This is a genomic window from Christiangramia portivictoriae DSM 23547, from assembly GCF_000423045.1.
Classification (GTDB): Bacteria; Bacteroidota; Bacteroidia; order Flavobacteriales; family Flavobacteriaceae; genus Christiangramia; species Christiangramia portivictoriae.
The window spans coordinates 921,192-1,036,534 of sequence record NZ_AUHF01000001.1 but is presented as its reverse complement, the minus strand read 5'-3'; the positions used below and the strand labels follow the sequence as shown (position 1 = coordinate 1,036,534).

Here is a 115,343-nt window from a genome sequence, read left to right as displayed (position 1 = left end):
ATATGCGGTTTATAGCTATCCGTTCAGCGTTTAAAACTTTTCTCTCCTTTTTCTTCCAATTCTCTTTGTTATTATCGGGATTCCATAACCTGGCTCTAAATACAATTTTGTCATAGTGAGATGGCTCAGACTCAAGTTTAGATATTTCATTTACAGCAATACTATCCTTAATCTTTAAAAATTTAGATGCCCATGCCCAATATTTTATTGAATATTTAGCCAGGTCTTTGTTTTGCAGAAATAAATATTTCAAATAGCTATTTCTGAAGTATACAGGGTAATACAACCCATAAGGGATAAGCCTTTTCCGACTATTATAATCGGTTTTTAAAAGCATCCTCTTAACATAGAAATCAGATTCCTCGTAAATCTTATCATAGATCCGGCTATTATCAGCCATATCGAAGAAAAGCTTTAAACCATTATATTCAATTTTGAATATATCTATGGGATATTTGCCCAAATCCAGAGCATATTTTAATTCAATTTCATTTTTAGTACTGAGATATTCGAGTCCGGCTAAAAGCTGGCTAAAATGATGAAGAGTGGAATTAAAATATACTTTTACCTTAGGTAGTTTGGGCATAGAGCTAGTTTAAATCGAGATCAGTTTCCATTAAAAAATCCCATTTTGTAAGATTTTTTTTGATTTTTTTACCAATTACATTTTCAAAATCTTGGGCATTGATCCCATAACCTTTTGGTTTTTTAGCCTCAAGATCTGCAAATTTTAGTAAATGTCCTTTTTTGAGATCTTTATTTACCGCCAGTGATTTTTCAAAAATGTTCTTCAGTTCCTTATAATCTGAATTATCGCTTTTATCAATAGGATTTTCTAAGGCAATTTCAATGTTTCTAACTGCTTGCACCAGCTCTTTGATCTCATCCATTTCTAAAGAAGAAGTGGCATCCGGGCCGTTTGAATTACGATCGAGAACTGCATGGAACTCTATAATTTCCGCTCCAAGGGCTACGGCGGCTATACAAGTTCCAATATTTGCTGAATGATCAGAAAATCCAATAGGTACATCATACCTGTTCTTCAATTCGTTAATCACATTAAGTCCATATTGATCAGGTTGAGTGGGATAAGATGTTGTACATTGTAAAATAGAGAATTTCGCTTTCTGTTCTTTTAAAAAATCCACTGTACTATCCAGCTCTTCAAAAGAACTCATACCTGAAGATAAAATCAATGGCTTTCCGGTATTACAAATTTTTTTAAGTATTAAAAAGTTGCTCACTTCGCCAGAACCTAACTTATAACGTTTAACTTTCAACTGCTCTAATAAATCTACTGCGGCATTACTAAATGGGGAAGCCAGAAACTCCACTCCTACCTCATCACAATGCAATTTTAGCTCCTTCCACTTTTCAAGGGAGAATTCCATGCGCTTCCAATAGTCAAACCTGCTTTTATCTGGGCCAGGCATTTTAATTCGAAAGGGCTCAAATTCACTGCTTTCTGCTTCGGCAATATGAACCTGAAATTTTACCGCATCCACCCCAGTCTTTCCCAACTCTTCGATATACTTATGAGCAAGTTCAATTTTGCCTTCATGGGCCTGCGCTATTTCCGCTATAATAAACATACACTCAACATTTATTTTTTCTAAAATCGATGGAAAATTCAATATACCTGAGATCCTCACCAACTTTATAACTATATGGTTTATTCCTATAAAACGTGATAAGATGCAGTAAAATTAGATCGTTTACTTGTTTCAGGCTATAGTGCTTCGAAATATTTTTGCCTACAATTTGTTTAGCTGTAATTTTTAGACTCTTTGGTTGTGAATCTGAAATCCTGTATTTAACAATTTCATTATTAATTTGGGGTAAAATGCAATATAACAAATGGTCAACTACTTCTTTTCTATTACTTAATAATGAAAAATCGGCGTTTTCTAAAGTTTGAAATTCGCCTTTTTTTAAACAATTTCCCCAGTTTTCCAGATTTACTTTCTTTACCTGACTCTCTCTGGCATGATTATAATGCTGATTGTTCAACCTTACAATATCTTTCAACTGAAACTCTGGTGTTAATTTATCTGAAACTTTACTTCTATAGCTGCTATGCCACTGATGTAGCATTAAAACCTTATGATCATAAAAATCAACTTTATAACCGGCATTCCTAATCCTAACGTGCATATCACTATCTTCAGATCCCCAGAAATGGTAAAACTCATCAAAGCCATGTAACTCTTTTAAAATGGACACGGGAAACATGGTCAACCCCGTAGCTTCCGGAGTACTTTTCCTATAGTTTTTAAAATGCCTGAATTCCTTATTATCAAAAGATTCATTGGAACCCAGGAAACCAACCTGAAAGTATACTGTATGATCTTTTTTCTGAAGATGCCCAGCTTCTTCAATAAATTCCGGATGAAAAATCATATCTACATCAGCCACAAAACAAAATTCGCTTTCTAAATCCTGAACAACGTTGTTTATAGCCTTGCTCTTATTCCAGGGCTGCTTTTCTGTGTAACAATATCGGTAATTAAAGGAATAATTTTTGCACAGATCCTCAACCTGGCCAGCCAATTCGATTCGTGAACCATAATCCACAAAAAAAACCTGAAAGTTTCTATTGGTTTGTCGTTGTAAAGACTCAAAAGATCTTCGAAGCCTTTCAACATCTCTGTTGCGATATGGATAAATTATACTTAACAATTAAGACGTTTTACTTTTAACGAATTTCCTGATCTCAGATTTATATTTTTTCATCTTGTGCTTCAAATACGCCACTCTATATTTTGAGGACCAATCGTTTGATTGCTTTAAAAAAAGAACTAATTCTCTATTAAACTCATTATTATGCTGTGCTAAAATTTTACCGATGTATTTCGTTTTTTCCTGCTTATATATTTTAAGGTTAAATACATGCTTATACAATTCAAGTTTCCCGAGGATATCTAAAGTCAGAGCTGTTCTCAAACATTTATCACATCTGGTACAATTCACAAATCCGCCTGAATTTCTTGAATTAGTACAAACATCGAGATGATTGTAGGTAGACGAAAAATGAGAGATAAATTCTGTTCGTTCAATTCTGTTAAGGTTCGCTACAGATGAAAAAAAGGTAAGTGAATTAGTAGACAAAAACTGTATATTTAGCAAATCATAATCACCAGAATCTGTTTTATTTAAGCTGAATTGGTCAAAACGATGAGGTGAGGCATAATAATAAACCTTAAACAACTTTTGAAGGTTCAGAATACAGGACAAATTTCTGAAAGTGTGTGTACTTTGGAAATTCATTTGCAGCAATTCGCTAATATTAGAATCAATTGGAATAACCTCCACATTCACTGAATCTGCAAACTTCCGCACCTGTTTTAACTTACTGTAAAATAATTCTCTGGTATGCTGCCCACCGTGATCTCCAAGTGAACCTGCATTTACAAAAGTGAAATATTCAATTTTAAAGGGCGCAATTTCATCCAAGTGTGAGTAAAAGGTAGCAAAAGAATCAATACCACAGGAAAGGCCCATGCCTGCTTTTTTCCCTTCGTTCAGATCTAAATCACTTGTTTTTTGTGTAGTGATTTTTATATTTTTAAATTCAGGATTAGCTAGACAAAGGGCTGGTACCAGGTATTTTCGTACCGTATAAAATAATTTTGAGGAAATCGCCGTACTAACGGTAATGTCATGGCCTTCTTTAAGAGCCAGCGGCAGAATACCTATTAAAAAGGAATCGGCTAGTTTCTCTGAAATATATGATTCGAATTTTAGAGGAAATTCATACCAGAGACGCTCTGATCGATCAGGAAATAGTAGTTCTGCGGAAACGCGAATAACACTATTTTCTACATTAAGGATCGGCGGTTTAATGGTTATCATTTCAGTGCGCTAAATTATCCTTTATTTCCTCATATTTGGCCAGCACCTTCTCCCGAACAGATTTTCGATCCAAATTTGGTCTTGTATATTGATCATTATACTCTATGCCTAGCTTTAGCATGGATGGAGAATTTATCGCTTGCTGAATTAAATCTCCAATTTCAGCAGAATTTTCCGGATTAGTGATTAAAAGGCCATTTTTTCCATGAGTAATGATTTCTTCGGTTGCTCCTCCTGGATTCGACTGAATAGGGAAAACACTCATAACAACAGCTTCCAGCAGGGTATTTGGCATTCCGTCTGAGATGCTATTTCCAATATATAGCATTGAGCCGCCCATATATTTCAAAACTTCCTTGTTCGGAATTTTCTGAAAACATTTAAAATTATTCCATTTATCCAGTTTATGCTCTTTAACATATGCCAGAACTTTTTGATTAGCGCCAAAAATTACAATTTCATAATCTTCCAAGAGCGCTTTTAATTTCAAAATGGATTCTAAAATCTTATTACACCTACCTAAATGGCTTTCATACCCCTTGATCAAAATAATATTTCGTTCGGAAAAAGGGCGCCTGAATTTTGAATAATAATCCAGCTCATATCCTCCCCCGCCAGGGAACACCCCCATTTCGATACCTTTAAATCCTAAGTTACGAGCAACGCCCATGTCTCTGTTACAGTCTGTGAACAAGAAGTCAATTTCCGGTAAGGTTTGATGAATTTTATCCAGATCCTTTTTTCCGGTTTGCTGCCTGTAATAAAGATCATTACCCCAGGCAGAAAGTATCCATTTTATATCTGGATATTTTTTCATTACCTCTAAAATAGGAAAAGCAGCTGGTTGAAGCGCAAAGCTTTGTACCGCATCAGGTTCTATTTTAAGCAATTCCCTTTCAAAAACATCAGCTAATTCTCTTTCGCTGAAGGGCTTTAAAAATTTATAAAAAAATGGTAGCTTACTTTTAATAAGGTGCCGTCCAGGGTAATCGTATTTATACCTCCAACCCGTTATCTGATGGACAAAGTCAATTTTTTTAACCCTGGTATTCGAATCAAATACGTCAAACCAATAGACCACATGCCCGGCATTCTTCAATTGTCTGGTCCAGTTAAAGAAATGACTGGAAAACATGGAGACCATTAATATTTTCATAGGATAATTATAAGCTTTCTTCCACTCTTTCGTATTTCTTCAAGGCTTTTTGTCTTAAATATTCCCTGCCTAATCGAGGCTTGACCTGTTGTGTGTTATGCTCGATTCCTTGTTTTACCATTGATGGATTTTGAAGAGCTGCTCTTATATGATCTGCTATTTCCTGCGGATTGTAAGGATCCTTAATTAAAAATCCGTTTTTACCATGGTCAATAATTTCTGCTGTTGCTCCTCCAGGATCGCTCTGAATTGGGAAACACTCCATGACAATAGCTTCCAACAGTGTATTCGGGGTTCCGTCAGAAATGCTGTTACCCACATAGATCAAGGATCTGCCCATCAATTTCAGTACTTCGTCTCTCCCAATTTTTCCGTATACTTCCAGGTTTTCCATATTCTGAAACTCCGGGTTTTCCAGATATTCCTGTAATTTGCTAGTAGCTGCAAAAATCACGATTTCATAATTCCCAAGCTCATCTTCAAGTATACTAACAGCTTTCATAATATTGATTGCTCTGCCGAATTTATGTTCATATCCTTTTATCAAAATAACTTTTCTGGTTTCAAAATTCTGCAGGAACTGGTTGGAATATTCCAATTCATAACCCCCGCCTCCAGGGAAAGTTCCCAGGTAATTCCCCTTAAAACCGTATTTTTCAGCAAGAAGGAAATCCCGTGTACAATCTGCAAACATAAAGTCCAGTCTTTTGTACACTTTTTTAATATTTTCCAGTTTTTTAGGATCTCTCTGATAATAAAAAACATCGTTGCCCCAGGCGGAATATATCCATTTTATTTTTTGGTTTTGCTTCATTATTTCTAGAATAGGCACACATGCGGAATGCATCTCAAAACTTTGTACCACATCGGGTTGAAATTCCTGTAATTTCTTAATGAAAATTTTTAGAAAATCTCTGGAATTATATTTTTCAAGTAAACTGTCAAATTTTGGAATATTATTCTTTATCCAATATCTGCCTGGATATTCATATTTTCTTTTCCATTTTACGGTTTGTGATACGAAATCAATTCGCTGAACATATGTGTTGGCATCATTTACATCTATCCAGTGAATATCATAGCCCGCATTTTTAAGCTGAAGAATCCAGTTAAACATATGATTTGAAAAAACTGATATTAATAAGATTTTCATGTTTCCATTAAAATTTGTTCCATTGTTCTTTCCAGATAATCCTGTGAAAGATAATCTTCCAAATCTGGACGAGAAAGTTCAATGGCAGCGGGATTAGCCTTCCATTTAAAGTATAGCTCTTCTATAAGTCCCATAATTTTTTTCTCTTCATCTACCTCCGCCCAGTAAAAATAATCCTTACCAAGAAGCCTCCTACATTCACTATAATAAGGTCCGAGCAACAGTATAGGCTTGTTTGCTTTTACACAGTGCGGGAACTTACCGGGTAAAAATGGGCTTATTTCAGACTTAGCCTCGAGAATAACATTAACCGACGTTAATTCCTGGAGTCTTTGAGTTTCGGTAAAAGGAAGTGAAGCCTTACTCAAAAATAATTGAGGATTACTATCGCTGAGCTCCTTTAAATATAGTGTATAATGATTTTCCGGACCAATGAATAAAAGTTTACTTTCATCTTCAGCCTCCGGATGCTTTTTTAAAAATTTTAAAAATCCGCTCACCAGCGCTCTGGGGTCCCTTCCCCATAACAGATTACCGGCGTGTAGAATATTGAAATGATCTTTATTAAAAAAAGCAGGCAGTTTGTGTTCTTGCGGCTGCCTGGTAGATTTGTCAATCTGATGAGGAATTATTTTACCTTTTTTTAAATATCCTTCAAAATAACTTCCCATCCATTCCATTAAAAGTTTGCTCGGAAAAATAGTTATTACTGCGGCCTCCGACATCTTTTTCATGAATCTCCATTTCTTATAAAAACCGGGCTCAACCCAGGCATAAGGTCTGGGATACAAATGCATAGGGTAAGGATCGTGAATATAAGCGGCCCACTTATGATGCCATTCGGGCATTTTTAAAAGTGCATGATGTGGCCTAAAGCTGCCTCCCTTACTAAAGGTTAAAATAAGATCTGGTTCAAAATTATTGATATTTCTTAATCCCGCAACGATACTATTTCTATCATTAAACAGGGTAAAGGAGAAACCAAACATCTTTTCAAGAGGTTTATGCAGGGAAAGCTTAAGGTAGTACCTCGTATATCTTTCCATTCTACTAAGGAAAAATAAAATACTTCTTCTATTCTCCTTTATGGAATGACATTCAATACCTTCAAGCTGGATATTTTTCCTAGTATAATGGAATACTTTTAACTGATAGCCCGCTCTAGCCAGGTTTTTAATTAGGGCAACCCTTCCTTTTGTTCCGCTGCTATCTTCGATATCGATAGATTCAGCTACAATTAAAATTTTCTTTGAATTTCTGAAACTCAAATTTCAAGGATTTGGGCAGAGATGTTAACTTCAGCACTAAAATACTTATTTAATAAACACCTACAACTTTGTTAATTTCAAAATTAAAGTAGATTTGTTATAATACCGCCTTATGAAAATAGATTTAATTGCCGGGGCAAGGCCCAATTTTGTAAAGATTGCTGCTATAATAACAGCAATAAGAAATTCCACTCAATCATTTAATTTTAGACTTATTCACACCGGCCAGCACTATGATCATAATATGAGCGGTAATTTCTTCACAGATCTTAATATTCCGTTGCCCGATTTCAACCTCGAGGCGGGAAGCGGCTCACAGGCTGAGCAGACTGCCTCGATTATGATAGGTTACGAAAAATTACTGAACTCTTTTAAACCGGATATTTGTATTGTAGTGGGTGACGTTACTTCAAGCATGGCGTGCGCTATTACAGCCAAAAAACAAAATATAGAGTTAGCCCATATCGAAGCCGGCATCCGCTCCGGAGATATGTCTATGCCGGAAGAAATAAATCGAATTATAATAGATAGTATTTCCGATTATTTTTTTACAACTTCCAGGGATGCAACGGAAAACCTTATACGAGCAGGTCATCATAAAGAAACGATATTTTTTGTGGGAAACACCATGATCGATACACTTTTAATGCATAAACCTCAATTCAGACCACCGGAGATATGGCATGAACTGAAATTGGAAAAAAAACAGTATGTGATTCTTACCCTTCATAGGCCAGATAATGTTGATGAGATTTCAAAATTGTCCAGAACATTACAGACCATTGAAGAAAATTCTCGAGGTCTGCCAATTATTTTTCCCGCACATCCCAGGACGGCGAAGATTATTCAGTCGCAAAAACCGAACTCTAAAAATCTCCATTTCACTCCTCCTCTTGGTTATCTGGAATTTAATTTTCTGGTAATCAATTCAAAACTGGTTATTACAGATTCGGGAGGAATTACCGAGGAAACTACGGTACTAAATGTACCCTGCATAACTTTACGTGATAATACAGAAAGGCCGGAAACGGTAACTATAGGCACTAATGAACTCGCTGGAAGTAATCCTGAAAATCTTCCATTTTATTTAAAGAAATTGTTTGATGGTAAGTGGAAACCCGGGCAGATTCCGGAGTTTTGGGATGGTAATGCCGGAAAGCGCATAGTGGAAGTTTTAGGCCGACTTTATTTTGCCTTTATATTTTAAAATGGGACGAATTATCGGATAAAATTGCAATCCCAATTTATACTTAATATTTTCGGAAAGTCCAGTGTCGGTAGATTTTAATATTTTATCCAGAAGCTGTTTAGATTTAAGATCAAAAGCCATTCTTATAAAAAATTTTCGAAGTGTTCGGGTAATATTGTTTGCTGTTTTAAGATGATCTATTATTAGCTCTGCAGCATGAATTTTGGACGCCAATCTGATTTTATCTCTTTGCTGAAATTCACCGGTATTGGAGTTCGCATGTTTCCGTCCATAATAAAGCGCCTTCTCCAAATTTACACCGATATGCTTTTCGATAAGGATTCTAGTGTAACACTCCCATTCTTCAGCGAATAACAATTTTTCATTAAATCTTATTTCATCAAAGCAGGATCTTTTCCATAATATCTGGCAGGAATTAAATGGAACTTTTCCTATAATCATCGATGCTAAGACATTATCAGGTAGCTCACTAATTTCATATGCCGTAGAACTATTAAAATTAGCTACAAAATCTCCTCTAAAAACTTTTCGTCCATATCTGCAGAAATTGAATTTAGAATTCTGCAAATTTTTCACTGCCAATTCCAGCAACCTTGGATGTGGAATATCGTCATCATCAAAAAAAACAATATAATCACCTTTTGCCAAATCAAGTCCGTAATTACGGCAACCAGGTAATCCTTTCTGATAATTTGAGCTGCGTTTGAAGTATTTAATCCTTGGGTCTTCGGTTGCAATTTTTAACAGAAGCTGTCGTGTTCCATCTGTACTGCCGTCATCAATGACCAAACATTCAAACTCTGTAAAAGTTTGCTTCCGGATATAATGCAAACTTTCCATAATAAAATGGCTCCTGTTGAATGTTGCCATGATTATAGAAATTTTACTTTTATGTGCTGTATCCATGTCCCATTAATTTATTCCAGTGTCTTCTCATTCGCTGAACATAGGTATAGAAAAATAACCTGAATTTAAAAGATTTGTTTTCAAGAATAGTATAAGCTTTGTCGTGACCTTCGTCTTTGCCTAAGCTAAGAATTGCATCGATACGCTGCGTCTGAGATGGATCCTTTTTATAAAATCTGGCATACCAGGTATGATATAAAAGCTCTCGTTTATGATGATCAAAAACTATGGTGCTTTCATCGTTATTTAGCGCGGTTGCATTTAAATAAAGAATTTTTTTACCACTTCTCAACAGCCAGAAATAGAAGCAATAATAGCCTTCATAAAGGGAATTTTTTTTGTAATTGTCTGCCTGTAAATGTGACAGATCACCAAGATCTTCAGATGGATTAATAAACTGATTCTTTAAGATCGCTTTCTTATCAAAAATTTTTGACACTGCATCAAGATTTAAAATACTGAAGAAAGTATTGATCGCGTACGGGCTTTGATTTCTCCATTCTAATGTTCCGCCATCGCGCATCCCACAACAAATGAATTCTTGTTTTTTCATATGGTCTATCAGATCAAAAAGAAAATCGGGATTTTTAAAAATCACGTCCTCGTCTGCCATAATCAGCCAGTCAATATCCTTACCCTTTAATTTTTCAATAGCGAAAAGCAAACTTCTAATACCATAAAAACCTCTGGTACCGTCTACCACATATCTTGAAATACCAGCCGGGAAAAATTTTATGCTTTTATGATAAAGTTCGAAATTGCTAACCGTTGTTAATATCGCAATTCGATCCATGTTTTTCAACTTCATTTTAAGATAGTAATCTGCGAATTGATGTTGATTTACTTTTTAAAAAACCTAAGTAATCTGAAAGGTTTTAATATAGATTTTCCAACTTTGTAATCTTTGCTATGAATTATTTTACGTTTATATACAGTAGCTATCTTCTGTTCATTTAAAATGTGTTTTACAAAATGATCAAAATTATTTTTATAAAGGTTGGCGTGTTTCAAATAAATATACTCAAGAATTTCAAATCGGTTAAGATTGGCCTTTTTATTCCTGGATCCTGGTGTATTTCTGTAATGAAATAATACTTCAGGAATGATCTTAACCTCTCCCCCATTTTGCAATAATCGAAGATAGAATTCCCAGTCTTCATAGCCTTTCAGCATTTTTTCATCATAACCCTGAACCGTTTCCCAATCGCTTTTTCTGAAAAAGGCAGATCCCATGGCCACGTTCTGAAACAAAGCATCTTTTAATTTCCCTCCGCGAGGCTTAAAAATCCTTTCACTATTTGTTTCGAACCACCTGGAATAACTGGAAACCAGTACTGTTTCTGGATCTTTAATAAAATCCAAGGCCTTCTTAATAAAGTCCTTTTCAAAATAATCGTCGCTGTCCCAGGTCAAAATATAATCGCCTGACGCCTTTCTAATTCCATTATTTCTCGCTGCGCTTACACCCAGATTTTCCTGGGTTAGTAAGACGTCTATTTTATCCCTGTTTTCTGCTATCACTTTTTTTGTGGCAGCATTGGAACCATCGTCCACCACGATTATTTCCTTATGGTCATAATTTTGATTAGTAGCCCTTTCCAAAGCTTCTGGAAGAAATCTACTATCATTATAGCAGGGAATTATAATGGAAATTTTTTCTTTCAAATTTTGTATTTAAGAAACGTAAAAATAAAACTGATTAATTTGATGGCGCATTCAAATCTAATTCCTTAAAGGCCTCAAATTCCAATAAATTTAAACTTTCATTTCTCGTTTCTTCTAAAATGCTGAATTCAAAAAAAGGATTTATATTTTGAACAGGCTCACCTATCGGCTGGTTTTTAGACAGAATACCCACTCCCCAATCAGAATCTATACAGCAGGATTTTATTTCAGCATTACAGCGCCATTTATAAAAAGCTTTCCACGTTGTGCCGTTCCAGTAATGTTTAGCCGGCGTATACCAATATCGATGTAGCTCTCGGGCATGCCATTCCGATGGAGGATTGCAATCATGCAAAACTATAAAACCGTTGTCCTTTATATAGTTGAGAGAATTTTGTATGTCGCGGTCTACCTGCTCTGCCAGGTGTAAACCATCAATAAAGATCACATCGAATTTAAGATTTGGTGACAGGATTTTTCCAGCTGAAAGCTGCTCGAAAAAAGTATCACTGGTCACCTTAAAATCTACGGGGTTTGGTTTAAATTCAATTCCCGGATCCACGCTGTATTTATGATCTGCCTGAATATGATTAAAATTATGATCAGGATTTCTTACGCCAATTTCGAGATAGTGGGATTCCGTTTTAGATATGGATAGTAAATAATTGATGATCCCTGTTCGGAATGGCCTTTTACGGTTTTCCAGGAATGATCTCTTATTCACCTCGAGGTAATGAGCATCATAGAGAAAACCCCGTCCCTTTAGATAAAAATCTTTTTCCATGGCTATTTTTGAGGCAACCTTTTTAAAAATTTTTTGCATGTTATTTTATATATTCCAGACTTCGCCTTCCGGTAGGTATATCTATTCTTGATTTATGCGACATAACGTTATAAAACTTTTTAATATATCGTATATAATGTACGAATAAATTATACTTGTACGTATTCCCGAAGCTTCCGCTGATACCCATTATCCTAATCGGAATAGGTATTGGTTTAAAATGATTGTCCTCACCAAGTTCATATAAGTAAATGGCGTCCCAGAGGGCCAATTCAAAATTATAGTTGTGTTTTTCGTCAATAAGGTTACCGGTTTTTTTAAGAATATGCCAGAAACTTAAATTAAACATGAAACACCTGGCATCAACATTATTCACCGCAAACGGATCTGCATATATTAAATTGGCAAACGATTTATTCAAATCCTTGAAGCGTTTTGCGAGGGTATTGATGTTCAGTACTTTTAATCTACCTGTGATCTTGATTATGGAGGATGTTTGTTTTAAAAATCGCGAATTGTCGAAACCATATTCCATAATCTTAAGCTCCTGAAATCCCTTGCCTTTTTTTGAGGCGCCTTTTGGTGATTGAAATGATAGATATTCAATCCGTTCTGGATTTCGCGGGAAGCCTGTAAACTCAAAATTTGAATTTTCCACAAAAACGATCTTGTTCGATGTTTTTTCCAAGTAAAAATTAACAGCCTCCAGGTACTGCTTCTTCCTCGTAACGGGATCTTTTACAGCCAGCATGGACGTACTATTCGGATAAATAGTTCCAGTAAGTAAAATAATCAGTTCCTTATTAATAGATACCTTCTTATTCAAAAATTCAATTTAAAATTACGGTTTTTTCAGAAATGCTTAAAGCGGCTTTATACTGTAAACCCTTGTCTATTCTTTTTAGGATTTTATGATCATAGTTATAAATAAACGATTGATCATTATTTAAAATGACGGCTCTTTTTAAACTAATCAGGTTCGAGAAACTGCTTCGGGACAATCCTATAAATTTTTTAGCTCTGCAGCAGATCTCAAAATTAATCGCGGCATTGATTTCATATTCGTTTGCGGGATCATAATAATAGTCTGCTTTAAAACCCTTTGCTTTAAATAAATCTCTCATGTGTTCCTGCTCTTCTCCGGTGGTAAAAAACAGATTTCCGGAAATGACGAAATCATCCAACATATCAATGATCTCTTCCGTCGGGATATAAATCCTTTCCTTACCCTTACCATTAAATTCTCTGGTATACCGCCTCCAGTCAGATTCCGTTCTCATCTGCGCAGCAGTGTAATCAGGATTATGACTATACTCTTCAACAATGATTTCAAATTTCGGTTGTAATTGTAATGCATACAGTAATTTAATGATTATGCTGTCCTTTTTGACCGAATTAGAATCTCTTGATCTTTTCAGGTTTTTCTCGGAATGATCCCAAAGCGAAATAACGTTTTCCACTGATTTATTCTGAAACTCAGATTTTTCATAGTCCTCCCTGGAAATCATCAAATCTTTTACGCCTGTTGTCTCAAAAAACGAACGGTTAAAATGTTCAAGATCATAGATTTCAGAAAATAGAATTTTTTCTTTCCAGCCAAATTTGGGTTCTATTAGCTTGGCATGCTCTTTAAGGGCAATTTCACAGGCACTCGCAAGGCAGTGTAATTTATTACATAAACCACCCTGCAAATGAATGCCTATATATTTCCCTCGGTATAAATGAAAGAATTTATATAGAATTTTTTTGATCCCAGCCTTTATAATTTTGGAAGGTCTATTTTTCATTTATCAACATTAATGAAAGCATTCTGAAAACATAATTATTACCCATAAATGAATTTCCATTTTTCCTTTACAGATTTTTCTGAAAAATTCTCAAGGATGAACTTTCTACCGCGAGCCCCCATTTCTTTCCTATAAGTTTTATCCAAAATCAGTTTTTCAATACTGGCTGCCATACATTCCGCATTCCTTGGTTCACAAAGTATGCCCGATTTATTTTCCAACATGGTATACGGCACCCCGCCAGATCTAAAGGCAACCACCGGCAAGCCGCATGCCTGTGCTTCCGCAACCACCAGCCCCTGGCTTTCCTCCTCACCCTTCGCATTTTTAACTGAAGTCATCAAAAAGATATCAGCATCCTGCAACAGGCCCACAACTTCTGCGGGGTTTATCGCTCCTTTAAAACTAACGACTTCCTCAATTTCCAGTTTTTTGACCTGTTCCCTGAGCGCAGACATCTCATTTCCGGCTCCTGCCAGGATATACCTAACATCATAGCCTTTCGCTAAAAGTATCTTAACCGCCTCTATCCCATAACGCTGTCCTTTTAATTTATCCAGCCTGCCCACAGTAACCAGTTTGATCGTTTTAGCGGATTTCTTTTTCTCCGGAAACGGAAATTCATTTATGTCTATAGTCACGGGAATGACTTTTATTTTTTCGTGCGGGGCATTGATTTGCAGTAATTTCTCTTTTAAGAAAACTGTATTGGCGATCAAATATTTTGAGGCATTAATAAGATGGTTGTAGTAACCGTCATTGTGTATCCGGTTATTGATAGGAAAAAATAAATCATGCCCATGAAAGCTAACCACCAGTTCACCTTCTAGTAAACCGCAAATTTTAAGTAAGTCAAAGGGATGTTTATTTGTCCCAAACTGGATATGAAAAACATCCGCATTTTTAAACCGACGGTAAAAATCAAACTGGTAGATCAACGTAGTATCCCTTTTTAAAGCCAGTTTCGAAAATTTCCTGAATTGTTTCCACTTATCAATATTTCTCAAAAATAGCATCCCGCCCTTAACCCATCTTGAGAACTTCTTTTTTGGAATCTTATAATCCTCTTTAATGATGTCCTTTTCAATTTCATAACGATCAAAAATTGCAGTATTAGCGTTGCCTTGTATATCCTGAACTTCCTCCACCAGCACTTTTACACGATATCCCAATTTTTTCGCAATTACTATCTGATTCACCACAAAGGTTTCAGAAAGCTCCGGGAATTTCCAGATCTTAAAAACAATGGTTTTGCTCATAAGCCTATAACGAGATTTTAGATTTTAACCATGCCAAAATACCCTGGCCCGGACCATTTTTCCTGTCGGCAAAAAATGTATTTTCCATATTTAGGATTTCCGGAAAGCTTGATTCTAATTGCTTATAAAGCTGAAATTTGGCATTCTGCACATATATCACATTCAGGTTTCTGATTTTTAATTCTGCCTCGATCTTTTGCCAACTCTTCATCAAACTTTTTATTTTCTCTTTGGAATCCAGCGAACTTAAATTTTCCGGCACATCGTACCTATAATAGGCTACCGCTTCAGAAACGAATTTTATTTTATCAGCATTTAGGATAACTCGTGCAAAGAACTCAGCATCATCATTATTGGTAAGCTCTTCATCCCAGTAACCTGCCTCTTTTATCAACGACCTGGGGGTAAGATATACATGCAAGGGGAAAAATTCATTCTTATTTCCAAAGTTATTCAGTAAGCTTATACCCGATTGAAAATTTCGGTAAGCGCCATATTTATATTTAAAACGTGAACTTAGATCGGTTTCTTTAGTAAAACCTCCCCATTTTCCGATAATTAATACATTTCCTCCGTTATATACTTCAACCTGTCTTAATATTTTATCCTGATGTAATAGGTCATCCGAATCCAGGAACTGGATTAGATCGCCATTAGAAAGGGTAATGCCGTAATTCCTACAGGAACTGGCTCCCTTTGGACTATCTGCTGGCCTGGAATATAACCTGAACCGCTCATCATTACCAATAAAACGTTCTATGTTTTGTATAGTGTAGTCTGTAGATCCGTCATCTACAATAAGACATTCCCAGTTATTGAATGATTGGGCTTTGACAGATTTCAGGGTTCTTAAAATGAGTTTTTCCCTGTTATAAACCGGTATAATAATGGAAATTAACTTTTGCCTCATGAAAACTCTATTTTTTGCAGCATAAAATTTCCTCGTTTGAACAGACGAAAGGACACTAAAGATAGGAAACCTGCGAATTTTGCAGAAGTATTGATGGATGGATCTGGAAGGATAAATTCCTGGAAAGCTTTAAAAGCAAAACCGCTATTTTCTCTAACCATTTTTTTGAAGCCATTTAAAAGGTAAGCTTTTAAAAAATCCAGTTCTTTTTCATCCAGTTCCAAATGTTCATTACGGTAGAGTTTTATTCTTGCCTGGTAATACGACCAAAAACGCTTATCTTCCTCCGCGTTATAGGTGATTCCTATATCATGCCTCCGGAAGTAGACCAGGACATCAGGAAGGACAACGTATTCTTCTACATTTTTCAGCATCCTTAGATGGAATTCCCATTCCTGAGCTGCTTGCAATTCTTCATCGAATAACTTATTCTGTTTCTCGATAAAATCTCTTGTCCACAATGGAGCCTGGGTTAACCAGCCAATTTTCATGCGGAGGTAATCATAAAAAAACTCTTGTGAAATAATTTTTTTGAATCGAAGCGGGAGATCGTTTTCTATTTTGTCTTGAAACATAGCGGTTTGACAAACGCAGAACGCATGCGAGGAATTTTGTAAAGCGGTGACCTGTTGCTCCAGTTTTTCAGGATGCATAAGGTCATCACTATCAAACCAGTTAATATAATTTCCTTTACTGTTTTCAAAACCGTAATTACGGCAGGCATTGGCACCTTTTATTCGGTTTTTCGGTCTTATATGATAAGTGATCCTGGAATCCCTGCTACAATAAAACTCCATCAATTCTTTCGTGTAGTCATCAGAGCCATCATCCACTACGATACACTCCCAGCTTATAAATGTTTGTGCTCGAACTGAGTCTATTGTTTCACCCAGAAAACAACCTCTATTGTAAGTTGGTATGATAACAGAAACCTGGGGAGTAAGATGGTTCACAATGAATTATTTAATTTTTATGCTGGACAACATATTGAAATATAATTGATATGCACTTATTTCCTTAAATTTTCTTCTGGATAACTTTTGAAGATAAAATAAATATTTATCATAAAACGACATCATCCATGGTCGATCCTTCATTGCGAAATGCAACACAGAAATGGTCTTTTCATCAGGTGAGCCTACCTGAAGGTTATATCCTTTTTCATCAATGATCTTGTCCAGAAGAAATACGAAAGAATTGTAGGTCGCCGGTACTCTCCATGTTGCAGAATTCTTAAATTTATCCCGGTAGTAATAGTGCACCAGATCCTGGTCAGAAAAGTCTGTTTTACCGGACTGGACTTCCCACCAGTTCATGAAAATTTTTTCCCCCAGCCCAGGTTCAGGTTCAATTACCATCATCCCGGTATTAGGCATGTCCCAGCTTTCATAACCACTTACCTGTTCAGATGCTGCGGCGAAGGTAAGATGAGGTTTATCAAATAAGTTATCAATATTTTTAACCACCAGCATGTCGCTGTCCAGGAAAACCAGCTTCGTAAATTTCGTAAGACCGAACACCTGCAGTTTATCATACGTATTCACCCAGCGCCGCGAATGCATATATCTGGAATTTCTCTCAGGTATGGTGAAATTTCCAGGCAGCTCAAGCCACTCCAGTCTATTTCCAGATAAAATGGAAAGTATTCTTTCGTGGTCCTGAATGAAATCTGATGGCATTAAAACCACCAAAGGAAATCTGCTTTTTACCTTTTTTAACGATTTCGCCAGGACCAGAACACCCTTCAAATATTCCGGGCTTGATAATAAGGTGATATAAGCTAGGTCAGTTTTCATGCTATTTTTCTGCCTTTTAAACCTTTAGTAAGTTTTTGATTCTTTTTTGATTTTTGAATGCACAGGTAATCAGAACCTAAATGATAGATCAGGTAATTATAACTTTTCAGGAAAAATAGAGAAGCCTGTTTTTCATCAATGGGAAGATGTTTATGTTCATATAAGATAATTTCAGGCCTAAATGTGCTAAGATCCAATTGTGAGAGAATTATCCAGTCATATCCTTCTGCGTCAATATGCAACAGATCTATCCTTTCCACTTTATTTTTTTTCAGCAATTCAGAAAGTGTGATTCCCTGAACAATAATTTCCTCGATATAAGGTTCAAGCTTACCCTGCAGATGACCTGTTATACTGTTCTTTTTGAAAGAACCGAGTTGTTCTACCCATACAGGGAGATCTGGTATTTTATCATGAATATTCTCTGGCACGGAATAGAAGATTTGCTCACTGCCATCATTAACTGCCCTGTTTTCAAAGGTAAATCTCTCTACTTCCCCGTAATTTTGTTTTAACTGGTCAAAAAGATAAGGAACAGGTTCCACAAAAAGCGCTTTCCAGGATTTCCACTTCGCGATCAAATTAAATAAAGGATCACCGCTCTTTCCATCATTAGAACCAATCTGAACCACCATCACTTCTTGTTTGTTCAAAAGTTTCCCGATCCAGGTTCCTGGCAGATCGAAGGATTCCTCAGGAGTTGGTATGTTACCGGCAGTCAAATTTCCTAAAATCCGCTCTTTCCGTCTTCTAAGACCCTTTACCAGCAGTTTTAGATCATACCAGATGGGAAATTTGATTCTTTTAATGTTGAACTTTTTCAGCCGGTAACTATATACCGGGACTCCCAGAAAAGAATTGAGCATATTCTGATGATGCACTACCTGTAGCCACGCATCTTTATCATTCAGCTCTCTTACTGGGTGATCACCCCAGGCGTCATGAGCTTTGGAAAGAACCGTATTAATATTCTCGTTTTCCCGCACCCTTTCGAAAAGGCTTAAAAATTGGTTATATGGGTATTTATACATTCCTAAACGGCAATTTTTTCCGTAATCAAGGAATAGCCCAAAAGGAAAATAGATTAGCGTATCTTGGTTCAGACCTGATGCGGCATCCTGAAGTTTTTCCACAAATCTTTTATTGATCCCATCATCATTATCCAGCCTGGTGGTGAGCAAATTCCCTTTATTATAGGAAATTTTCTTAGCTACGATATTAGGTAATTTTTGTTGAAATTCCTCAAAGCTATTTAGCATAACGGTCTCAATAAAGGAATAGACTGCAAGTTCCCCAAGTAATTCTTTAATGGTTTGGCTGGGATTATTCTGAAAAAATATCATCCAACGGAAATTTTTATTCGTCTGTCCTAAAACAGAAGGCAGGCAAAATTTTTTAAATAATTTAACCCGGTCTTTTTCCCATGTTTCATTTAAAACTTCTTGGGCATTTTTATCTTCTCGCCAGTCTTCTTTTTTTAGATTGAATCGTGTTAAGATGAAGTGCTGCATAGATCAAAATTTCTCAATTAACGGTGGTAGATATCAAGTAATTGATCACCCAAATATTTGGAGTCGAACTTCTTTTTTACAAATTCGCGTCCTGCTAAGCCCATTTTTATTTTCTCTTTTTCATTTATGATTAGAAATTCAATTTTATTGGCAAAAGCTTCAATATCACCAATTTCTAAAACATATCCGGAAATTTTATCCTGCAGACCATATTTCATTCCGCCGGCGTCAGAAACAAGAACCGGCACCTGCATTGCCTGTGCTTCCTGAATTACCAACCCCTGATTTTCTGCCCTGCCATGCTGATCAATAATTCCCGGCAAAATAAATACATCTGTTCTGTCCAATAGATCCCGAGTTTCCATTTGACTTAGAACCCCAGCAAATTTTATGTTTGATTGCAAATCTAATTCTGAAATCATTTTTTTAAGTTTCGGTTTAGTTTCACCTTCCCCAACAATATTCATATTTATATCCTCAAAACCACGATCTTTCAATTCAGCTATAATTTTTATGGCAATATGAGCTCCTTTAAATTCCACTAGTCTACCTACATAAGTTATTTGAAAATTCGAATTCTTTCGGACATTTTTTTTTCTGAAAAAACTGGTATCCAGTCCAACAGGTAAAATAGTAATATTTCTATCTGTTATTCCCTTCAATAGATTTTTTGAAAAAATGGAATTAACGGTTAGGAGATCAGCGGTCCTAAATATTTTTTGATATTTCTTCTGGTATCGCTCCAACAGCAGTGGCTGGATATCATAGCCATGAAACGTAGCCACAAATTTTGACCTTGAATAAAAACCTGTCATGCGCAAATTGGCGAAATAAATACCGTTTTCACCAAAATGAGAATGAATAATATCAAAATATCCATGTTTTAAAATCCAGAAATACCTGTAAAAAAAATTTAGATTTAATGCTTTAAACCCCTTCATCTGGAATTTGAAATCCTTAAATATCGAATGCAATGACTCTTTTCCAAAATTCGTAACTATATATTCTACAAAAGGTAAATAGCGTCGGCGCTTAGGAATAAGGATCTTCTCAAAATAAAAGGCGTGTTTTTCTAGTTGATACGCCTGGATTTTCTCATGGCGAATGGAATTTTCATCTTTTTCAAAAGCGAAGATCTTCACCTCATGCCCTCGATCAATAAGATCACATATTTGATTGACTATAAAGGTTTCGCTTACGCTGGGAAACCGGGAAACTAAAAATGCGATTTTTAATTTCTTATCCATAAAACCCTTATTTTTCTATAACCATGCGATAAATATACCGGTTTAATTTCTTCATGTCTACGAATTTTTGACCTATATAATATAACCGCAAACATTGCAGGTAGTTCTTATTAGTATACGCATTATATAAGTGCATGCTTAATTTTTCATAGCAGAATTTACGAACCTCCTTTTCCGTAAAAAATTTTGACATCATTTCATTGTAATTCCTAAAGAGGTGGTGAATGGCTTGCAGATAGGTTTTTACATAACCTACGCTGGAATTTTTAAAGGAATCAAATACAGATGTTTCTTCATGCACATTCCATTCGGTGGTAACTTCATTGATCTGGAAAAAGGGATTTACTGCAACAATCCTTAACCAAAGATGAGTATCCTCCCAAACATTGAATTGTTCCGGAAACTGGTGCTTTTCAAGAATGGAAGTATGGACACACACCGAATTAATCAGTAAAAACTTCTGCCAGACAAAATATACCGGATGATTGTATTCGTCACTGTTATACAAAGGTCTTTTCCAATCTCCGGAATTCTTTAAAATTTTTGAACTGGTGGTAAAAAGGGCTTTTGGGTTACCGCGAGCTTTAATTTCATCGTGTAAAACACTTAAGTGATTTGAAAAATATCGGTCATCACTATCCAGGAAACAAATATAGATACCTTGTGATTGTTCTATTCCAAAATTTCTGGCCCTGCTTCGCTCACCGTGGGTAATAAAAAAGTAGCGTATTCTTTTATCATCAAACTTCTCAACGACAAACCTGGTCTCATCCGTAGAACCATCATCAACTATGATTAATTCCCATTCTTCAAACCCCTGTTCTATCACGCTATGAATAGCATTCGAAATAAAAGAAGCTCTATTGTAAGTAGGTAGAATTACAGAAAATTTTGGAGAAGCTCTCATGATCTAGAAAGAGGACATGTTTCGTAAAAAATTTCTTTTAAAGATATTTCCTCTTCCGTTAAAGTCATGAGTGAGATTATATAAAAAGAACCAAAATGCAGCTTTATTCTTTTTCATGTGGTAAAATTGTCGAACCAACTGCCCGCGTTCTTGCATATTAGTGGCAGAATTTAAAATAAGATCCCGTTCCTTAAGGAATTTTTCCAGAAAATAATCGGATATTTCCGTATCGTTCTTTTTTTTATAAAACGTTCCAAGATAGAAATAGGTAAGCAATCTTCCACGGCTTTTAAAGAGCTCTGTTTTAAGACTCCAAACCCCACCAGAATGATGCCTATAGAAAGAATTTTTTATGGTAGCTAAATATCCGCCTTTACCTTGATTTCCTAAAAGACTGATAAGAAACGTATCCCCGTTAGGCACTTTAAAAAATTCTCTCGGAAAGTGTAAAGCATTTGTACGAAAACAAATGGTAGATAATAATAGATCAGGACCTCTTTTTAGAACTTTCTGCTCCAGATTGTTCCTTAAACCATCCTTTAAGTATCCCTTTCGTAATATCTTTCCATCTTTATTGATCACCGTAACATCATGAAATGCGAAAGAGAATTGCGGATTAGCTTCTAAAAGCTCTACTTGTTTTTGAAGATTGAGAGGATCTGTCCAATTATCGTCACCTTCACATATCGCAATGTACTTACCACGCCCAGAAAAGAAGTTATAAACAAAATTAAATCGGCCTGTAGGTTTCCCATTTATATGAATATTGTTTTCCCGGTGATGTGAAAAAAGTCTTATTTTATCAGGAAATCTTTTAAAGTATTCCAAACAAATCTCCCGGGTTCCATCGGTACTTCCATCTTCACCTATAAGAATTTCATAAGAAAAATCGGTTTTCTGCATCAGTATACCCTCAAGACAATCTCTTATAAAATCTTTATGCTGATACGTTTGAACACATACACTTACCAAGGGTTTCGAAGAAGTATTATTGGCTAATTCTTTGGGCTCGACTTTCTGATACTTTTCTTTGAAAATTCGGAAGTCCATCTGATTCTACTATTCATTCATTTTAAAGAATTCGGCAGGATTACCATACCAAATTTCCTTGTCTCCAACATTGGACCTGACTTGTGAACATGCCCCTATGATACTATCTTTTCCTATAGAACATCCTGGCATGAGCGTAACATTTGCCCCAATTAACGCTCCATCTCCAATAGAACCAACATCTTTGACGTTTCCATCTTCCAGCTTTGGAGTGTCTGTAAGTACAAAACTATATTTAACCACTACATTCTTTCCAATTTGAGCATTAGCAGAGATCGTACATCTACTGCCAAAACTACTGTTTTCACCAATCACCACGTTTTCTCGAATTTCACAGTATGCTGTAAACTTACAGTTGGCACCTATTTTTGCACCCTTTCTTATGATACAGAAAGGGCCTATTTTGGTATTATCACCAATTATCGCATTTTCCTCAACAATAGCCATCGAATGAATTTCAACATTTTCACCTATCTCAGCCTGAGGGGATATTGCCCTAAAATTTTCCATCTATTGAATATTAAAATTTGGTATCCCGACTAAATTATTTTTTATGGTAGTCTCTTGTGCAGGAACACCGATTAAAAGGATATTTTCTTTTGAAGTATCCTTCACAACTACTGCGCCAGCACCTACTATCGTATTCAAATGAATATAAACTTTAGGTCTGAATGTTACAGAAGAACCTATAAAACAAAAATCAGATATTTGAGTATTTCCGCCTGTCACAACATTATTAGCAAAGTGCACACCTTTTCCAATTTGAGTACCATGACCTATTCTGGCTCCGGGAGCAATAATTGTGTTTTCTCCTATATTCGTTTTTTCATTAAGAGACCCCTTTACTATTACTGAATTTGCTCCTATAAAGCAATTGTCTTTAATAATTACTCCTCCCAACTGGGGTTGTTTAAACTTCTCATTATTTTCTCCCCAAGCCCAGGCAGCGCCAGTAGCTCCAATGGTGCAATGCGATTCCAAAATAACATTATCTCCTATTATTGAGTTATCCGCTACCACCGTATGACTTTTTATAATTGTATTATCTCCTATAACACATTTTCCTAAAACAACAAAGTCATCTATCTGGACATTCTTACCAATTATTGCCTCCTCGTGCCTAGAAACCTTATCACCAATTACACCTGTAGATTGCTCTTTAAAATAATAGTCTAAAAGTTTGTAATATATAATCTGGGGATTCTCTTTAACCAGTATTATTCCACTATTCTCCTCAGTAGTTAAAGATATATTGCTAATAAAAAGAGAATTTTCCACAGACGGTTTAATAAGATCTCCAATTAAAAAATAGAATCCGTTAGATTCAGGATAAAATAATGAGCATATCTGATATTCAGAATGCGTACTTCCTTCCAAAGAATAATCTATCCCCTGTAGACTTAAATAATTAATTATTTGATTATAAGATATCTGCACAAAAAATAAATACGGTTTATTATAACATATTGTTGATTATTAAACATATTCTTTTTACTATTTTCTCCTCTAATTCAAAAAATAACGGCAGACATAGGGTACATTCAGAAATCGATTCTGCTAAAATCATCTCCTTATTTTCAAGATAATTTAATTTGTTTAAAATTGGGTAAAAATAACGTCTCGGATAAAAGCCGGCCTTATTAAGCTCATCTCTTATTTCAAGTAACTGTTTTTCGTCTTTAAAGATCAACGGATAATAACTATAATTCCACTGCGTGCCACTTCTTATCTTTATTTTCTTTAGATCGGGATGTTCTAATAATTTATTATAAATCTGTACCGCCTTTCTGCGCCCGGCCATGATCTCATCCAGATAAGGGAACACAGAAAGTCCCATGGCTGCCTGTAGTTCGCTCATTTTGGCATTGATTCCCAGTCCATGAAAATCTTCCTGACCTTTATGCCCAAAGTTATGGTGATAAAATAATTTATGAAATAGTTCCTTATGCTTCGTAAACAAAGCACCGCCTTCCCCGGTATGAAAAATTTTAGTTGCGTGAAAACTACAGGTACTTATATCCCCATATTCAAATATGGATTTTCCCTTATAGGTTACCCCAAAGCAATGGGCCGCGTCGTAGATCACTTTTAAATCATACTTCTTAGCAATTCTTTCAATTGCTTCCACATTGCAGGGATTTCCAAAGACGTGGGTCGCCAGGATCGCGGAAGTTTTTTCGGTTATCGCCGCCTCGATCTTGGTTTCGTCAATTGTCAAATAATCTGGATGTATGTCTACAAAAACAGGTTTACATCCTTCCCAGACAATACTTGAAGTAGTTGCTACATAAGAAAATGGTGTGGTAATTATTTCACCTTTTAGTTCCAGTGCTTTTATGGCGATTTGCAGAGGTAGTGTGCCATTAGTGGTAGCCAAAATATTAGAAACTCTTAGGTACGATTTTAATTTTTCCTCAAGTTCTTTTACCAGACCCCCTCTGTTGGTGATCCACCCAGCATCCCAGGCTCTTTTTAATATTGCCTGATATTCTTCCTGCGGCGGTAAAAATGTTTTGGTAACCGGGATCATAGAACATTATAAATTATCATGGGTTAGATAAATCTGTAAAGGTTGAGTTTAATAAAAAAGGCTCCCAAACCTCATCTTTATGTATCAACTGAAAATTGATAATTGAATTTTGCCGGTATATTGGTTCCTTATTGATGGATGACCTTGCCGTAATGCTGATTGAATAAATTCCTTTAGATAATTGAATATTTTTATGCAGTACTGAGAAATTCAGAATTCCATTTGAGGGATTGATGTTTGTATTATTTAGATTTTTTAGAAGAGCTACCTGCCTTTGTTCCTTATCAGTGATAATTAAGAAAAAATCTGGTACAGGAATATCGTTTAAAAGTCTAAATTTTAAATCTATTTTAAAATCATCTTCCCAATGCACTTGAATTTGATGAGATGGGTCCATCGAATTCACTTTTACCTCCTTTAACTCTAAACTTCCATCATCGAAAACAAGATTTGAATCGTTGGTCACAAACTGAGAGTAATACAGGTCTATCGCGCCTGCAACGTCTTTTCCCTGAAATTTACTTATACCTTTATCCATTAGGATAATCTGGTTACAAATCCTCGAAACCATCGGCATACTATGCGATACAAAAACAATAGCTGTATTTGGCAAGATCCTGTCAATGGTCTTAAAGCATTTTAAAACAAAACCCAGGTCGCCTACGGCCAGCACCTCATCAATGATCAACACATCCGGCTGCATCTGGGCGGCAACGGCAAACCCTAGCCTAACCTTCATCCCGCTGCTGTAATTTTGTACGGGCATATCAATGAATTCGCTTAATTCAGCAAACTCGATGATATCTTCAATCTTTTCCCTGATTTCTTCCCGGGAAAATCCAAGTACCGCGCCGTTGTTATAGATATTTTCCCTTCCGCTAAGGATAGGATTAAAACCGGCGCCCAGTTCAATAAGTGCTCCTACCTTTCCTTTAATGGTTACCTTTCCCTCATCAGGTTTTATTAAGCCGTTTAAAATTTTCAGTAAAGTAGATTTTCCCGCTCCGTTATGTCCGATAAGACCCAGACATTCTCCACGCCGTAATTCAAAATTGATATCCTTTACCGCCCAGAATTCTTTGTCTCTTAGCGTTCTTTTCCGATCGTCACTGGAAAGATTGGCAATAAGGTCCTTTACACCATACCAGAGGCTGGTTTTAAGATCCTTGCAAAACTTTTTGGAAAGCCCTTCTGCTTTGACCAGTATTTCTTTATCCTGCATTTGGAGGTTCATACATTCAGATTCTAAAATTAAGGAAAATTAAAACCTTCTCTGTCTTTCCTTATCCTTCGAAAGGTATTTATTATGCATAGTTGATTAGTTTGATCTTTCCACGATAATGGGAATGGAAATCCTGTAGAACACCAGTCCAATAAACAACAACGGGATACAAACCAGAAAAGCGATCAGGAAATAGGTAAGGAACTGTGGCGTAGCTCCAACCAGCAAATCCCTGGTGGTCACGATCAATGGGGTAAACGGATTGTATAGCATCAAAACGCGCATCAAACCTGAACCTGGAATGGAATATACCACCGGGGTGATATACATTAAGAAACCCAGTCCCATTCCAATGATCCTGGAAACATCTGAATATAGCATGCTAATAGGCGTTATAAAAAGGCCTATTGTCGTGCCCATTATAAGCGCGGCCAATATAGCAACGGGAAGCAACAAAATACTCCAGTGAAAACCAACGCCGAAGAGAAACACGAACAGCACCAACATTAAAATTTTTAAAAATGAATTAAAAAACATTTTATAGATCCCGGAAACGACCAAGGCCTCTTTTGGAAAATTAATCTTACTGATAAGCCCCCGTGCTCCCCTTGTACTGTTACCCGGCGTGTTGATAGACTCGGTAAGGATGGACCAGATGAGCGTTCCTGAAAAAGCGTAGACCGGATACGGTATGCCGGTGTCAGAAACCTGGATGGTGCCTGAAAGATTTAGAAAGATCCAAACGGCGCCGGTCATAAGCGGAGACACAAAAGCCCATACGATCCCCAAATAAGATTGCCTATACTGAGCTTTTATATCCCTTTCAGCCAGTTGCCGGGAAAGAAATCTGGAGTTCCAGATGTCTGTTAGGCTTTCTCTAATTAAGGCAGGGATGTTGTGATTATTCGCCCTTTGATATATTTTAGTTTCCAGTTCGCTCATTTTTGATTTACCTATTTCTGAAGGGACAGGATTTCAATAATCCTTCCTGTAATTTTTTGATATCCTTCATTTCAGGAAGATTCACGTGCTTTTCCAACAATAACAAAATTTGATCATCAGCAAGTTTTGATTTTAGCATTTCCGGTTGATAGTGTTCCAAATTCACAGATTGTAGATAATCTTTATACTTAATATCATTCCCAAAGATCTTATCTGAAAATTTAACCCAAACCGATGGTATTCCGTAGGCATGAGAAACTATTATTCCATGCAGAGATGAAGAAATTGTTTGTTTACACGATAAAATTTGAACAGTAACCTCTTCCACATCCAAGGTCATTAAATCTATCACTTTAATACTATTATTGTCTTTATACCATGAACTGACCAATTCAAAATCAAGATAATGCGGAATGATTCCAATTTCATATTTTTTTTCAATGGTGGGATTAAAGAATTCAGGTAAAAGCAAGGCCGGATCTCCATAAACTTCAGGGCAATTATAACCTGAAGCCAGTAAATATTTCCTCGTTTGGGGACCGCGCACTGCACGAAAATCAGCCGCAGCAATCTCTTGTTGTTGATCGATGATCCCACTTCCCCACACAATGCTGTTTTTAGTAGCATGATGCACAATACTTCCAACGGCTAAGTAGATCTTTTTGTTCCAATTATACCAGGTTTTTTTTTTCGGCTGTTTCCATTTTACCTTTTTACCTGAAATTTTTTCAATCAGGTATTTTGAAAGCAGGTCCCCATAATTTTCCCTTTCCTTACCCATAAGCCGGGGTTCGCTCCACCAAAAAACCTGAAGTTGAGGTTTTGAAGAAAACAATCTTACCATAGAACCAAAAATACTCGTTTTTATAAACCTACCATATCAGGAGCGTGATATTTAGATAAAACATTTATTCCTAAAAACTTCCTACAAAAGAATATATTAGTCCTGACTTTTTAAATAAATCTTGTGAAAACTCTATCTATTTTAATTCCTATTTTTAATGAGGAAAATACTATAATTCATCTTCTTGATATTTTAAAAAATGTAAGCATAGGTCTTCAGAAGGAGGTAATTATTATCAATGATGCTTCAACAGACAAAACAAAAGAAAATATCCTGCAATACCAGCAAGAAAATTCTGGCTTTACTATATTATTATGGGATCAGCCGTTTAACCGTGGGAAAGGCGCTGCAATACGCCAGGCAATAACTATGGCAACAGGAGATTATATTATCATTCAGGATGCAGACCTTGAATATGATCCGCGGGAATATCACATCCTTCTGCAACCTCTTTTGGACGGAAAGGCAGATGTGGTTTACGGATCGAGATTTATGGGTGGTAATGCTCACCGAATACTTTTTTTCTGGCATACCATAGGGAATAAATTTCTCACTACTTTAAGTAATGCTTTCACCAATCTTAATCTTACTGATATGGAAACTGGGTTTAAGATGTTTAGAGCGGAAATTTTAAAGAAAATTGAAATCGAGGAAAATAGATTTGGAATGGAGCCGGAGATCACAGCCAAAATAAGCAGAATAAAGGGAATAAGAATTTATGAAGTAGGAATTTCCTATTATGGGAGGACCTATGATGAAGGAAAAAAGATCAATTGGAAAGATGGATTGAGAGCTTTATGGTGTGTATTCAAATACAACTTTATTCAAAGGTAGATCTAATGATAAAACCGTCACTAAAAAAGTGAATATGTAAATCACTAGTGTCCCTTAATAAAAGGCGTGGACCAACCAAATCATTTTTCCAATTTACCTCGTTGAGGAATATAATTTCTGCTTTTCCATCCTTCACCATTTCGAGCAAATTATTAATTTCATCTTTTTTTTCTTTTAAAGGCAGAAGTTCAAATCTTTCGCCAAGATGTATATATCCTAATTCCGTTGCATTGGTAAATACTTGAACAGGTCTACTTGCTTTCTTCCATCTCTCAAGCGTTTCAGATTGTCTCCATTTCTCTCTGGTATATCCTTTCCCGCGTAAAAGGTGATTTTGATGTGAGGGAAAAGTTAAAGTACTAAAACTCAGAAATAAAAAAAAACAACCCGCTATTAAAACAGTGAAAAATCTTTTTTCATGTAAGTACTGAAGAAATAATAGGACAAGAATGAAAATAAAAATGAAAACCGGTGAAAGAATACGACTATCCAGGGGCGTCCAGGAATCGTAGAAAGAAATAGAAATTATTAGAAAACTTATATATATAAAGCAAAGCAAAAAAATAATTAACACCTTAGCAGAAAATCGTTTATAAAAACTTTTGATAAGTTTTCTGAAAGACCTTCCCCTTTTAAAAAAGAATAACAAACAATACACCATAAAAAAGGCAAAGCTTATTCTCGCTATTGTACTTCCCAGAAACCAAAATCCAAAAACTTTTAAAAGGTCCATAAGCTTGGAAGTTGAGATTATATGAACATCAAAATGCCGTACAGTCGCATTTTCTTTCACTGTATAGATATAAAGAAACCAGGGAATAATGCTTAAGATTAAAGGAAATAATACAGACATTACATCCTTTATCTTACCGATAGGTGTCGTAATATTAAAGATAGCTACAACTAAAAGATAACCTCCAATAAAACCAATTCCTGCATACCTAGTAAGGAAAAGAAGTCCACAGAAAAAACCCATAATAATTAGATACCTTCTTTTTCTGCTCTCATGCCATTTCAGTAGAAAGTAAAAACTGAACAATAAAAACACATAGAACAATCCCTCCGATAAATACCATGGAAAGTTACCTATTAACGGCGAAAGGATTAGGAGTAAACCTGAGTAGTAAACAAGATAGTTGTTTACTTTCAGTTTCTTTAAAATAAAGAAAAATATTATAATTGTTGTAAAAAGCAAAAATGGTTGTAATATTATGCCACTCTCTATAATTCTTAATCCGGTAATTTTTGCCGTTAATGCTATAGCTGTAGAATAAAGTGGAGGCCAGTGACTTATTATATCACCATCGGCATTTACAAAACCTTTACCAGTAGAAAAATTTTCAGCCATTTCCAGGTATGCCATTGAATCTGGTGAAAATCCAACATTATGCGGCTTAACCATCCAATACAGACAAATAGCACCCAAAGTACCAAGGAAAAGAAAAAAAATATATTCCTGTGTAAAGAATTTTATAAGCTTAGAAAGCACAGAAGAAGATATTTGGTTTAGAAACAAAGAAAGGAATTTTCCGTAAAGAATTACTCACGTTGTGCTTGATTTAAGAACCTGTCGATTTTATATATTTGAACAATGGCAAATAAATCTATTCCTAAGAAAAGAATTTTCATTCTCCTTCCTGATGGTGTAGGAATTAGAAATTTTGCTTTTACTTCATTCGTAAAGCTCGGAGAAGAACTAGGCTGGGAAGTTATATTCTGGAATGCAACTCCGTTTGATCTTGCTTCAATCGGAATTAAGGACATCAAATTGAATCCAAGGCCAAAAGCTTATTCAGACCTTATCAAAAGAGCAAAAATTGAAACGGAACTGGAGCATTTTGAAAATAAATTCAATGACCCTGTATATTCCTTTTACCGGTTCCCCTCTAAATCGAAAAATTTTAAATCGCTAATTAAGAACAGTGTGATTTACGCACTTAGAAAAAAACATACCGGCGAAGAAGGATTAAAAGTTCTTAGAAAAAAACTAAAGGCTTCAGAAAGAAAAAGTGATTATTATAAAGATTGCCTGAAAGTTTTGAAGAAATATAAACCGGATGTGGTTTTTTGTACCAATCAGCGCCCTTTGACCGCTGTTTCACCTTTAACTGCTGCACAGGATTTAAATATTCCAACGGCTACTTTTATATTCTCCTGGGATAACCTGCCAAAAGCAACCATGGTAACCGCTCCAGATTTTTATTTTGTATGGAGCAATTTCATGAAAAAGGAATTACAATATTATTATCCTTTTATATCAGCTGAAAAAATCAAGGTGACCGGCACCCCGCAATTTGAAATGCATAATGATGAATCATCATACCAAAGCAGGAGTTCTTTTTTTAAACATTGTGATTTAGACCCTTTAAAAAAATATATTCTGTACAGTGGGGACGACGTGACCACCTGTCCTGATGACCCTCAATATTTAGAGGACGTTGCTGAAAATGTGGAAAAATTAAATAACAATGGTTACCATCTTAAAATAATTTTTCGCAGATGCCCAACCGATTTTTCGACTCGATATGTTGAAATACTGAAAAAATATGAAAACCTGATCACAGCTATTGAGCCGGCATGGGAGAAAATGGGACAAAACTGGAATACCGTTTTGCCTATAGCTGAAGATCTCCCACTTTTAATTAATACAATTAAGCACTGCGAAATGGTGATCAACCTGGGATCCTCCATGGTTTTTGATGCTGCCTTACTGAATAAACCGTGTCTCTTTATAAACTACGATGTTTCAGATAAGCAAAGTGAAAACTGGACTCATGAAAAGGTTTATCAGTTCATTCATTTCAGGTCTATGCCTCAAAGATCCCCGGTCTTCTGGTTAAATTCCCGATCTGATATAGGTGATAAAATTAAAATGGTTTTAAATGAAAATACTGAAACGGTTAATGCCGCGTTAAAATGGTTTGAAACCATTAATAAAGTTCCTGCAGATAAAGCTTCAGAAAGAATCTGGGCAAGTTTAACTGAAATTACAGAATAATGCATTTAGCATTCCTTACGCCAGAATTTCCTTATACCGAGACCAGTCGCTCTGCCGGATTAGGAAATAGTATTAAAAGCTTGATAACGGGTTTGCTTCGAAAAGGAATTAAAGTGTCGGTTTTCGTTTATGGACAAAATCATGATGCGGTTCATACTGAAGGTGATTTTAAATTGCACATCATTTCCCGGCCGAAATTCAGATTTATGGGCTGGTATCTTCATCGGAAATTTATACAGAATTACGTGAATAAATATATAGATACCGATAGAATTGATGCCCTAGAGGCACCAGACTGGACCGGTGTCACCGCATTTATGAAATTGAGATGTTCCTTAGTTTTACGGGTACATGGAAGCGACACTTATTTTTGTTATTTGGAGAACCGTCCTCAGAAAAAAAAGAATTTCTGGTTTGAGAAATTAGCGATTCGTAATGCAGATCATATAATAGCGGTAAGCAATTTTTCTGCTGAAGTAACTAAAAATCTATTTCAACTGAAGAAAGAAATTATAGTTATTCCCAATGGAGTGGACACTGATTTTTTTAAACCGAACAAAGAAATTTTACCTGAGAATTCCATCTTATATTTTGGTTCCATTATCAGAAAAAAAGGAATTCTGGAGCTTGCGGAAGTTTTCAACCTAATATCGAATGGAGATAGGCACATCACTTTAAATATTGCCGGCAATGATGTCGTTGATGCCATAACAGGAAGATCGACAAAAGAACTGTTTATGGAAAAACTATCTACCCAAGCCCGAAAAAATGTAAAGTGGTTAGGGAATCTGGATCAAAATCATTTGAAAAATGAGATAGCTAAAGCTAAAGTCATAGTTTTTTTAAGTTATGCCGAGGCATTTCCCATGGCCTGGCTTGAAGCCATGTCTATGGGAAAGGCAGTGGTTACCTCTAATATTGGTTGGGCGACTGAAATTATTAAAAATAATATTACCGGCTGTATGGTGAAACCTGCCAGCCATCATGAAGCCAGTGAAAAAATTGATCAACTTCTGGAAAATGATGATAAACGCAATGAAATTGGTGTTTCCGCCAGAAATTATATTTTAGAAAACTTTTCCGTGGAAACGATTGTAGCACGCAATCTGGAATTTTACGAAAAAATAAGCCATTGAGATAAATTATCATTTCAAAGTAAATCCGATTAATAAATAGATATCATTTTTTACATTAGCCTTAGATCCTTTTCATATGGAAAAACGCAAAATATGCGTCGTCATTACCGCCAGACCTTCCTACAGCAGGATAAAAACTGCCCTGGAGGCAATTAAAAAACATCCTAAGCTTCAACTTCAGCTTGTGATTGCAGGTTCAGCCCTTCTTGATAAATATGGTAACACCATAGATTTTATTGAAAAGGACGGTTTTACTGCAGATGCCAAAGTTTTTATGGTTCTGGAAGGTGAAAATCCAACCACTATGGCCAAAACTACAGGTTTAGGCCTTATGGAGTTAACCAATGTATTCTATAATTTAAAACCTGACGCTGTGGTAACCATAGCCGATCGTTTTGAGACCATCGCAACTTCCATTGCCGCAGCATATCAGAATATTCCGCTTATTCATATCCAGGGAGGAGAAGTGACGGGTAATATCGACGAAAAAGTACGGCATTGCAATACCAAACTGGCAGATTTACACCTGGTTTCCAGTGATGATGCCATGGGAAGGGTTATAAAGTTAGGGGAAGATCCCGAAACCGTAATAAACACAGGTTGTCCCTCCATAGATCTTGCCAGTAAAGTTCTCAAAAATCCACAGCTGGATTTCGATCCAATTGAAAAGTATGGAGGTGTTGGTAAAATTGGTAACTGGAAAGATGGCTATATTGTGGTAATGCAACATCCGGTAACTACGGAATACGCTGAGTCTAAAAAACATATAACAGAAACCTTAAAAGCGATTGAAAAATTAAATTATCCCTGTTTCTGGTTCTGGCCTAACTTGGATGCCGGAGCTGATGGGACTTCAAACGGCATAAGGTCATTCCGTGAAACAAATGATCTACGGAATATTAGATTTTTCAAAAATATGGAACCTATGGATTTTTTAAGACTTTTAAAAAATTCCAAAGCACTTATAGGCAATTCCAGCGTGGGAATCCGGGAATGTTCCTATCTCGGAATTCCGGTTGTAAATATAGGAACGAGACAAAACAGGAGGCTAAAAGCTGAAAATGTAAAAAACGTAAAGTACGATGCTTCTGAAATTATCCAAGCGACAAAGCAAGGCATCGAAAAAGCCCATTTTCAATCTTCAGAAATTTATGGAACTGGAAATTCCGGCAAAAAAATAGCCGAGATTATAGCCGATAGCAATCTTAAATCTTATAAAACGATCACCTATTAATTTTCAAAATCAGAATAAATGAAAATATTAGGTCTTATCCCGGCGAGAGGTGGAAGTAAGGGTATTCCCGGAAAGAATATTAAAATTCTCGGCAAAAAACCCTTAATTCAATATACTATTGAGAGTGCTAAAAAATCGGAAAACCTAGATTTCCTAATTACAAGTAGTGATGATGATCAGATCATCGAGACAGTTCAAAAATTGGGTGTTGAGGCTCCTTTCAAAAGACCTGGAAAACTTGCCGAAGATCATACGTCAAGCCTGGCAGTAATAAAGCATGCCTTAAATTATTTTGTTGAAAGGGAAATTTATTATGATGCGATCTGTTTATTACAGCCTACAACGCCCTTTCGTAAAAACGGTTTGATTGACGAAGCCATCAAAAGATTTACGGATAATGACTTTGATTCCTTGATTACCGTAAGGCAGGTACCGCAGGAGTTTAATCCACATTGGATTTTTAAAAATGTGGACGGCCACCTGAAACTGGCCACGGGTGAAAAGCAGATAATTTCCCGAAGACAGGAGCTACCGACAGCTTATCATCGGGATGGGGCAATATATCTAATCAAAACCGACGTGATTGTAGAACAGAATAGCTTATTCGGTCAAAAAATTGGTTTTATCGATACTACTCAAGATCCTTATGTAAATATTGATACTGTTTCAGACTGGCAGAAAGCGGAAGGTTTGCTGAAGCGATATAATTTTTAGTGTATGTGCGGAATTGCAGGAATAGTTGGCCCAAATCCAGATCCAAAAATCCTGGAAAGGATGCTGCAAAAAATAAGGCACAGAGGTCCGGATCACACCGAAAAATATTTTGATAAAAACTATGCTGCACTTGGCCATAACCGTCTCGCTATAATAGACCTGTCAGCAAATGCCAATGAGCCGTTTATCGATAATTCAGGCAGATATGTTTTAATCTTTAATGGAGAAATCTATAACTATCCTGAATTAAAAAGTCAGCTGAAAAATTCCTACGAATTTAGAACTCAATCTGATGTTGAAGTTTTACTGGCAGCCTATATTTTCTGGGGTAAGGAATGTCTTTCTAGATTTAACGGCATGTTCTCTTTCGCCATTTGGGATAATCAGGATAAAAAGCTTTTTGCTGCAAGAGATCGTTTTGGCGTCAAACCTTTCTATTATAAATTAGATGAGAACCATTTATATTTTGCCAGCGAGATCAAATCTCTGACTGATAAAAATCAACCTAACCTGGAAGTCTGGTCTTCATATTTCCAATTCGGCAATTATGGTATGCCCTGGGAAACATTTTATAAAGATGTTTTGCAATTACCCGGCGGATATAGTCTGCAATTTGAAAGCGGGAAGCTTAAAACTGAAAAATGGTATAGTTTAAAGGATAGAATAGTATTGCAGCAAGCATTAAATTTTGATGAAGCCAAAGATCATTATCTGGAATTATTAAAGGATTCCATAAGATTAAGGTTTAGAGCAGACGTGCCTGTAGGATTCAATCTTAGTGGTGGTGTGGATAGCTCATTATTACTTGCTCTGGTAAACCAATATCAAAGAAGCGATAATATTTCTGCCTTTACTTTTTATACAGGAGACTCCAGATATGACGAGATCCCATGGGTTGAAAAGATGATTCAGCGTACTCATAACCCACTGCACAAGATAATATTGCAAGCCGAGGAAATTGAAGAAAGATTAAGTTTTATATGTACTATTCAGGATGAACCGTTTGGTGGTATCCCTACCCTGGCTTATTCAAAAATTTTTCAGCAGGCATCAGCAAAAGGTATCAAGGTTTTACTGGACGGCCAGGGTATGGATGAACAATGGGCCGGTTATGATTATTATTTTCAAAATTCCGACTCTACTATTCAGGGAACTGCTGGAATTTCCCCATTTAAACCGAATATGCTTGATCCGGAATTTGCCGGTTTAGCTGGTAAACCGGAATTTGAAAAACCCTTCAAAGACACTTTATTAAACCTGCAATACAGAGATCTCTTCTATACAAAAATTCCCAGGGCTTTGCGTTTTAACGATAGGGTTTCCATGGCTTACAGCATCGAACTTAGGGAGCCATTCCTGGATTACAGACTTGTGGAATTTGCATTTGCTCAACCGAAAAGTTTTAAAATTTCAGATGGCAGTCAGAAATTTTTGCTGAGAGAATTAATAAAACCAATGGTTTCTGATGATATTTCTTATGCCCCAAAGCGCGCATTACAAACTCCGCAACGAGAATGGCTGGGAGATGAATTAAAAGAATTCGTGGAGGAGAAAATTCGAGATTTGAAGCTCTCTGCTTACTCAGAATGGTTTGACGCAAAAGAGATTGAAAACCAGTGGAAAATGTATCAATCAGGGCAAGAATATAGTAGTTTTCACATATGGCAATTGATTAATACGGCACAACTGCTTTACTAATACGTTATTCGAAGTTTCTCATAAATTTTCTCCACGACCTTTTCAACTGATGTGCTTTTGAAGGACTTGCACCATAGTATCCCTTTGCATATCTATTATAACCGTAGCCATAGCCGTAGCCGTAGCCGTAACCATAACCATAACCATATTTGGCGCTGTGTTGAAAATGGTTAAGAATAAAACTAATATTTTTAACCTCGCCTTTTTTAAATTTCTCGTTGATAGTCTCAAGCATACCCCTTTTTGTATAATCCTGACGAATCAAATAGAGAGTTGCATCAGCGTGTTTAACAAGGTTTAGCGCGTCTGCAACCATACCGATCGGCGGTGTATCGAGAATGATATAATCATATTCAGCCTTTAAACACTTTATCAATTCGTCCATTTTCTCAGTCATTAATAATTCTGAAGGATTAGGAGGAACCGGACCTGAAGTTATGACATCTAAATATGGTATTTCACTTCTCTGGATAATTTCTTCTTTTTTTGCTTGATCTATAAGATAATTTACTATCCCTAAATCATTATTTAATTTAAAATCATCAAAGATTTTTGGCTTTCGTAAATCTACCCCTACTAAAACCGTTTTTTTCTCGCTAAGTGCAAAAACTGTTGCCAAATTCATCGCACAGAAGGTTTTACCCTCACCGGAAACAGATGACGTTATAAGTACCGTTTTTGCACCAGTTAAGCCTTGTCGTTTATATAAGAATTGCAAACTTGATCTCAGGCCTCGAAAACTTTCCGAAATTGAGGATTTTGGTGAACTGAATACGGCGAGATTAGTATCTCCTTTATTTTTTCCAATCAAACCTATTATAGGTATCGCTGATAGTCGGGTAATTTCCTGTGCATTATGAATATTGGTATTTAAAAAAACCAAGAGGAATACAAATGTAAGGGGTACCAGACCTCCGGTCATTACTGCCATGACATAATTTAATTGGGTATCTGGTCCTATCCGGCCACCTCCTGTATCTTTAGCTTTGTCAATAACGAGAACATCGCTCACATTTGCAGCTTTAACTAAACCAGCTTCACTTCTTTTTTCAAGAAACATATTGTAAGTCCGTTCATTAATAGCATACTGTCTCTGAATTTTTAAAAGATCCTGTTCCTCTTGTGGCAAGGTCTTAATTTGAGATTCGTATCTACTTATTAGTCCGTTAATATCCCGTAATTCGGATTTCAATAAACCTGTAGAAGATTGAATATTTTCTAATAGCACAGCCTTAACAGAATTTATTTGCCTGTCTATATCGTTAAAAACAGGAGAGTTTTCTCTTAATGTATACTGATAATTACTTCTTTCCTCTGCTAATTGTATGATTCTAGATACCCCACTCGATATACTTCCTTCACTTATACCAGCAACACTTGGTGCAGGAACATTAGAGTAATCTGTTCGAGTTTGAAGGTAATCCTGAAGAGTATTATAGTAACTGATTTGTCTTCGAATCTGTTCTTTCTGAATATCTAAATCTGAAAGTCTCCCTGTTAATTGATCTCCTTCAGCAGAAATATTCAGTATGGAATTTTGATTTCTAAAATTATTCAGCGAATCCTGAACATTTTTCAATTGTGCTGCCTGTACGGCCAAGCTGCTATCAATAAAACGGATTGTTTTTGTTGCAAACAAATTCTTCCTTTCGAGCATATTTCTGCTCAAAACATCTATTGATCCATTCAGGTAATCTACAAGTCTCGTTTTATTTAATCCCGTTTGACTTAATTTCAAAATGGAAGATCCTTGACCCTGAGGTTGAACCGATACATTTCGATATCGTCCAACAGCACTATCAAAGTTCGAGAAACTAACATAGAATTTTTTATTAGGTTGTAAAGGTTGCTCCGTACGATGAACTATTCCATGGAAAAATGGTAGACTGATGCGTTCTCCTATTTTAAAATTTCTTTGGAACGGACCAGCTTCCATAACCCTAGTGTCATTTTCCTTTGAGAAGTAATTTGTTCGGGCTAGGTTGTTTGGTATCTCTGTAGAAATTTGAAAATTGGTTTCATCGATCATCACAAATGTTAGAATCACGTTATTTGCCTGAAACGATGTAGTGTCAGCATCAATTCTAAATGGAGTTCTGCCGTAGGCATCTATTCGCTGATATTCACCTTCCTCCAGATAATTGATATAGAACTGGAGATCTTCGACAACTTCTTCGTTATGAGATCTGGAATTTAGTATGGTTATTGCCGTACTTACTTTATCTGAGGTACCGCCCCAATTGAAAGTCAAACTAGTATTTGCAGTAAAAAATGGATTTTGATCATCTTTTATGGAAACAAGGTTATCCATTCTATAAACCGGTAATTTTCTTACATTATTGTAGTAAGCTACACCTAAACTAATACCAATAGATAATAAGATCAAATGCCAATAACTTAGGATTTTTAATACAAACCCCTTGAAGTCAAAGGTCGAACCTACATCGCTAATATGATCATCCTCATGCGCCATTAACGTGTTGCTATAAAATAAATTGACGTTGCTAAGGTTACCAGGCTTGCGATTGTACGAAAAACTTCTAAACCAGTTGTACCAATACCTAATGCTTTTTGAGGTAAAGGATTTACCACTATAATATCATGTGGTTGTATAAAATAGTAGGGACTATTAATGATATCAATATCTGTTACATCTAATGTATGAACTTCCTCCCCTGAAGGGTACTGTCTGATTAGCTTTACATTTTGCCTATCACCCAAAGCATCTATACCTCCTGCGTTCGCTATTGCTTCCATTATAGTAACTTGATTTTTATAAATTACCTGACTGCCCTGTCCTATTTCCCCAAGGGTCATATAACGAATTCCAGCTAGTTTTACGGTCACGAATATATTGGCCTCCTCTTTAAAATACTCTTCAAGCATTTTTTTCTCAATAAGCTGCCGAACTTCCGTTTCAGTATAACCTAAAACATTGATTTCTCCCATTGTTGGTACCCTAATATTACCATGATCATCGACGGTAAATCCATCGAAATAAACTGACTCTTCTGTGGTAGCAGTCAAATTTGACTCAGTAATTGGATTAAACATGCCTACCAATTCTTGGTCCAGAGCTTTCACCCGAATACTCAGTAAATCACCAGTCTGTATTCTATAAGGCTTCTTTAAACGTTCAATTTTTATGATACTATCCTTAAAATTTTCATTTTCCTGTAGATAAGAAATTCTTTTTGTAGATAAACAAGAAGTCAAAGTTAGTATGGTAGCGAGTAAAAGCAAAAAAGATTTAAGTCGCATAGAGAGCTTCACATTGTTTTAACAAATATAGTTTTTACGAGCTAATAATAAAATTTTACCGTTGAAATCTACCCGTCCTCGAACATTAATTTCAAATAAACCATCGTAAAACTTTTAGGCGCTCTATTTCAGTAATCTTTATACACTCTTATTTCTGCTAATTCTTCCCGCATAGTTCGTACTTTTGAACCCGTAACGGACAACAGAGAACTGATAACAATACCATGAATTACCTTTCAGTAGAAAATATAGCAAAGTCATACGGCGAACGTGTTTTATTCGAACAAATTAGCTTCGGAATTAACAAAGATCAGAAAGTGGGTTTTGTAGCCAAGAACGGGACTGGAAAAACCAGTTTATTAAACATTCTTGCCGGAACAGATTCCCCTGATGAAGGCCAGGTCATTTATCGCAACGATATTCGTGTTGCCTTCCTTTCCCAGGAACCTGATCTTGATCCAGAACTCACTATCGAGCAAAGTATTTTTTCCAGTGAAAATCCTACTCTGGAAGTGGTTGCTCAATATGAAAAGGCGATGGAAAACCCTGAGGATTCTGAGGCGCTGCAAAAGGCAATGGATGCCATGGAAGCTAATAATGCCTGGGATTTTGAAACCGAATTCAAACAAATTCTCTTCAAGCTTAACCTGGAAGATCTGCAGGCCGTTGTTAAAAATCTTTCCGGAGGGCAAAAAAAACGCTTGGCACTGGCCAGGATGCTTCTGAAAAAACCTGACTTTATTATCCTCGATGAACCTACCAACCACCTGGATCTTGATATGATCGAATGGCTGGAAGAATATTTCAGAAAACAGGATTTTACCATTTTTATGGTTACTCACGACCGTTATTTCCTGGAACGGGTCTGTAACGAAATCGTGGAGCTGGAAGACGGTAAATTATATACTTATAAAGGAAATTACTCCTATTACCTGGATAAAAAGGAAGAAAGACATCAGCTGGAAGCTACCAATACCGATAAAGCCCAGCAACTATACAAAAAGGAACTGGAATGGATGCGCCGCCAGCCAAAGGCCAGAACCACCAAATCAAAATCCAGGATCGAAGATTTTCACGAGATCAAACACCGTGCTGGTCAAAGAAGACAGGATCATAAGGTTCAGCTTGAACTGAACATGGAGCGTCTGGGTACCAAGATCGTGGAAATTCACAATATCTCTAAAGAGCTTGGCAGTAAAAAGCTGATGAAAAACTTCAGCTATAACTTTTTAAAAGGGGAGCGTATTGGAATTATTGGGAAAAACGGAACAGGAAAATCTACTTTTCTCAATATGCTTACCGGGAACATGGAGCCAGATACCGGCAAGATCGTTATCGGTGAAACGGTAAAGTTCGGATATTATACTCAGAAGGGTATTAAGATCAAGCCGGGACAGAAAGTGATTGAGGTGATTAAAGAGTTTGGCGATTACATTCCGCTTAAAAAGGGCCGACAGATCTCTGCGGAACAATTGCTGGAACGTTTTCTTTTCAGCAGAAAGAAGCAATATGATTTTGTGGAAAAACTGAGTGGTGGTGAAAAGAAACGACTTTACTTATGTACTGTTCTTATTCAGAATCCGAATTTCCTTATTCTCGATGAGCCTACCAATGACCTGGATGTACTTACGCTGAATGTCCTTGAAAATTTCCTAATGGATTTCCCGGGATGTATCATCGTGGTTTCTCACGACCGGTACTTTATGGACAAAATAACCGATCACCTCTTTGTATTCGAAGGTGGCGGCGCAATTACCGATTTCCCCGGAAATTACACCGACTATCGAGAGTACCAGGCATCCAAACCAAAACCTGAAGCGGTCGAAGCTGAGAAACCAGCAGATGCGAAAGAGAAAAAAGAATACAAATCCAGCAGTTCCGGAGCTTCACTTAGCTACAACGAAAAGAAGGAATTCAGCAAACTTGAAAAGGAGATCGCAAAACTGGAGCAGAAAAAAGAAAAAATTCAGCAAAGCTTCCTGGAAGAATTAAGCGGAGAGGAAGTCGCCGAAAGATCCAAAGAACTGAAGGAAGTTGAAGATACGATCGAGGAAAAAACCATGCGCTGGTTCGAGTTGATGGAAAAGCTGGAGGGGTAGTTTTTTGTGGAGCGTGACGAGTGGAGAGTGGAGAGTGGAGAGTGGAGAGTTTAATATGTTGGGACCCAATAATAATATTAAGTTTTAGTTTGTATGAGCGAGGTGAAATTTATTTTTGAAGATTTAAAAGTATATCAAAAAGCATTGGATTTTGCAGATACTGCTTATGATCTTAGCTCCAAGTTTCCTAATTCTGAAAAGTATGGTTTGAGTTCTCAATTTATCAGAGCAGCGGTTTCTATAGCTTTAAATACAGCCGAAGGCTCTGGAGATTCTGATCCTCAATTCCACCGCTTTCTTCAAATTGCAGAAGGTTCCGTTAGAGAATGTGTCACCTGTTGTGCTATTGCCTTTCGAAGAAATTATATTTCAGAATTAGAAAATAATAACGCACGCAACAAATTACTTGAACTACTTAAAATGATAAGAAGTCTTCAATATTACCTGAAAAATAAGAAAACCAATTAAAACGCCACTGTTCACTTTCCACTCTCCACTAAGATCTAACTACCTTGTACTTCCAACTCAAATCCTATATCAACTTTCTCCTGAAAAGCCAGAACCAACACGGTCTTCACTCCCCTTTTGTTTATAATTTGGTGACCAGATGCTTTTATGATACAACGGAACATTCAGAATATGCACAGATCAAAGAGTTTCGGAATGATCTTCTTCGGAATAAAGAAATTATTGAAGTAGAAGATTTTGGTGCCGGAAGCAGGGTTTTTAATTCCAATCAAAGACCGGTGCATGCCATCGCGAAAAATGCCGGGATCACACTTTTCAGAGCCAGATTATTAGCGAGGATCGTGAATTATCTGAAGGTGAAAAATGCCCTGGAACTTGGAACATCACTAGGCATCGCTTCCGCAGCCATGGCAGCAAACAGGGGTACAAATTTAATCACTATCGAAGGCTGCAAAGAAACCGCCGGGATCGCCCAGCAACAATTTGATAAGTTTGGGTTTGACAATATTGACCTGAGAGTTGACAAAATTGAATATGTCATTTCTGATCTAACTGGAAAATTCCGACCAACCACTAGCAAACAGAAAACTTCAGAGAAATTCGATCTTATATATTTCGACGGAAATCACCACAAGCAGGCTACACTGGAATATTTCCTGAAGCTCTTACCTCTAGCACACAACGATTCTGTTTTCATTTTTGACGACATCCACTGGTCTGCTGAAATGCAGGAAGCCTGGAAAGAAATTAAAGAACACCCGCAGGTTCGGGTTTCAATTGATACGTATCAATGGGGTTTGGTCTTCTTCCGAAGTGAACAGGTAAAAGAGCATTTTACGATTAGGGTGTAACAAATTAGTTGAATCGCCGTCAAACAAGCGTAAATTCAATTTCATGAGTAAAGTAATCGAAATTCGTAGTATTACCAGGGACTTTCCACTGGGACAGGAAGTTGTCAAAGTTCTGAAAGGTATCGACCTGGATATTGAACGTGGAGAATATGTCGCGATCATGGGCCCTTCAGGTTCAGGGAAATCTACCTTGATGAATCTCCTGGGCTGCCTGGATACTCCTACTTCCGGTTCTTATATATTAAATGGAAAAGACGCCAGCAAAATGAGTGATGATGAACTGGCTGAAATTCGGAATAAAGAAATTGGATTTGTATTTCAAACCTTCAACTTACTTCCCAGAACAACTGCACTCGACAACGTAGCTTTACCAATGGTCTATGCCGGGGCAACAAAATCGCAACGCAAGGATCGGGCGGAAGAAGTGCTTCGCAGTGTGGGACTTGGTGACCGAATGGATCATAAACCCAATCAGCTTTCAGGAGGACAGCGACAGCGGGTTGCTGTAGGCCGTGCACTGGTAAACAAACCCTCCATCATACTGGCCGATGAGCCAACCGGAAACCTGGATTCCAAAACTTCAGTAGAGATCATGCACCTTTTTGATGAGATCCACGCCGCAGGAAACACCGTGATCCTGGTCACCCACGAAGAAGATATCGCTGAACACGCACACAGAGTCATTCGATTAAAAGATGGAAGAATAGAGACCGATGAACGTAAAACTCTCCATACTCCCACCGTCTAACTCAACATTTTAAGGTTTTTTGTAACTTTAAGCCTCTAAACACATCTCATGATCGAACTTGATAGGGAAACCTGGCTATACCTTCTAATCATCGTAGCTATTCTCGCATTTTTTCTATGGAATTCCAATCGTAGTAAGAAAATCAAGAAAGAGCGAAAGAATCGTAATTTCAGAAAACGCTATCTCGAACGTAAAAAGGAAAAAGAATCTGATCTTCTTTGATGTTCTGAGATGTTAAGCTATCCCCATTATTTTTCTTAGCTTCCTTAAGTTCGTACTTTTATCCTGATAAAATTTTGCCATGAAAATATATACCAAAACCGGGGACAAAGGTTCCACTTCCCTGTTTGGAGGAACAAGGGTTCCCAAACATCATATTCGTATTGAAAGCTATGGAACGGTAGACGAATTGAATTCTCATATTGGTTTGTTGAGAGATCAGCCCGTAGACGATAGCACTAAAAATTTACTCATCGAGATCCAGGACAGATTATTTACCATTGGAGCAGTACTGGCGACAGACCCTGAAAAGGAAAAACTAAAGAACGGTAAGGATCGTTTGAATATTCCAAAAGTGTCTGACGCTGATATCGAAAAACTGGAACAGGCGATCGACCAGATGAATACTGAATTGCCTGAAATGACGCATTTCGTTCTTCCTGGCGGTCACCAAAGCGTGTCATTCTGTCACATAGCTCGTTGCGTATGCCGAAGAGCAGAACGTATTTCTACAGCTTTATATGACATAGAACCGTTTCAGGATCAGGTTTTGGTGTATTTAAACCGACTATCAGACTATCTGTTTGTGCTGGCACGCTTGTTGTCTCATTCGTTGCAAGCTGAAGAAATTCAATGGATCCCTAAAAAATCCTGAATTGATTAGATTTTCACCATGTTCATTAGAAATAATGTAAATAATGCTTGAAATCTTTACGTTCTTATCATTATTGTGTAAATAATAGATTTTTTTCTTGGCTATTAGAGCAAAAAAATTATTTTTGCCAAAATTTAAAACCCGATTAATCAATGTATTGGACTTTAGAATTAGCATCTTATTTAAGTGATGCACCCTGGCCGGCCACCAAAGACGAGTTAATAGACTACGCAATTAGAACAGGAGCACCGCTTGAAGTTGTCGAAAATTTACAGGCAATCGAAGATGAAGGTGATTCCTACGATTCTATCGAAGAGATCTGGCCGGATTATCCAACAGATGAAGATTACCTCTGGAATGAGGATGAATATTAAAATATAACACGTAGAAAATAGGGAAAAGTCTCAATCATGAGGCTTTTTTTTTGCGTAAATTTGAACCCCTTAAATAAAAAAACTACTATGAGTTTTTTAAATACCGTATTAAAAGCTTTCGTTGGAGATAAATCCAAGAAAGACGTTAAAGCAATTCAACCAATTGTAGATAAGATCAAGGCGCTTGAGTCCAAATTTGAGGCTATGAGCCTGGATGAATTGCGTGCTAAGACTGCTGAATTCAAAACACAGATCTCCAATGCAACCCAGGAGGTGCGAGATAAGATAGAAGCACTAAACAAGGAAGCTGATGAGATCGACGATATTACACGCAAGGAAGATATTTATGCTGAAGTTGATGCGCTCAAAGATAAATCTTACGAACTTTCTGAAGCTGTTCTTAATGATATCTTACCGGAAGCTTTTGCAGTTGTAAAAGAAACCGCCAAACGTTTTTGTAATAATCCGCAATTAAAGGTTCAGGCCTCTGCTTACGACAGAGAACTTTCCGCAGAAAAAGACTATGTAAATCTTGAAGGAGATCATGCGATCTGGAACAATTCCTGGGATGCGGCCGGGAAACCAGTTACCTGGGACATGATCCATTACGACGTACAGCTTATTGGTGGGGTCGCCATGCATCAGGGAAAAATTGCAGAGATGCAAACCGGTGAAGGTAAAACCCTTGTAGCAACATTACCTGTTTACCTGAATGCACTTACCGGCAATGGTGTACACCTGGTAACGGTGAACGATTACCTGGCCAAACGTGATAGCGCATGGATGGCTCCAATATTTCAATTCCATGGCTTAAGCGTGGATTGTATCGATTACCATCGCCCGAATTCTGCCGCCCGTAGAAAGGCTTATAATGCGGATATTACCTATGGAACCAATAACGAATTCGGTTTTGACTACCTGAGGGATAATATGTCTCATTCACCAAATGATCTTGTACAGCGACCGCATAATTACGCGATCGTGGATGAGGTGGATTCAGTATTGATCGATGATGCACGTACGCCTTTGATCATTTCCGGTCCCGTGCCTAAGGGAGATACTCATGAGTTTATGGAGCTGAAGCCTGCGATCGCCAATATCGTGGAGGTACAGCGTAAATATCTTGTCAAGGTCCTGGCAGAAGCTAAAAAACTGATCAAAGAAGGTGACACCAAAGAAGGTGGTTTCCAGTTATTAAGAGTGTACCGTGGTCTTCCGAAGAATAAAGCATTAATAAAATTCCTGAGTGAGGAAGGTGTGAAGCAATTACTGCAGAAAACCGAGAATCACTACATGCAGGACAATAATCGTGAAATGCCGAAGGTGGATGCCGAGCTGTATTTTACGATCGAAGAGAAAAGCAACCAGATAGATCTTACCGATAAGGGGATAGAGTTTCTTTCCGGAAAGAATGATCCGGACTTTTTCGTGATGCCTGAAATTGGAATGGAGATCGCGAAAATAGAAAAAGAAGGACTTTCTGCTGAAGAAGAGGCTGAAAAGAAAGAAGAACTTTTTAGAGAATATTCAGTAAAAAGTGAACGTATTCATACGCTTCGACAGTTATTGAAATCTTATACCCTGTTCGAAAAAGATACTGAATATGTGGTGATGGATAACAAAGTGAAGATCGTAGATGAACAGACTGGTCGTATTATGGATGGGCGTCGTTATAGTGACGGACTCCACCAGGCGATCGAGGCAAAAGAGAATGTAAAGATCGAAGATGCTACGCAAACCTTCGCTACGGTAACCCTTCAGAATTACTTCAGAATGTACCGCAAACTTTCGGGGATGACCGGTACTGCGGTGACTGAAGCCGGGGAATTCTGGGAGATCTATGAACTTGATGTGGTGGAAATCCCTACCAACAGGCCTATCGCCAGAAACGACAAAGAGGATTTGGTTTATAAGACCAAACGTGAAAAATACAATGCGGTGATCGATCATGTGACCGATCTTTCGAATGCGGGCAGACCGGTACTTATTGGTACTACTTCCGTAGAAATTTCAGAATTATTAAGCCGAATGCTGAAGCTTCGAAATGTACCGCATAACGTACTGAACGCGAAACGCCATAAGCAGGAGGCCGATATTGTTGCTGAAGCTGGTAATGCGGGTATCGTAACTATCGCCACCAACATGGCCGGTCGTGGTACCGACATTAAACTAAGCAAGGAAGTTAAAGATGCCGGTGGTCTGGCTATCGTTGGTACAGAGCGGCATGACTCAAGGCGTGTGGACAGGCAGTTACGTGGTCGTGCTGGTAGACAGGGTGACCCGGGTAGTTCACAGTTCTATGTGTCTCTGGAAGATAACCTGATGAGATTATTTGGTTCTGAAAGAATTGCCAAACTAATGGACCGTATGGGTCTGGAAGAAGGTGAAGTGATTCAGCATTCCATGATCTCGAAATCTATTGAAAGAGCTCAGAAGAAAGTTGAGGAAAATAACTTTGGAGTACGTAAACGCTTGCTCGAGTATGATGATGTAATGAATGCACAGCGTGAGGTAATCTACAAACGTCGTTATCATGCCTTGTTTGGGGATAGATTACGTGTGGATCTCGCAAATATGATCTTCGATATTTCTGAAGGTATTGCTGAAACCAATAAAGGTGCCGATGATTATAAGAATTTTGAGTTTGAGCTAATCAGGAATTTTTCTATGAGTTCTCCTGTTTCTGAAGCTGAATTTAAAAAGATGACTGCTCAGAAGCTTGCCGGTGAAGTCTATAAGGCTGCTTATGAACATTATGATACCAAAATGGCTCATAATGCTGAACGGGCATTCCCGGTTATAAAGCAGGTGCATGAAGATGAGCGTAACAATTTTGAAAGAATTTCGGTTCCGTTTACAGATGGTACGAAAACCCTGAGCGTGGTGACCAATCTTCAGAAAGCTTATGAAACTGAAGGAAAGCAGCTTATCAAAGATTTTGAGAAGAATATCACCCTCGCGATTATTGACGAGGCCTGGAAGACTCATTTGAGGAAGATGGATGAGCTGAAGCAAAGTGTTCAGTTAGCTGTGCATGAGCAGAAGGATCCATTGCTTATCTACAAATTTGAAGCATTTGAACTTTTTAAATCCATGCTCGAAACTGTTAACCGTGATGTAATGTCGTTCCTGTTCAAAGGTGAAATTCCAACGGCAAGCGTCCCGAACATTCAGGAAGCAAAACAGGTCCAGCAGAAAGAAAAAGTTGAAACTAAAAAAGAAGAAATTCCTAATATGGACGAGCGCGCTGCACAAAGCAGAGCTGCGGGTGATACTCAGCGTAAACCGGAGATCACAGAAACCATCACCAGGGATAGACCTAAAATTGGAAGAAACGACAAGGTTACTTTAAAGAATGTATTAAGTGGCGAAACCAAAGCCATGAAATTCAAACAAGCGATTCCTTTGTTAGATAAAGGAGACTGGGTTCTGGTAGATGAATAAGAACCTGGATCTTTGAATAGAATAGCCTGAAGTTAAATCTTCAGGCTTTTTTATTGTTAGTACTTGCTAGATAAAAACCCGCACTTCGACAGGCTCAGTGCTGCATATCGTAATTAAATAGTTTGAATCAATTCGTTGCCCTCCTAAGCCTGTCGAAGTATGAGCAATTACTAAAAACTACCTCAATACATATCCACCCGCACTTCGACAAGCTCAGTGCTACATAGTATTGTTATATTTTTGAGGCCGACCATTGCCATCCTGAGCCTGTCGAAGGATGAGCAATTACTAAAAACTACTTCAAAACATAAAAACCCGCACTTCGACAGGCTCAGTGCTGCATAGTATATTTAATAAAATTTCAGCCAGATTCATACAGCAATCGCTGTTCACTAGAGAACCTTTAGTGAGCATTATATTATTTTGTAATTTTAACAAATCAAACTATCAGTAATGAAGCGTTTTGCGATAGAAATTAAATGGGGAGTTATTTTTACGGTCATATCCCTGTTATGGATGTATCTTGAAAAGACACTGGGCTGGCATGACGAACTTATTGCCAAACACGCCATCTACACTAATCTATTTGGAATTGTAGCGATCCTGATTTACGTACTTGCGCTACTGGACAAGCGGAAGAATTTCTTTAAAGGTAAAATGAACTGGTCTCAGGGTTTTGTTTCCGGAATTGTGGTAAGTATAGTTGTTGCAATTCTCACACCACTGGCACAGTACATTACACATGCTTATATCACTCCGCAATACTTTCCCAATATTATAGATCATGCTGTGGAAAATGGCAGTATGACGCGTGAAGCCGCAGAGGAGTATTTCAACCTTACTTCCTATATCCTTCAGTCGTTCTTCTTTGCCCTGGTGGTAGGAGTAGTGACCTCAGCAATTGTTGCTCTGTTTGTTCGCAGGAAGTAATATTGATCACATTGATTTCCGAAGAGAAAATTTTAAATTTTAAGCAATAGATTTGGATCAGGACAATTCTGCAGATAATCTTCTAAATCTTCCTTTCGAACCACTCCTGGATAATCTCCTCTCTTCCCCTGTAGATCTTTGATAACCTGGAAATGCAGATGTGGCGCGTAATCACCATTCTCATCCAGGTTCCCAAGTTCTGCAATTTTTTCACCTTTTTTAAATATCATCCCTGTTTCCAGATTTTCCAGGGAGGCCCTTGATAAGTGTCCGTACAATGTATAAAATATTTCGTCTTCATACTCATGCTCAAGAATGATGGTAGGCCCATAATCTCCAAAATTGGAATTATCCTGAAAACTATGCAGCTTCCCAGCCAGAGGAGCAATGATATCTGTAAAAGCAGGAACCCAGACGTCCAGGCCTATATGAATATTACGATTTGAATGGGATTGGTTAAATAATTCGCTACGATTATACAAGGTTCTGAGTTCATTGTAACCTCCAAAAGCAGCTTTCGCAGAACGATTCCGAAGATATTCATCTATCAAAACTGAAAAAGCAGCAGAGGATGCTACTTCCAGTTTTAGCAGATCTCTGTTATTTTGGGAAAGATCGATATATTCATAATCTTCTTTCGAATAGTTACCACCCACAACCGGAGTGAATTCTGAAGTGAGACTTTGTATAAAATTGGAAAATTCCATCATTGCATTTAGCTTCTAACGCCAAATGTAATCGCTAGAACTTAATTTATCAATACATCGCTATAATTTGCCTTGATCGTGATATTTCCATTCCCATCTGCAGATTTAAAATAACCATTCAACATCTCATTATCGTATGATTTGGTGGACTTTAACTTCATCCCGGCAGGATGCTTTAAATTGCTTTGCATACCGTTAAAACTAAAGTTGAAAGCTGTTTCTGGTATACTCAGTTCCAGATCGCTGTTTTCCAGGCTAATATTCAAATCCTGGAATCCTGCACCCAGGTTTTTAATGTCAAGCTTGCCAAAACTGCCACTAAGCACTCCTGTTTTTCGAAGTTCATTGATGACCACATCACTACTGTTGGATTCCAGCTTGATGCTTACTGCTTTATCTATCGTACAGTTCTTTACAAACTCTGTACTAAGTACCCCATAGTCCCAATACGCGACTTTTACAGGTGTATACGCGGCCTTGATTCTTGTATCTCTTCCGGTAAGCCTGTTGGCAGAAAGCCGACTGTGAGATAGATCGGCTTTCAGGTTATTAACAGTACTTCCCAGCTTTAATTCCCCGTGACGAACGTTAAGATCCAGTTTCGCATCCTTCGGAATTTTGATCCTGATGGTTTTCTGCGTTTTTGATCCGCTCATTTCACTATTTCCAGTGAACATATGTCCTCCATTGGCTTCCATTTGAGCTTCAAACTTTTTACCGAAGTTTTCGCCCCAGGCTTCCATTTTCTTGCCGAACTCTTCTCCCCAGGCTTCCATGTCCTTTTCAAAGTCCTTGCCCCAGGCCTCCATTTTTACTTCATATTCTTTCTCCCATTTTTCTGAATTCTTTTCCACTTCAGCAGCCCACTTCTCCATCTTGGCTTCATATTCCTTACCGAATTTTTTATCCATTTTGGACTCCCACTTCTCAAGGTATTTATCCCCGTCCTTCTTATAAGCTTTATAGTCGAATTTCCATTCATCCATATCATCAGCAAAACCTTCCGGTAGCGGATTTTGAGCAATATTTGCCAGCAAGGGTCCTACAAGTTCGTTCATCATAGGCTGCAGCATTTCCGGTAACATGGATAAAGGTTCTTCAAGTCCTGAGAGATCCAGGTCCAGATTCATGTTCATATTCATATTCCCGCCTCCGCTGGATTTTATTTTTACACGATCGCCAGTTTTTGATGTTTTTACTTCCCAGTTATCCAGAATTTCTTTCCTGCTTTCTTTACTGCCGGAGTTTCCATCCAGAAAAGCCTCTACCGCAACCTCATTCCTGTCCCAGTTCTCCACGATGATATTGGTATACCTCGAATCCAGTTCTACGGTGACATTGGCAGATGTTTTATAGGTATTCTTCAGTTTGCTTGTTTGCGCAAAGGATGCTGCCGTGATAAAGAGCAGTATGAATCCCAGATATTTATGCTTGATAGTTTTCATTTTTAAGGTCTTTTGATTGTTCGATTTCATTTAATTTGTTCTTCAATTTCTTAAGAAGATCCAGTCGAAGCTGTAAGTTCGCGATCATGGCCTCTACTGTCTCCTCATTCAAACCAGTTTCCTGAATTTCCGCGTTCAGTGCGATATATTCATCATTCAGGGTTTCCAGTTTTCTCATAAATGCATCTATAAGTTCTTTGTTTCCCGGAGTCATATCCAGTTTGGCCAATTGAATATTTAAACTGGCCATATAGTAATCTTCTATCTTTTTGAATTCTGGTGAAACATCACTCAATCTGTAGTCTGTCTCTGGAGTTTCCTTCGATTCTGCTTTTTCTTCGGAAGGAGTTTCGACCAATTGAGGTGAATTAGCTGTTTCAGCTTCATTATTACTGAAGTATAAGAACGCTCCCACTGCAAGAGCGATCACAAGTCCTGCCGCTATCTTAAGAAAATAAAACCTGTTCGTTTTTTTCTTCATCGGCATGGCCTTATTCAATCGATCTTCAAAACGTTGCTGGTGCCCGGGCTGAAGTTTGTCTACTTCCTGTTCAGGATTTTCCTGAAACATCTTCCTAATATCCTGTCCCATGATTCAAATATTTTAATTCTTCCTGCAATTTCTTTTTACCTCTATGCACCAGTGTTCTTGATGCCACCTGGCTTATATCCAGGATTTCACTTATTTCTTCGTGATCATAACCTTCCACCAGGTAGAGCATTAATGGATATTTATATTTCTCGGGAAGTTCCTGCATTTTCAATTTAATTTCCTCGATCCCGATCCCCTCGTCCACCTGCCAGTCGTTTTCTTCTTCCACAGTGCCAAGCGTTTGCTCATTAATGGCTACCAGTTCCATTCTTCTTGCCTTCAGTTTGTCCAGACATTTATTGATCACGATCTTCTTTAACCAGGCACCAAAGGTGACCTCGCCATTGAATTGATGTAATTTTGAGAAAGCTTTGATAAATGCTTCCTGCATAGCATCCTCCGCCTCCATCGTATCTTTCATAAATCTCAACGCCACATAATACATCCCGTCACAATACTTGTTGTACAGCTTCAACTGCGCCCTTCGGCTGTTGTTTTGGCAAGCTTCTATTAGCTTATGCTGTATCAATTTGATTACTTTTTGATTGGTTAGTTCACTTTAAAGACGAAACGCGATGGTTCGTGTTGCAAAAATTCCGAAATTAATTTTACAATCTCTATATATTCTTACATTTAAAGCGATTAGCTAGCCTGGTTTCTGGCAGGTTTCTTGGATCAATTCTTAAAAACTTTGAAAGATGAACAGTAAACTTAAAACAGGATTGAGTATTGCCGGGGGATTGATCGTGACAGTGTTACTTACAATACTGGTCATGCCCTATACTACTAAGGCACATAGTCCTGAAGGTCTGGTAACCTTTCAACAGAATGGTATTGGCCTCGAGGTTGCTTATAACCGGCCATATAAAAAAGAAAGGCAGATCTTTGGAAAGCTTGTACCTTATAATGAAGTATGGCGTACAGGAGCGAATGAAGCGACCACCTTTGAAACAACTTCAGACATTCTTGTGGATGGAAGTTTACTGAAAGCGGGTAAATACACGCTGTGGACCATTCCTATGGAGAATAGCTGGAAGGTGATTTTTAACGAACAAATGTATCCATGGGGCATAGACATGGACAAAAAAGCATACAGAGACGCCCAATTTGATGCACTTGTACTGGAAAGACCTGTAAATAAACTGGCGGAAGTAACGGAGCAGTTCACGATCTCCTTTGAAGAAGCCGGAGATTTTATTTCCATGGAACTGGTCTGGGATCAGGTAAGAATTGAGATCCCTATAAAAAAAGAAGAGACGCCAGTAAGCGCCTCAACTAATACTTTGATATCTGAACAAAACTATTCTTCGTCCAGCATCAGGTTTAATGTAACATCGATGTTGTCTCTCGTTGCTCTGGAGTAAGGACAAACTTCGTGTGCTTCGTTTACCAGTTTTTCACCAGTTTCCACATCAACTCCCGGAATGTAGGCATCCAGAATTGCAGAAAGCTGAAGGTTTCCAGAATCGGTCTGACCCAATTTTACGGTAGCGGTTACGCTATAATCTCCAAGATCGATCTTATGTTGTTTTGCAACATGCTCTAGGGCACTGCCGTAACAGGCAGAATATCCCGCAGCAAATAATTGTTCTGGATTGGAATAATCTCCCCCTTCGCCACCAAGGCTTTTAGGCTTTCTTAGTTCCATATCCAATATACCATCTTCACTACGAGTATGCCCGTTACGACCACCTTCTGTAGTGACTGTAGTTTTATACAAATTCTTCATTGCGTAAAATAATTTAAGTAATTTAGTTTTCTCCAATATACCAAGCATTTGAAAATGCCTGAAAAACCTAGTCATAATTTTCTCATAAATATTACCGCTTCATTTTGAACGAACACCAGCACAAATCTGCGTTAAGCGAATCTCAAAGCAACCATTCTTCTGGAAATGTAAGTGCGGCATCTGCGCGTAGAATAAAAGATTCACGGCGCAAGAAATCTTCGGAAAAATCTCTACTGAAAGACCTGCTGGAAGGGAGCAAAACTGCTTTGGGAAGATGTATTACCCTGGTAGAAAGCAATCAACCGAAGCATAAGCAATTGGCAGAAGTAATCGTGGAGGGAGCATTGCCATATGCTAAAAAATCCATACGTATTGGTATAACCGGGGTCCCTGGCGTTGGAAAAAGTACATTTATTGAAAGTTTTGGTTCCTATCTTATTGAACAGGGTAAAAAGGTTGCTGTTCTGGCGGTAGATCCTAGCAGCTCAGTGTCCCATGGCAGTATCCTGGGAGATAAAACCCGAATGGAGAAACTGGTCACTAAGAAAAACGCCTTTATACGGCCTTCGCCAAGTGGAGATTCTTTAGGCGGGGTTGCCCGTAAAACCAGGGAAAGTATCTTATTATGCGAAGCCGCTGGTTTTGATGTCATTCTTATTGAGACCGTTGGCGTCGGCCAGAGTGAAACTACAGTGCATAGTATGACCGACTTCTTTTTACTTCTAAAACTGGCTGGCGCTGGAGATGAATTACAGGGAATTAAACGCGGCATCGTGGAAATGGCAGATGCCATCGTCATCAATAAAGCTGATGGTGAGAATCAGAAAGCTGCACGCGAAGCAAAACTTGAGTTTAAAAGAGCCCTTCAGCTATACCCGCCAAAAGCTAGCGAGTGGAAACCACAGGTTCAATTGATTAGTGCTTTATACGAGAAGGGTATTTCCGAAATATGGGAGATGATCACAGAGTTTAAAGCTACTACCAGCGAAAATGGATATTTTGAACACAACAGGCAGGAACAAAATAAGTTCTGGTTATTTCAAAGTATAAACGATCACCTGAAAAGCAGGTTTTACAGTGATGCGAAAGTAAAAACAGCACTTGAAAAGCAACTCAGGCTCATCGAAGAAAATAAAACCACAGCCTTCGCCGCGGCGCGTGAATTACTGAAATTATCTTAGTCCTTCAGAAACTTCAGAAAAAGATATTTTCTTAATACATGAAACAGGAAACCAAAACCTGTTCCTATCAATATACCGGTAAGCACATCTCCCGGATAATGTACACCCAGATAAATCCTGCTGTAAGAAACCACCAGGGCCCAGATGCCCAGTATTAAAAGCATTTTTGGATACGCTCTTCGGAATAAAAGTCCGAGGAAAACAGCGACTCCTGTTGAATTAGCCGCGTGTGCAGAGAAATAACCGAACCTGCCGCATCGTTCTGCCACATAGCGTGCATATTCCATCACCCCTTCCTGCCGGCAAGGTCTGGGTCTTTCAAATCCATGCTTGAACAAATTTGCCAGTTGATCTGTAGCTGTAATGAGCAGTGTTACCACCACCATGGTAATTAGCATGGCTTTCCAGCCGAATTTTCGAAATATCAAATAGAGCAACAGCGCGTATAATGGAATTGCCATCCATTTATCACTAATTGCGATCCAGAGCCAGTCCCATTCTTCTGCACCCAGATTATTGAGATACAGAAAGAGTTCTTTGTCCAGGGCTACTAATTTCTCCATTTAGTTCTCTTCGTACCTGCTTACTTCGCGATCATAAAATTCAGAAGCATCTTTGATGATGCCTTCCATTTCACCAGACAATTCTTTTTCATCTTCCTTGTCAAACTCTTCCAGCCACTCTACCTCGTCGTCCTTAAGATCGATAACGAAGCGTGGAAATTCCGTATGAATCACGAATATAGATTCAGGATAATCGGTATTGTCTCCTAAAATGAACTTTGGTAATTCCATAGTTTATGCGTTTAATGTTGCTTCTTTAGTTCTAATTAATTTTCGGCTAAGATAATTGAACCGGAAATATAACATAATTGCGGAAGCCGTTAGACCGGCCAGTAAACCAAGCCAGATTCCCATGCTACCAAGCCTTTCTGGCTGGCCGTAATAGAAACTCACTGGAAAGCCGATGATCCAGTAGGCTATAAAACAGAAAACAGTGGGGATCTTGACGTCCTGCAGTCCTCTCAATGCACCAAGGATCACCACCTGTATACCGTCGCTTAGTTGAAATAATGCTGCGACAACCAGCAACTGTGAAGCCAGTGAGATCACTTCAGCATTATCTATATAAAAAGTAGGTAAAATATCCTTCAGCAATACGAACAAAAGTGCAAATACCGCTTCAATAAGAAATACTAAAAGGAATATCGATATTCCTATGCGTCTAAGTTCTCTGTACTTTTTCAATCCTACCTGATTGCCGACCCTAATAGTTGCTGTTACTCCCAAACCTACCGCGATCATAAAAGTCATACTTGCCAAATTCAGTGCAATCTGGTTTGCAGCCTGAGGATTGGTTCCCAGGTTACCCGCAAGAATGATTGTCCCGGTAAAGATGGCGACTTCAAAAAGCATTTGCAAGGCTGTAGGAAATCCAAGGGATAATAATCTCTTAAAAATGCTCCATTTCAGCATCTCCTTTTTTGACCATTTAAAGTACTCGGCAAATTTGGATTTGCGGCGGAGGATCTCCCATACGAACCAGAGCATAAAAAATCTTGAAATCAATGTACCCCAGGCAGCTCCTTCCAGCTCAAGGCGTGGAAAGATCCAGACCCCATAGATAAGCAAGTAGTTAAAGATAACGTTCACCACATTTGCCAGTAGCGTCGCATACATTGCGTATCTCGTTTGGGAAAGTCCGTCTGCAAATTGCTTGAACGCCTGGAAGGCCATTAATGGCAACATGGAAAGCGCCACAATATTTAGATACGGGATGGCCAGATCTACTACTTCTGGCGGTTGATCAAGATAATAGAGCAAAGGTTTTGCGATAAGCAGCACGATGAAAAGAAACAGGCCGTTGATCGTACAGAGAATAAGACCGTGATGAAAATAACTTCTACCGCCTTCCACATCATTCGCACCATCGGTTTCAGCAATGAGCGGGGTAATCGCGAAGCTAAAACCTATCCCCAGGGACATTGCGATAAAAACCAGGGCGTTCCCAAGAGATACTGCGGCCAAAGGTGCAGCTCCCAATCTTCCTATCATCAAATTATCAACAAGGCCTACCATGACATGCCCCAACTGCCCAAGCATCACCGGGTAAGCGATGTTCAGGTTTTTACCGAATTCTTTCGTATAAGCTGATAATTGCAAAGCTCGAATTTAAGTTTGCAAAGGTAGGCCCTTTAAATATCTTTTAAAGAAATGACCTGAAATAATTCTCTTTCTACTTCTTCAATTGTGTTGTATTGGAAATGGAATCCAACCCATACTTATCTACAAGATAGACCAAGGAAGCCATGGTGGCTGCTCCCAGCTCCAGCTCTCTTTTGTTTACCGCATCAAAAGTATCGTTCGCGGCATGGTGATAATCGAAATAGCGCTGGGAATCTGGTCTTAATCCAGCAAGCACCGTGTCACCACCTTCCAGCGGACCAATATCAGCTCCACCACTACCCTTTTCAAAATAATGGATTAAATAAGGTTTGAAAAGCGGTTTCCAGGTAAGTACTTTATTAAATTGAGAGTCAGTCGCGTTGAAGGTAAAACCTCTCGGTGTAAATCCTCCGGAATCGCTTTCAAGGGCAAAGACATGATCTTCATTCTTTTCCTTTGCAACCTCAGCATACTTATTCCCACCGCGAAGGCCATTTTCCTCATTCATGAACAGGACCACACGCAAGGTTTTTTTAGGCTGATAGCCGGTCTCCTTCAACAACCTGAGAACTTCCATAGATTGCACCACTCTAGCGCCGTCATCATGAGCACCATCTCCGAGATCCCAGGAATCCAGGTGACCACCTACGACCATGATCTCATTTGGAGATTCAGAACCAGTAATTTCACCAATTACATTATAAGATTGCACATCTGGGAAGTTCCTGCAATTCATTTTAAAATAAACCTGCAGGTCTTTCTGGATCTTTAGCATACTGCTTAGATATGCTGCATCGTTCGTGGAAATTGCCGCTGCCGGTATCTTTTGATCATCAGCCAGATCTCCATAACTCATGGAACCTGTATGTGGCAGATCGTCCATTCGAAGATTCATTGAACGTACAATGACGCCAACTGCCCCATATTTGGCTGCTTCCTCTGCACCAGAATAACGTTGATCCACACAACCACCATAAGCTTCAAAAGTAAGGATATGATCTGCTCGCATTGGCCGGTTATAAAACACGATCTTACCTTTGATCTGTTCCTCCCCGTATTCTTTTAATTGTTCCAATCCCTGTACTTCGATCACCTCAGCTTTCGTACCACCTACAGCCGTTGCAATAGAACCACCAAGAGCGGTAATATTCAGGTTTCGGGTATCTCCAGGACCGGTTTGCACATAAGCGAATTCACGTTCACCTCTCGTCCATTTTGGCACCATGACCGGCTGTAACCAGACTTTATCCAGGCCTAAAGATTCCAGTTCTTTTTTAGTGTATTCCACCGCCTGTTCTGCATTGAATGAGCCTGATAATCGACCACCTATTTCATTAGAAAGATGATCCAGCCACTCGTAACTTTTACCATTAAGAAGTGACATGTCATAGATCTTCCTGATATTTAAGGAGTCTGTTGATTGCGCAATCACTGCTGAATGGATTCCAAAGAAAGACAGTGCCAGGGTACAGAGTAATTTTTTCATTAATTGGGATTTGATCGCAAAATACTTGAATTTGTACAGTTCAAAAACTGAAGCGGCTATTTTTCAGCATTTAATTCTGCTTTGTAGTCATCCAGATTTTTTAGTATCTCCGGAGCAAGTTGCGGTTCCTTTACATCAGTATATTTCTGAAGTTCATCTTTCAGGATCTTTGCTACAAGATATCTCGCAGTAGGTTTATCATCAGCCGGAATGATGTACCAGGGAGCATTTTCCGTAGAAGTATTATTGATCGCCGCCTCGTAGCAATCCTGGTAGGCATCCCAAAGTTTTCTTTCCTTAAGATCCCCAGGAGAGAATTTCCAGTTTTTGCTGGGTTTATTAAGCCTTCTTAGCAAGCGATCCCGTTGTTCGTCTTTGGAAAGATGAAGGAAAAATTTGAAAATGATGGTACCATTTTGCGCGATATGATTCTCAAAATTCCGGATCTGCTCAAAACGTTGCTCCCAGAATTTTTCATCGATGTCCTCCACACCCTCTATACCTGGTATATTTTCGTTCATGATATATTCCGGATGAACGCGAGTTACCAGCACATTTTCGTAGTGGGTTCTATTGAAAACACCAAATTTACCACGCTCCGGTAAAGCGATATAATGTCGCCACAGGTAGTCATGTTTGAGTTCCTTATCTGAAGGGGTTTTGAAACTGTGCACCACCACTCCCCTGCTGTTAAAATCCTTGAATACCTCCCGGATGAGACTGTCCTTTCCCGCCGTATCCATTCCCTGCAGACAAACCAGCACACTATATTTATGATGCGCATAAAGGATATCCTGCCAGTCGCCAAGTTCCTTTCTTACATCCTTAAGTTTATCTTTGATCTTATCTTCTGAAGCTTCCATATCTATCCTGGTAGGCTTCTCTTTCAAATTGAATTTTTCGGTGATTTTAAACTGGGAATGGTCTATTTTCTTCATAAGATTATTATATGAACCACTAAAGATACGATCTTTATAAAAGTTAATTTTTTTATCTTCGCCACAAATTAATCAGGCTTGGACAAATTAGAAAGAAAAGATATCATCGACAAGGTCACTACACTTCTTAAGGAGATCCCTTCTTCTATGGATATAGTAAAAAAAGGTGGTGATCGGGACAGGAGATTTAGATACCTGGCTACACACATGGTAGACAAAGCCATTGAGAAAGATGCGCTTATCGTTTCTGAAAATCGCCAGGGTATTGCCATCCTGTTTAAGACCAGCAAAAAAGACAATAATATCTGGAAGGATCTATGGTCTCAATTAAAGCTTGTGGCTAATGTTACCGGCGTGCAAAATGCGCTGGACATTCTGAAAACTCAGAAGTATATCAAGAATCAGCGACCTCAGGAGGGTGAATATCTGTACTGCTGGTTCTGGGGTATTCTTAAAGAATACCGTGGGGCAGACACGCAGGTTGGGAAGGAAATGAAAGATGTTTTCTTTAGAACTGCCCACGATACAGGTTTGGAACTATATGCGGAAACCCGCGGGAGAACGAATGCTATCGTTTACCAACGGGTTGGTTTTGATCTTTTTCATGAATGGGACCATCCAAGTGGTGATACCATGTATTTTTTGAAATACGATCCTAAGAAGCCTAGAAACAAAAGGCCTTAGAACCTGCTCCCGAAAAGCTCTACATCTTCTCTGGTAATTTCCTTACCTCCTAGAATGATGAGCCTTTCTACTACATTTCTAAGCTCTCTTACATTCCCGCGCCATTCACTTTGTTTGAGCATTTCAATAGCTTCTGCAGTGAATTCTTTTTTATTCGTTCCCTGTTCTGAAGCGATCTTTTCACTGAAATGATCTACCAACAGTGGAATATCATCTTTCCGATTCTTCAAGGCCGGAACTTCGATGAGGATAACCGCGAGGCGATGGTAAAGATCCTCTCTAAAATTGTTTTCTTCAATTTCTTTTTTGAGATCCTTGTTGGTTGCTGCAACTACTCTTACATCTACTTTAATATCCTTGTCACTACCTACTCTGGAAATTCTGTTTTCCTGAAGAGCTCTGAGTACTTTTGCCTGAGCAGACATGCTCATATCCCCAATCTCATCCAGAAATATAGTCCCTTTATTAGCAGCTTCAAATTTACCAGCCCGATCTTTGTTGGCAGAAGTAAATGCACCTTTTACATGCCCAAAAAGTTCACTTTCTATTAATTCTGAAGGAATGGCAGCGCAATTCACTTCCACCATGGGACCTTTAGACCGGTCGCTTTTCTGGTGCAACCAGTGCGCAACAAGTTCTTTTCCAGTTCCATTGGGACCGGTGATGAGCACGCGCGCATCGGTATGTGCAACTTTTTCTATCATACCCTTGATCCGGCTTATCTCTTCTGAATCACCAATCATTTCGTAATTCTTACTCACCTTCTTCTTAAGCCGGGTATTTTCCACTACCAGTTCTTTGCGATCCAGCGCATTTCGAACTGTATTCAGCAACCGGTTAAGATCTGGTGGTTTGGAGATATAGTCAAAAGCTCCGGCTTTCATGGTATTTACCGCGGTATCAAGGTCCCCATGTCCCGAGATCATGACTACCGGGATCTCTGGTTTGATCTTTTTGGTAGCTTCAAGGACCTCTACACCATCCATTTTTGGCATTTTAATGTCACAGAGGATCAGGTCAAAATCTTCATTTTTAACCAGCTCCATTCCGGCAAGTCCGTCTTCAGCTTCGGTGACATGATAATCTTTGCTTTCTTCGCTCAGGATCTTATTTAGGACCCGTCTTATGCTCGCTTCGTCTTCTATCAGTAGTATTTTTGCCATTAGAATATTGTAAATTTTATTCCGCTTCTCGCGTAAAATGTATTTGTTTCATTGATTGTGTACAGATCCTCACGATCTGCATCACGCAACCTTATATCATTGAGTAAGGTATGACCACCATAAATATAAAGCTTCAGGTGATCTGTAATGCTGTATTGATAACCTAGACCGCTTAGTAATATGGTCATGGACATGCTTTCCGCTTTCGGCCTGTCATTAAAAACCAAGGGCTGGGTATCTATGTTTCTCTGGATATTCGCAAAAAAACCGTCCAGTGTAATAAAAGCCTGTAACTCGCTGTTTTCGCTGAAATGATATTTCATATTTGTCTTTGGTATCCCCACGGTATAAGACCAGTTTTCAGCCCATTTACGGTAATAGCTTACTATAGGCAAAGGAAATGGAAATCCGGTCGTTGTACTATAACGTAATCCCAGGATAAGTCGCCACGGGATCTCAACCTCTTCCTTATCCCTTATTTTGACGAAAAACACAGACCCCGTGTAAATAAGATCATCTGCCAGAATGGTATTTTCAGAAAAATTTGAAGCAATTTTCAAACCACCCTCAGCACCAAACCTCCAGTCAGCTCCAAATTTGAAAGTATATCCCAGTGAGCCAGTAAAAGACTGGAACCTGTCCAGGTCCCTGGTTTGGAATCCTGTTGGATCTTCGAATTTAAAATTCACGTTTCTGTATTCCACGCTTGGCACAAGATAAGCACCATCTTTCTTTAAGGCAATGGGATAAGCAACCTGGGCCCTAAACCTTCGGAAGGAATTATCTGAATTTTTCTGTGGAAAATAAGTGTACTCGATCCTGGCAAGATCGGCTGTCTGGGCGTTCAGAAATGAAAAACCCAGCAAACACCATACGAATATCCATAAATTATGCTTCATGCTCTGGAATTTGAACATTAGGAAACTTATTCCCTGGCGGGTAGAACATATGTACATCCCTTTGTGGGAAAGGAATGGTTATATCATTCAGCTTAAACTTATCGTTGATCTTGAATCTCAATTCACTCTTTACTTTTGGGTCTACAAAACTGTCGGAAACATAGAAATGTAACCCAAACATCAAGGCCGAATCTCCAAAATCTTCAAAAAGGACAAAGGGTTCAGGCTTCTTTAAAATTCCTTTCTGCTCCTTTGCGCACTCCAGTAGAATCATCCTTACCTTTTCAACATCACTTCCATAAGCAACCCCAACCTTAACCGATTCGCGCGTGGTCTTATGGTTTTGTGTATAATTGAAAACGGTATCACTAATAAATTTATGATTGGGAATGATCATTACTTTATCGTCCCTGGTAAGCGCCCTGGTGGTTCGCAGCTTGATCTCAAATACTCGGGCTACGCGCCCATCCATTTCAATGATATCTCCAACCAGCAATGATTTATCGAGAATTATAAAAATTCCTCCAATTACATCCTGAAATAATTCCTGCAATGCGAGACCAAGTCCCACGAACAGGGCGGCAGAAGCAGTTAACAGGATGGTTACGTCTACACCCGTGGAGCTCAATGTAATGAGGATCACCGCTAGATATACGAAGTATTTGACGAATTTGAAGACACTAATGAACTTCAACTTATCTTCCTCCATCAATTTGGAGGTAATGAAAGAACGCAATAGACGTAAGGCAACACTGGTAAGTAAAAAAGAAAGTATGATAATGATGATCATTCCAATGGTGATCTTAACATCATCTCCTCCTATCTGGTAGCTAAATCCCGCGTTCCAGAAATCCTGGATCATCCCCCAGATATCCTCCTCAATTACCTCTGTAACCTTTTCTTTTGTAGATTGATCGTCCTGCATCCTAATACTTAAGCCACTTATACAATTCTTTATAGCCTGGTTTCTTCCCGTACATTAAAATTCCCACGCGATAAATTTTAGCTGATAACCAAAGTACAGCGAAATTGGTTCCAATTAAAATAATGATGGAAATTAAGATCTCATACCATGGCACGCCAAATGGAATTCGCATCAACATAACGATTGGAGAGGTAAATGGTATAAAGGAAAAGATGGTGGAGACTGTTCCATGCGGATTTTCCACCACGGAAAAGAATCCTACATAGATTCCTAAGATCAATGGTAGAATGACCGGAAACATAAACTGTTGCGTATCTGTCTCACTATCTACTGCAGCACCTATGGCCGCATAAACCGAACTGTAAAGAAAATATCCTCCTATAAAATAGATCACAAAGAAACTTAGAAGACTCGCGTAGGGTAACTTAAGAATATCGATCACTAATTGATTGATCTTGGGATTACCCGCATTCTCCATCGCTAAGGTTGCCGGAGTTTGTGCAGCCATGGGATCGATACCTAGAAATGTGGATAGGCCAACCAGAAGAACGCTCCCCAGAATAACCCAGACCACAAATTGCGTTAATCCGGCAAGACTGGTCCCCAACACTTTACCCAGTAGCAACTGGAAAGGTTTTACAGAAGAAACGATGATCTCGATGATACGGTTCGTTTTTTCCTCGATCACGCTCCTCATCACCATATTCCCATAAATGATTATAAACATCATAAGCAGGTAACCGGCGGCACCACCAAAAAACATCTTGATGTAATTAGACATTTTCGAGCTTTTTTCACCCGAGAAATTCTGAATATCCACGCTAACATCTGCTCTGGCTTTATCAATTTCTGAAACATCAATTCCTTTATCTATAAGTTGTTTCCGGGTTAATTTATCTGAAATAGTCTTTTCAATATTTTCAATGGTTCCGAAACCAGGTGATTCTTTACCGAAGAATTCAATGGTATCGGGTTTGCCACTAAGCGAATTAAGAGAAGCAATATGAATTAGTCCGAAGTATTCATTTTCCAGCACCTGTGTCCTGGCAAGCTGCAGATCTTTTTCTGAAAGATCAAGGTACTGTACCTGTTCACCATCTTTAAATTCTGAAGCAAATAATCCCGTATCATCATGGATACCAATAATCTTTTGATCTGTACTATTAAGCATGCTTAGGTAAGCGATCAACATGATCATCCCAACAAAGATCAGCGGACTCAGAAACGTCATCACGATAAAGGTCTTGTTGCGAACCCGGGCAAGATATTCCCTGCTTATGATCAATTTTAAATTACGCATTCTGAGTCACGGTTTTAATGAAAATATCATTTACTGAAGGAATCACCTCAACAAAATGGTTCACTTTGGCCCTGGTGAGCAGATATCTGAGCAATTCATTGGAATCATCTTTTTCACCAACTTTGATCGTAAGTTTTAGATCATCCTGAATACTTTTGTACTTAGCCGGGCCAACTACAAATTTTGACTGAAGATCCTGGTACAATGCACTTTTATCTGCAGTTTCCAGTCCAATTTCAAAAGTATTTGATGTATAGGCTTTTTTGATCTCGTTGATTGGACCATCCAGTAATTTGTTCGATTTGTGGATAAGAGCGATATAGTCACAGAGCTCCTCCACGCTTTCCATACGATGTGTAGAAAATAAAATGGTAGCTCCTTCATCCCTCAATTGCAAGATTTCATCCTTGATGAGGTTTGCGTTTACCGGATCAAATCCACTAAAAGGTTCATCAAAAATAAGAAGCTTTGGTCTATGCAGCACGGTGATCACAAACTGAACTTTCTGAGCCATTCCCTTGGACAATTCCTGGATCTTTTTGTCCCACCAGGCTTCAATCTCTAGTTTTTCAAACCAGTACTTAAGTCTTTCTTTGGCCTCCGCCTTGCTCAATCCTTTAAGTCTTGCCAGGTATAACGCCTGTTCACCAACCTTCATGGACTTATACAAACCGCGCTCCTCTGGCAAATAGCCTATATGAGCAATGTCATCTGGATGCAATGGTTTACCATCAAGATAAACCATGCCTTCATCTGGCATGGTGATTTGATTTATGATCCTGAGGAAAGTGGTTTTTCCCGCACCGTTGGGACCCAGCAATCCAAAAATACTTCCTCGTGGAATACTTAGCGAAACGTCGTTAAGGGCTGTGAATTTTCCGAAGCGTTTATACACATTTTCGGCTACCAGAAGATGATCCATAGAGTTCTTTATAGAATGTTAAAGATATAGAAATAGGTACAGAGAAAAAGTTGATTAAGAAGATTTTATTATTCTGAAAAGGCCTCAAAAAACAAAACCCACCCTTAATAAATTAAGGATGGGAAAAAAATTGCTATGAAAAAGAAAAATTATCGCTAAAAGACTTAGCGATAATCAAATATATAAAAATTTTCTTAAAATTAGATTTTATGAAAACATATCTTTCACTTTTTCAAAAAAGGACTTATCGCTTTTTTCAGGATTCGGCTGGAAGTTCTCGTCATTAGCCATTCTTTCGAAAAATTCCTTTTGCTCCTTATTTAAAGTTTTTGGAGTCCAGACGTTTACATGAACCAGCAAATCACCTTTTCCGTAGCCATTGATACTACTAATGCCTTTCCCGCGTAAACGTAAGATCTTACCAGATTGAACTCCTTCCTCGATCTTGATACGCACTTTTCCAGTTACCGTATCGATCTCTTTGGAGGTACCAAGAGCAGCTTCAGAATACGTAATGTACAGATCATAGTGAAGATTATCTCCTTCACGCTGCAAACTCTGGTGTTCTTTCTCTTCAATAGCTACAAGCAGATCGCCCGGAATGCCGTTACCTGGTGCATCGTTCCCTTTCCCGGAAACCTTTAATTGCATACCATCCTCAACTCCGGCAGGGATCTTTATAGAAACCGTCTCCTCTTTAGTAATTAAACCCTGGGCATCTGCGCCATCAGGTTTTTTATCGATGATCTGTCCAGATCCACCGCAAGTTGTACATGGAGAAGCCGTTTGCATCCTACCAAGTATGGTGTTGGTCACTCTGGTTACCTGCCCGGAACCATTACAAGTACTACAGGTTTTATATGTTGTACCTGATGCCTGAACTTTACGCTTTACCTTGATCTTCTTCTCGCAACCATTGGCAATTTCTTCAAGATTAAGACTTACCCGAATTCTGAGGTTACTTCCTTTCGCACGACGCTGTCCGCCGCCAAAGCCACCGCCAAAGCCGGAGAAGCCTCCGCCTCCGCCAAAGCCACCGCCAAAAATATCGCCAAACTGGCTGAATATGTCATCCATATTCATACCACCGCCGCCTCCACCGAAGCCGCCGTCAAATGCCTGATGACCAAAACGATCATATTTAGCACGTTTCTCCTGATTCCCTAATACTTCATAGGCTTCAGCAGATTTTTTGAACATATCTTCAGCTGATGAATCTCCAGGATTCTTATCCGGGTGATATTTTAAAGCCAGTTTTCTATACGCTTTTTTAATTTCTGCTGCTGAAGCGTCTTTACTTACGCCTAATATTTCGTAATAATCTTCTTTCATACTGTGTTTTTACAATTCTGTAAAAGCGTTTTTATTTTCCTGTAACCACTTTTGGATACCTGATAATTCTTTCTCCAAGTTTATAACCCGGTTCGACCACGTCTACAATCTTACCTTTAAGGTCTTCTGATGGCGCTGGAATTTGAGTAATTGCCTCATGAATTTCAGAATCAAAATCACTACCCTGCTCTACTTCCATTCTTTCCAGACCTTTTGCCTTTAGAGTCTCACGAAGTTTGTTATGAATAAGCTCAACTCCCTTTCTAAGATTCTCGTCTCCAGATTTATTGATCTCGTTCATGGCCCTGTCAAAATCATCCATTACCGGCAGCATGGCTGTCATTACTTCCTGGTTGGCAGTCTTGAACAATTCAAGTCTTTCCTTCGACGTCCTGCGCTTATAGTTTTCAAATTCTGCAAAAAGTCTAAGGAATTTGTCCTTTTCCTTCTGAAGATCTTCTATCATGCGCTCTTCTTCGCTAAGTTCATGGGCGCTATCGTTAGCATGCGCTTCGGCTTCATCACCAGACTCATCTATTTCATTAATCGCTTCATCCATCGCATTTTCAACCTGGTCTTTTATACTCTTATCTTCGTCCTTTATATTATCTTCTTTTCGGCTCATTTTATAAAAAATTTACTTTCTGCAGCTATTGGGTCAAAATCGTTGCCAATTAAGTTGAAATGTCAAAATGTCACTGAAATTTTTTAATAAAATTTTATGAAGCAGGATTTGATTTTCAAATTACTTTTGCGCCGAATATAAAAAACTTTAACAATGAAAAGATTATTACTGAATGCTTTTGTAGTGGCTAGTCTGGGACTTGGTTTCACAGCATGTAAGAATAACAATAACGAAGCTGAAACTGCTGAAGCTAAGGATGCTGCGACTGCTGAAGCTGAAGCAATGGAGTACAAAGTAGATACTACTGCTTCTACGATCGAATGGCAGGGGTCTAAGCCTACTGGAAATCATACAGGAACTATCGCTGTAAAAGAAGGTACTTTTATGGCTACAGATTCTACGATCCAGAGCGGAACCTTTGTGATAGACATGAAGTCTATTGAAGTGACAGATCTTGAAGGAGAAGAGAAGTCTAATCTTGAAGCTCACCTTATGGGAACTGTTGAAGGTAAAGAAGGTGATTTCTTTAACGTACAGGAATACCCTGAAGCTACTTTTGAAGTAACTGGTATTACAAAAGAAGAAGGTGCTACCATGCTACAAGGGAACCTTACTATGAAAGATGTTACTAAGAATATTACTTTCCCTGTTACTATCAGCAAAGACAATGAAACTTATACTATCAGCAGTAAAGATTTCAGCATTGATCGTACAAAATGGAACGTGAATTACGGATCTAAGTCTGTATTTGAAGGTTTAGGTGACCAGTTCATCAATGATGATATTCAACTAACAATCAACCTTAAAGCTAAAAAGGCTTAATTAAGTAAGGATAAATGATATAAAAAGGCTGCCAGTAGGCAGCCTTTTTTATTTTAGATTAGATCATCCAAAGCTTTGGAAAGATTTGAATATTGAAATTTATATCCATGCTCTTCGATCTTTTTACAACTTACGAGCTGGCTGGAAAGCACAATCTGTGACATTTCACCGAGCATAGTTTTCAGTACGAATTTTGGAACATTTGGAAGCCATAATGGTTTATTGAGTTTCTCGGCCAACTGCCTGGTCATTTCCTTATTCGTCACCGGGTTCGGAGCAACAGCATTGTAAACTCCCGTGAGCTCCCTTTCTATAGCATGTAGAAAAATACCTGCAAGGTCATCCAGGTGTATCCAGCTCTGCCATTGTTTACCACTTCCCAGGGGTGCGCCAACATTCATTTCAACAGGCTTCCTGACTTTCTCTAGCATTCCTCCCTTTTCCGAGAGCACCAGGCCAACACGTATTTTCGCTACATCAATACCAAGATTAGAAAACCTGTCTGCCGCTCCCTCCCATTTCTTCACAACGGTACCTACAAAATTATTAGCCAACGCCTCATCATCTTCAAAATATAATTTTTCCAATGAATCTGGATATTTACCAATCGCACTGGCCGAAATAAAGTTTTCTACCTCGTGCTCGTTGTTCTTCAGCGTATGATATAGCAGTGCAGCAGTTTCGGTTCTGCTTTTAATAATTGTTTCTTTATAGTCTGAAGTCCATTTTTCAGCAATACTGGCACCTGCAAGATGAACGATCGTCTTGACACCATCCAGGCATTCCCTTTCTATTTCTTCCGACTTTGGGTCCCAGTAAAAACCTTTGTAATCCTCTCTTTTCTCAATCTTGGATTTACTGGTGGTTAGATAATGTACTATCATACCACTCTCCCTGCATAGATCGCTCAACCTGGAACCAATCATACCTGTAGCTCCCGTAATAAGTACTTTCATCGCTTTTTTTGGAGAAATATACGACAGACCAAAGGGAGGTGTAGAAAAATTCTACAGGTTTAACGAGAAAGCAGTTATAGTTTAACAGCTCTTAACATTTCACGCTTCCCGGGAGGACCGGGCAACTTTTCTACCTGAAAGCCAGCAGATATCATTGCCCTGCGAACACTTCCTTTAGCTGCATAGGTCACCAGAACCCCTTGCTGTCTTAATGCTTTGTACATGGAGTTGAATATATCCTCTCCCCATAGTTCAGGCTGCACCCTTGCACCAAAAGCGTCAAAGTACACAAGATCAAATTGGTTGAAGAGATCTATTTCCTGAAATTTCAGTTGATTTTTAATTAGGGAAAACTTATTGGTGATAGAAGCTATTTTTTCCCAGGGAACCGCGTGAAGTTTTAGAAATTGATCTTCAGCAGAAACAGCATCTGCAGCCTCTGGATAATTAAGTTTCTCAATTTCCATTGCAGTTACCGGATAGGCCTCTACACCTTTGTAGCAAATTTCCGTATCCAGTCGATTGGATTCTAAAAGTGTTAGAAAGGCATTCAGGCCAGTTCCAAAACCAATCTCAAGAATATCTACCGGTCGCTTAGAGTTGTTTTCAAGCCAATGATGCAGTCCTATATTTAGAAATACATGCCTGGCCTCCTGAATAGCACCATGTTTGGAATGATACTGTTCGTCCCACTCCGGTAAGTGTATTGTTACAGAACCATCGCTGGTGGTGATGATTTTTCTTTCCAAATTATTTCTTCAAAAGGACTCCATCTGCCAGGAATCCAAAGGATTGTTCACGTTCTGTTATTGCAGCGATTTCTACTTCAGATTTTCCAGCATCTTTAGCGTAATGCTTTTGATCTTCTACGCTGGTAACTTCAGCAAATGCTTTCCCATTCACTACTACCTCTTTTCCTTCTATATCCTTCGGAACAAAAAATGCGTAGTCCTTAAATTTCACCATGGGATCCTTATCGGTTTCAGGAAGATCCAATACCATCCAGCAACCTTTTTCCTTACAAACACTCATCACCCTGGTGCTGAAGCTTACATTAAGAGTATCACCTGTTTCCAGTGCCTTATATTTTTCAAGCATTTCCGAAGCATTCAAAGCCGCGTCACCAGAGAATTTCTTTCCGAAACTCTCATAAGTTTCCTGAACTTCCTGTACTTCAGCAAGGTCATTATTCGTTGATTTTTCAGCTTCTTTGCAACTCACCAGGCTCAGAGCGATGGCTGCGATAACTAATGTTATTCTCATGATTCTCAGATATTACAGGGTATTCTGTGCCAAATTTACCAAAACTTTAGATTTTGATTCTACTTTTAATTAGGTAAATTTGCGCAACAAGACTGAACAACCACTAAATACCAACTAATGATAGAGATACAAAGGACCACCGAATCTAAAATTGATAAGACTAATTTTGACGATCTAGCTTTCGGACAGGTTTTTTCAGATCATATGATGGAATGTGATTATAAGGATGGGGCGTGGCAAAAACCTGTCATCAAACCTTACGGACCACTGTCTTTACAACCATCTGCACGAGTGTTTCACTACGGGCAGGCTGTTTTTGAAGGGATGAAGGCATATAAAGATAAGGATGATCGCATCTGGCTTTTCAGACCAGAACAAAATTTCGAAAGAATCAACAAATCCAGTGCGCGAATGGCAATTCCTGAGTTTCCGAAGCAGTTTTTTTTCGAAGCCCTGGAAGAACTTTTAAAATTAGATAAAGACTGGATCAAAAAAGGATTCGGAAACAGTTTATATCTAAGACCGTTCGTGATTGCTACAGAAGCTGGTGTTTCAGCTTCCGCAGCGAAAGAATATAAATTCATGATCATTTGTTCTCCGGCACAGGCATACTACAGCGGAGAAGTGAGAGTGAAATTTTCAGAAAAATACAGCAGGGCTGCAGATGGCGGAGTTGGATTTGCGAAAGCTGCCGGTAATTATGGCGCACAATTCTACCCAACCAATCTCGCCAAGGAAGAAGGTTTCCAGCAAATCATTTGGACAGACGCAAATTCTCATGAATACCTGGAGGAAGCCGGAACTATGAATATCTTCTTCAGAATTGGAAATAAACTGGTAACCGCTCCAACGAACGACCGTATTTTAGATGGTGTTACCAGAAAAAGTGTTATAAAACTTGCTGAAGCTAACAATATTGAAGTAGAAGTTCGTCGGGTTAGTGTACAGGAAATTGTTGAAGCTGCCAGAACAGGAGAACTTAAAGAAATGTTTGGATCTGGAACAGCAACTGTGATCAATCCTATCGTTGGTTTTGGTCATAAAGACGAGAAGTTCGAGTTACCCAAAATAGATGATTCCTACGCCAGTTTTTTCAAAGATACCCTTATGAAAATTCAGTACAACGAAGCGGAAGACCCTTACAACTGGACATACGAGGTGAAATAACATTTATTTTACCCGTACGATAATAGATCCCGGAAGCTCTCTTCCGGGATTTTTATTTTCCCAGGATTTTGCCAAGCTCAGGTTTGAAATAATTGTCACCCTTCAGGACTTTACCATCTTCTCTGTAGACTGGTTTTCCAAATTCGTTTAGTTTGCTCATATTGCTTCGCTGTATCTCTTCAAATACTTCCTCAATTTTGTGCTGAAGGCCATGTTCGAGAATGGTACCGCAAAGCACATAGAGCATATCTCCCAGTGCGTCTGCCACCTCCACCAGATCTCCCTTGTTGGCAGCCTCCAGATATTCTTCATTCTCTTCCTGCATTAAATGATATCGCAGAAGGTTCTTAGCATTTCCAAGATTAGCCTTCGGCTTTTGATTAACACCCAGACCAAAGGCAGTATGAAACTCCTGCACCGAGGCAATAGCTTTCTTCATGACTAGAAATATTTAAAAAGATTAACTTTGCTGAAAAATTAAATAAATGTTTTCTACCGGACAACTTATATTCGCTGCCTTTTTTGTGGTAGCATTTATCATTGTGATGATCATTAGTTACCGAAAAGACCTCAAGCTCCACAAGAAATATTATAAAGGAAGCCTGCTGGTTCTACTTGCATTTATTGCTTTTATTGTTATTCTTTTCATTATCAAGACGCAGCTGAATCATTGATTCCAGAAAGCGTTTTAAAATAATTATATTGGTCCCCGATAATCCTTACCATCATGAAAATTATTAAATACCTGTTTTTCCTATTACTAATCATCTTTATTGGTGCATCAATCTATATCGCTACTAAAGATGGAAGTTACCAGGTTCAGGAACAACGTATGATCGCAGCTCCGCAGGAAGTTCTGTTTGATGAGGTTAATGATCTTACTACCTGGAAAGAGTGGGAACCATGGTCAAATGGTGCCAATGACATGATTATTAACTACGGTGACAAAACTGTTGGTGAGGGTGCAAATTATGACTGGAGTAGTGAGGAAATGGGTGATGGTTCGCTTGTAACCACCAAAGCCAATCCTCATGGTACGATCGAGCACCAGGTGACATTTAAAACCATCTTTGGAGAAAGCACCAGTGATATTTTTTGGTCTTTCGAAAAGCAAAATGACAGTATTTTAACGACCTGGACTCTTAAAGGGGATCAAACCTTTCTTGAAAAGGCTGCCTTCCTTTTCGAAGACGAAAGTATGACTCAGCGACTACAGCCGTTGTTCAAACAGGGACTGGATAATCTTGAGGAGCAGGTTAGAAAAGAGATAGAAAGCTATACCATAAACGTTGATGGTATAACGCAACATGGCGGAGGCTATTACCTATATATCACCACGGCCAGCAGGCTTTCGCAGATTCCAGATAAAATGAATGCCATGACCAATGATGTAGGAAACTTTATGAATTCCAACAATATTGAGATTACTGGCAAACCATTTATTCTCTTCAATGAAAGAAACGAAGATCGGGGAACTGCTATTTATTCTGCAGCGTTCTTTACCCCAAGCGAAGTCATCACACCTCAGGATAGTCAAGTACTGAACGGTTTTATGCCGAACCAAAAAACCCTGAAAACCACCCTCAAAGGTGATTACGAATATTTACAGGAAGCCTGGAACGAGGCTTACCAGTATATTCAGGAGAATAACCTGGTGATTGCGGAGGACGCAGAGTTCTTCCAGGTTCATGTAACCGGACCTAAGGACAATGCCAACCCGGCTGAATGGATCACGCACTTGTACATTCCACTCGGAGAAAAAGAACCGACCTTAGATGATTAAAAATTTACTACTCGTTTTTCTTGGAGGAGGTTTAGGATCCAGTCTGCGATATTTGATAAGCAAGTATCTAAATGATAGCGCGACTATTCCCCAGGGAACTTTAGTAGTAAATGTTCTGGGTAGTTTCATTCTAGGCCTTGCACTTGGCTGGCTTATAAAACAGAATATGCTTGATCACCCATTGTATTTCCTCTTAGCCGTTGGCTTTTGTGGTGGTTTCACCACTTTTAGCAGCTTTTCTTTCGAAAATTTCAACCTCATCAAATCTGGTGATTATATTTCTTTCTCCGTTTACTTTCTGGGTAGTATTGCCCTCGGAATTATTTCTGTATTCCTCGGAATTTTACTTTCAAGACAGTTTTAAGCAGTAGGCTTAATATATAAACTTCAAATTTAAACTTCATATTTGAACACCCCTAAATTTATAGGGGTGTTTTTTATTTATATCGTAAAAGTTACTACGATACCCATCTTTTTGAAGGGGCTGTGAAAGTTTTTAATAACTTTAACCTTCTCTTAATCAATATTTATGAAAAAAATTGAAGCGATTATTCGCAAGTCTGAATTTGACAAGACAAAAGCAGCCCTGCACTCAATTGGAGTCACATTTTTTAGCTACTGGGATGTTACCGGTGTTGGTAATGAAAAGGTAGGTCACGTCTATCGAGGTGTATCATACAGTACTGCAGATATTCAACGTAGATACCTTTCAATCGTGGTTACAGACAGTTTTATGGACAAAACCATTGAAACATTAATGGAAGCTGCCTATACCGGCAATGTAGGAGATGGAAAAATTTTCGTCTCAACAATAGACGAAGCCTACCGCATAAGAACCAAAGAAAAAGGTTCAGAATCACTCAAGTAAAACTACAATTTCAACAGTAACTTATTATGGAAGGAATATTAACTATCAATAACGTATGGATGATGATCTGTACGGCACTCGTTTTCTTTATGCACATGGGCTTCGCTCTTCTAGAGATTGGCCTAACCCGGCAAAAAAATACGATCAACATACTATTTAAGAACCTTTTTATTATTACTGTAGGCTTGCTTCTGTACTGCCTGCTAGGGTTTAACTTAATGTATCCCGGAGAATTCAATGGATATTTTGGTTTCGCTGGCTTTGGACTGGATAGCCCACTTACAGATGGCAGTCTTGACCTGGCGTACAATGAAGGCTATACCTACTGGACAGATTTTCTATTCCAGGGGATGTTTGCAGCTACGGCAGCGACGATCGTGTCTGGTGCGGTTGCCGAAAGGATTAAACTAAATAGCTTTATGATCTTCGTCATTCTTTATGTTGGAATCGTTTATCCTATAGCCGGATCCTGGAAATGGGGCGGAGGATTCCTTGATGAAATGGGATTCTATGATTTCGCTGGTTCAACGCTGGTACACTCTGTGGGTGGTTGGGCAGCCCTGGTAGCGATCTACCTTTTAGGAGCAAGAATTGGCAAATTCAAGGATGGCAAAATTGGAGCATTTCCAGGTCATTCCATGCCCTTTGCCACGGCTGGAGTATTGATCTTGTGGTTAGGTTGGTTTGGCTTCAATGGAGGCTCGGTCCTTTCTGCAGATCCTGAACTCACCTCACTTACACTGGTTACTACCTGTCTGGCAGCAGCAGCAGGCGGTGTAGCATCCTTTATATTTTCGAGCATTCTCTACAAGAATTACGATATAACAATGTTTTTAAATGGAATCCTGGGCGGACTGGTAGGAATCACCGCCGGTGCAGACCAGATGTCTCCTACAGACGCCATTCTAATTGGTGCCATTGCAGGTGTCATCATTGTTCTGGGAGTAGCGCTTATCGATAAACTGAAATTGGACGATCCGGTAGGTGCCGTTGCAGTTCATTTGATCTGCGGAATATGGGGAACCCTTGCCGTTGGTATCTTCGGAAATATGGCAGGAATAGATCAGTTCATCACCCAGCTTATTGGTGTTGGAGCGTACGCAGTTTTTTGTATCGTAACCTCATTCATCATATTCTATGTTCTGAAGCTTACTCTGGGACTAAGAGTTTCAGCAAAAGAAGAAACTGAAGGACTGGATATCCACGAGCACGGAATGGATGCTTATCCAGATTTCGGATTAAATCAAAAATAGCAGTAAAAATAGAAACGGAGCGTTCCTCCAAACGCTCCGCTATATAATTGCTGAACTTTAAAAATACATTAAGCTAAACCGTCGCTAAACGAATACACTAACAATGTTCTAATTCTTAAAATCATGAATGCAATTACATTTTCAAAATTAATAAAATTCTCCGTTGTACCATGCCTGTTATTCTTCTCATTTGCCTCGCAGGCGCAGGAAGAGGAAGCCGAAGAAAACTCAAGATTCAGTATTAGCGGAAGCGTTGATGCGTACTTTCGAACAAATTTTAATGGTCTTAACCAATCTGAAGAAATCGTAGGTGGTGATGCCGTGACTGTAGACCCTGCAGCTCCTGCTACTTCCTTTGCCAATGATCCTGGCTTTGCTATTGGAATGGCCAATGTGATTCTTGGCTACGAAGATGACAAGGTTGGTTTTGTAGCAGATCTGGTTTTTGGTCCCAGAGGGGAAGATGCCGTATTTCTCTCCCAGGGTTCAGCCCAGATTGTCAATCAGCTATACGCCTACTATAAAGTAAACGATGCCCTGAAGTTCACCCTTGGAAACTGGAATACCTTTCTGGGGTATGAGGTAATATCCCCGGTGGCGAATTTCAATTATTCAACTTCCTACATGTTTTCCTATGGTCCTTTTTCTCATACAGGTATTAAAGCTGACTTTAGCTTCGACGACCAGTGGACTGGAATGCTGGCTATTATGAATCCCACAGACTATACTGAATTTAATCCAATTGGCAAGTATAGTTTCGGCGGACAGTTAGGCTACAGCACGGATGGTGGAAGTGCCTTTCTGAATCTTCTCTATGGTGAGCAGTCACTCTCAGATGACAGCCTGTTTCAAATAGATCTAACCACAGGCTGGGATCTTACCGACAGTTTTTATCTTGGACTGAATACTACTTATCAGGATACAGATGGTACAGGTTTTTATGGAGCTGCGATCTATCCTCAACTTTCACTTTCAGACAATTTTGGTCTGGGCCTTAGAGCTGAATATTTTAAAGAACTGGAGGACGGAGGTATCGTCTACGGTGCAGATACCAGTATTACGGCATTTACACTTACAGGAAGTTACCAGACCGGCGGCCTGATCATTAAACCTGAATTGCGTCTTGATAGCGTTTCCGATGATTTTCCGGCGTTTCTGGATCGCGACCTGCAACCCAATAGCGAGCTGGCTTCCTTTCTGGTGGCTGCCATCTATGCCTTTTAAGACTTAAGGAATTTTTTCGCACCGGCCAGTATTGCTGTTTCAAGATGATTCTCTTCAGGAGGAACGGGACAGGAATACTGGCCGCTGTATGCACAGTAGGGATTATAAGCCCTGTTGAAATCTATTATTACTGAATTACTATCAGGGATACTGAAGTCTATATATCTTCCCCCATCGTAGGTCGAAACTCCGTTAGTCTGATCTGTAAAGGGCAGGAATAAATAATCGAAATATTCAGGATCTGTTCTTAAACTCTGATTTTGATAGAGATTCAACATCAATTCCTTTCCCTTCAGTTTAAAATAAAGCTCGCCATATTTCACATAGGTTGCAGTTCTGGAAGTGCTTGTAGGCATTTCAAAAGGCGATTCTGAAGGAGTTCGAACAAACGTTGCCTGCACGATATAATCAGGATCAATATCGAAAAAATCCAGGCTCTCAAAATTCTCCAGATCTTTACTTTCTAAAGGGGATTCATCAGGATCTCTGAAATCTTCATTTAATTGAGCTCTATAGGCTTTAGAAGCCTGCACAGCGTCCTGAACCTGAGCTCGCACCATAGCCGTTACCATAAAAAACAGGATCAAAATACAATTAGGACTAGAAGACATGTGATATATTTAATTCCCAAAATAATCAATATCTCCCAGAAAATTTGAACTAATTTTGAGACTGAACGACATGAAAAAGTTATTTAGATCCTATATCGATTCATTCTCCGGACTAAGGAAAGAGATCTGGCTACTGGCATTGATCACTCTCATCAATAGAGCTGGTACCATGGTCATCCCGTTTCTGTCGCTTTATCTTACCAAAAGTCAGGGATTTAGTTTCGAGCAGGTGGGCTGGATATTGACTTTCTTTGGATTGGGATCTGTAACCGGTTCATTTCTTGGCGGCAGGCTTACAGATGTTCTGGGTCATTACAAGACCATGGCTGGCAGTTTAATTGGCAGTTCTGTATTATTCGTTTTGCTTCAGTTTCCTCAAGGTTTCTGGACCTTCTGCCTGGGGATATTCCTGGTCATGTCTATAGCAGATATCTTCAGACCCGCAGTATTCGTAGCCATAAGCGCTTACAGCAAACCTCAGAACAGAACCAGATCCTTAACCCTGATAAGACTGGCGATAAATCTGGGCTTTTCCGCAGGTCCAGCCCTGGGAGGGATCATTATTGCGACTGCTGGTTACAGTGGATTGTTTTGGGTAGATGGAATAACCTGCCTCTTCGCGGGGATGCTATTACTGAAATTACTTCATCCAAAACGTGCTGTCGAAGAACCTGAAGAAGAAATCACGAATAATACCTCTGCTTACCAGGATAAACTATACTGGATCTTTATTGCAGCGCTTATGTTGTTTGGACTGGTTTTCATTCAGTACTTTTCAACGGTTCCCCTGTATTATTCTGAAGTGCATTTCATGAATGAACTTGAAATCGGACTTCTCCTGGGACTGAATGGTTTGATCATATTTCTATTTGAAATGCCGCTGATCAAATACCTGGAGAACAAAAATCTGGGATCGCTTAATTACGTAATTATCGGCGCCATCCTTACCGCACTAAGTTTCCTGGTCCTGAATCTAACCGGTTGGATTGGAATTTTAATAGTTGGAATGTTTCTTTTAACCATTGGAGAAATGATCGCCTTCCCATTTTCTAACTCGTTCGCTCTTGTAAGGTCTCAGGGCAAGAAACGCGGGAGTTACATGGCACTTTACAGTATCGCCTTTTCCGTAAGCCATATTTTTGGGCATAACTCTGGAATGCAACTCATAGATAATTTCGGCTATGATTTTACCTGGCACACTATGATGGCGCTCACCATAGTGTGCATCCTTTTACTGTTGCTTCTGAAGAAATTTCTAATCAAAGAGACAACCTAGTATTTTGATTTATTTAGATATTTCTGAATGATCGCATTGTATTCTTCAGAAAACTTTAAATCCAGCGTTCCGTCAATCGAATAAAGTTTTTCGTAATCATCGTAACCAGTCTTCAGAAGATCTTCAAGATATAAGAGTGCAGTTTCAGGATCACCATCTAAAGATGCCAGTGATATGATTTTAAAGTATGCCTCTGGGTCCTGCTTATTGATGGCTGTTCTTAAAACACTAATAAAGATCTTAGCATTTATCCCGGCATTTGATTTCATAATATCGTCAAACTGGCGCCTGGAAAGAAAGTCCAGATAGCCTTCCAGTCTATAGGCCATATCCACTTTTGCTTTTTCACCACTATTCTGCAGTTTTTCCAGACCATCCATCTGGTAAGCCCACCAGCCGATATTCTGGAAGTTTTGCGTCATCACATCTGAAGTCAACAGGTATTCATACTCCGCCTGTTGTTCACGCTCATAGGAAACCGCCTGTTTGAAATCTCTTTTCTGCGCTGAGTAACCTTTGGTGCGCTTAACATCTTTCATACGATCCTCTACCTCCACTTCATATCCAAACTGCGCGTACTTCTCTTCCATTCTCTCCAGGTTCTCATACGCAGCGTAGTAATTTCTTGTACGCCTCAGGCTTTCCACGTAGTCCAGTTCATGCTTATATAATTTTACAACCAGTTCGTTGTCTGCCGGCCTGGATCCATCCTTTATGGCTTGTAGTGTAAAACCCGAAACAGCATTATAAATGACTGAACTTGATGGCCAGTCGTTCTCCTTCCCTTCAAAGTAATAGATCTCTGTGGGGAAATCCCTTTTATCATAGAACTTGAGGTAATTTTCCATTTCGTAAACCATATAATCCTGGCTCCCTCCTATACCTATAAACATATAAGGCTCCTGGTTGTTTACAAATTTTGGATTTACAAACGAGTTATTAATAGCAAGAATTCCAGCCATGTTCTTATTCATAAGCGTAAGCGCTGATGCTATCTGTGCTCCTTCTGCCATTCCTGCGAAATATATTTGCTGTGGATCTATCCCAAAGGTACCAGTCACCACGTTCATCATAGATACAGAAGTATTGATGACACTATCCAAAGATTTCGATTTGAGATCAAGTTCCAGGGCTGCAAGTATATATCCCTGATCCTCCGCAGCCGGGCGAAAGAGATTTGCCGTACTGGTCGCTCTTCCTTTTGGATCAAAAATAAAAATGACCGGCCATTTTTTATCTTGAGAATATTGAGAGGGCGTGTAAATTGAAAAAGTATCTCCCTGGGATCCGGGAATATTGATACCCTTTGTCACATTACCTTTGGCGATCCTTAATTCCTGAGCCAGGGTGAACAAGGGGATAAGAAGCAGAATGAGAAATGGTAACTTTTTATTCATAGGTGCTGGAATATGTTTAAATATAAACATTGTATCATGAATTATTCCATAAAAAAACCCGTAAGCAATAAACTTACGGGTCGTAGTACATTTAATGTGATATTATCTCCTTTTAACTGGCTGATATTTCATTTTCGGTTTCTCTGGAAAAAATAATTTTGCCATAAGAGAAATCACCAGTAGATCTGCAAATATCAGGAACATAATTCTTACTACCTCAATCCCGGAAAATGATAACCCGGTAAATCCAACTAATCCTGTTACTGCTGCAAGAACTAAAAATAATAGTGCTTTCTTCCTCATGATACTTTTTACTTGTTTTGTTTGATACAAATTTAAGTATGATTCAGGCTGATTAGTCATAACAAAATTACAATTGGAATCTTTTTAACTAAGAACTTTGAAATTTCAGATCAAACTGTTAAAGTAGAAAATTACAGAGTAGTAATTTAACAGTCTGTTGCAGATTGTTGATTTCTACCGGAAAGCTAAAAGTATGCTATCGTGGAAGTATTGGTGCATCATCCACAACTTTCGAAAGAATAATATGAGTCCTGGTTTCTCCATACGTGATCAACTGGTCTATAAGCTTCTCCAGATGCACCTGATCCTTTAAAATTACTTCCATGATGATATTTTCATTTCCGGTTATTCGATAACAATTAAGGACTTCTTTAAAAGAGGAAACCGTTTCCAGAAATGCTTTCAGTCTTCCTGTAAATGCACGCAAGGTGATCACGGCCCTCAATTGATACCCGGTTTTCTGATGGCTGATGTTTACTTTATAGGAATTGATTACCCCGGCATCTTCCATTTTTTTCACTCGTTCCGCTACTGCAGGAGAACTCAATCCCACTTTTCTACCTATTTCAGAAAAGGAAGCTCTGGCATCCTTTTGCAATTCCTGAAGTATAGCCCAGTTCAATTTATCAACCATAATTTTAAAGTATTTCGAGCTTATAAATTTAAATATTAAATATAAATATACTATCTAGATTAAATTTTAAATACATCTTCATCCAGTATCACTTTAATTTAGAGAAAAAATTAAACGATGTCATCTTCTTATCCTCTATCCGGTTCATCCAGTGAAGCTTTACATTCTAAAGCCCGTGAGATCATGAGGATGTCCAAATCTGTATCAAATTATCTTCTGCCAGACGTTTCGGGCTTGAACGATCATGGTATGGAAGATAAAAGCGTTTACTATACCGGAGATATTATTCGGTATTCAGAATCTTTGTTGTCCAATATTGCCAGAGCTGAAAGTGAGTTTTTCCAGGAAAGCAGAAGGCAATATGTACATGCGGTTGGTATTCTTACCGATCGTTTGAGCAAGCATTGTGAATACCTTGAACTCGCAAATAGCAATGGAAGGGACTTTGTACGACTACTTCGGAAAGAAATTCAAAAATTTCGAAAATTACAGCGTGTTTGGCGACTAACCTTGTAGTGATATAAATAAAAAATCCCGGTAACCCGGGATTTTTTTATGATTTGAAATATTATAACATCTACATATTTCTGCGATACTGCCCTCCTACTTCAAATAAAGCGTGAGTGATCTGGCCCAAAGAGCAAACCTTGGTAGCCTCCATCAGCTCCTCGAACAGGTTCTGATTATTGATCGCCGCTTTCTGAATTCTCTCCAGCATTTCTTCAGCAGCGTTTTCTTTGGCCTTATGCAAAGTTTTCAGGGTTTTGATCTGGTTTTCTTTTTCCTCTTCCGTAGCTCGAATAACTTCACCTGGCGTAACCGTAGGCGAACCTGTAGAGCTCAGGAAGGTATTTACCCCAACGATAGGATAATCACCATTATGCTTCAAGGTTTCATAATACAGGCTTTCTTCCTGTATTTTTCCTCGCTGGTACATGGTCTCCATTGCGCCAAGTACTCCGCCACGTTCTGTGATACGGTCAAATTCTGTAAGCACCGCTTCTTCCACCAGGTTGGTCAATTCCTCGATAATGAATGATCCCTGGATTGGGTTTTCGTTCTTGGCAAGACCTAACTCCTTATTAATGATCAACTGGATCGCCATCGCTCTTCTTACTGAAGCTTCTGTTGGCGTAGTGATCGCTTCATCATAAGCGTTGGTGTGCAATGAATTACAATTATCATAGATCGCATACAGTGCCTGAAGCGTAGTTCTAATATCATTGAAATCGATTTCCTGAGCATGCAGTGATCTACCTGAAGTTTGTATGTGATATTTCAACATCTGAGCTCTGGAATTGGCGCCGTATTTATGTTTTAAGGCTTTGGACCAGATTCTTCTGGCCACACGTCCTATAACAGCATATTCCGGATCTACCCCATTTGAGAAAAAGAAGGAAAGGTTTGGACCAAATTTATTGATATCCATTCCCCTGCTCAGATAATATTCCACGTAGGTAAATCCATTCGCGAGGGTAAATGCCAACTGGGTGATTGGATTCGCGCCTGCTTCAGCGATATGATAGCCAGAAATTGAAACTGAATAGAAATTGCGAACTTTTTCCTCTATGAAATATTCCTGTACATCACCCATCAAACGCAAGGCAAATTCAGTAGAAAATATACAGGTGTTCTGCGCCTGATCTTCTTTCAGAATATCTGCCTGAACAGTACCTCTAACTACAGCTATAGTTTCAGCCTTGATCTTCGCATACACATCTTCTGGTAAAACCTGATCACCCGTTAATCCAAGAAGCATCAGGCCGAGGCCGTTATTTCCTTCAGGAAGTTCACCACGGTATTGTGGCCTGTCGATACCAGCGTCGTCATAAAGCTCCCTTAGTTTTGCTTCCACCTTGTTTTCCAGACCATTCTCTTTGATATACTTTTCACAATTCTGATCGATGGCAGCGTTCATGAAAAATCCAAGTAACATGGGAGCAGGACCATTAATGGTCATACTTACAGAGGTCATCGCATCTGCCAGGTCGAATCCTGAATACAACTTTTTCGCATCATCAAGACAACAAATGGAAACTCCGGAATTTCCAATCTTACCATAAATATCTGGTCGGTGATCTGGATCGTTTCCGTAGAGCGTAACCGAATCAAAAGCGGTAGAAAGCCTTTTTGCCGGCAACCCCTGGCTCACGTAATGAAATCTTCTATTGGTTCTCTCCGGTCCACCTTCCCCGGCGAACATTCTTGTAGGATCTTCACCGGTTCTTTTAAAAGGATACAGTCCGGCAGTGTATGGAAATTCTCCGGGTACATTCTCCTGAAGACTCCATGCCAGAATATCTCCCCAGGCTCTGTACTTTGGAAGAGCCACCTTCGGGATCTGTGTATGTGACAAGGATTCAGAATGCGTATCTATTTTGATTTCTTTGTCACGAACCTTAAAACTATATACAGGTTCTGTATATTTATTTACCTTCTCGTTCCACGCCAGGATCATTTCCCAGTTGTAAGGATCGAGATCCATTTTGATCTTGTCAAATTCAGCAAACAGCAGGCTTAAAAATTCAGCCTGGCCTTCTTCTGAAACTTCTTTGATAGCATCCTGATCGATTCCGTTCTTATCGAGATATTTAGTTTGATCTTTACCAAACTCTGTTTTAATATTAGCTACGGTTTCGATGGTTTTATATATTCCGTAGAGACGCTGAGCAACTTCAGTCTGAGTCGCAGCAGTTTCATCATAACCACGGTTATTTTCTGCAATTTCTGAAAGATATCGCGTACGCTTTGGAGGGATCACGAATATCTTTTCGCTCATTTCTTCTGAAATTTCAAAAGTTGAGGAAAGCCCGGAGTTTGTTTTCTTTTCCACAGCATCCATAAGGCTCCTGTAAAGAGTATTCATTCCGGGATCGTTGAATTGGGAAGCGATGGTACCAAATACCGGAAGTTTTTCAGCATCTTCATGCCATAGCTGGTGATTTCTCTGATACTGCTTTTTTACGTCACGCAAGGCATCCTGCGCACCACGCTTGTCAAATTTATTGATAGCAACCAGATCTGCAAAATCGAGCATATCGATCTTTTCAAGCTGGGTTGCCGCACCAAATTCCGGAGTCATTACATATAATGACACATCTGAATGATCCATGATCTCTGTATCACTCTGTCCAATTCCTGAAGTTTCAAGAATGATCAAGTCAAATTTGGCAGCTTTGAGCACATCTACAGCTTCGGCCACATGTTTAGACAATGCAAGGTTCGCCTGCCGGGTGGCAAGTGAACGCATAAAAACTCTCGGGTGGTTGATACTGTTCATCCTGATGCGGTCACCAAGCAGTGCTCCTCCGGTTTTCTTTTTTGAAGGGTCTACGGAAACGATTCCAATATGTTTCTCTGGAAAGTCCATTAAAAATCTTCGAACCAGTTCATCCACCAGGCTTGATTTACCCGACCCACCTGTTCCGGTAATTCCCAGAACCGGAGTATTACTGGACTCAAATTCGTTTTTATCAAAATGTTTTAAGAAATCTTCATGTCTGTTTTCAGCCAATGAAATAAGACGAGAAATCGTGGTCACTTGCCTGGATTGCAGGTTATCTTTAAGCTTGTTAGCTTCTTCAAGATCGGGAACCTGATGATCCACACGCTGGATCATATCATTGATCATTCCCTGGAGACCCATTTCACGACCATCATCTGGAGCGTAAATGCGGTCAATACCATAATCCATCAGCTCCTTGATTTCATCGGGAAGGATTACTCCTCCTCCACCGCCAAAGATCTTGATATGCTCAGAACCCTTTTCCTTCAAAAGGTCGTACATATACTTGAAGTATTCGGTGTGGCCACCCTGGTAAGAAGTCATCGCAATAGCATGTGCATCTTCCTGAATAGCACAGTTCACAACCTCTTCGACACTCCTATCATGCCCAAGGTGTATTACTTCGACACCGGTAGCCTGGATGATCCTACGCATGATATTGATAGCGGCATCATGACCATCAAAAAGAGAGGCAGCGGTTACAATTCTTATTTTATTTTTAGGTTTATAAGGACTTTGTTGCTCCATATTTAATTATATCAAGAATATTGACCTGCAATTTACGAAAATCGCAATGAAATTAGGATTTTTAAATTTCTCAAATTTAGAAAAAGCCACCTTGGGGAGGATGGCTTTCTTGTAAGCATAAGAATTTCAAATTTATGGAGGTACTAGTGGAGTCTGTTACCCATTTTGTCATCAACTATCTAATTATTTTATGAAGATAAAATGTAGTTTCAACAGTAAAACAATTTTAGCGTGTTGCTTCAATTGCATATAATTGAAAGATTGCTTTACTATTCTCTAAGCCCACCCAGAATTAAGTTGCCGGGGATATACTTTATAAAAATACGTCTAGAAATATTATAAGCAAAATTGATTGTTTTAATATTATTATAACTTTAAACAATTAAACCTTAAAATTTTAGCAGGTATATTTGGGCAAATATTTAATTATGAAAAAATTTCTCGGTCTACTACTGATATTCTCGTTAAGTTCCTGTGCAGAATTGCAACAAATAGCAACTCAGATCCCTTCTTCTTATGGTGTGACAGATTCTGAAATTAACTCCGGATTAAAGCAAGCCCTTCAATTTGGAATCGATAAGGAAGTAACCAGATTAGCTACTGAAGATGGATTTTTTAAGAATGAACTTGTTCGAATTGGTCTGCCTCCAGAATTGCAGAAAGTGGATAAAACCCTGAGAGATGTTGGATTGGATAATCTGGCCGACGAAGGTTTGAGAGTGCTCAACAGGGCTGCAGAAGATGCGGTGGGTGAAGCCATTCCTGTTTTTGCAAGTGCGGTAAAAGAAATTAGTTTTGCAGATGCCCGAAACATTCTTCTGGGTAATGATGATGCAGCAACAACTTATCTTGCGACCAAAACTGAAACAGAGCTTTACGCCAAGTTTAGTCCCATTATCAATAATTCATTAGAGAAAGTTGGAGCAAACCAGGTATGGTCTAATCTTATCCAGAGATACAATGCGATACCTCTTACCAGCAATGTAAATCCAGATCTTACAGATTATGTAACCAACGAAGCCCTTAATGGAGTTTATCGCATGATTAAAAAGGAAGAAAAAGATATTCGAAATTCATTAAATTCCAGAACAACAGACCTTTTACGCAGAGTATTTGCCCTACAGGATCGATCTTAGATTCTTACATAGGATAATTTTTTTAACACTTTCTCATGGATATCCGTACTATTTTAAATTAAGCTTAACTGAACATTATCAATGTATAAGTTTTCTTAGCCTTAGTTTTGTAATGTAGATGTAGGATGATGAAGTGGAACGAAATTAAGTATTATATGTTTAGAATTTTCGAAAACAAATCAAAGGAAGAAAGACTTTGTGAAAAGTACAGCAGACTGATGCAACGTGCTTACAAGGTTGCTCTTATAGATAAAGAACAAAGTGACAAACTGAATATTAGAGCTAAAAAAATCCTGGCTGAGCTGAGGAGAATGGATTGTTCGATGGTTGAAACTAGGAGTGAAACTGTTTGAAGTATTTTAAAGCTTTCAGGACACGACTGCCGTACCAGTTAAAATATTCCCCGTCCACAAGTAATACCTTCTCTGTAATTTCTGAGAAGGTTTTTTTATGCTCTTTCTGAAAAGGAAATGGCTCGGAACTCAACAGGATTGCATCAATTTCCATTTCTTTCAAAGCTATAAGTTCGGTTTCAGGATATCTGTCCTGTTCAAAAACATTAATCATCCTATTAAGCTTGAGCATTTCATTGATGAATGTTCCCTGCCCTGCCACCATTAAAGGTTCATTCCAAATAAAATAAGCTACTCGTTTAGGTTGTGAGTTTAAAACCATCTGCTCCAGTTGCAGTAGGGAAGCTTCGATTTTCTGAAGCAAATTTTCAGCTTCCTCGCCTTTGTCAAAAAGAGCACCGTACATCTGGATTAGCTCAGCATTATCCTGCAGGCTGGCAACATCTGAGCAGTGAACAGGTGCAATTTTTACGAGATCCTCAACCATCTCCCTGGTATTCTCTTCTTTATTGCATAGAATAATATCGGGTTTTAATTCCCTGACTTTCCTCAAATTCACCTTTTTGGTTCCTCCCAGGCTTGTCTTCTCTTCTTTCAACCCTCTGGGATGTACACAGAAATGAGTAATTCCAACAATGGAAGATTGAAGCCCCAGATCTACCAGTAATTCGGTTTGACTAGGGACAAGAGAAATTATTCTTTTAGGAGTGGAAGTGAGTTTAATAGATCTGTTGAGCTGATCCTGAAACTCCATGTTCTAAAGTTTTTCAAGTTCATCTTTCATCTGGATCTGAATAGCTTCAGCCTTGGCAGCGGCTATTTCAGCAAAATTGGAAGAATCTGAAGCGTAAATGATCTTGCGGGATGAATTTACCAGCAAACCTACATTGTTTGTTATTCCGTATTTACAAACTTCTTCCAGACTTCCGCCCTGTGCGCCAACACCAGGTACCAGCAAAAAACTTTCCGGAATGATCTTTCTGATCTCAGCAAGATATTCTGCCTTGGTAGCTCCAACCACGTACATGAGATTTTCTGAATTATGCCAGTCCAGGGATGTTTTGATGACTTTTTTGTACAGTTCTTCCCCATCTGCCTTTTGCGTCTGGAAATCATATGCTCCTTCGTTGGAAGTAAGTGCCAACAGTATGGTATGTTTATTCTCAAACTCGAGAAACGGTTCCACGCTGTCTTTACCCATATATGGTGCTACCGTTATGGAATCGAAACCAAGGTCTTCAAAAAATGCTTTGGCGTACATTCTTGAAGTATTTCCTATATCACCACGCTTGGCGTCTGCGATCGTATACAATTCCGGATATTCGGTATGCAGGTACTCGATCGTTTTCTTAAGGCTTTTCCATCCACTGGCACCCAGAGCTTCATAAAAAGCAATATTCGGCTTGTAGGCGACACAGTATGGATGAGTAGCATCGATAATAGCCTTATTAAAGCTAAACACTGGATCTTTTTCTGAAAGCAGGTAGGTTGGAATTTTGTCAATATCTGTATCCAGACCTACGCATAAAAATGTCTGTTTTTTAAATATCTGCTCAGTAAGCTCCTGTGAAGTCATATAATTTATTCAGTTTTAAAGAATATCAGAATTCTCTTTAAGCTTTTCTGTATTTTCTGCCAGCTGCAACTCATCAATGATCTTTTGAATATCTCCATTGATGATGTTAGACAGGTCGTAAAGCGTTAGGTTGATACGATGATCTGTAACTCTACTTTGCGCGTAATTGTATGTACGAATCTTGGCACTACGGTCACCACTGGAAACCATGGAATTTCTTTTTGCGGCATCAGCCTCCATTTTCTTGGCCAGCTCCTGCTCATAAAGCCTGGAACGTAAAACACGAAATGCTTTCTCTTTATTCTTGTGCTGTGACTTTTGATCCTGGCATTGAGCAACCAGGCCTGTTGGCTCGTGGGTTAGACGAACTGCGGAATATGTCGTATTTACCGACTGCCCACCTGGACCAGAAGAACAGAAATAATCAATCCTCACATCTTTTGGATCAATCTGAACATCAAACTCTTCAGCCTCCGGAAGCACCATTACCGTAGCAGCAGAAGTATGCACCCTGCCCTGAGTCTCAGTTTGAGGAACCCTTTGCACACGATGAACTCCAGCTTCAAACTTCAAAGTACCATATACATCTTCCCCGGAAACCTCAAATATCATTTCCTTGAATCCGCCGCTGGTACCTTCGCTATAATCTACAATCGTGTGGTTCCAGCCTTTACTTTCCACGTACTTGGTATACATACGGTAGAGATCTCCCGCAAAAATACTTGCTTCATCACCACCGGTACCACCACGAATTTCAACAACGACGTTCTTGGAATCCTCAGGATCCTTTGGGATGAGCATCATTCGAATCTTATCTTCCAGCTCCGGCAATTGACCTTTCGCTTCCTCCAGTTGTAGTTTAGCCATTTCGGTCATTTCAGGATCGCTGCCGTCTGAAATAATTTCTTCAGCTTCTGAAATATTTTCTGTAAGACTAACGTATTTTTCGCGTTCATCCATCAACGCACGAAGATCTTTGTACTCTCTGTTCAATTCGATATACCGCTTCTGATCTGAAATTACATCCGGCTGAATGATTAAATCATTCACCTCATCAAACCTCTGCTTTACGATATTAAGTCTTTCAATCATATATTCCTGCTGAATTTAGGCTAGCAAATTTACGATAATTTGGTTGAAATCATATAAAAGCTTTAAAGCCTTTCCATTTCAAATAGTGGCTCATGATTTCTACTGAAGGTGGAAAACTTTACCAGCGCAGATACACCGAAAATATAGAAAAATCTATCAGCATAATAAAATTCATGAAATTCCAGGTAATAAGCTATAAAGGACATGATATCTGAAAAGACAAGGCATAAAGCTCCAGCAGTAAAAAACAGGGCTGTGGCATCGGAATAAATGTTACTATAGGAAATAGCAGCCAGAACTAAGGTGATCATGGCACTTCCGTAGATATAAAACAACGAATTTAAAAATGGATATTCATATTTTTCAGGAACCATATCGACCAATACATATAGCATGGCAATATTCAAAGAAAAAACCAGCGCAAATACCACTTTTTGCACCAGGCTCATCTTCAGAATCCTTATCTCCGGAAAAATAACAAGTACTAGTAGTACGTACGCCGAAATACGCGACAAAAACGTGGCTGCATTGCTGTATACATGCTCATAATTCAGCAATAAAATATCAGATAAAAATAGAAACAGGACGGCGGTAAGAAGCAGTTTATCAGACCGCTGCCTCCATATCAAAGATATAAAGATGACGGAAGTTGTAACTAATCGTCCCCATCTAATCATCTGGAGGTCGTATTCTGAGATTAAGAATGCATTGGAAAGCGCTAGTAAACCGGCCAGGATGAGCAAAAAATATTTTGAAAGCATTTTAGGTTAGTTTTAAGTGATACCTACGAAACTCAGGAAAATTTGGATTGCATTTACAGGAATTACTTATTCAACAGATTCTCAGTTTTACTAACTATTGATTTTTTAGCAAATATAATCAGGGAAGCTATCCCTATGACATTTGCTATCTTATCAACATAATAAAAAACCTTAAAGTCCAGATAGTAAGCATTATAAAAAGTTATATCTGAAAGCACAAAACAAAATGACACCAACACTATAAGAAAGCCTTTTGTATTTGCATACCTGTTTAAATACGAAATACAGGTCGCAACCAACGCAAGAGATGTCAAGCCCAGCATATAGAAAAGAACAGTAAAAATGATATCAACCGAATAGTTAGGTATATACACCGCCATGTCATGCAGAAGATACACGTCGATCCCGATAACAAAACTCACTATAATCAGAGTAAAAAGATTGAGTTTAAGTTTAGATAAATAAGGATATAAATAAGAGATTATTGTTAGATAGCTGAGAATGCGGACAGCGTAAATGATTTTCTTGAATAGCGGATCTTCGTAATTGATAATTAGCCCATCACAAACAGTCAGCAACGCCAGAACTAATAATATTCTCGTTTCGGTTTTATACTTAAACAAAAAGAATATGAAGAAAGAAGCGGTTGAAAACAACTGGAAGTATCGAGCAGTAAATTGATCAAGATAATAAAAGGCACCAACATTGATTGCGATCAAGGTAAGGACAAATAGACTAAACCAGGTTTTCATACAATTATTTTTACTTTACCAGTCTATAACTCACGCTGCGTTGGTATAAAACGCGTTCCTTCTGAAAGTCTTTACTTGCCTATGAAAACATCATACTGGAGACGACTATTATTTACGATCCTAGGTATAAAAAATACAAGTTTTATATAACATTTGATGCTCTAAAAATAGCTAATAATTTAATAATTGGCAATTTGGAATGATGACATAGATTCATCTAATTTGTGCTAACATTCTTCGGAATTAAACTGGTATCGAGAATTCTGGATTATGTATATTCAATTCCATTCTATTCATAAAGCTTAGGGATGTTATTTTGTACGACGTACTAAATCGGGTAGGACCAGGTGATTTTTTACGAAATATCAGGGGTTCGTTTAATTAGTAATTGTGAATCTTAAGAAACTGTCTCTAGAACTTCATTCCAAATTTATTGAATCTGTCAGCGTTTCAGACTTTTTATCCTGAACCCATTTCTTTGCAAGTATTACTAGAAGCGCCATTCCTATGATATTGACAACCCTATCTGCATAATAGAAAATGTCAAAATCCAAATAGTAAGCATTGTAAAATGTGAGATCAGATAGCACGAAACATATCGAAATGACTACAAGCAAAAAACCTTTTACATCGGCATACCTATTAAGATAAGAAATACAGGTTCCAACTAGCACAAGAGAAACTAAGCCCATGAGATAAAAAAGAACCGTGAAAATGAGATCCTCCCGATAACCCGGAATATACGTAGCCATATCATGTAACATGTATAGATCAAGAACAACAATAAAAGCTGAAAATATAAAAGTGATAAAATTAAACCTTAGACGTGCTAATTGAGCGGAAAGAAAGTTGACAATGGCCAAGTAACCAGATATTCGTACGAAATAAATGAGATTTCGAATAATTGCATCTTCATAAAAAACGAGCAGTCCGTCACATAAGGTTAGCAGTGAAAAAGCGAGAAGCAATTTCCTATTTTCTCTATAATTTATTAAGAATAACGAATAAAAAACTAGCGTTGCAAGTAGTCTAAACCATCGATCGCTTACAGGATCAAGATAATGAATCGCCATGACGTTCATGGTGATCATAACTAAAACCAGTAAGGCTAACCAGAATTTCATCTTTTAAAACTAATAACCTGAAATGCTCTTGCCCCGAGCTTATTTGAAGTTAATTTGTGTACTTAGCTATACTCAAACGTACCATACTCACTGTTAATTGTCAGCTTTTTACTGTCAGCTGCCTCTACTCTCCCCACTACCTGCGCGTCTATATTGAAAGACTTTGAAATTTCGATAACCTTATCTGCATGAGCTTCCTCGATATAAATTTCCATACGATGTCCCATGTTAAAAACCTGGTACATTTCTTTCCAGTCGGTTTTACTTTCCTTCTGAATAAGTTTGAACAAAGGTGGCGTAGGAAACATATTATCTTTTATAATATGCAGATCATCTACAAAGTGCAGAATCTTGGTTTGCGCCCCTCCACTGCAGTGTACCATTCCATTAATATTCTCAGCTCCAATTTCGGAGAGCAGCTTCTGAACCACCGGCGCATAAGTTCTGGTAGGTGATAGTACCAGCTTCCCTGCATCTACAGGACTATCCTCAACAACATCGGTTAAATTTCTGGTTCCTGAATATATCAGCTCTTCAGGAATAGCACTATCAAAACTTTCAGGATATTTTTCAGCTAAAGTCTTAGAGAAAACATCATGGCGCGCAGAGGTAAGACCGTTGCTACCCATACCGCCATTATAATCGGTTTCATATGAGGCCTGTCCAGAAGAAGAAAGACCAACGATCACATTTCCGGGTTTAATATTTGTGTTGTCAATGACTTTGTTTCGCGGCATTCTGGCAGTTACCGTAGAATCAACTATGATTGTTCTTACCAAATCTCCCACGTCTGCCGTTTCTCCACCAGTCGAATGAATTTCGACTCCAAATTTTCTCAATTCTGAAATTAATTCCTCTGTCCCATTAATAATGGCGGAAATTACCTCACCCGGGATAAGATTTTTATTGCGCCCGATTGTGGAAGAAAGCAAAATGTTACTGGTAGCCCCAACACATAAAAGATCATCAATATTCATAATTAAAGCATCCTGGGCAATCCCTTTCCAAACCGAAAGGTCGCCAGTTTCTTTCCAGTACATATACGCCAGTGACGATTTCGTTCCAGCACCATCGGCATGCATGATCAAGCAATGATCTTTACTTCCTGTTAAATGATCTGGCACGATCTTACAAAAAGCTTTGGGAAAAAGACCTTTGTCGACATTCTTTATCGCATTGTGAACATCCTCTTTTCCAGCAGATACACCTCTACCTGAATACCTTTTGCTAATTTCTTTGCTCATGAATATAACTTAGAGTGTTCAAAGATAACTAGTTTAGAGTATCTGGGAAATTATACCAGCTATTAAAACAAAAAAACCACGCTTTTAGCGTGGTTTTTCTTCTTCTAAAATCTTTAGAAATTATCTGGTGAAAAGTAATTCTCTGTATTTAGCTAACGGCCAGATCTCGTCATCTACCAATAGCTCCAGTTTATCACAGTGATATCTAATTTCTTCAAAATAAGGCTTCACATCATCACAGTATGCAAATGCTCGTTCTTCAGCATCCTCCATTTTATTCGCGATCTTTCTAGCTTCGATCATCGCATTCACGTTAGAATTGATGCTGGCAATATGAGAAGAAATGCTTTCAATGATTTCTAACTGCTCTTTCGCGTGTCTAGCGAAATCATCAGCATAAATGTCTTTCAAACCGCGTACATTCTTGATCAGGATGTTCTGGTATCTTATGGAAGTCGGAATAATGTGATTTCTGGCGATATCTCCAAGAATACGTCCTTCAATCTGGATTCTCATAGCATATTCTTCCAATTCAATTTCATGCCTTGCTTCGATCTCGGTTTCGTTCATTACTCCAAGTTCCTTGTACAGGGCGATAGTCTTCTTACTTACCTGCGCTTTTAAAGCTAGTGGCGTAGTTCTGTTGTTACTAAGTCCGCGTTTTTCTGCTTCCTTTTCCCAGGCTTCCCCATAACCATCTCCTTCAAATCTAATTTTCTTGGATTTCTTGATATACTCTCTAAGAACATTAAAGACAGCATCGTCTTTCTTCATTTTCTTGTCCTTGATAAGCTTATCAACCTCAACTTTAAATTCCTTCAACTGCTTCGCCACGATACTGTTAAGTACTGTCATCGCTCCAGCACAGTTCGCCAAGGAACCAACAGCTCTAAACTCGAACTTATTTCCTGTGAAGGCGAATGGTGATGTTCTGTTTCTATCAGTGTTATCAAGCAGAATTTCAGGAATTTTCCCAACAACATTCAGCTTTAATTCTGTTTTCTCCTGAGGGGAAAGTTTTCCATCGGTTACTTTCTCCAATTCATCCAGCACTTTGGTTAGCTGACTTCCTATAAATACTGAAATAATTGCTGGCGGTGCCTCGTTCGCTCCAAGACGGTGATCATTGGAAGCACTTGCAATCGCAGCTCTTAGTAATTCCTCATTGTCATAAACAGCTTTGATCGTATTTACGAAGAAGGTAAGGAACTGAAGGTTCTTCATTGGTGTAGAACCTGGAGACAATAAATTTACTCCGGTATCTGTCGCTAAAGACCAGTTATTATGTTTACCACTACCGTTGATTCCGGCAAATGGTTTTTCGTGCATTAACACGCTAAAATTATGTCTTTCACCAACTTTCTTCATCACATCCATGATAAGAGAGTTATGATCTACTGAAAGGTTTGCTTCTTCAAACACAGGAGCAAGTTCGAACTGGTTCGGTGCCACCTCGTTATGACGGGTCTTCACCGGAATACCAAGTTTCATACATTCGATTTCCAGGTCCATCATAAAAGCGATCGCTCTTGAAGGTATAGATCCAAAATAGTGATCATCCAACTGCTGTCCTTTCGCTGGAGAATGTCCTAATAAAGTTCTACCGGTCAAGGTGATATCAGGTCTGGATGCTGTAAGAGCCGAATCGATCAGGAAATATTCCTGTTCCCAACCAAGGGTAGCATTGACTTTCTTTACGTTTTTATCAAAATATTTAGCAACATCTGTCGCCGCATTATCAACCGCCTGTAAAGCTCTTAGAAGTGGTGTCTTGTTATCAAGAGCTTCTCCTGTGTAGGCTACAAAAACCGTAGGAATACACAAGGTAGTTCCCCAGATAAATGCTGGAGATGTAGGATCCCATGCAGTGTAACCTCTTGCTTCAAAAGTATTTCTTATCCCACCATTTGGAAAACTTGATGCATCAGGTTCCTGTTGAACTAGCGCTCCTCCTCCAAATTTCTCTACTGCGGTACCACCGTCCATTGGTTCGAAGAATGAATCGTGTTTTTCTGCAGTTGCACCGGTAAGTGGCTGAAACCAGTGAGTATAGTGAGTAACACCCTTGGAAATAGCCCATTCCTTCATTCCGGTTGAAATGTGGTCTGCTACATTACGATCAATTTTCTTACCCGTTTCGATGGCTTCCATAACATTGGTAAAAGCCTCCTTGGTTAAGAATTGTCTCATAACCCTTTCATTAAACACGTTGCTGCCAAAAATTTCGGAACGTCTTTTAGGTTCTTCAATCTTAACTGGCTTCCTGTTTAATGTTTCTTTTAAAGCTTGGAATCTTAAAGTTGACATGCTGAAATATTAATTGTGTTGGTTTATAAATGATTGAACTATCAGATCATCAGATAATTCAGTAATTATCAATTCAAGTTGCGAATATAAGTGATATGCACTAAAAAGTTAGTGCCGATTTCGTAAAAAATAAGCCCACTTTAAGACAACCCCCTATTTTTTAAGGGTTGTTTCTGAATTTTAACCAAAAATTAATATACAGCACCCCTTCTTCCGCAGGGATTTAATAAGGTATTAGGATTTAAACTATAGTAATGAGGATAAATATGGCATAGGCGACGATTAGACCAAAGCCTTCTTTTCTACCCATCTCTGAAGGTTTAGGAAGTAGTAATAAGGGTAATAATGCAAATGCTATGGCCAGCATCCAGATCATGTCATTGGTCAGAATTGCTGAAGATTGTACCACCACCGGTTTGATTAAGGCCGTTAATCCCAAGACAGACGCGATATTAAAAATATTGGAGCCTATGAGATTACCCAGGGATATGGCTTTTTCCTTTTTCATTGCTGCGATTAGGGATGCTGCGAGTTCTGGAACGCTGGTTCCAATAGCGATAATTGTAACAGACACAACCCTTTCGCTAATGCCGAGTTGAGTGGCAAGATCCACTGCACCCATCACCAGTAATTCTGAACCGCCCCACAAGGCGAGAATACCAATTACTAACCAGATTCCCAGTTTTATACTCCGCACATCCTGCAGGGAAAGATCTACCTCATCTGCAACGACTTTATCTTTTCTTCTCGATCGCTTGATCAACAAAAACATATATCCTACCAGTCCAAGGAGTAAAAGCCCTCCTTCCAATCGCGACAATACGTTTTCACTCTGTAGAAAGAAATAAAGCACTATGGAAAATAACATCATGACTGGCCAGTTGATCTTATAAAAATCACGATCTACCATCAATGGCGACACCATTGCCGTTAATCCCAGCACCAGGCCTATATTAGCAATATTAGAACCTATCACGTTACCCAGTGATATATCTGAAAATCCATCGATAGCAGCCTGCAGGCTCACCAAAAGCTCTGGTGCTGAAGTAGCAAAGGATACCACGGTGAGACCAACCACCATTCTGGAAATACTGAGTTTGAGAGAAATTGCTACAGAACTTCGAACCAGGAACTCTCCTCCTATTACTAGCAGGACAAAACCAACAATTAGAAAAACAATGCTCATAGAAGGTATTTTTTTGCGAAGATAGAGGAATTCGAAGACTTGCCTGAATTTCCACTCAATTTGCACACGGCATAATATAATCCAGATTTGCAGAAGGAAGTTGATTATGCTGGGAATGAATATTTTGTACCTTTCAGAAATAATAGCATGACCAATGACAAAATCATTTTTCAAGTTGCTCGCAAGGATCAATAAGAAAATCCTTCCCAGTTATTCCAAAAAAGAGCTGGACCTACAAAAAGCAAATAAAATACAGATGGCCATCATTGGCTGGCGACTTTGGGTCACTAAAAACTCTCTGGATTGATTGGACTAGTAATGAATGAGTGACACCACATCGTAATTCGAAATACGTTCTCTACCGCCAAGAAAATCGAGTTCGATCAAAAAGTTACATTGCACGATATTGCCTTTGCATTTTTCTACAAGATTGCAGGTAGCAAGCGCGGTTCCGCCGGTAGCAAGCACATCATCGTGTATGAGCACGTTTTCACCTTCCTGGATTGCGTCCTGATGAATTTCCAGACTATCGCTTCCATACTCCAGGTCGTATTCCTGTTTGAAAGTTTTAGCAGGTAGTTTACCCGGCTTTCTCACCGGCACGAAACCAGCTTGGAGCTCCTGTGCCAGCAGGCTTGCGAAAAAGAAGCCTCTGGACTCCATACCCACAACTTTATCTATTTTTACGTCTGAAAGCCTGGCTACAAAACCAGCGACAACTTCTTTCATCGCTTTATGATCCAGTAGTAATGGGCTTATATCTTTGTACCCTATTCCCTGCTTCGGAAAGTTCTCTATTTCACGAATATATTTCTTCAGTTCCATAATTTTTAGATCAGACTGTGATTGCTTTGTTTAAATAATTTCTGAAAGGTAGCATCTGCTTATATATTTCTACCAGTTGTTCCTGAAAATCACTGCTTAAAATTTGTTGTTCCGAAAGATCCAACTGTACCGCGAAGGTCTTATTGCGAAGCAACTCAATATGTGGATGATCCTTAGCAAAGCCTTTGGGTGCAGTTTTCAACTTATCGTCATCCAAAAGTCCGCCGAATGTTCTAACAAATGAATCCTTATTAACAATTTCCTGAAAAACCTCACCATTATAGTCTATTGCCGATCGTATACTATCAAGAATAGTCTTTTTTGGTCGATAGAATCCTCCGGCTACAAAACTTCCGTTTATTCCAATATGAATATAAAAATCTCCTTTCTCCGGCTTATCATCCAGCCCGGCTCCAAAATGATCCTTATAAACCGGTTTATTTGGATGAAACATCAAATTATTATTGATTCGGTTAATAGCTCTTCTACCTTCAGTAGGCGTATAATTTTCATCTATGGCTGCGAGTTTTATATCAAGTTCATTCAGCCAGGTTATATAGGAATCACGAATTTCATGATATTCATTGCGATGCTCATTCATCCAGTCCACAGAATTATTTCTATTTAATTCCTCTAAAAAAGAAAATATCCTACTGAAATCCATACATACAGTTTTGCGGGACAAAGATCGAAGAAAAGTACGAATGCACAATAATCAAACAGGATCAAGCCCCTTGTACAACACCTATTAAATTGATTTTTAAGCAATTGAGCTCAAGTAATTCCTAATAACGTTAATGAACCATGATAGCATATCCTATATTTATAGAACCAACCATTAAAACATGCTATGATGCTTTTCAAAAAACTGGGTGATGATATATTCGCTCCTGCACTCAGGGCGACAGCATTAATAGATGCTAAACAGCCAAAGTTCAATTATTATCTTTCATCAAGGATAAGAGGACCTTTGATTGACCTGGACATCACTACCAAAATCTTTAACGAAAATAAAATGTTCGTGCGCAAGTCGAGCTACCGCGTAAAGCTTGGACAGATTGAAAGCTGTGTGAAGCAGAATCTTATTGAGCATATGCTATTACTGGGACTTCCTGAACAAGAGATTCCAGACAGCCTGAAATCTGATAATTTCAAAGCAGATGTCATCAAAAACGTTAATCGCGGGATCTATAGTGAATGAACTTAAATACCCCCTGGTAAAAAGCTCTGTTGGAAAATGGAGCTTTTTTATATTTAGACATAAAAAAAACTGCAACCTAAGTTGCAGTTTTTGTGACCTCGCCAGGATTCAAACCTGGAACCTCTTGAGCCGTAATCAAGTGCGCTATTCAGTTGCGCCACGAGGCCTTTAATATATTGCTTCGCTGTTTTGCTAAGCGGGTGCAAATATAATTGCTTTTTATAAAACTAAAAAGTGTTTTCAAGATAAAAATGAAAAAAGGCGGAATGAACCGCCTTCTTTAGTGCCCGATGTTTGGTTTTTAGTATAAATAATTAAGGGCAACTGTATCGTAATAGCCAAATTCGCCATCTTCGTTTCCACCAAAACAAGCTAGCATGATCGAATTGGCATCATAACCTGTTGGCGTGCCCGGAATATGAACAGCACCATCTGATCCGGCAGACTCTCCGCTTTGACCGCAACTTTGACGGCTAAACCAGTCGGTATGTCTTAAACCTACGGCATGGCCAATTTCGTGTGTTATCACATGTTCGTTGGTATTGGTATCGTAGTTCTGCATTCCAGAGAAGATCTGTACATATTTGTAAGGATTTCCATTGCTTGGGAATCCTGCCACGCCTCCTGCCTGACCATTGTTGGTCTGGTAAACTACGATGTCATAAGGCTGATAGTTCGTGCCGAACGTAAGGGTAAAGGTGATTCCCAGATCCAGCGCATTGTAATTCCCAATGGCATACTGCAATGCTGTACGCTGTTTACTGGACAAGGCCTGGCTTCCACCTGTGTAACCAATCACATTGACAGTTCGAGGAGAGCTTACCAGATTATTAGTGCGATACTGTTTGTCTGTAATAAATGCAGACGACATGCTGAATAACTGATCTTTGGTCATCGCAATGTCTCCTTCAATCAGGTAATTTTCCATGGTGCTACCATCTGGCAGCATCATCATTTGCTTTTCTACATGTTTTGAATTGAAGTTAAGATCTGTAATTCTTTGAAGAACGTCCTTGGAAATCTGATCTTGCTGTACCTGAGCTGCTTCAGTAGCAATATCTGAAACATCTTCTTTTTCACAGGAAGCAAAGATTAATACTCCCAGGGATAGGGTAAAAAGTGTAATTTTTCTCATAAGTAAGTTTAGGTTAATGGGGCACTTATGAGGTTAAACTACATTATAAGCATGTAACTATCTAATATTTTATGTTAAATGTAGGAATTTTCCGTAGTGTTAGACAATTTCCGCACTCAAACCGGCATCCAGCAATTTGGAACATCTTGGCTCCAATTCCTTATAAGGTCCGGTTTTGACCGTACATTTTCCCTTATAATGTACCAGAATACTACATTGTTCTGCCTGCTCCGGAGTGTGATCACATGCGTAAATCAATGTTTCTATCACATGATCGAATGTGTTGTAATCGTCATTATACAGCACGATCTCGTTTTCACGCTGTTTTTTGGTTTTCAGGTCAACCTGCTCTAAAACTTCCTCTTTGGTACTCATCTTCAACGTATCTAATTTTCTGAAAGCTGCAAAGATACAAATTAATGTAACAAGCTTATAATGAAAACTTTGCAGCTACCCAGTTATTTCTTTCTATATGTTCAACAAAGCTTAATCCATGCTTTTCACATGCCGACTTTATCACTGGCAGGTCTTCTGTGTAAAATCCACTAAAGTATATATTCCCTTTAGGCTGCAGACACTGTGTATACGTTTCCATATCCTTCAACAAAATATTTCTATTGATATTGGCCAGGATCACATCATACTTTCTACCAGGTAATAACTCTGCTCCACCTTCTTCAACCTTAATATCATCGCATTTGTTACGGTCAATGTTTTCAAGCGTATTCAGGTAACACCAGTTATCGATATCTATGGCTTCCACAGGAGTTGCGCCTTTCATTCTTGCTAAAATGGCAAGCACCCCGGTACCACATCCCATATCCAAAACAGATTTGCCTGTCCAGTCATTCTTTAAAATATGCTGGATCATCATATGAGTGGTTGCGTGATGACCTGTTCCAAAGGACATTTTGGGTTCTATCACTATGTCAAATCTGGTATCTGGCTTTTCATGAAAAGGCGCTCGCACACTGCATTCCTCATCTACTAAAATAGGTGTAAAATTCTTTTCCCATTCTTCGTTCCAGTTTACCCTTTCGATTTTTTTTACTTTATAATCAAAGCTGAATTCTTCAGATTTCAGGATCATTACTTCGTCCAGTAGATCGTCTGCATATTGTTCTTCTGGCACATAGGCGGTGATCCCATCTTCATTCTCCACAAAACTCTCAAAGCCGAGCTCTCCAAGTTCTGCGATCAATATTTCTGAAGCCGGGACTACCGGCTGTATCGTAAAATGATATTCGTAATAATGTCCCGTCATTAAAAAGCGTTTACGATCTCGAGAAAATCAACTGCTTTTAAACTTGCACCACCAATCAGTCCACCATCTACATCCTCTTTTGCGAAGATCTCTCTGGCATTGGCTGGTTTTACACTGCCTCCGTAAAGGATTGAAGTATTTTCAGCTACACTGGCGCTAACATTGTCTTTTAGTAAAGTACGAATATGTTTGTGCATTTCCTGAGCCTGTTCCGGGCTTGCAGTTTCACCGGTTCCAATTGCCCAGACTGGTTCGTAAGCCAGAATGATATTTTTCCAGGCTTCTTCTGAAAGATGAAATAAAGCTTCTTTCAACTGTGATTCTACTAAACTGAAGTGTTTGTCATTCTTACGGTCTTCCAGCTCTTCCCCAAAACAAAATATCACTCGCATTTCAGCGGCGATCGCGGCGTCTACTTTCTTAGCCAGTTGTTCATTTGTTTCATGAAAATATGCGCGTCTTTCACTATGCCCTAGTATTACCGTAGTAACACCGATACTTTTCAGCATTTTTGCAGAAATTTCTCCGGTATACGCACCGTTCTCACTTTCATGCATGTTTTGAGCCGCCACGATCACGGGAGTATCCTTTAGCGCCTGGAAAGTAGGATAAAGATTGGTGAAGGCTGGAGCTACCATCACAGTTGCTTCAGGTTCCTTTACCATTTGCATTTTCATTTCACCAAGCAGTTCTTCAGTCTCGGCAAGATCATTATTCATTTTCCAGTTTCCGGCTACTATTTTTTCTCTCATGATAAGTGTTTTTCAGTGATTGGATGCTTTCCTGCTATAGGTTTCAGCATAAAACACAAATATAAGGAAAGACTGAAATACGAAATCCTAAACCGAAGCTAAACCTTCAATTTTTAGGATTTTCAGAATAAATAAAGACAGATGTTTATAATTTGATATCTGCAGCGTCGAACCAGTGCTTTTTCTGCTCCACCGTACCAGACCTCAACACCAGAATACCTGGATTTGCCCTGATAATCGTTTTAAGCGCAGTTTCGTCTACCTGATAAAAATCAAAGTTCAGTTCGAATTTCTCATTAAGCTGGGCCTGCAATTTCTTACCCGATGCGGTGAGCGCAATAACGCGGTAACCTTTGCCCTGCGCCTCCTTTGCCAGGTCCCTGATTGCCGGATACCCATCCATTTCAGTAGACCTGATATTATATATCACCAGCATCAGGACCTTATCCGCTGTAAGAATTTCAGTAGTCACATCACCTTCCGGACCTTCGATCGCAAAATCATGAATTGGCGGAACATAACCTTCTTCGATCTCTATCGTTTCCACACCAATAAACTCTCCATTCACCTGTGGATAGGCTCCTTTATTAGTAATGATCTTCTCCTCACCATCCATGTTGAATTTCCATTGGTATTCGTACACAGGTTCCTGGGCGCCTTCTGGCACAATCATATTTGCAGTGATATTGTTTCCAATCTTATAGGGCCTGAAATCCAGCACCGGGAGATGCATCAGGACATGATAACAAAATGCGAAACATGCCATAAAACTCAGGAAAATTACCCATTTGTGATATTTCTGCGGAAATAGCGGCTCGATATATTTCTGATTGAAGAACATTATCAATATAAGAACCAGCAAAACAACATCCTTATAAAAAGATTCCCACGGAGTAAGTGGAATTGCATCTCCAAAACAGCCACAATCGGTCACTTTATTGAAATATGCAGAATAAAAGGTAAGGAAAGTAAAGAAAATGATCATGAGCAACAGGCTCCAGCTCGTGAATTTTCTTGCGTACCCAATGAGAAGCATGATCCCAAGAACCAGCTCGAAGATCACCAGTAAAATAGCGATAATGAGAGCAAAGGGTATTAGTGCCGGAAGGTCCAGTACCGGTTCACTGAAGTACTCCTGTAGTTTATATGAAAAGCCTACCGGATCATTCAGTTTAATGAATCCGCTGAAGATGAAAAGCACACCTACCAGGATTCTGCAAATACCAACAATTGCTTTCATAAACTATAAATTCTAAGTTATTTTTCTGCTTCCTGAAAATGGATCATCGCAAAAACAGCATAGTTGATCATGTCCTGATAATTCGCGTCGATACCTTCACTAACGAGCGTTATGCCCTTATTGTCTTCGATCTGCTTTACCCTCAGCAGTTTCTGTAAGATAAGATCTGTAAGAGAACTAATGCGCATATCCCGCCATGCCTCGCCATAATCATGATTTTTATCCATCATTAGTTGCTTAGTTGCGGCAATGTTTCTGTCATATAGATCTATTGCGTCCTCAGGTCTAAGATCAGGCTGATCTGCAATACCTTTTTCCAGCTGAATCAAAGCCATTACCGAATAATTAATGATCCCGATAAATTCAGATTTCTCGTCCTCATCAACTTTTCGAACATCACTTTCCTGAAGTTTTCGTATTCGCTGTGCTTTGATAAAGATCTGATCTGTTAAGGAAGGTAATCGTAAGATGCGCCACGCACATCCATAATCCTGCATTTTATTCAGAAAAAGACTGCGACAACGGCCAATCACATCATCGTATTGTTCAGAGGTATTTTGCATGAAGTAGCTGTAATTTCCGTAAATTTCGGTCAAATTTTTCAGATAGTCAAAGTTATTTGAACGACCAAAATTCAGCATTCTCATGTTTATAAATTGCCGTGGCAATCTCATCGACCTCTCAGAGCCAAAAGTGATGGGTATCATTAATATTACTCCAGATTCTTTTTTTGAGGGAAGTAGAAAACAAACTGATACCGAGATTCTTTCCTCTGCTGAAAAAATGCTGAAGGAAGGAGCGAGTTTTCTGGATCTTGGCGCATATAGCTCCAGGCCTGGCGCTCAGGATATTTCAGAAGAAGATGAATTGGACCGTTTGATCCCGAAGCTCAAATTGCTGGTACAACATTTTCCGGAAGCAGTCTTTTCCGTAGATACTTTTAGATCCAGAGTTGCGCGAGAAGCTGTAGTACATGGTGCCGCGATCATCAACGACATTTCTGCCGGAAATCTTGATTCAGAAATGCTCAAAACGGTGGCCAGTCTCCAGGTTCCTTATATCATGATGCATATGAAAGGAACTCCGCAAACTATGAAAGACCTGAACCAGTATGAGGATCTCACCGCAGATATCCTTTTTTATTTTTCTGAAAAGATCTCGGCAGCCAGAAAGGCAGGAATCAATGATCTAATTATCGATCCCGGCTTTGGGTTTGCTAAGAACATTGCTCAAAACTTTGAGCTCCTAAGCAAACTGGAACTTTTTGATAACCTGGAACTTCCCATTTTAGCCGGACTATCCCGAAAAAGTCTCATCTGGAAAACCCTGAAGTCTACCCCTGAAAATGCGCTGAATGGCACCAGTGTTTTAAATACCATAGCCCTACAAAAAGGAGCTACAATTTTAAGGGTACATGATGTAAAAGAAGCGATGGAATGCATCAAATTGACCGCTCAACTCAATAACTATGTTTAGTTTTTCTATTTTTACAAAAAACCACTGCATTTGGACATCATAGATCTTCGCATCCTCGATATTCTAGATATTGTTTTTGTCGCGCTTCTACTTTACTATGTTTATAAACTGGTAAGAGGTACCGCGGCGGTCAACATTTTTATTGGGATCGTGGTGATCTACCTGGTCTGGCTATTAACCCAGCTACTTCAAATGGAACTGCTCAGCAGTGTTCTGGGAGAATTTGTTGGCGTTGGTGTATTTGCTCTAATTGTAGTTTTTCAGCAGGAGATCAGGAAATTTCTTCTAATGATTGGTTCCACAAATTTCACCCAGAAAGGCAGATTCCTGCGTACCTTCAAAATTAGCCGGGATGATGTTCGCTCAAAACTGGATGTGGAAGCCATTGTAGATGCCTGCGAAGCGATGGGAAAAACCTATACCGGGGCATTGATGGTCATTCAAAAAAACAACAAGCTGGACTTTGTAAAGAATACTGGTGACAAAATGAAGATCAAGCTGAATCAGCCCATTATAGAATCCATATTTTTCAAAAACAGTCCGTTACACGATGGAGCAATGGTCATAGAAGAGAGTATGATCACCGCTACCAGGGTGATCCTGCCAGTGTCCAACGACAGATCCATTCCTCTAAGATTCGGACTAAGACATCGTGCTGCGGTAGGGATTACTGAGAAAACTGATGCGCTGGCTCTGGTGGTTAGTGAAGAGTCTGGACAAACCTCTTATATCAGGGATGGGCAATTTGTCATGTTCGAAACGATGGACGAATTAAAGGTGAAGATCAAAGAAGACATTAGCTAAACACGTATGACGAATTGCAAGAATTGCGAATTTGCCATTTCAGAAGAACAGAATTACTGCTCCAATTGTGGAGCAAGGATCATACGCAACAAACTTAGTATTAGCTACCTTTTAGGAGAATTCTTCGAATCTTTCTGGAGCATCGATTCCAATAAACCAGTACTTACTTTTATTGATCTCTTCCGAAGACCCATTGATGTGATCCAGGGTTACATTGACGGCCTGCGTAAGAAATATATCAATCCATACGGTTACTTCACGATTGCGCTTACCCTTACCGGATTGTACACCTTTATCAACCTGAAATATTTTCCTGAATATTTAGAGACCGGCGGAAGCTTTGAAGTGAATGACGGAGAGCGCGATATCACCAGAGAGGTCACTACCGCGATCATGGAACACATGAATCTTATCACGTTCCTGTTCATTCCAGTACTCACTCTTTATTCCCGGCTAGTTTTTCTGAAAAACAAGAAGTATAATCTGGCGGAGCATTTGATCATTCATCTTTATGCCTATTCTCATATAAGCATTGTGTTCGCGATTTTAATCATCATCTCCTTCAGCAATCGGTCCTTGTTTGCGGTAATGAACTATGCCAGCATTCCTTTTTACATCATTTACTACAGCATCATTTTTAAGAAAATGTACCAGCTAACATTCTGGAAATTGCTTCAGAAAAGTTTATTGTTCTTACTTTTAGTACTGCTAATTTTTGTGGTGGTTAGCCTGGTACTTGGCTTTTACATGGCGAAATTGAAAGGCGTGATCTAAATGCTTTCTTCTTCCTTAAACTGAACTTCATAAAGCTTGCGGTAGTATCCTTCTATTTTTTGCAGCAAACTTTGATGATTCCCAATTTCCACAATTTTACCCTGGTCCATTACTATGATCTTATCGGCTTTTTTGATGGTCGCGAGTCGGTGCGCGATCACTATGGAAGTTCTACCTTCAGTAATCTTGTCTGTCGCATCCTGTATGAGTTGCTCGCTGTAACTATCTACGGAAGAAGTTGCTTCATCCAGCACAAGAATACTTGGATTGCTTACATAAGCCCTCAGGAATGAGATCAACTGCCGCTGGCCTGAAGAAAGCATCGCCCCACGTTCCTTTACATTATAATAATATCCACCAGGAAGAGAATCTATAAACTCATGAATTCCGATTTGTTTCGCTGCGCTTATGACATCCTCATCTGAAATATCAGGATTGTCTAGATTAATGTTATTCATGATTGTATCTGCAAACAGGAATACGTTTTGAAGTACGACTGCGATCTGTGATCTCAAAGATTTAAGTTCAAGGTCTTTTATATTATGACCATCGATTTCGATGACTCCGCTATCTATTTCATAAAATCGGCTCAATAGGTTAATAATGGTGGATTTTCCCGCACCGGTTGCCCCGACAATGGCCACTGTCTCTCCAGGTTCCACCCTGAAAGAAATTCCCTTGACAACTTCTTCATCTGGGACATAGCTAAACCGCACTTCTTTGAATTCGATCTCTCCCTCAAGTTGTTCTACGGAAATGATTCCGTTATCTTCAATCGTGGATTTCGTATCCAGAATACCAAACACACGGTTCGCCGCTACCATTCCCATTTGCAACGTATTGAACTTGTCAGCAATTTGGCGTAATGGTCTGAATAACATCTGACTCAATTCTATAAACGCAACGATAATACCTAAAGACATGTCATCACCGGCAACTACCCGAAGCCCTCCAAACCATACGATCAAACCAATGGTGATGGAGGTAGACATTTCAGCAATAGGAAAAAAGATGGAGTTATACCAAACTGTTTTTACCCATGCTTTTCTATGTTTGTCATTGATCTTTTTAAAGTTTTCATATTCGGTTTTCTCACGGGTAAAAAGCTGAACGATCTTCATCCCAGTGATACGTTCCTGTACGAAAGTATTTAAATCTGCCACCTGGGTTCTAACTTCTTCAAAAGCTAGCTTCATTTTCTTTTGAAAAACCCTTGTTGCATAAATGATAAATGGCAGAACTGTAAGTACGAGCAAAGTAAGCTCCCAGCTTTTATAGAACATCACTCCAATCACTACCAGCATTTTCAGTAAATCTGAAATGATCATAAAAAGTCCCTGGCTAAAAATACTGGCGATGGTCTCAATATCACTTACCGCCCTGGTCACTAATCTTCCAACTGCAGATTTATCATAATACTGCATTTTAAAGCCAAGCATATGCTTGAAAAGTTTGACCCGCAAATCACGAACAACCTCCTGCCCTAGCCAGTTTGCATAATAGATAAAGCAAAACTGAAAGATCACTTCCAGCACCAGCACCCCTGTCATTAAGCTTACATAATATATAAGACTGTCAAAGTCTGCAGGGATCAGGGCTTCATCTACAGTTTCCTGCAATAAAATAGGCCTTAGAACTCCAAATAGAGAAACAAGGATGGCCGCAACACCTACAAAATAAAATATTCGTTTATAGGGATTGGTATATCCAAGCAATCGCTTGAATAGCGCCATATCAAATGCATTTCCTGTATTAGATGCCATCTAGTTCTCTTATCGTTTCAGGATACTTGATCCTGGTTAAATATAATCCATGTGCCGGAACCGAAGTTCCAGCTTTTCCCCTGTCTTTACTTTTGATCACCTCGTGCATATAGTCCACCGGTTGTTTTCCCTGACCAATTTCAAGCAGAGTTCCTACCACTGCGCGTACCATATTACGCAAAAATCGATCGGCAGTAATATGAAAAATCAGCTTTCCGTTCTTAGATTCCCATCTCGCATCATCAATCCGGCAGTTATAGGTATGCACATCTGTCCGGGATTTGGAAAAACATTGAAAATCTGAATATCTTTTTAGGATTTCAGCAGCTTCGTTCATTTTTTCCAGGTCAAGTTCATAGCGAAAAAACCACGCTCTCTCATAGGCAAAAACATCTTTATACTGAAGTAAATGATATTCGTAACTTCTTGCCACAGCATCAAATCTCGCATGGGCTTCCTTTGCTACCGGAAAAACTTCAGAAATAGCAATATCCTTCGGAAGCATGGAATTTAGCTTATAAGCAAGTTCTTCACAATTAAGTTCTTCCGAAGTATCAAAATGTGCAAACATTTCACGCGCATGCACACCGGCATCTGTTCTACCAGCACCTACGATCGCTACTGAAAATGGTAACACCTTGCCTAGGTTTTGTTCAATAACCTCCTGAACACTAATAGAATCAGGTTGATTTTGCCAGCCGTGATAAGCTTTACCGAAATATGAGAGCTTCAGGAAATACCTCAAGTCAGCTTTATTTTTATATTAGCGAAGTGCAAAGATAAGGCAATTATAGCAAGGAAAAAGGGCTGATTTCGCTTCCTTTGTTAAACGACTTTTAAAACTGAAATTATTGAAGAAGATCCTATTACTAAGTGACACTCATAGTCATATAGACGACAGAATTCTACATTATGCCGGGCAGGCAGATGAAATATGGCATGCGGGAGATATTGGAAAAACAGAGGTTACCGATAAACTGAAAGAAATCGGGCCGCTTCGAGCAGTGTACGGAAATATTGATGATGCTGAAATACGTAAAGAATTTCCTTTAAATGAGCGCTTTACGTGTGAAGAGGTAGATGTCTGGATCACGCATATAGGCGGCTATCCGGGAAAATATTCTCCGGCAATTCGCGAAGAGATCAGGCAACACCCCCCAAAACTGTTCATTTGTGGTCATTCCCATATCTTAAAAGTGATGAACGATAAAAACCTCGGACTATTACATATGAACCCAGGTGCCGCCGGAAAACATGGATTCCACAAGAAAAGAACCATGCTACGTTTCCAGATTAATAAGAAGGAAATCAAGGAACTGGAAGTTATTGAATTAGAATAATTAAAAAACCCGAAGCTTTCACTTCGGGTTTTTCACGCACTAATACTACTAAGATGATAGGCTTATCGTAATCGATCTACAGATTTTACGAGATCTTCGTCCTTCTTGATGGCCTTATTGGCCAAAACAATAAAAACGATAGAAATAATAGGAAGAAACATCCCAATACCTTTCTCTGAGATATCCATCTCTCCAGGTAAAGTTAGAGACCAATAAACAAACACTCCTAGTAAAAAAAGATTTAATATGATATTCAAACGCCCCAATACAAATTGAAGCTTTCTATTTTTAAACATGATGACACTCACCAGCGAAATAGCTGCTGATGCAAGAAACATTCCCAGGGCGATCAAAACTTCGTGAGCATAGACAAACTCACCAGCTGAATTCTCCCACAGCGGAAGAGCAAAGATGAGGCCGGCACTCACAATAACCGCTAATAATAACCAAATAGTCTGTATTCTCTGAAGCATATTTCCTGCGATTGCGGCACAAAAATAAAAGATTCTTTTTAGAATCATTGTGTAAAAGAATAAAATAAAGTTGTATAATTGCAGTAACAATGCGTAACCTATTCAATACGGGTTACTTAAGTCTCCAAAACTTTTTATTCTTCTTCGAGAAGTTTTTAAATCAATCCAATCTTATAATTATTTCACTGAATACATGTTCGAAATTTCAGAATTAAAAGCTAAAAAGCTTCCTGAACTTAAGGAAATTGCTCAATCACTCAATGTTCCTAAGTATAAAACTTTAAAAAAACTGGATCTTGTATACCAGATCCTGGACTACCAGGCAGCTAATCCAGCAAAAGTAAAAGAAGTACTTACAGAAGAGAACGCTGAACCAGCTAAACAGGAAACCAAAAAACCTTCCAAGGTTGGAAGTGATCAGAAACCTGCCAAAACCCCTGCGAAACCTGCTGCAAAAGTACCAAGACCATCCAGGAAAGAGTCTGATCCAAAGGATAATAAAAAGGAACCAAGACAGAAAAGTACACGAGAGCGTAGTTCTTCCAGTTCAAAAACTGATGATCGTAAAAAAAGCGACAATAGAAATGATAATCGCAACGACAGTCGCAACGATCGCAATCACAACAATAACAGCAATAGCGGAAACAATAAGAATGACCGTAACGATAACAGAAATGATCATCGTAACGACAATCGCAATGATAACCGCAATGACAATAAAAAAGGTAATAACGGAAATCGGGATAATCGCAACAGATACCGTGAGCCAGATTACGAATTTGACGCGATCATCGAGAGCGAAGGTGTACTGGATATCATGCAGGATAATTATGGTTTCCTGAGATCTTCAGATTACAACTACCTTACTTCTCCTGATGATATTTATGTATCCCAGTCACAGATCAGACTTTTCGGATTAAAAACTGGAGATACCGTTCAGGGACAAATAAGACCACCAAAAGAAGGAGAAAAATATTTTCCGCTTATCAAGATCAATAAGATCAATGGTCTGGATCCACAGGTTGTAAGAGACAGAGTTTCTTTTGAGCATCTTACACCACTTTTCCCAAAAGAAAAATTCAACATTGCTGAAAAGCAGGCTACAATCTCCACCAGAGTGATGGACCTGTTTTCTCCAATTGGTAAAGGACAGCGTGGAATGATCGTATCCCAACCAAAGACTGGTAAAACAATGTTGCTGAAGGATATTGCCAATGCTATTGCGGCAAATCATCCCGAAGTATACCAGATCGTACTGCTTATCGACGAACGTCCTGAGGAAGTTACAGATATGCAGCGTAACGTAAAAGGTGAAGTAGTTGCTTCTACTTTTGATAAGGAAGCTCACGAGCATGTTAGAGTTGCGAATATCGTTCTTGAAAAAGCAAAAAGATTGGTAGAATGTGGACATGATGTTGTTATTCTACTTGATTCCATTACCAGACTGGCACGTGCTTATAACACAGTTCAACCTGCCAGTGGTAAGGTGCTAAGTGGTGGTGTAGATGCAAATGCACTTCACAAACCAAAACGTTTCTTTGGTGCGGCCCGTAACATTGAAAATGGAGGCTCTCTATCTATTATCGCGACCGCTCTAACAGAGACAGGATCAAAAATGGATGAAGTGATCTTTGAAGAATTTAAAGGTACCGGTAACATGGAACTACAATTGGATAGAAGAATTTCCAACCGTAGAATTTTCCCAGCGATCGACCTTGTTTCTTCAAGTACACGAAGAGATGACCTGTTGCTTGACGAGAACAATGTAAAACGCATGTGGGTATTACGTAAATATCTTGCTGACATGAACCCGATAGAAGCAATGGAATTCATCAATGACAAGATTAGAAACACTAGAAATAACGAAGAGTTTTTGATTTCCATGAACGGATAATTAATTCTTTCTTCTAAAAAATCATTAAAGCCTGAAACTCTAGTTTCAGGCTTTTTTTATGAGATAAGATTAATTTAGAAAAGAGAATTTCGTGTTCAGGTAGAATCAATGTCAGCAGATCTTTTAAAAGTATAATATCTTGATCCTTCAATTTAAGATATAAGAATTTTAAGTATCAGTAAAATTACGTTAATTAAAAGTCTTAAAACTAAAATTTACAATACTTTAAAGTATAGGTCAGGTTGAGGAAGATAGATAAACACCAGTTCAGTAGTACCTTGAAAGAATTAGACCCCAAATGGTTATTAAGCTTAATAAGCCCAGAACTGAAAAAATACGGAAGCTACCTACTATCGAGAGATAGTTTATAGGTTTAAAACAAAAAAACCCTGTCGATTGACAGGGCTTGGAGCGGGAGACCGGGTTCGAACCGGCGACATTCAGCTTGGAAGGCTGACGCTCTACCAACTGAGCTACTCCCGCATGCGGCGGCAAATATAAATGCTTTCTTTTTTCTGATCAAAAGAAATTAAAGTTTTTTTAGAAAATGATACCCACGAATCACGAATCCCAGATTCATGTAAAATTTATGTGATCTAAAGTTCTCTACATAACTGTTCAATTCAATAGTTTCACACTGCTTTTTTATCGCGTACTGCTCTATAAATTGAAACAACTGCGTACCAACCCCTAATCCCTGCAAATTTTCATTTATATAAATATGATCAACCTCACAGGTTCTTCCAGCATAGTGGCGCGTCATAAACCAAAGTCCAAACACCCCCACAAGTTCCCCGGATTTGTAAATACCGAAACACTCATAATTCTGCTCAAACATTTCCAACAGTCTTTCCTGCAATGTTTCCATAGATAGAGCCTGCGACTGCAATTTTTCAAGGTATGGAAGGACCTGTAAATATTCGGTTTTTAAAATCTTGTTAAATGCCAGTTGCATACCCGCCTTTTCCGTAAAAATAGTCATATTTTTATCTATTACTTCAATTACTACAAATAAGAAATATGGATACATCTAAGAATAAGCCTGGTAAGATCCAGGATCTAATCGACAATAAATTTCTGGAGGAACGTAAAATCTATCTCTGGGGAATGGTAAATGATAAGTCAGCAAAGCACGTGATTGACCGGCTGGAATATCTGGACCTTATGGGAGACGGGGAGATTCAGTTATTCATCAATAGCCCGGGTGGTTACGTTACCGATGGTTTTGCAATTTATGATACAATCATGAGCATCAAATCACCGGTCTCAACAATTTGTACGGGTCTGGCAGCCTCCATGGGATCTATACTACTTTCCGCAGGAGAAAAAGGGAGACGCTTTATTCAACCTCACGCGAAGGTGATGATCCACCAGCCAAGTGGCGGAGCAAGAGGTCAGGCTTCTAATATAGAAATTGCCGCAAATGAAATATTGAAAACCAAGCATCTAAGCGCTGAAATTCTCGCTAAAAATTGCGGAACAACTACTGAAAAAGTTCTGAAGGATTTTAATCGCGATTACTGGATGGACGCAGATGAATCTTTGGACTACGGAATAGTAGATGGAATTTTTAGAAAATAATATGGAAATAAAACACAAAGAAAGCGATAGCCGCGGGATGTTCTACATTGAGAAAGAGAACAGTCTTGTTGCTGAACTTACCTATCACAAAAAAGGTGATGTGATCACAATAGATCATACAGAGGTGAAGAGAGAGATGGAGAACCAGGGAATTGGTTCAAGCCTGCTGAAGGAAAGTGTTGAATTTGCCCGAAAGCATAACCTGAAGATCGATCCGCTTTGCCCTTTTGCTGAAGTAAAATTTGACGAAAACCCTGAGTATTCAGACGTGCGAGTTTCCTAGTCTCATGAAGCATGAAAATTAGACTACTCGTAATAGGCTTCATTTTGGGAATGTCTTTTTCATCCTGTAAAGATGAGGCGTCACCCAAAGGTATCGAAGAGCGCAACGAAGTTGAAGAAATCAAAGAACTGAGTTCTCAGGATGATATTGAAGATTTTTTTGACGATAACGATAGCACTTCAGCAAGTATTAAAAATTATAGTAGCGTGAATTCCTTTTATAGTCAAAGGGAATTCATGCCTTTTTGGAACACAAAAGAAGCTCGCGAAGATCTTTTCCGAAGTATAGAAACCATAGAGTATGATGGTTTGTTTTTTGAAGACTACCATGGCGAAGAATTACAACAATTACTTTCCTCACTCAACAGCGAAAATGAAGAAGAGAGTCTGAGAGCTGAAATTCTTCTTACCGATGCCTTTATCGATCTTTCTCATGACCTGGCTGTAGGTAAGCTAAATCCAAAGGAAATCTACGAAATCTGGGGTACAGAGTTAAACACTGTAAATACTGAAAGCTTACTAAAGAAACTGGAACAGGGAGAAAAAGCTTCTGCTATTTTGAAAGAACTTACTCCAGATCATATCGTATACAAAAGTCTGAAAAAAGCCCTTCAGGACTACCGCGATAACGGAATTATGGAAAATTCTTCAACCGTGATCCCAACTGGCAAACTCGTAAAACCTGGAGAAACTAATGATAGAATACCTTCTGTTGCAAACCGACTATTTGAACTTGGATATTTTACAAAGAATCCAGACTCTGTAAACACCAGGTACACAAAAGATATACAAACTGCGTTAGAAGATTTTCAAAAGGATCATGGGCTCAATGTTGATGGCATGATTGGAAATACTACCGTTGAGAACCTGAATCTTACCACAGAAGACCGCTACCATCAAATTCTTGTGAATATGGAACGTTGGCGGTGGTACCCAAGAGATCTTGGTGATCATTATATCATTGTGAATATTCCAGACTATAAATTACTTGTGGTTAGGAATGGTGACACCATCAGGAACTATAAAACGATGGTTGGGACCGAAGCTAGAAAAACACCTGTGTTTTCAGATGAGATCGATTACATCATTTATAACCCTACATGGACCATCCCTCCTACTATCTTGAAAAACGATGTTATTCCAGGTGCTTCCAAAAGCCTGGGATATCTGAAAAAGAAAAACATCAAAATGTATAACGGGAGTGGACAGGAAGTAGATCCCTCTACGGTGAATTGGAATTCTTCCAGCCCAAGATCCTATACGTATCGCCAGCCGGCAGGACCGTCGAATCCTCTGGGACTGGTCAAGATTATTTATCCAAATGAGTATATGATCTACCTTCATGACACGCCTTCCAAAAGTTTGTTCGAAAAAAATGCCAGGGCTCAAAGCTCTGGATGTGTTCGGGTTGAAAATGTACTGGAACTTGCCGGGTATTTGCTTAAAGATCAGGAACAATATACTCAGCAGAAAATTGATGACATTCTCAAATCTGGCAAAACTACACAGATCGCCATGAAGCAGAAAGTTAAGGTACATCACTTCTACTGGACCACTTATCAGGAAAATGATACCACCAGGTTTATTGATGATATTTATGATCTTGATAAGAAGCTTTGGGAAAAACTAAAGCCTAAGGCTTAAGAATTCAAAAAGCTGGATG

At 38.8% G+C, this 115,343-nt stretch carries 119 protein-coding genes and 2 tRNA genes (2 of these 121 cut by a window edge); 41 read left to right on the top strand and 80 right to left on the bottom strand.

Annotation, left to right across the window (positions count from 1 at the left end):
• The 7 genes in view from G529_RS0104920 to G529_RS0104890 are tightly spaced (at most 7 nt apart) and all read right to left on the bottom strand, a layout consistent with a single transcriptional unit that may run on beyond the window.
• Window positions 1–586 carry the 5' portion of a hypothetical protein gene (locus G529_RS0104920; RefSeq protein ID WP_026914485.1) on the bottom strand. The gene continues 440 nt to the left of window position 1, outside the view, so the window shows 586 of its 1,026 coding nt (coding positions 1–586); the start codon lies at window positions 584–586; its stop codon lies off the left edge, out of view.
• Window positions 587–590: 4 nt separating this feature from the next.
• Window positions 591–1,592: an N-acetylneuraminate synthase family protein gene (locus G529_RS0104915; protein ID WP_035695460.1), complete on the bottom strand. Its 1,002-nt coding sequence runs from the start codon at window positions 1,590–1,592 to the stop codon at window positions 591–593.
• 4 nt (window positions 1,593–1,596) lie between these two features.
• On the bottom strand, window positions 1,597–2,679 hold the full coding sequence (locus tag G529_RS0104910; protein WP_026914483.1) for a glycosyltransferase family 2 protein: 1,083 nt from the start codon (window positions 2,677–2,679) through the stop codon (window positions 1,597–1,599).
• Window positions 2,680–3,852, bottom strand: a complete 1,173-nt coding sequence (locus tag G529_RS0104905; RefSeq protein WP_026914482.1) for a hypothetical protein — start codon at window positions 3,850–3,852, stop codon at window positions 2,680–2,682. It lies immediately after the preceding gene.
• Window position 3,853: 1 nt separating this feature from the next.
• A complete protein-coding gene (locus G529_RS0104900; protein WP_026914481.1) occupies window positions 3,854–5,008 on the bottom strand; it encodes a glycosyltransferase in 1,155 nt (384 codons plus the stop codon).
• A 7-nt stretch (window positions 5,009–5,015) separates the two neighbouring features.
• Window positions 5,016–6,161, bottom strand: a complete 1,146-nt coding sequence (locus tag G529_RS0104895) for a glycosyltransferase family 4 protein (RefSeq protein WP_026914480.1) — start codon at window positions 6,159–6,161, stop codon at window positions 5,016–5,018.
• Window positions 6,158–7,429, bottom strand: a complete 1,272-nt coding sequence (locus tag G529_RS0104890; RefSeq protein WP_026914479.1) for a glycosyltransferase family protein — start codon at window positions 7,427–7,429, stop codon at window positions 6,158–6,160. Before G529_RS0104890 ends, G529_RS0104895 begins: the two co-directional genes overlap by 4 nt.
• Window positions 7,430–7,541: 112 nt before the next feature.
• Here G529_RS0104890 and wecB point away from each other — a divergent pair, with 112 nt between their 5' ends.
• On the top strand, window positions 7,542–8,636 hold the full coding sequence (wecB, locus tag G529_RS0104885; RefSeq protein ID WP_026914478.1) for a non-hydrolyzing UDP-N-acetylglucosamine 2-epimerase: 1,095 nt from the start codon (window positions 7,542–7,544) through the stop codon (window positions 8,634–8,636).
• Here wecB and G529_RS0104880 read toward each other — a convergent pair.
• The 20 genes from G529_RS0104880 to G529_RS0104785 all read right to left on the bottom strand — a co-directional run bounded on the left by G529_RS0104880 (window position 8,604) and on the right by G529_RS0104785 (window position 27,936).
• Complete coding sequence (locus G529_RS0104880) at window positions 8,604–9,509, bottom strand: glycosyltransferase family 2 protein (RefSeq protein ID WP_169513778.1); 906 nt, start codon at window positions 9,507–9,509, stop codon at window positions 8,604–8,606. The genes wecB and G529_RS0104880 overlap by 33 nt on opposite strands.
• Window positions 9,510–9,528: 19 nt before the next feature.
• Entirely contained in the window at window positions 9,529–10,338 is an 810-nt protein-coding gene (locus tag G529_RS15500; protein ID WP_169513777.1) for a hypothetical protein, read from the bottom strand.
• A 47-nt stretch (window positions 10,339–10,385) separates the two neighbouring features.
• Window positions 10,386–11,210 (bottom strand): glycosyltransferase family 2 protein, encoded by an 825-nt coding sequence (locus tag G529_RS0104870; protein WP_026914476.1) that lies wholly within the window; start codon window positions 11,208–11,210, stop codon window positions 10,386–10,388.
• 34 nt (window positions 11,211–11,244) lie between these two features.
• Window positions 11,245–12,033: a class I SAM-dependent methyltransferase gene (locus G529_RS0104865; RefSeq protein ID WP_211220649.1), complete on the bottom strand. Its 789-nt coding sequence runs from the start codon at window positions 12,031–12,033 to the stop codon at window positions 11,245–11,247.
• A gap of 1 nt (window position 12,034) precedes the next feature.
• Complete coding sequence (locus tag G529_RS15495) at window positions 12,035–12,820, bottom strand: hypothetical protein (RefSeq protein WP_051201341.1); 786 nt, start codon at window positions 12,818–12,820, stop codon at window positions 12,035–12,037.
• A gap of 4 nt (window positions 12,821–12,824) precedes the next feature.
• Window positions 12,825–13,781: an O-fucosyltransferase family protein gene (locus G529_RS0104855; RefSeq protein WP_026914474.1), complete on the bottom strand. Its 957-nt coding sequence runs from the start codon at window positions 13,779–13,781 to the stop codon at window positions 12,825–12,827.
• A gap of 38 nt (window positions 13,782–13,819) precedes the next feature.
• Window positions 13,820–15,040, bottom strand: a complete 1,221-nt coding sequence (locus tag G529_RS0104850; protein ID WP_026914473.1) for a glycosyltransferase family 4 protein — start codon at window positions 15,038–15,040, stop codon at window positions 13,820–13,822.
• A 4-nt stretch (window positions 15,041–15,044) separates the two neighbouring features.
• Entirely contained in the window at window positions 15,045–15,950 is a 906-nt protein-coding gene (locus G529_RS16120; protein ID WP_026914472.1) for a glycosyltransferase family 2 protein, read from the bottom strand.
• Window positions 15,947–16,903, bottom strand: a complete 957-nt coding sequence (locus G529_RS16115; protein WP_169513776.1) for a glycosyltransferase family 2 protein — start codon at window positions 16,901–16,903, stop codon at window positions 15,947–15,949. Before G529_RS16115 ends, G529_RS16120 begins: the two co-directional genes overlap by 4 nt.
• A 6-nt stretch (window positions 16,904–16,909) precedes the next feature.
• Entirely contained in the window at window positions 16,910–17,746 is an 837-nt protein-coding gene (locus G529_RS16110; RefSeq protein ID WP_026914471.1) for a glycosyltransferase, read from the bottom strand.
• Entirely contained in the window at window positions 17,743–19,257 is a 1,515-nt protein-coding gene (locus G529_RS0104830; RefSeq protein ID WP_026914470.1) for an FkbM family methyltransferase, read from the bottom strand. Before G529_RS0104830 ends, G529_RS16110 begins: the two co-directional genes overlap by 4 nt.
• 17 nt (window positions 19,258–19,274) lie before the next feature.
• Entirely contained in the window at window positions 19,275–20,504 is a 1,230-nt protein-coding gene (locus G529_RS0104825; RefSeq protein WP_026914469.1) for a glycosyltransferase, read from the bottom strand.
• 7 nt (window positions 20,505–20,511) lie between these two features.
• Window positions 20,512–21,411: a glycosyltransferase family 2 protein gene (locus tag G529_RS16105; protein ID WP_051201339.1), complete on the bottom strand. Its 900-nt coding sequence runs from the start codon at window positions 21,409–21,411 to the stop codon at window positions 20,512–20,514.
• A 3-nt stretch (window positions 21,412–21,414) separates the two neighbouring features.
• Window positions 21,415–22,461, bottom strand: a complete 1,047-nt coding sequence (locus G529_RS16100) for a glycosyltransferase family 2 protein (protein ID WP_051201338.1) — start codon at window positions 22,459–22,461, stop codon at window positions 21,415–21,417.
• A gap of 9 nt (window positions 22,462–22,470) precedes the next feature.
• On the bottom strand, window positions 22,471–22,971 hold the full coding sequence (locus G529_RS0104810) for an acyltransferase (protein ID WP_026914468.1): 501 nt from the start codon (window positions 22,969–22,971) through the stop codon (window positions 22,471–22,473).
• Entirely contained in the window at window positions 22,972–23,898 is a 927-nt protein-coding gene (locus G529_RS0104805; protein ID WP_084509739.1) for an LbetaH domain-containing protein, read from the bottom strand. It lies immediately after the preceding gene.
• Between the two features lie 19 nt (window positions 23,899–23,917).
• Window positions 23,918–24,991 (bottom strand): DegT/DnrJ/EryC1/StrS family aminotransferase, encoded by a 1,074-nt coding sequence (locus tag G529_RS0104800; protein WP_026914466.1) that lies wholly within the window; start codon window positions 24,989–24,991, stop codon window positions 23,918–23,920.
• A 16-nt stretch (window positions 24,992–25,007) separates the two neighbouring features.
• Complete coding sequence (locus G529_RS15465) at window positions 25,008–26,213, bottom strand: ABC transporter ATP-binding protein (protein WP_035695522.1); 1,206 nt, start codon at window positions 26,211–26,213, stop codon at window positions 25,008–25,010.
• Between the two features lie 96 nt (window positions 26,214–26,309).
• Window positions 26,310–27,155, bottom strand: coding sequence for an ABC transporter permease (locus G529_RS0104790; protein ID WP_051201337.1), 846 nt, complete (start codon window positions 27,153–27,155; stop codon window positions 26,310–26,312).
• A gap of 7 nt (window positions 27,156–27,162) precedes the next feature.
• Window positions 27,163–27,936 carry a polysaccharide pyruvyl transferase family protein gene (locus tag G529_RS0104785; protein WP_051201336.1) on the bottom strand — a complete coding sequence of 258 codons (774 nt, stop codon included), beginning with the start codon at window positions 27,934–27,936 and terminating at the stop codon, window positions 27,163–27,165.
• 186 nt (window positions 27,937–28,122) lie between these two features.
• On the opposite strand from G529_RS0104785, the gene G529_RS0104780 reads away from it, so the two are divergent.
• Window positions 28,123–28,833 carry a glycosyltransferase family 2 protein gene (locus G529_RS0104780; RefSeq protein WP_026914463.1) on the top strand — a complete coding sequence of 237 codons (711 nt, stop codon included), beginning with the start codon at window positions 28,123–28,125 and terminating at the stop codon, window positions 28,831–28,833.
• Here the strand turns inward: G529_RS0104780 and G529_RS0104775 are convergent.
• On the bottom strand, window positions 28,820–30,322 hold the full coding sequence (locus tag G529_RS0104775) for a glycosyltransferase family 39 protein (protein WP_035695455.1): 1,503 nt from the start codon (window positions 30,320–30,322) through the stop codon (window positions 28,820–28,822). The two genes, G529_RS0104780 and G529_RS0104775, sit on opposite strands and share 14 nt — an antisense overlap.
• Before the next feature lie 102 nt (window positions 30,323–30,424).
• Between G529_RS0104775 and G529_RS0104770 the strand changes: the two genes are divergently transcribed.
• From G529_RS0104770 to asnB, 5 genes are all read left to right on the top strand, one after another.
• Window positions 30,425–31,831 carry a hypothetical protein gene (locus G529_RS0104770; protein ID WP_035695453.1) on the top strand — a complete coding sequence of 469 codons (1,407 nt, stop codon included), beginning with the start codon at window positions 30,425–30,427 and terminating at the stop codon, window positions 31,829–31,831.
• Entirely contained in the window at window positions 31,831–32,967 is a 1,137-nt protein-coding gene (locus tag G529_RS0104765; protein WP_026914460.1) for a glycosyltransferase family 4 protein, read from the top strand. Before G529_RS0104770 ends, G529_RS0104765 begins: the two co-directional genes overlap by 1 nt.
• A gap of 76 nt (window positions 32,968–33,043) precedes the next feature.
• Window positions 33,044–34,201 (top strand): UDP-N-acetylglucosamine 2-epimerase, encoded by a 1,158-nt coding sequence (neuC, locus tag G529_RS0104760; protein WP_026914459.1) that lies wholly within the window; start codon window positions 33,044–33,046, stop codon window positions 34,199–34,201.
• Window positions 34,202–34,219: 18 nt separating this feature from the next.
• On the top strand, window positions 34,220–34,915 hold the full coding sequence (locus tag G529_RS0104755; RefSeq protein WP_026914458.1) for an acylneuraminate cytidylyltransferase family protein: 696 nt from the start codon (window positions 34,220–34,222) through the stop codon (window positions 34,913–34,915).
• Window positions 34,916–34,918: 3 nt separating this feature from the next.
• Entirely contained in the window at window positions 34,919–36,613 is a 1,695-nt protein-coding gene (gene asnB, locus G529_RS0104750; protein ID WP_026914457.1) for an asparagine synthase (glutamine-hydrolyzing), read from the top strand.
• 4 nt (window positions 36,614–36,617) lie between these two features.
• Here the strand turns inward: asnB and G529_RS0104745 are convergent, their stop codons facing one another.
• Complete coding sequence (locus G529_RS0104745) at window positions 36,618–39,086, bottom strand: polysaccharide biosynthesis tyrosine autokinase (RefSeq protein ID WP_026914456.1); 2,469 nt, start codon at window positions 39,084–39,086, stop codon at window positions 36,618–36,620.
• Window positions 39,086–39,874 carry a polysaccharide biosynthesis/export family protein gene (locus tag G529_RS0104740; protein ID WP_026914455.1) on the bottom strand — a complete coding sequence of 263 codons (789 nt, stop codon included), beginning with the start codon at window positions 39,872–39,874 and terminating at the stop codon, window positions 39,086–39,088. The genes G529_RS0104745 and G529_RS0104740 overlap by 1 nt, the downstream gene beginning before the upstream one ends.
• Before the next feature lie 224 nt (window positions 39,875–40,098).
• Here G529_RS0104740 and G529_RS0104735 point away from each other — a divergent pair, with 224 nt between their 5' ends.
• The 9 genes from G529_RS0104735 to G529_RS0104695 all read left to right on the top strand — a co-directional run bounded on the left by G529_RS0104735 (window position 40,099) and on the right by G529_RS0104695 (window position 49,662).
• On the top strand, window positions 40,099–41,973 hold the full coding sequence (locus G529_RS0104735; protein WP_026914454.1) for an ABC-F family ATP-binding cassette domain-containing protein: 1,875 nt from the start codon (window positions 40,099–40,101) through the stop codon (window positions 41,971–41,973).
• Between the two features lie 93 nt (window positions 41,974–42,066).
• Window positions 42,067–42,441, top strand: a complete 375-nt coding sequence (locus G529_RS0104730; RefSeq protein WP_026914453.1) for a four helix bundle protein — start codon at window positions 42,067–42,069, stop codon at window positions 42,439–42,441.
• A gap of 44 nt (window positions 42,442–42,485) precedes the next feature.
• Complete coding sequence (locus G529_RS0104725; protein ID WP_026914452.1) at window positions 42,486–43,292, top strand: O-methyltransferase; 807 nt, start codon at window positions 42,486–42,488, stop codon at window positions 43,290–43,292.
• A 43-nt stretch (window positions 43,293–43,335) separates the two neighbouring features.
• Window positions 43,336–44,040, top strand: coding sequence for an ABC transporter ATP-binding protein (locus tag G529_RS0104720; protein WP_026914451.1), 705 nt, complete (start codon window positions 43,336–43,338; stop codon window positions 44,038–44,040).
• 48 nt (window positions 44,041–44,088) lie between these two features.
• Window positions 44,089–44,262 carry a hypothetical protein gene (locus G529_RS16600; protein ID WP_169513775.1) on the top strand — a complete coding sequence of 58 codons (174 nt, stop codon included), beginning with the start codon at window positions 44,089–44,091 and terminating at the stop codon, window positions 44,260–44,262.
• Between the two features lie 79 nt (window positions 44,263–44,341).
• Window positions 44,342–44,914, top strand: coding sequence for a cob(I)yrinic acid a,c-diamide adenosyltransferase (locus G529_RS0104710; protein ID WP_026914450.1), 573 nt, complete (start codon window positions 44,342–44,344; stop codon window positions 44,912–44,914).
• A gap of 152 nt (window positions 44,915–45,066) precedes the next feature.
• The gene (locus G529_RS0104705) at window positions 45,067–45,288 is read left to right on the top strand and encodes a DUF2795 domain-containing protein (RefSeq protein WP_008272287.1); all 222 of its coding nucleotides are present in this window, start codon (window positions 45,067–45,069) and stop codon (window positions 45,286–45,288) included.
• 87 nt (window positions 45,289–45,375) lie between these two features.
• Window positions 45,376–48,732 (top strand): preprotein translocase subunit SecA, encoded by a 3,357-nt coding sequence (gene secA, locus G529_RS0104700; protein ID WP_026914449.1) that lies wholly within the window; start codon window positions 45,376–45,378, stop codon window positions 48,730–48,732.
• Window positions 48,733–49,185: 453 nt separating this feature from the next.
• Window positions 49,186–49,662, top strand: coding sequence for a DUF4199 domain-containing protein (locus G529_RS0104695; RefSeq protein ID WP_026914448.1), 477 nt, complete (start codon window positions 49,186–49,188; stop codon window positions 49,660–49,662).
• A 32-nt stretch (window positions 49,663–49,694) separates the two neighbouring features.
• On the opposite strand, the gene G529_RS0104690 is transcribed toward G529_RS0104695, so the two are convergent.
• The 4 genes from G529_RS0104690 to G529_RS0104675 are packed head-to-tail and all read right to left on the bottom strand — an operon-like array spanning window position 49,695 to window position 52,935.
• Window positions 49,695–50,372 (bottom strand): peptidoglycan DD-metalloendopeptidase family protein, encoded by a 678-nt coding sequence (locus G529_RS0104690; RefSeq protein WP_084509738.1) that lies wholly within the window; start codon window positions 50,370–50,372, stop codon window positions 49,695–49,697.
• 38 nt (window positions 50,373–50,410) lie between these two features.
• Complete coding sequence (locus G529_RS0104685; protein WP_026914446.1) at window positions 50,411–51,814, bottom strand: DUF4097 family beta strand repeat-containing protein; 1,404 nt, start codon at window positions 51,812–51,814, stop codon at window positions 50,411–50,413.
• Window positions 51,795–52,406, bottom strand: coding sequence for a hypothetical protein (locus tag G529_RS0104680; RefSeq protein WP_026914445.1), 612 nt, complete (start codon window positions 52,404–52,406; stop codon window positions 51,795–51,797). Before G529_RS0104680 ends, G529_RS0104685 begins: the two co-directional genes overlap by 20 nt.
• A complete protein-coding gene (locus G529_RS0104675; protein ID WP_026914444.1) occupies window positions 52,390–52,935 on the bottom strand; it encodes an RNA polymerase sigma factor in 546 nt (181 codons plus the stop codon). The genes G529_RS0104680 and G529_RS0104675 overlap by 17 nt, the downstream gene beginning before the upstream one ends.
• A 169-nt stretch (window positions 52,936–53,104) precedes the next feature.
• Here G529_RS0104675 and G529_RS15460 point away from each other — a divergent pair, with 169 nt between their 5' ends.
• Complete coding sequence (locus G529_RS15460) at window positions 53,105–53,770, top strand: DUF2911 domain-containing protein (protein ID WP_084509737.1); 666 nt, start codon at window positions 53,105–53,107, stop codon at window positions 53,768–53,770.
• On the opposite strand, the gene G529_RS0104665 is transcribed toward G529_RS15460, so the two are convergent.
• The gene (locus tag G529_RS0104665; RefSeq protein ID WP_026914443.1) at window positions 53,707–54,135 is read right to left on the bottom strand and encodes an organic hydroperoxide resistance protein; all 429 of its coding nucleotides are present in this window, start codon (window positions 54,133–54,135) and stop codon (window positions 53,707–53,709) included. The genes G529_RS15460 and G529_RS0104665 overlap by 64 nt on opposite strands.
• A 104-nt stretch (window positions 54,136–54,239) precedes the next feature.
• Here G529_RS0104665 and meaB point away from each other — a divergent pair, with 104 nt between their 5' ends.
• Window positions 54,240–55,316, top strand: coding sequence for a methylmalonyl Co-A mutase-associated GTPase MeaB (gene meaB, locus G529_RS0104660; RefSeq protein WP_026914442.1), 1,077 nt, complete (start codon window positions 54,240–54,242; stop codon window positions 55,314–55,316).
• Here the strand turns inward: meaB and G529_RS0104655 are convergent.
• The 5 genes from G529_RS0104655 to G529_RS0104635 all read right to left on the bottom strand — a co-directional run bounded on the left by G529_RS0104655 (window position 55,313) and on the right by G529_RS0104635 (window position 59,905).
• Complete coding sequence (locus G529_RS0104655) at window positions 55,313–55,879, bottom strand: phosphatase PAP2 family protein (RefSeq protein ID WP_026914441.1); 567 nt, start codon at window positions 55,877–55,879, stop codon at window positions 55,313–55,315. The genes meaB and G529_RS0104655 overlap by 4 nt on opposite strands.
• Entirely contained in the window at window positions 55,880–56,110 is a 231-nt protein-coding gene (locus tag G529_RS0104650; RefSeq protein WP_026914440.1) for a hypothetical protein, read from the bottom strand.
• A gap of 3 nt (window positions 56,111–56,113) precedes the next feature.
• Window positions 56,114–57,478 (bottom strand): MATE family efflux transporter, encoded by a 1,365-nt coding sequence (locus tag G529_RS0104645; RefSeq protein ID WP_026914439.1) that lies wholly within the window; start codon window positions 57,476–57,478, stop codon window positions 56,114–56,116.
• 73 nt (window positions 57,479–57,551) lie between these two features.
• On the bottom strand, window positions 57,552–58,967 hold the full coding sequence (locus tag G529_RS15455; RefSeq protein WP_035695451.1) for a M20/M25/M40 family metallo-hydrolase: 1,416 nt from the start codon (window positions 58,965–58,967) through the stop codon (window positions 57,552–57,554).
• A 56-nt stretch (window positions 58,968–59,023) separates the two neighbouring features.
• Window positions 59,024–59,905, bottom strand: coding sequence for a PPK2 family polyphosphate kinase (locus tag G529_RS0104635; protein ID WP_026914438.1), 882 nt, complete (start codon window positions 59,903–59,905; stop codon window positions 59,024–59,026).
• A gap of 78 nt (window positions 59,906–59,983) precedes the next feature.
• Here G529_RS0104635 and G529_RS0104630 point away from each other — a divergent pair, with 78 nt between their 5' ends.
• Window positions 59,984–60,589, top strand: coding sequence for a hypothetical protein (locus G529_RS0104630; protein WP_026914437.1), 606 nt, complete (start codon window positions 59,984–59,986; stop codon window positions 60,587–60,589).
• Here G529_RS0104630 and G529_RS0104625 read toward each other — a convergent pair.
• From G529_RS0104625 to G529_RS0104595, 7 genes are all read right to left on the bottom strand, one after another.
• A complete protein-coding gene (locus G529_RS0104625; protein WP_026914436.1) occupies window positions 60,586–61,752 on the bottom strand; it encodes a sigma-54-dependent transcriptional regulator in 1,167 nt (388 codons plus the stop codon). The two genes, G529_RS0104630 and G529_RS0104625, sit on opposite strands and share 4 nt — an antisense overlap.
• A complete protein-coding gene (locus tag G529_RS0104620) occupies window positions 61,752–62,651 on the bottom strand; it encodes a DUF6268 family outer membrane beta-barrel protein (protein WP_026914435.1) in 900 nt (299 codons plus the stop codon). The genes G529_RS0104625 and G529_RS0104620 overlap by 1 nt, the downstream gene beginning before the upstream one ends.
• Window positions 62,641–63,576: a mechanosensitive ion channel family protein gene (locus tag G529_RS15450; RefSeq protein ID WP_035695450.1), complete on the bottom strand. Its 936-nt coding sequence runs from the start codon at window positions 63,574–63,576 to the stop codon at window positions 62,641–62,643. The genes G529_RS0104620 and G529_RS15450 overlap by 11 nt, the downstream gene beginning before the upstream one ends.
• A gap of 1 nt (window position 63,577) precedes the next feature.
• Entirely contained in the window at window positions 63,578–64,876 is a 1,299-nt protein-coding gene (locus tag G529_RS0104610; RefSeq protein ID WP_026914434.1) for an ABC transporter permease, read from the bottom strand.
• Window positions 64,869–65,798, bottom strand: a complete 930-nt coding sequence (locus G529_RS0104605) for an ABC transporter ATP-binding protein (RefSeq protein WP_026914433.1) — start codon at window positions 65,796–65,798, stop codon at window positions 64,869–64,871. The genes G529_RS0104610 and G529_RS0104605 overlap by 8 nt, the downstream gene beginning before the upstream one ends.
• A 207-nt stretch (window positions 65,799–66,005) precedes the next feature.
• Complete coding sequence (gene dnaJ, locus G529_RS0104600; protein WP_026914432.1) at window positions 66,006–67,130, bottom strand: molecular chaperone DnaJ; 1,125 nt, start codon at window positions 67,128–67,130, stop codon at window positions 66,006–66,008.
• A 31-nt stretch (window positions 67,131–67,161) separates the two neighbouring features.
• A complete protein-coding gene (locus G529_RS0104595) occupies window positions 67,162–67,755 on the bottom strand; it encodes a nucleotide exchange factor GrpE (RefSeq protein ID WP_026914431.1) in 594 nt (197 codons plus the stop codon).
• A gap of 153 nt (window positions 67,756–67,908) precedes the next feature.
• Between G529_RS0104595 and G529_RS0104590 the strand changes: the two genes are divergently transcribed.
• The gene (locus G529_RS0104590; RefSeq protein ID WP_026914430.1) at window positions 67,909–68,577 is read left to right on the top strand and encodes a YceI family protein; all 669 of its coding nucleotides are present in this window, start codon (window positions 67,909–67,911) and stop codon (window positions 68,575–68,577) included.
• A gap of 53 nt (window positions 68,578–68,630) precedes the next feature.
• Here the strand turns inward: G529_RS0104590 and G529_RS0104585 are convergent, their stop codons facing one another.
• The 3 genes from G529_RS0104585 to G529_RS0104575 all read right to left on the bottom strand — a co-directional run bounded on the left by G529_RS0104585 (window position 68,631) and on the right by G529_RS0104575 (window position 70,796).
• Window positions 68,631–69,533 carry a TIGR01777 family oxidoreductase gene (locus G529_RS0104585; RefSeq protein WP_026914429.1) on the bottom strand — a complete coding sequence of 301 codons (903 nt, stop codon included), beginning with the start codon at window positions 69,531–69,533 and terminating at the stop codon, window positions 68,631–68,633.
• A 74-nt stretch (window positions 69,534–69,607) separates the two neighbouring features.
• A complete protein-coding gene (gene mnmC2 / locus G529_RS0104580; protein WP_026914428.1) occupies window positions 69,608–70,282 on the bottom strand; it encodes a tRNA (5-methylaminomethyl-2-thiouridine)(34)-methyltransferase MnmC2 in 675 nt (224 codons plus the stop codon).
• Between the two features lies 1 nt (window position 70,283).
• A complete protein-coding gene (locus G529_RS0104575) occupies window positions 70,284–70,796 on the bottom strand; it encodes a DUF4920 domain-containing protein (protein ID WP_026914427.1) in 513 nt (170 codons plus the stop codon).
• A 117-nt stretch (window positions 70,797–70,913) separates the two neighbouring features.
• Between G529_RS0104575 and G529_RS0104570 the strand changes: the two genes are divergently transcribed.
• Window positions 70,914–71,963 carry a branched-chain amino acid aminotransferase gene (locus tag G529_RS0104570; RefSeq protein ID WP_026914426.1) on the top strand — a complete coding sequence of 350 codons (1,050 nt, stop codon included), beginning with the start codon at window positions 70,914–70,916 and terminating at the stop codon, window positions 71,961–71,963.
• Window positions 71,964–72,015: 52 nt separating this feature from the next.
• On the opposite strand, the gene G529_RS0104565 is transcribed toward G529_RS0104570, so the two are convergent.
• A complete protein-coding gene (locus G529_RS0104565; protein ID WP_026914425.1) occupies window positions 72,016–72,402 on the bottom strand; it encodes a pyrophosphohydrolase domain-containing protein in 387 nt (128 codons plus the stop codon).
• A 46-nt stretch (window positions 72,403–72,448) separates the two neighbouring features.
• Between G529_RS0104565 and G529_RS0104560 the strand changes: the two genes are divergently transcribed.
• The 6 genes from G529_RS0104560 to G529_RS0104535 all read left to right on the top strand — a co-directional run bounded on the left by G529_RS0104560 (window position 72,449) and on the right by G529_RS0104535 (window position 77,091).
• The gene (locus G529_RS0104560; RefSeq protein ID WP_026914424.1) at window positions 72,449–72,637 is read left to right on the top strand and encodes a hypothetical protein; all 189 of its coding nucleotides are present in this window, start codon (window positions 72,449–72,451) and stop codon (window positions 72,635–72,637) included.
• A 53-nt stretch (window positions 72,638–72,690) separates the two neighbouring features.
• Window positions 72,691–73,746 (top strand): SRPBCC family protein, encoded by a 1,056-nt coding sequence (locus tag G529_RS0104555; protein ID WP_026914423.1) that lies wholly within the window; start codon window positions 72,691–72,693, stop codon window positions 73,744–73,746.
• The gene (gene crcB, locus G529_RS0104550; protein WP_084509735.1) at window positions 73,739–74,110 is read left to right on the top strand and encodes a fluoride efflux transporter CrcB; all 372 of its coding nucleotides are present in this window, start codon (window positions 73,739–73,741) and stop codon (window positions 74,108–74,110) included. Before G529_RS0104555 ends, crcB begins: the two co-directional genes overlap by 8 nt.
• Window positions 74,111–74,275: 165 nt before the next feature.
• The gene (locus G529_RS0104545) at window positions 74,276–74,614 is read left to right on the top strand and encodes a P-II family nitrogen regulator (RefSeq protein WP_026914421.1); all 339 of its coding nucleotides are present in this window, start codon (window positions 74,276–74,278) and stop codon (window positions 74,612–74,614) included.
• A gap of 26 nt (window positions 74,615–74,640) precedes the next feature.
• The gene (locus G529_RS0104540; RefSeq protein WP_026914420.1) at window positions 74,641–75,867 is read left to right on the top strand and encodes an ammonium transporter; all 1,227 of its coding nucleotides are present in this window, start codon (window positions 74,641–74,643) and stop codon (window positions 75,865–75,867) included.
• A 123-nt stretch (window positions 75,868–75,990) separates the two neighbouring features.
• Entirely contained in the window at window positions 75,991–77,091 is a 1,101-nt protein-coding gene (locus G529_RS0104535) for a porin (protein ID WP_026914419.1), read from the top strand.
• Here G529_RS0104535 and G529_RS0104530 read toward each other — a convergent pair.
• Window positions 77,088–77,702, bottom strand: a complete 615-nt coding sequence (locus G529_RS0104530) for a DUF1684 domain-containing protein (RefSeq protein WP_051201335.1) — start codon at window positions 77,700–77,702, stop codon at window positions 77,088–77,090. The genes G529_RS0104535 and G529_RS0104530 overlap by 4 nt on opposite strands.
• A 70-nt stretch (window positions 77,703–77,772) precedes the next feature.
• On the opposite strand from G529_RS0104530, the gene G529_RS0104525 reads away from it, so the two are divergent.
• Complete coding sequence (locus G529_RS0104525) at window positions 77,773–78,978, top strand: MFS transporter (RefSeq protein ID WP_026914417.1); 1,206 nt, start codon at window positions 77,773–77,775, stop codon at window positions 78,976–78,978.
• On the opposite strand, the gene G529_RS0104520 is transcribed toward G529_RS0104525, so the two are convergent.
• The 3 genes from G529_RS0104520 to G529_RS0104510 form a co-directional block, all read right to left on the bottom strand.
• Window positions 78,975–80,375, bottom strand: coding sequence for a hypothetical protein (locus G529_RS0104520; protein WP_026914416.1), 1,401 nt, complete (start codon window positions 80,373–80,375; stop codon window positions 78,975–78,977). The two genes, G529_RS0104525 and G529_RS0104520, sit on opposite strands and share 4 nt — an antisense overlap.
• 102 nt (window positions 80,376–80,477) lie before the next feature.
• Complete coding sequence (locus tag G529_RS0104515) at window positions 80,478–80,738, bottom strand: DUF1328 domain-containing protein (RefSeq protein ID WP_245566887.1); 261 nt, start codon at window positions 80,736–80,738, stop codon at window positions 80,478–80,480.
• Between the two features lie 136 nt (window positions 80,739–80,874).
• Window positions 80,875–81,315: an Lrp/AsnC family transcriptional regulator gene (locus G529_RS0104510; RefSeq protein ID WP_026914414.1), complete on the bottom strand. Its 441-nt coding sequence runs from the start codon at window positions 81,313–81,315 to the stop codon at window positions 80,875–80,877.
• Between the two features lie 114 nt (window positions 81,316–81,429).
• Here G529_RS0104510 and G529_RS0104505 point away from each other — a divergent pair, with 114 nt between their 5' ends.
• A complete protein-coding gene (locus tag G529_RS0104505; RefSeq protein ID WP_051201333.1) occupies window positions 81,430–81,828 on the top strand; it encodes a hypothetical protein in 399 nt (132 codons plus the stop codon).
• A gap of 61 nt (window positions 81,829–81,889) precedes the next feature.
• Here G529_RS0104505 and G529_RS0104500 read toward each other — a convergent pair whose 3' ends face one another.
• On the bottom strand, window positions 81,890–85,345 hold the full coding sequence (locus G529_RS0104500) for a methylmalonyl-CoA mutase family protein (RefSeq protein WP_026914412.1): 3,456 nt from the start codon (window positions 85,343–85,345) through the stop codon (window positions 81,890–81,892).
• 428 nt (window positions 85,346–85,773) lie between these two features.
• Between G529_RS0104500 and G529_RS0104495 the strand changes: the two genes are divergently transcribed.
• Entirely contained in the window at window positions 85,774–86,481 is a 708-nt protein-coding gene (locus tag G529_RS0104495; RefSeq protein ID WP_026914411.1) for a DUF4197 domain-containing protein, read from the top strand.
• Between the two features lie 155 nt (window positions 86,482–86,636).
• A complete protein-coding gene (locus G529_RS0104490; protein ID WP_026914410.1) occupies window positions 86,637–86,834 on the top strand; it encodes a Lacal_2735 family protein in 198 nt (65 codons plus the stop codon).
• On the opposite strand, the gene G529_RS0104485 is transcribed toward G529_RS0104490, so the two are convergent.
• The 9 genes from G529_RS0104485 to G529_RS0104445 form a co-directional block, all read right to left on the bottom strand.
• Window positions 86,815–87,588, bottom strand: coding sequence for an ABC transporter substrate-binding protein (locus G529_RS0104485; protein WP_026914409.1), 774 nt, complete (start codon window positions 87,586–87,588; stop codon window positions 86,815–86,817). The two genes, G529_RS0104490 and G529_RS0104485, sit on opposite strands and share 20 nt — an antisense overlap.
• Window positions 87,589–87,591: 3 nt before the next feature.
• Window positions 87,592–88,410 carry an orotidine-5'-phosphate decarboxylase gene (pyrF, locus tag G529_RS0104480; RefSeq protein WP_026914408.1) on the bottom strand — a complete coding sequence of 273 codons (819 nt, stop codon included), beginning with the start codon at window positions 88,408–88,410 and terminating at the stop codon, window positions 87,592–87,594.
• Window positions 88,411–88,425: 15 nt separating this feature from the next.
• Entirely contained in the window at window positions 88,426–89,502 is a 1,077-nt protein-coding gene (gene prfA / locus G529_RS0104475) for a peptide chain release factor 1 (protein WP_026914407.1), read from the bottom strand.
• A 62-nt stretch (window positions 89,503–89,564) separates the two neighbouring features.
• Window positions 89,565–90,263: a lysoplasmalogenase family protein gene (locus G529_RS0104470; RefSeq protein ID WP_026914406.1), complete on the bottom strand. Its 699-nt coding sequence runs from the start codon at window positions 90,261–90,263 to the stop codon at window positions 89,565–89,567.
• A 62-nt stretch (window positions 90,264–90,325) separates the two neighbouring features.
• Window positions 90,326–91,015 (bottom strand): hypothetical protein, encoded by a 690-nt coding sequence (locus G529_RS0104465; RefSeq protein WP_026914405.1) that lies wholly within the window; start codon window positions 91,013–91,015, stop codon window positions 90,326–90,328.
• A gap of 419 nt (window positions 91,016–91,434) precedes the next feature.
• The gene (locus G529_RS0104460) at window positions 91,435–92,139 is read right to left on the bottom strand and encodes a hypothetical protein (protein ID WP_026914404.1); all 705 of its coding nucleotides are present in this window, start codon (window positions 92,137–92,139) and stop codon (window positions 91,435–91,437) included.
• Window positions 92,140–92,201: 62 nt separating this feature from the next.
• On the bottom strand, window positions 92,202–93,383 hold the full coding sequence (locus tag G529_RS0104455) for an AIR synthase related protein (protein ID WP_026914403.1): 1,182 nt from the start codon (window positions 93,381–93,383) through the stop codon (window positions 92,202–92,204).
• Window positions 93,384–93,503: 120 nt separating this feature from the next.
• Complete coding sequence (locus tag G529_RS0104450; protein ID WP_026914402.1) at window positions 93,504–95,690, bottom strand: glutamine synthetase III family protein; 2,187 nt, start codon at window positions 95,688–95,690, stop codon at window positions 93,504–93,506.
• A 241-nt stretch (window positions 95,691–95,931) separates the two neighbouring features.
• Window positions 95,932–96,876 carry a calcium/sodium antiporter gene (locus G529_RS0104445; protein ID WP_026914401.1) on the bottom strand — a complete coding sequence of 315 codons (945 nt, stop codon included), beginning with the start codon at window positions 96,874–96,876 and terminating at the stop codon, window positions 95,932–95,934.
• Between the two features lie 154 nt (window positions 96,877–97,030).
• On the opposite strand from G529_RS0104445, the gene G529_RS0104440 reads away from it, so the two are divergent.
• The gene (locus tag G529_RS0104440) at window positions 97,031–97,183 is read left to right on the top strand and encodes a hypothetical protein (RefSeq protein ID WP_026914400.1); all 153 of its coding nucleotides are present in this window, start codon (window positions 97,031–97,033) and stop codon (window positions 97,181–97,183) included.
• Between the two features lie 5 nt (window positions 97,184–97,188).
• On the opposite strand, the gene G529_RS0104435 is transcribed toward G529_RS0104440, so the two are convergent.
• Together G529_RS0104435 and G529_RS0104430 are read right to left on the bottom strand one after the other, a co-directional pair.
• Complete coding sequence (locus G529_RS0104435) at window positions 97,189–97,701, bottom strand: adenine phosphoribosyltransferase (protein WP_026914399.1); 513 nt, start codon at window positions 97,699–97,701, stop codon at window positions 97,189–97,191.
• A gap of 10 nt (window positions 97,702–97,711) precedes the next feature.
• Window positions 97,712–98,365 carry a DUF2461 domain-containing protein gene (locus tag G529_RS0104430; RefSeq protein WP_026914398.1) on the bottom strand — a complete coding sequence of 218 codons (654 nt, stop codon included), beginning with the start codon at window positions 98,363–98,365 and terminating at the stop codon, window positions 97,712–97,714.
• A gap of 186 nt (window positions 98,366–98,551) precedes the next feature.
• Here G529_RS0104430 and G529_RS0104425 point away from each other — a divergent pair, with 186 nt between their 5' ends.
• The gene (locus G529_RS0104425) at window positions 98,552–98,902 is read left to right on the top strand and encodes a hypothetical protein (protein WP_026914397.1); all 351 of its coding nucleotides are present in this window, start codon (window positions 98,552–98,554) and stop codon (window positions 98,900–98,902) included.
• A 93-nt stretch (window positions 98,903–98,995) separates the two neighbouring features.
• Here the strand turns inward: G529_RS0104425 and G529_RS0104420 are convergent.
• The 7 genes from G529_RS0104420 to G529_RS0104390 all read right to left on the bottom strand — a co-directional run bounded on the left by G529_RS0104420 (window position 98,996) and on the right by G529_RS0104390 (window position 103,856).
• Window positions 98,996–99,069: transfer RNA gene (locus G529_RS0104420), tRNA-Arg, on the bottom strand.
• Between the two features lie 134 nt (window positions 99,070–99,203).
• Window positions 99,204–100,037: a M57 family metalloprotease gene (locus tag G529_RS0104415; RefSeq protein ID WP_026914396.1), complete on the bottom strand. Its 834-nt coding sequence runs from the start codon at window positions 100,035–100,037 to the stop codon at window positions 99,204–99,206.
• A 99-nt stretch (window positions 100,038–100,136) separates the two neighbouring features.
• Complete coding sequence (locus G529_RS0104410; protein WP_026914395.1) at window positions 100,137–100,412, bottom strand: ATP-dependent Clp protease adaptor ClpS; 276 nt, start codon at window positions 100,410–100,412, stop codon at window positions 100,137–100,139.
• A 55-nt stretch (window positions 100,413–100,467) separates the two neighbouring features.
• Complete coding sequence (gene prmA / locus G529_RS0104405) at window positions 100,468–101,301, bottom strand: 50S ribosomal protein L11 methyltransferase (protein ID WP_026914394.1); 834 nt, start codon at window positions 101,299–101,301, stop codon at window positions 100,468–100,470.
• Entirely contained in the window at window positions 101,301–102,053 is a 753-nt protein-coding gene (gene tpiA / locus G529_RS0104400; RefSeq protein ID WP_026914393.1) for a triose-phosphate isomerase, read from the bottom strand. Before tpiA ends, prmA begins: the two co-directional genes overlap by 1 nt.
• Before the next feature lie 145 nt (window positions 102,054–102,198).
• Entirely contained in the window at window positions 102,199–103,293 is a 1,095-nt protein-coding gene (locus G529_RS0104395) for a BT_3928 family protein (protein ID WP_026914392.1), read from the bottom strand.
• 17 nt (window positions 103,294–103,310) lie between these two features.
• Window positions 103,311–103,856 (bottom strand): DUF1599 domain-containing protein, encoded by a 546-nt coding sequence (locus G529_RS0104390; protein WP_026914391.1) that lies wholly within the window; start codon window positions 103,854–103,856, stop codon window positions 103,311–103,313.
• An 82-nt stretch (window positions 103,857–103,938) separates the two neighbouring features.
• Between G529_RS0104390 and folP the strand changes: the two genes are divergently transcribed.
• Genes folP through G529_RS0104375 form a run of 3 tightly spaced genes read left to right on the top strand, consistent with a single transcriptional unit; the run spans window position 103,939 to window position 106,347 of the window.
• On the top strand, window positions 103,939–104,769 hold the full coding sequence (gene folP / locus G529_RS0104385; RefSeq protein ID WP_026914390.1) for a dihydropteroate synthase: 831 nt from the start codon (window positions 103,939–103,941) through the stop codon (window positions 104,767–104,769).
• 30 nt (window positions 104,770–104,799) lie between these two features.
• Window positions 104,800–105,573, top strand: coding sequence for a diadenylate cyclase (locus G529_RS0104380; protein WP_026914389.1), 774 nt, complete (start codon window positions 104,800–104,802; stop codon window positions 105,571–105,573).
• A gap of 6 nt (window positions 105,574–105,579) precedes the next feature.
• Window positions 105,580–106,347 carry a DUF3667 domain-containing protein gene (locus G529_RS0104375; protein ID WP_026914388.1) on the top strand — a complete coding sequence of 256 codons (768 nt, stop codon included), beginning with the start codon at window positions 105,580–105,582 and terminating at the stop codon, window positions 106,345–106,347.
• Here the strand turns inward: G529_RS0104375 and G529_RS0104370 are convergent.
• Complete coding sequence (locus tag G529_RS0104370) at window positions 106,344–108,110, bottom strand: ABC transporter ATP-binding protein (protein ID WP_026914387.1); 1,767 nt, start codon at window positions 108,108–108,110, stop codon at window positions 106,344–106,346. The two genes, G529_RS0104375 and G529_RS0104370, sit on opposite strands and share 4 nt — an antisense overlap.
• Window positions 108,100–108,855: a tRNA pseudouridine(38-40) synthase TruA gene (truA, locus tag G529_RS0104365; protein ID WP_026914386.1), complete on the bottom strand. Its 756-nt coding sequence runs from the start codon at window positions 108,853–108,855 to the stop codon at window positions 108,100–108,102. Before truA ends, G529_RS0104370 begins: the two co-directional genes overlap by 11 nt.
• A 106-nt stretch (window positions 108,856–108,961) precedes the next feature.
• Here truA and G529_RS0104360 point away from each other — a divergent pair, with 106 nt between their 5' ends.
• A complete protein-coding gene (locus G529_RS0104360) occupies window positions 108,962–109,450 on the top strand; it encodes a metallophosphoesterase family protein (protein WP_026914385.1) in 489 nt (162 codons plus the stop codon).
• A gap of 62 nt (window positions 109,451–109,512) precedes the next feature.
• Here the strand turns inward: G529_RS0104360 and G529_RS0104355 are convergent, their stop codons facing one another.
• A complete protein-coding gene (locus G529_RS0104355; RefSeq protein WP_026914384.1) occupies window positions 109,513–109,923 on the bottom strand; it encodes a DUF4293 domain-containing protein in 411 nt (136 codons plus the stop codon).
• Between the two features lie 193 nt (window positions 109,924–110,116).
• Between G529_RS0104355 and rho the strand changes: the two genes are divergently transcribed.
• On the top strand, window positions 110,117–111,817 hold the full coding sequence (gene rho, locus G529_RS0104350; protein WP_026914383.1) for a transcription termination factor Rho: 1,701 nt from the start codon (window positions 110,117–110,119) through the stop codon (window positions 111,815–111,817).
• A gap of 407 nt (window positions 111,818–112,224) precedes the next feature.
• Here the strand turns inward: rho and G529_RS0104345 are convergent.
• Window positions 112,225–112,300: transfer RNA gene (locus G529_RS0104345), tRNA-Gly, on the bottom strand.
• 46 nt (window positions 112,301–112,346) lie between these two features.
• A complete protein-coding gene (locus G529_RS0104340) occupies window positions 112,347–112,799 on the bottom strand; it encodes a GNAT family N-acetyltransferase (protein WP_051201353.1) in 453 nt (150 codons plus the stop codon).
• Between the two features lie 38 nt (window positions 112,800–112,837).
• Between G529_RS0104340 and G529_RS0104335 the strand changes: the two genes are divergently transcribed.
• From G529_RS0104335 to G529_RS0104325, 3 genes are read left to right on the top strand one after another with little or no spacing between them, the layout of a single operon-like run.
• Window positions 112,838–113,398, top strand: a complete 561-nt coding sequence (locus G529_RS0104335; protein ID WP_026914381.1) for a ClpP family protease — start codon at window positions 112,838–112,840, stop codon at window positions 113,396–113,398.
• Window position 113,399: 1 nt separating this feature from the next.
• A complete protein-coding gene (locus G529_RS0104330) occupies window positions 113,400–113,681 on the top strand; it encodes a GNAT family N-acetyltransferase (protein ID WP_026914380.1) in 282 nt (93 codons plus the stop codon).
• Between the two features lie 11 nt (window positions 113,682–113,692).
• On the top strand, window positions 113,693–115,324 hold the full coding sequence (locus tag G529_RS0104325; RefSeq protein ID WP_026914379.1) for a L,D-transpeptidase family protein: 1,632 nt from the start codon (window positions 113,693–113,695) through the stop codon (window positions 115,322–115,324).
• Here the strand turns inward: G529_RS0104325 and G529_RS0104320 are convergent.
• A protein-coding gene (locus G529_RS0104320) for a murein L,D-transpeptidase catalytic domain family protein (RefSeq protein ID WP_026914378.1) crosses the window boundary here: on the bottom strand, window positions 115,321–115,343 show its 3' end. The gene runs 709 nt beyond the window's last position; only the last 23 of its 732 coding nucleotides appear in the window; the start codon falls outside the window, past its right edge; it ends in the stop codon at window positions 115,321–115,323. The two genes, G529_RS0104325 and G529_RS0104320, sit on opposite strands and share 4 nt — an antisense overlap.

Bases quoted from the DNA above. Each gene is read 5' to 3' on its own strand.
- G529_RS0104915 (WP_035695460.1), bottom strand. From the start codon at position 1,592: ATGTTTATTATAGCGGAAATAGCGCAGGCCCATGAAGGCAAAATTGAA.
- G529_RS0104905 (WP_026914482.1), bottom strand. From the start codon at position 3,852: ATGATAACCATTAAACCGCCGATCCTTAATGTAGAAAATAGTGTTATT.
- G529_RS0104900 (WP_026914481.1), bottom strand. From the start codon at position 5,008: ATGAAAATATTAATGGTCTCCATGTTTTCCAGTCATTTCTTTAACTGG.
- G529_RS0104895 (WP_026914480.1), bottom strand. From the start codon at position 6,161: ATGAAAATCTTATTAATATCAGTTTTTTCAAATCATATGTTTAACTGG.
- wecB (WP_026914478.1), top strand. From the start codon at position 7,542: ATGAAAATAGATTTAATTGCCGGGGCAAGGCCCAATTTTGTAAAGATT.
- G529_RS0104880 (WP_169513778.1), bottom strand. From the start codon at position 9,509: ATGGCAACATTCAACAGGAGCCATTTTATTATGGAAAGTTTGCATTAT.
- G529_RS15500 (WP_169513777.1), bottom strand. From the start codon at position 10,338: ATGGATCGAATTGCGATATTAACAACGGTTAGCAATTTCGAACTTTAT.
- G529_RS0104865 (WP_211220649.1), bottom strand. From the start codon at position 12,033: ATGCAAAAAATTTTTAAAAAGGTTGCCTCAAAAATAGCCATGGAAAAA.
- G529_RS0104855 (WP_026914474.1), bottom strand. From the start codon at position 13,781: ATGAAAAATAGACCTTCCAAAATTATAAAGGCTGGGATCAAAAAAATT.
- G529_RS0104850 (WP_026914473.1), bottom strand. From the start codon at position 15,040: ATGAGCAAAACCATTGTTTTTAAGATCTGGAAATTCCCGGAGCTTTCT.
- G529_RS16120 (WP_026914472.1), bottom strand. From the start codon at position 15,950: ATGAGGCAAAAGTTAATTTCCATTATTATACCGGTTTATAACAGGGAA.
- G529_RS16110 (WP_026914471.1), bottom strand. From the start codon at position 17,746: ATGAAAACTGACCTAGCTTATATCACCTTATTATCAAGCCCGGAATAT.
- G529_RS0104830 (WP_026914470.1), bottom strand. From the start codon at position 19,257: ATGCAGCACTTCATCTTAACACGATTCAATCTAAAAAAAGAAGACTGG.
- G529_RS0104825 (WP_026914469.1), bottom strand. From the start codon at position 20,504: ATGGATAAGAAATTAAAAATCGCATTTTTAGTTTCCCGGTTTCCCAGC.
- G529_RS16105 (WP_051201339.1), bottom strand. From the start codon at position 21,411: ATGAGAGCTTCTCCAAAATTTTCTGTAATTCTACCTACTTACAATAGA.
- G529_RS16100 (WP_051201338.1), bottom strand. From the start codon at position 22,461: ATGGACTTCCGAATTTTCAAAGAAAAGTATCAGAAAGTCGAGCCCAAA.
- G529_RS0104810 (WP_026914468.1), bottom strand. From the start codon at position 22,971: ATGGAAAATTTTAGGGCAATATCCCCTCAGGCTGAGATAGGTGAAAAT.
- G529_RS0104800 (WP_026914466.1), bottom strand. From the start codon at position 24,991: ATGATCCCGGTTACCAAAACATTTTTACCGCCGCAGGAAGAATATCAG.
- G529_RS15465 (WP_035695522.1), bottom strand. From the start codon at position 26,213: ATGCAGGATAAAGAAATACTGGTCAAAGCAGAAGGGCTTTCCAAAAAG.
- G529_RS0104790 (WP_051201337.1), bottom strand. From the start codon at position 27,155: ATGAGCGAACTGGAAACTAAAATATATCAAAGGGCGAATAATCACAAC.
- G529_RS0104785 (WP_051201336.1), bottom strand. From the start codon at position 27,936: ATGGGTAAGGAAAGGGAAAATTATGGGGACCTGCTTTCAAAATACCTG.
- G529_RS0104770 (WP_035695453.1), top strand. From the start codon at position 30,425: ATGGCAAATAAATCTATTCCTAAGAAAAGAATTTTCATTCTCCTTCCT.
- G529_RS0104765 (WP_026914460.1), top strand. From the start codon at position 31,831: ATGCATTTAGCATTCCTTACGCCAGAATTTCCTTATACCGAGACCAGT.
- neuC (WP_026914459.1), top strand. From the start codon at position 33,044: ATGGAAAAACGCAAAATATGCGTCGTCATTACCGCCAGACCTTCCTAC.
- G529_RS0104755 (WP_026914458.1), top strand. From the start codon at position 34,220: ATGAAAATATTAGGTCTTATCCCGGCGAGAGGTGGAAGTAAGGGTATT.
- asnB (WP_026914457.1), top strand. From the start codon at position 34,919: ATGTGCGGAATTGCAGGAATAGTTGGCCCAAATCCAGATCCAAAAATC.
- G529_RS0104745 (WP_026914456.1), bottom strand. From the start codon at position 39,086: ATGGCGCATGAGGATGATCATATTAGCGATGTAGGTTCGACCTTTGAC.
- G529_RS0104740 (WP_026914455.1), bottom strand. From the start codon at position 39,874: ATGCGACTTAAATCTTTTTTGCTTTTACTCGCTACCATACTAACTTTG.
- G529_RS0104735 (WP_026914454.1), top strand. From the start codon at position 40,099: ATGAATTACCTTTCAGTAGAAAATATAGCAAAGTCATACGGCGAACGT.
- G529_RS0104730 (WP_026914453.1), top strand. From the start codon at position 42,067: ATGAGCGAGGTGAAATTTATTTTTGAAGATTTAAAAGTATATCAAAAA.
- G529_RS0104720 (WP_026914451.1), top strand. From the start codon at position 43,336: ATGAGTAAAGTAATCGAAATTCGTAGTATTACCAGGGACTTTCCACTG.
- G529_RS16600 (WP_169513775.1), top strand. From the start codon at position 44,089: ATGATCGAACTTGATAGGGAAACCTGGCTATACCTTCTAATCATCGTA.
- G529_RS0104710 (WP_026914450.1), top strand. From the start codon at position 44,342: ATGAAAATATATACCAAAACCGGGGACAAAGGTTCCACTTCCCTGTTT.
- G529_RS0104705 (WP_008272287.1), top strand. From the start codon at position 45,067: ATGTATTGGACTTTAGAATTAGCATCTTATTTAAGTGATGCACCCTGG.
- secA (WP_026914449.1), top strand. From the start codon at position 45,376: ATGAGTTTTTTAAATACCGTATTAAAAGCTTTCGTTGGAGATAAATCC.
- G529_RS0104695 (WP_026914448.1), top strand. From the start codon at position 49,186: ATGAAGCGTTTTGCGATAGAAATTAAATGGGGAGTTATTTTTACGGTC.
- G529_RS0104690 (WP_084509738.1), bottom strand. From the start codon at position 50,372: ATGATGGAATTTTCCAATTTTATACAAAGTCTCACTTCAGAATTCACT.
- G529_RS0104685 (WP_026914446.1), bottom strand. From the start codon at position 51,814: ATGAAAACTATCAAGCATAAATATCTGGGATTCATACTGCTCTTTATC.
- G529_RS0104680 (WP_026914445.1), bottom strand. From the start codon at position 52,406: ATGGGACAGGATATTAGGAAGATGTTTCAGGAAAATCCTGAACAGGAA.
- G529_RS15460 (WP_084509737.1), top strand. From the start codon at position 53,105: ATGAACAGTAAACTTAAAACAGGATTGAGTATTGCCGGGGGATTGATC.
- G529_RS0104665 (WP_026914443.1), bottom strand. From the start codon at position 54,135: ATGAAGAATTTGTATAAAACTACAGTCACTACAGAAGGTGGTCGTAAC.
- G529_RS0104655 (WP_026914441.1), bottom strand. From the start codon at position 55,879: ATGGAGAAATTAGTAGCCCTGGACAAAGAACTCTTTCTGTATCTCAAT.
- G529_RS0104650 (WP_026914440.1), bottom strand. From the start codon at position 56,110: ATGGAATTACCAAAGTTCATTTTAGGAGACAATACCGATTATCCTGAA.
- G529_RS15455 (WP_035695451.1), bottom strand. From the start codon at position 58,967: ATGAAAAAATTACTCTGTACCCTGGCACTGTCTTTCTTTGGAATCCAT.
- G529_RS0104635 (WP_026914438.1), bottom strand. From the start codon at position 59,905: ATGAAGAAAATAGACCATTCCCAGTTTAAAATCACCGAAAAATTCAAT.
- G529_RS0104625 (WP_026914436.1), bottom strand. From the start codon at position 61,752: ATGGCAAAAATACTACTGATAGAAGACGAAGCGAGCATAAGACGGGTC.
- G529_RS0104620 (WP_026914435.1), bottom strand. From the start codon at position 62,651: ATGAAGCATAATTTATGGATATTCGTATGGTGTTTGCTGGGTTTTTCA.
- G529_RS15450 (WP_035695450.1), bottom strand. From the start codon at position 63,576: ATGCAGGACGATCAATCTACAAAAGAAAAGGTTACAGAGGTAATTGAG.
- G529_RS0104610 (WP_026914434.1), bottom strand. From the start codon at position 64,876: ATGCGTAATTTAAAATTGATCATAAGCAGGGAATATCTTGCCCGGGTT.
- G529_RS0104605 (WP_026914433.1), bottom strand. From the start codon at position 65,798: ATGGATCATCTTCTGGTAGCCGAAAATGTGTATAAACGCTTCGGAAAA.
- dnaJ (WP_026914432.1), bottom strand. From the start codon at position 67,130: ATGAAAGAAGATTATTACGAAATATTAGGCGTAAGTAAAGACGCTTCA.
- G529_RS0104595 (WP_026914431.1), bottom strand. From the start codon at position 67,755: ATGAGCCGAAAAGAAGATAATATAAAGGACGAAGATAAGAGTATAAAA.
- G529_RS0104590 (WP_026914430.1), top strand. From the start codon at position 67,909: ATGAAAAGATTATTACTGAATGCTTTTGTAGTGGCTAGTCTGGGACTT.
- G529_RS0104585 (WP_026914429.1), bottom strand. From the start codon at position 69,533: ATGAAAGTACTTATTACGGGAGCTACAGGTATGATTGGTTCCAGGTTG.
- G529_RS0104575 (WP_026914427.1), bottom strand. From the start codon at position 70,796: ATGAGAATAACATTAGTTATCGCAGCCATCGCTCTGAGCCTGGTGAGT.
- G529_RS0104570 (WP_026914426.1), top strand. From the start codon at position 70,914: ATGATAGAGATACAAAGGACCACCGAATCTAAAATTGATAAGACTAAT.
- G529_RS0104565 (WP_026914425.1), bottom strand. From the start codon at position 72,402: ATGAAGAAAGCTATTGCCTCGGTGCAGGAGTTTCATACTGCCTTTGGT.
- G529_RS0104560 (WP_026914424.1), top strand. From the start codon at position 72,449: ATGTTTTCTACCGGACAACTTATATTCGCTGCCTTTTTTGTGGTAGCA.
- G529_RS0104555 (WP_026914423.1), top strand. From the start codon at position 72,691: ATGAAAATTATTAAATACCTGTTTTTCCTATTACTAATCATCTTTATT.
- crcB (WP_084509735.1), top strand. From the start codon at position 73,739: ATGATTAAAAATTTACTACTCGTTTTTCTTGGAGGAGGTTTAGGATCC.
- G529_RS0104545 (WP_026914421.1), top strand. From the start codon at position 74,276: ATGAAAAAAATTGAAGCGATTATTCGCAAGTCTGAATTTGACAAGACA.
- G529_RS0104540 (WP_026914420.1), top strand. From the start codon at position 74,641: ATGGAAGGAATATTAACTATCAATAACGTATGGATGATGATCTGTACG.
- G529_RS0104535 (WP_026914419.1), top strand. From the start codon at position 75,991: ATGAATGCAATTACATTTTCAAAATTAATAAAATTCTCCGTTGTACCA.
- G529_RS0104530 (WP_051201335.1), bottom strand. From the start codon at position 77,702: ATGTCTTCTAGTCCTAATTGTATTTTGATCCTGTTTTTTATGGTAACG.
- G529_RS0104525 (WP_026914417.1), top strand. From the start codon at position 77,773: ATGAAAAAGTTATTTAGATCCTATATCGATTCATTCTCCGGACTAAGG.
- G529_RS0104520 (WP_026914416.1), bottom strand. From the start codon at position 80,375: ATGAATAAAAAGTTACCATTTCTCATTCTGCTTCTTATCCCCTTGTTC.
- G529_RS0104515 (WP_245566887.1), bottom strand. From the start codon at position 80,738: ATGACTAATCAGCCTGAATCATACTTAAATTTGTATCAAACAAAACAA.
- G529_RS0104505 (WP_051201333.1), top strand. From the start codon at position 81,430: ATGTCATCTTCTTATCCTCTATCCGGTTCATCCAGTGAAGCTTTACAT.
- G529_RS0104500 (WP_026914412.1), bottom strand. From the start codon at position 85,345: ATGGAGCAACAAAGTCCTTATAAACCTAAAAATAAAATAAGAATTGTA.
- G529_RS0104495 (WP_026914411.1), top strand. From the start codon at position 85,774: ATGAAAAAATTTCTCGGTCTACTACTGATATTCTCGTTAAGTTCCTGT.
- G529_RS0104490 (WP_026914410.1), top strand. From the start codon at position 86,637: ATGTTTAGAATTTTCGAAAACAAATCAAAGGAAGAAAGACTTTGTGAA.
- G529_RS0104485 (WP_026914409.1), bottom strand. From the start codon at position 87,588: ATGGAGTTTCAGGATCAGCTCAACAGATCTATTAAACTCACTTCCACT.
- pyrF (WP_026914408.1), bottom strand. From the start codon at position 88,410: ATGACTTCACAGGAGCTTACTGAGCAGATATTTAAAAAACAGACATTT.
- prfA (WP_026914407.1), bottom strand. From the start codon at position 89,502: ATGATTGAAAGACTTAATATCGTAAAGCAGAGGTTTGATGAGGTGAAT.
- G529_RS0104470 (WP_026914406.1), bottom strand. From the start codon at position 90,263: ATGCTTTCAAAATATTTTTTGCTCATCCTGGCCGGTTTACTAGCGCTT.
- G529_RS0104465 (WP_026914405.1), bottom strand. From the start codon at position 91,015: ATGAAAACCTGGTTTAGTCTATTTGTCCTTACCTTGATCGCAATCAAT.
- G529_RS0104460 (WP_026914404.1), bottom strand. From the start codon at position 92,139: ATGAAATTCTGGTTAGCCTTACTGGTTTTAGTTATGATCACCATGAAC.
- G529_RS0104455 (WP_026914403.1), bottom strand. From the start codon at position 93,383: ATGAGCAAAGAAATTAGCAAAAGGTATTCAGGTAGAGGTGTATCTGCT.
- G529_RS0104450 (WP_026914402.1), bottom strand. From the start codon at position 95,690: ATGTCAACTTTAAGATTCCAAGCTTTAAAAGAAACATTAAACAGGAAG.
- G529_RS0104445 (WP_026914401.1), bottom strand. From the start codon at position 96,876: ATGAGCATTGTTTTTCTAATTGTTGGTTTTGTCCTGCTAGTAATAGGA.
- G529_RS0104440 (WP_026914400.1), top strand. From the start codon at position 97,031: ATGACAAAATCATTTTTCAAGTTGCTCGCAAGGATCAATAAGAAAATC.
- G529_RS0104435 (WP_026914399.1), bottom strand. From the start codon at position 97,701: ATGGAACTGAAGAAATATATTCGTGAAATAGAGAACTTTCCGAAGCAG.
- G529_RS0104430 (WP_026914398.1), bottom strand. From the start codon at position 98,365: ATGGATTTCAGTAGGATATTTTCTTTTTTAGAGGAATTAAATAGAAAT.
- G529_RS0104425 (WP_026914397.1), top strand. From the start codon at position 98,552: ATGATGCTTTTCAAAAAACTGGGTGATGATATATTCGCTCCTGCACTC.
- G529_RS0104415 (WP_026914396.1), bottom strand. From the start codon at position 100,037: ATGAGAAAAATTACACTTTTTACCCTATCCCTGGGAGTATTAATCTTT.
- G529_RS0104410 (WP_026914395.1), bottom strand. From the start codon at position 100,412: ATGAGTACCAAAGAGGAAGTTTTAGAGCAGGTTGACCTGAAAACCAAA.
- prmA (WP_026914394.1), bottom strand. From the start codon at position 101,301: ATGACGGGACATTATTACGAATATCATTTTACGATACAGCCGGTAGTC.
- tpiA (WP_026914393.1), bottom strand. From the start codon at position 102,053: ATGAGAGAAAAAATAGTAGCCGGAAACTGGAAAATGAATAATGATCTT.
- G529_RS0104395 (WP_026914392.1), bottom strand. From the start codon at position 103,293: ATGAAAGCAATTGTTGGTATTTGCAGAATCCTGGTAGGTGTGCTTTTC.
- G529_RS0104390 (WP_026914391.1), bottom strand. From the start codon at position 103,856: ATGCAAAATACCTCTGAACAATACGATGATGTGATTGGCCGTTGTCGC.
- folP (WP_026914390.1), top strand. From the start codon at position 103,939: ATGTTTATAAATTGCCGTGGCAATCTCATCGACCTCTCAGAGCCAAAA.
- G529_RS0104375 (WP_026914388.1), top strand. From the start codon at position 105,580: ATGACGAATTGCAAGAATTGCGAATTTGCCATTTCAGAAGAACAGAAT.
- G529_RS0104370 (WP_026914387.1), bottom strand. From the start codon at position 108,110: ATGGCATCTAATACAGGAAATGCATTTGATATGGCGCTATTCAAGCGA.
- G529_RS0104355 (WP_026914384.1), bottom strand. From the start codon at position 109,923: ATGCTTCAGAGAATACAGACTATTTGGTTATTATTAGCGGTTATTGTG.
- rho (WP_026914383.1), top strand. From the start codon at position 110,117: ATGTTCGAAATTTCAGAATTAAAAGCTAAAAAGCTTCCTGAACTTAAG.
- G529_RS0104340 (WP_051201353.1), bottom strand. From the start codon at position 112,799: ATGACTATTTTTACGGAAAAGGCGGGTATGCAACTGGCATTTAACAAG.
- G529_RS0104335 (WP_026914381.1), top strand. From the start codon at position 112,838: ATGGATACATCTAAGAATAAGCCTGGTAAGATCCAGGATCTAATCGAC.
- G529_RS0104330 (WP_026914380.1), top strand. From the start codon at position 113,400: ATGGAAATAAAACACAAAGAAAGCGATAGCCGCGGGATGTTCTACATT.
- G529_RS0104325 (WP_026914379.1), top strand. From the start codon at position 113,693: ATGAAAATTAGACTACTCGTAATAGGCTTCATTTTGGGAATGTCTTTT.